The organism is Kitasatospora sp. NPDC033851, assembly GCF_055576085.1.
Window position 1 is genome coordinate 1 of the sequence record NZ_JBVIRL010000027.1, and the last position, 98,971, is coordinate 98,971.

98 protein-coding genes, 3 tRNA genes and 1 pseudogene are annotated in these 98,971 nt (G+C 71.5%); 49 read left to right on the forward strand and 53 right to left on the reverse strand.

What is annotated here, in order from left to right; genetic code table 11:
- Window positions 1–308 precede the first annotated feature (308 nt).
- Both ACZ51D_RS35020 and ACZ51D_RS35025 read right to left on the reverse strand, forming a co-directional pair.
- Complete coding sequence (locus ACZ51D_RS35020; protein ID WP_465664569.1) at window positions 309–668, reverse strand: hypothetical protein; 360 nt, start codon at window positions 666–668, stop codon at window positions 309–311.
- A 226-nt stretch (window positions 669–894) separates the two neighbouring features.
- Entirely contained in the window at window positions 895–1,257 is a 363-nt protein-coding gene (locus tag ACZ51D_RS35025) for a peptidoglycan-binding domain-containing protein (protein WP_465623865.1), read from the reverse strand.
- Window positions 1,258–1,460: 203 nt separating this feature from the next.
- Between ACZ51D_RS35025 and ACZ51D_RS35030 the strand changes: the two genes are divergently transcribed.
- Both ACZ51D_RS35030 and ACZ51D_RS35035 read left to right on the forward strand, forming a co-directional pair.
- The gene (locus ACZ51D_RS35030; protein ID WP_465664570.1) at window positions 1,461–2,480 is read left to right on the forward strand and encodes a S66 peptidase family protein; all 1,020 of its coding nucleotides are present in this window, start codon (window positions 1,461–1,463) and stop codon (window positions 2,478–2,480) included.
- A 368-nt stretch (window positions 2,481–2,848) separates the two neighbouring features.
- Window positions 2,849–4,162 carry a hypothetical protein gene (locus tag ACZ51D_RS35035; protein ID WP_465664571.1) on the forward strand — a complete coding sequence of 438 codons (1,314 nt, stop codon included), beginning with the start codon at window positions 2,849–2,851 and terminating at the stop codon, window positions 4,160–4,162.
- 189 nt (window positions 4,163–4,351) lie between these two features.
- Here the strand turns inward: ACZ51D_RS35035 and ACZ51D_RS35040 are convergent, their stop codons facing one another.
- Window positions 4,352–4,717, reverse strand: coding sequence for a hypothetical protein (locus ACZ51D_RS35040; RefSeq protein WP_360502624.1), 366 nt, complete (start codon window positions 4,715–4,717; stop codon window positions 4,352–4,354).
- 90 nt (window positions 4,718–4,807) lie between these two features.
- Between ACZ51D_RS35040 and ACZ51D_RS35045 the strand changes: the two genes are divergently transcribed.
- The gene (locus ACZ51D_RS35045; RefSeq protein ID WP_465664572.1) at window positions 4,808–5,851 is read left to right on the forward strand and encodes an ArsR/SmtB family transcription factor; all 1,044 of its coding nucleotides are present in this window, start codon (window positions 4,808–4,810) and stop codon (window positions 5,849–5,851) included.
- 345 nt (window positions 5,852–6,196) lie between these two features.
- Here the strand turns inward: ACZ51D_RS35045 and ACZ51D_RS35050 are convergent, their stop codons facing one another.
- On the reverse strand, window positions 6,197–7,201 hold the full coding sequence (locus ACZ51D_RS35050) for a S41 family peptidase (protein ID WP_465623870.1): 1,005 nt from the start codon (window positions 7,199–7,201) through the stop codon (window positions 6,197–6,199).
- A 57-nt stretch (window positions 7,202–7,258) separates the two neighbouring features.
- Between ACZ51D_RS35050 and ACZ51D_RS35055 the strand changes: the two genes are divergently transcribed.
- Window positions 7,259–7,780 carry an ArsR/SmtB family transcription factor gene (locus ACZ51D_RS35055; protein ID WP_465623872.1) on the forward strand — a complete coding sequence of 174 codons (522 nt, stop codon included), beginning with the start codon at window positions 7,259–7,261 and terminating at the stop codon, window positions 7,778–7,780.
- Window positions 7,781–7,935: 155 nt separating this feature from the next.
- Window positions 7,936–8,625, forward strand: a complete 690-nt coding sequence (locus ACZ51D_RS35060) for a hypothetical protein (protein ID WP_465664573.1) — start codon at window positions 7,936–7,938, stop codon at window positions 8,623–8,625.
- A 90-nt stretch (window positions 8,626–8,715) separates the two neighbouring features.
- Here the strand turns inward: ACZ51D_RS35060 and ACZ51D_RS35065 are convergent, their stop codons facing one another.
- Entirely contained in the window at window positions 8,716–8,886 is a 171-nt protein-coding gene (locus ACZ51D_RS35065) for a zinc-binding dehydrogenase (protein ID WP_465623875.1), read from the reverse strand.
- A gap of 47 nt (window positions 8,887–8,933) precedes the next feature.
- Between ACZ51D_RS35065 and ACZ51D_RS35070 the strand changes: the two genes are divergently transcribed.
- Window positions 8,934–9,206, forward strand: coding sequence for a winged helix-turn-helix transcriptional regulator (locus tag ACZ51D_RS35070; RefSeq protein WP_465664624.1), 273 nt, complete (start codon window positions 8,934–8,936; stop codon window positions 9,204–9,206).
- Window positions 9,207–9,462: 256 nt separating this feature from the next.
- Here ACZ51D_RS35070 and ACZ51D_RS35075 read toward each other — a convergent pair whose 3' ends face one another.
- The 3 genes from ACZ51D_RS35075 to ACZ51D_RS35085 all read right to left on the reverse strand — a co-directional run bounded on the left by ACZ51D_RS35075 (window position 9,463) and on the right by ACZ51D_RS35085 (window position 12,113).
- Window positions 9,463–11,262, reverse strand: a complete 1,800-nt coding sequence (locus tag ACZ51D_RS35075; protein WP_465664574.1) for a hypothetical protein — start codon at window positions 11,260–11,262, stop codon at window positions 9,463–9,465.
- A gap of 57 nt (window positions 11,263–11,319) precedes the next feature.
- Window positions 11,320–11,538 carry a hypothetical protein gene (locus tag ACZ51D_RS35080; protein WP_465623879.1) on the reverse strand — a complete coding sequence of 73 codons (219 nt, stop codon included), beginning with the start codon at window positions 11,536–11,538 and terminating at the stop codon, window positions 11,320–11,322.
- 197 nt (window positions 11,539–11,735) lie between these two features.
- A complete protein-coding gene (locus tag ACZ51D_RS35085) occupies window positions 11,736–12,113 on the reverse strand; it encodes a peptidoglycan-binding domain-containing protein (protein WP_360502636.1) in 378 nt (125 codons plus the stop codon).
- Between the two features lie 309 nt (window positions 12,114–12,422).
- On the opposite strand from ACZ51D_RS35085, the gene ACZ51D_RS35090 reads away from it, so the two are divergent.
- On the forward strand, window positions 12,423–12,680 hold the full coding sequence (locus tag ACZ51D_RS35090; RefSeq protein WP_465664575.1) for a DUF5302 domain-containing protein: 258 nt from the start codon (window positions 12,423–12,425) through the stop codon (window positions 12,678–12,680).
- Between the two features lie 271 nt (window positions 12,681–12,951).
- On the opposite strand, the gene ACZ51D_RS35095 is transcribed toward ACZ51D_RS35090, so the two are convergent.
- Window positions 12,952–13,677 carry a hypothetical protein gene (locus ACZ51D_RS35095; RefSeq protein ID WP_465623883.1) on the reverse strand — a complete coding sequence of 242 codons (726 nt, stop codon included), beginning with the start codon at window positions 13,675–13,677 and terminating at the stop codon, window positions 12,952–12,954.
- A 151-nt stretch (window positions 13,678–13,828) separates the two neighbouring features.
- On the reverse strand, window positions 13,829–14,623 hold the full coding sequence (locus tag ACZ51D_RS35100; protein ID WP_465664576.1) for a DJ-1/PfpI family protein: 795 nt from the start codon (window positions 14,621–14,623) through the stop codon (window positions 13,829–13,831).
- A 163-nt stretch (window positions 14,624–14,786) separates the two neighbouring features.
- Here ACZ51D_RS35100 and ACZ51D_RS35105 point away from each other — a divergent pair, with 163 nt between their 5' ends.
- Complete coding sequence (locus ACZ51D_RS35105; RefSeq protein ID WP_465664577.1) at window positions 14,787–15,815, forward strand: GlxA family transcriptional regulator; 1,029 nt, start codon at window positions 14,787–14,789, stop codon at window positions 15,813–15,815.
- Window positions 15,816–15,993: 178 nt separating this feature from the next.
- Here ACZ51D_RS35105 and ACZ51D_RS35110 read toward each other — a convergent pair whose 3' ends face one another.
- Window positions 15,994–16,386, reverse strand: coding sequence for a hypothetical protein (locus ACZ51D_RS35110; protein ID WP_360502650.1), 393 nt, complete (start codon window positions 16,384–16,386; stop codon window positions 15,994–15,996).
- Between the two features lie 460 nt (window positions 16,387–16,846).
- On the opposite strand from ACZ51D_RS35110, the gene ACZ51D_RS35115 reads away from it, so the two are divergent.
- Window positions 16,847–18,484: a serine/threonine-protein kinase gene (locus tag ACZ51D_RS35115; RefSeq protein WP_465664578.1), complete on the forward strand. Its 1,638-nt coding sequence runs from the start codon at window positions 16,847–16,849 to the stop codon at window positions 18,482–18,484.
- A gap of 129 nt (window positions 18,485–18,613) precedes the next feature.
- On the forward strand, window positions 18,614–19,411 hold the full coding sequence (locus tag ACZ51D_RS35120; RefSeq protein WP_465623889.1) for a DUF1963 domain-containing protein: 798 nt from the start codon (window positions 18,614–18,616) through the stop codon (window positions 19,409–19,411).
- 295 nt (window positions 19,412–19,706) lie between these two features.
- On the opposite strand, the gene ACZ51D_RS35125 is transcribed toward ACZ51D_RS35120, so the two are convergent.
- The 5 genes from ACZ51D_RS35125 to ACZ51D_RS35145 form a co-directional block, all read right to left on the reverse strand.
- On the reverse strand, window positions 19,707–20,792 hold the full coding sequence (locus ACZ51D_RS35125; RefSeq protein ID WP_465623891.1) for a PLL family lectin: 1,086 nt from the start codon (window positions 20,790–20,792) through the stop codon (window positions 19,707–19,709).
- Between the two features lie 429 nt (window positions 20,793–21,221).
- Window positions 21,222–21,800 carry a GNAT family N-acetyltransferase gene (locus ACZ51D_RS35130; protein WP_465623893.1) on the reverse strand — a complete coding sequence of 193 codons (579 nt, stop codon included), beginning with the start codon at window positions 21,798–21,800 and terminating at the stop codon, window positions 21,222–21,224.
- 220 nt (window positions 21,801–22,020) lie between these two features.
- Entirely contained in the window at window positions 22,021–22,512 is a 492-nt protein-coding gene (locus tag ACZ51D_RS35135) for a hypothetical protein (protein ID WP_465664579.1), read from the reverse strand.
- Window positions 22,513–22,730: 218 nt separating this feature from the next.
- On the reverse strand, window positions 22,731–23,867 hold the full coding sequence (locus tag ACZ51D_RS35140; RefSeq protein ID WP_465623896.1) for a nucleotide disphospho-sugar-binding domain-containing protein: 1,137 nt from the start codon (window positions 23,865–23,867) through the stop codon (window positions 22,731–22,733).
- 463 nt (window positions 23,868–24,330) lie between these two features.
- Entirely contained in the window at window positions 24,331–25,131 is an 801-nt protein-coding gene (locus ACZ51D_RS35145) for a MerR family transcriptional regulator (RefSeq protein ID WP_465664580.1), read from the reverse strand.
- Here ACZ51D_RS35145 and ACZ51D_RS35150 point away from each other — a divergent pair, their 5' ends adjacent.
- Window positions 25,132–25,608: a DUF6194 family protein gene (locus ACZ51D_RS35150; RefSeq protein WP_465664581.1), complete on the forward strand. Its 477-nt coding sequence runs from the start codon at window positions 25,132–25,134 to the stop codon at window positions 25,606–25,608.
- A 170-nt stretch (window positions 25,609–25,778) separates the two neighbouring features.
- On the opposite strand, the gene ACZ51D_RS35155 is transcribed toward ACZ51D_RS35150, so the two are convergent.
- On the reverse strand, window positions 25,779–26,381 hold the full coding sequence (locus tag ACZ51D_RS35155) for a hypothetical protein (protein WP_465664582.1): 603 nt from the start codon (window positions 26,379–26,381) through the stop codon (window positions 25,779–25,781).
- Between the two features lie 149 nt (window positions 26,382–26,530).
- Window positions 26,531–26,932: a nuclear transport factor 2 family protein gene (locus ACZ51D_RS35160; RefSeq protein ID WP_465623902.1), complete on the reverse strand. Its 402-nt coding sequence runs from the start codon at window positions 26,930–26,932 to the stop codon at window positions 26,531–26,533.
- Between the two features lie 140 nt (window positions 26,933–27,072).
- On the opposite strand from ACZ51D_RS35160, the gene ACZ51D_RS35165 reads away from it, so the two are divergent.
- Window positions 27,073–27,975: a LysR family transcriptional regulator gene (locus tag ACZ51D_RS35165; RefSeq protein WP_465664583.1), complete on the forward strand. Its 903-nt coding sequence runs from the start codon at window positions 27,073–27,075 to the stop codon at window positions 27,973–27,975.
- A gap of 213 nt (window positions 27,976–28,188) precedes the next feature.
- Window positions 28,189–29,217 carry a HEAT repeat domain-containing protein gene (locus ACZ51D_RS35170; RefSeq protein ID WP_465664584.1) on the forward strand — a complete coding sequence of 343 codons (1,029 nt, stop codon included), beginning with the start codon at window positions 28,189–28,191 and terminating at the stop codon, window positions 29,215–29,217.
- 136 nt (window positions 29,218–29,353) lie between these two features.
- Here the strand turns inward: ACZ51D_RS35170 and ACZ51D_RS35175 are convergent, their stop codons facing one another.
- Both ACZ51D_RS35175 and ACZ51D_RS35180 read right to left on the reverse strand, forming a co-directional pair.
- Window positions 29,354–29,503 carry a hypothetical protein gene (locus ACZ51D_RS35175; protein ID WP_465664585.1) on the reverse strand — a complete coding sequence of 50 codons (150 nt, stop codon included), beginning with the start codon at window positions 29,501–29,503 and terminating at the stop codon, window positions 29,354–29,356.
- Window positions 29,504–29,663: 160 nt separating this feature from the next.
- On the reverse strand, window positions 29,664–30,041 hold the full coding sequence (locus ACZ51D_RS35180; RefSeq protein ID WP_465664586.1) for a hypothetical protein: 378 nt from the start codon (window positions 30,039–30,041) through the stop codon (window positions 29,664–29,666).
- A gap of 166 nt (window positions 30,042–30,207) precedes the next feature.
- On the opposite strand from ACZ51D_RS35180, the gene ACZ51D_RS35185 reads away from it, so the two are divergent.
- Window positions 30,208–30,696 carry a hypothetical protein gene (locus ACZ51D_RS35185; RefSeq protein ID WP_465664587.1) on the forward strand — a complete coding sequence of 163 codons (489 nt, stop codon included), beginning with the start codon at window positions 30,208–30,210 and terminating at the stop codon, window positions 30,694–30,696.
- 195 nt (window positions 30,697–30,891) lie between these two features.
- The gene (locus ACZ51D_RS35190) at window positions 30,892–31,497 is read left to right on the forward strand and encodes a DUF6461 domain-containing protein (RefSeq protein WP_360502699.1); all 606 of its coding nucleotides are present in this window, start codon (window positions 30,892–30,894) and stop codon (window positions 31,495–31,497) included.
- A gap of 45 nt (window positions 31,498–31,542) precedes the next feature.
- Here the strand turns inward: ACZ51D_RS35190 and ACZ51D_RS35195 are convergent, their stop codons facing one another.
- On the reverse strand, window positions 31,543–31,941 hold the full coding sequence (locus ACZ51D_RS35195) for a VOC family protein (protein ID WP_465623911.1): 399 nt from the start codon (window positions 31,939–31,941) through the stop codon (window positions 31,543–31,545).
- A 94-nt stretch (window positions 31,942–32,035) separates the two neighbouring features.
- Between ACZ51D_RS35195 and ACZ51D_RS35200 the strand changes: the two genes are divergently transcribed.
- Complete coding sequence (locus ACZ51D_RS35200; protein WP_465664588.1) at window positions 32,036–33,028, forward strand: helix-turn-helix transcriptional regulator; 993 nt, start codon at window positions 32,036–32,038, stop codon at window positions 33,026–33,028.
- 44 nt (window positions 33,029–33,072) lie between these two features.
- Here ACZ51D_RS35200 and ACZ51D_RS35205 read toward each other — a convergent pair whose 3' ends face one another.
- Window positions 33,073–33,786, reverse strand: a complete 714-nt coding sequence (locus tag ACZ51D_RS35205; RefSeq protein WP_465664589.1) for a glyoxalase — start codon at window positions 33,784–33,786, stop codon at window positions 33,073–33,075.
- Window positions 33,787–34,013: 227 nt separating this feature from the next.
- Window positions 34,014–34,592 (reverse strand): suppressor of fused domain protein, encoded by a 579-nt coding sequence (locus tag ACZ51D_RS35210; protein WP_465664590.1) that lies wholly within the window; start codon window positions 34,590–34,592, stop codon window positions 34,014–34,016.
- A gap of 151 nt (window positions 34,593–34,743) precedes the next feature.
- On the opposite strand from ACZ51D_RS35210, the gene ACZ51D_RS35215 reads away from it, so the two are divergent.
- A complete protein-coding gene (locus ACZ51D_RS35215) occupies window positions 34,744–35,661 on the forward strand; it encodes an undecaprenyl-diphosphate phosphatase (protein WP_465623917.1) in 918 nt (305 codons plus the stop codon).
- 152 nt (window positions 35,662–35,813) lie between these two features.
- Here ACZ51D_RS35215 and ACZ51D_RS35220 read toward each other — a convergent pair whose 3' ends face one another.
- From ACZ51D_RS35220 to ACZ51D_RS35230, 3 genes are all read right to left on the reverse strand, one after another.
- Window positions 35,814–36,782, reverse strand: coding sequence for an aldo/keto reductase (locus ACZ51D_RS35220; RefSeq protein WP_465623918.1), 969 nt, complete (start codon window positions 36,780–36,782; stop codon window positions 35,814–35,816).
- 14 nt (window positions 36,783–36,796) lie between these two features.
- Window positions 36,797–37,393 (reverse strand): NADPH-dependent FMN reductase, encoded by a 597-nt coding sequence (locus ACZ51D_RS35225; protein WP_465623920.1) that lies wholly within the window; start codon window positions 37,391–37,393, stop codon window positions 36,797–36,799.
- Between the two features lie 594 nt (window positions 37,394–37,987).
- A complete protein-coding gene (locus ACZ51D_RS35230; protein ID WP_465664591.1) occupies window positions 37,988–39,145 on the reverse strand; it encodes a helix-turn-helix domain-containing protein in 1,158 nt (385 codons plus the stop codon).
- A 159-nt stretch (window positions 39,146–39,304) separates the two neighbouring features.
- Between ACZ51D_RS35230 and ACZ51D_RS35235 the strand changes: the two genes are divergently transcribed.
- The 8 genes and pseudogenes from ACZ51D_RS35235 (at window position 39,305) to ACZ51D_RS35270 (ending at window position 50,039) form a co-directional block, all read left to right on the forward strand.
- Window positions 39,305–39,898, forward strand: a complete 594-nt coding sequence (locus tag ACZ51D_RS35235) for a toll/interleukin-1 receptor domain-containing protein (RefSeq protein ID WP_465664592.1) — start codon at window positions 39,305–39,307, stop codon at window positions 39,896–39,898.
- Window positions 39,899–39,908: 10 nt separating this feature from the next.
- The gene (locus ACZ51D_RS35240) at window positions 39,909–42,134 is read left to right on the forward strand and encodes an outer membrane protein assembly factor BamB family protein (protein WP_465664593.1); all 2,226 of its coding nucleotides are present in this window, start codon (window positions 39,909–39,911) and stop codon (window positions 42,132–42,134) included.
- Window positions 42,135–42,150: 16 nt separating this feature from the next.
- Window positions 42,151–42,588: a hypothetical protein gene (locus ACZ51D_RS35245; protein WP_465664594.1), complete on the forward strand. Its 438-nt coding sequence runs from the start codon at window positions 42,151–42,153 to the stop codon at window positions 42,586–42,588.
- Window positions 42,589–42,758: 170 nt separating this feature from the next.
- Window positions 42,759–46,451 (forward strand): NACHT and WD repeat domain-containing protein, encoded by a 3,693-nt coding sequence (locus tag ACZ51D_RS35250; RefSeq protein WP_465664625.1) that lies wholly within the window; start codon window positions 42,759–42,761, stop codon window positions 46,449–46,451.
- A 260-nt stretch (window positions 46,452–46,711) separates the two neighbouring features.
- Window positions 46,712–46,909 (forward strand): annotated as a pseudogene (gene manB, locus ACZ51D_RS35255) (phosphomannomutase/phosphoglucomutase); the annotation flags it as partial.
- A gap of 238 nt (window positions 46,910–47,147) precedes the next feature.
- Window positions 47,148–48,374 carry an NAD(P)/FAD-dependent oxidoreductase gene (locus ACZ51D_RS35260; RefSeq protein ID WP_465664595.1) on the forward strand — a complete coding sequence of 409 codons (1,227 nt, stop codon included), beginning with the start codon at window positions 47,148–47,150 and terminating at the stop codon, window positions 48,372–48,374.
- 10 nt (window positions 48,375–48,384) lie between these two features.
- Window positions 48,385–49,344 carry a sigma-70 family RNA polymerase sigma factor gene (locus tag ACZ51D_RS35265; RefSeq protein ID WP_465664596.1) on the forward strand — a complete coding sequence of 320 codons (960 nt, stop codon included), beginning with the start codon at window positions 48,385–48,387 and terminating at the stop codon, window positions 49,342–49,344.
- 92 nt (window positions 49,345–49,436) lie between these two features.
- The gene (locus ACZ51D_RS35270; protein ID WP_465664597.1) at window positions 49,437–50,039 is read left to right on the forward strand and encodes a hypothetical protein; all 603 of its coding nucleotides are present in this window, start codon (window positions 49,437–49,439) and stop codon (window positions 50,037–50,039) included.
- Between the two features lie 349 nt (window positions 50,040–50,388).
- On the opposite strand, the gene ACZ51D_RS35275 is transcribed toward ACZ51D_RS35270, so the two are convergent.
- On the reverse strand, window positions 50,389–50,898 hold the full coding sequence (locus tag ACZ51D_RS35275) for an allene oxide cyclase barrel-like domain-containing protein (RefSeq protein WP_465623923.1): 510 nt from the start codon (window positions 50,896–50,898) through the stop codon (window positions 50,389–50,391).
- Between the two features lie 239 nt (window positions 50,899–51,137).
- Here ACZ51D_RS35275 and ACZ51D_RS35280 point away from each other — a divergent pair, with 239 nt between their 5' ends.
- Window positions 51,138–51,260 (forward strand): hypothetical protein, encoded by a 123-nt coding sequence (locus ACZ51D_RS35280; protein WP_465623924.1) that lies wholly within the window; start codon window positions 51,138–51,140, stop codon window positions 51,258–51,260.
- On the opposite strand, the gene ACZ51D_RS35285 is transcribed toward ACZ51D_RS35280, so the two are convergent.
- On the reverse strand, window positions 51,244–52,176 hold the full coding sequence (locus tag ACZ51D_RS35285) for an aminoglycoside phosphotransferase family protein (RefSeq protein WP_465623926.1): 933 nt from the start codon (window positions 52,174–52,176) through the stop codon (window positions 51,244–51,246). The two genes, ACZ51D_RS35280 and ACZ51D_RS35285, sit on opposite strands and share 17 nt — an antisense overlap.
- Window positions 52,177–53,151: 975 nt before the next feature.
- On the opposite strand from ACZ51D_RS35285, the gene ACZ51D_RS35290 reads away from it, so the two are divergent.
- Window positions 53,152–53,898 carry a hypothetical protein gene (locus ACZ51D_RS35290; RefSeq protein WP_465664598.1) on the forward strand — a complete coding sequence of 249 codons (747 nt, stop codon included), beginning with the start codon at window positions 53,152–53,154 and terminating at the stop codon, window positions 53,896–53,898.
- A 304-nt stretch (window positions 53,899–54,202) separates the two neighbouring features.
- Here ACZ51D_RS35290 and ACZ51D_RS35295 read toward each other — a convergent pair whose 3' ends face one another.
- Complete coding sequence (locus ACZ51D_RS35295; RefSeq protein ID WP_465664626.1) at window positions 54,203–55,693, reverse strand: alpha/beta hydrolase family protein; 1,491 nt, start codon at window positions 55,691–55,693, stop codon at window positions 54,203–54,205.
- Between the two features lie 325 nt (window positions 55,694–56,018).
- Between ACZ51D_RS35295 and ACZ51D_RS35300 the strand changes: the two genes are divergently transcribed.
- Window positions 56,019–57,356, forward strand: a complete 1,338-nt coding sequence (locus ACZ51D_RS35300; protein WP_465664599.1) for a sensor histidine kinase — start codon at window positions 56,019–56,021, stop codon at window positions 57,354–57,356.
- Window positions 57,353–58,015, forward strand: a complete 663-nt coding sequence (locus tag ACZ51D_RS35305) for a response regulator (RefSeq protein ID WP_465623932.1) — start codon at window positions 57,353–57,355, stop codon at window positions 58,013–58,015. Before ACZ51D_RS35300 ends, ACZ51D_RS35305 begins: the two co-directional genes overlap by 4 nt.
- A gap of 224 nt (window positions 58,016–58,239) precedes the next feature.
- Here ACZ51D_RS35305 and ACZ51D_RS35310 read toward each other — a convergent pair whose 3' ends face one another.
- Window positions 58,240–58,593 (reverse strand): VOC family protein, encoded by a 354-nt coding sequence (locus ACZ51D_RS35310; RefSeq protein WP_465623934.1) that lies wholly within the window; start codon window positions 58,591–58,593, stop codon window positions 58,240–58,242.
- A 189-nt stretch (window positions 58,594–58,782) separates the two neighbouring features.
- On the opposite strand from ACZ51D_RS35310, the gene ACZ51D_RS35315 reads away from it, so the two are divergent.
- Complete coding sequence (locus ACZ51D_RS35315; RefSeq protein WP_465623935.1) at window positions 58,783–60,060, forward strand: aspartate aminotransferase family protein; 1,278 nt, start codon at window positions 58,783–58,785, stop codon at window positions 60,058–60,060.
- A 208-nt stretch (window positions 60,061–60,268) separates the two neighbouring features.
- Window positions 60,269–61,111 carry an IS5 family transposase gene (locus tag ACZ51D_RS35320; protein ID WP_465664600.1) on the forward strand — a complete coding sequence of 281 codons (843 nt, stop codon included), beginning with the start codon at window positions 60,269–60,271 and terminating at the stop codon, window positions 61,109–61,111.
- A gap of 37 nt (window positions 61,112–61,148) precedes the next feature.
- Here the strand turns inward: ACZ51D_RS35320 and ACZ51D_RS35325 are convergent, their stop codons facing one another.
- A complete protein-coding gene (locus tag ACZ51D_RS35325; protein ID WP_465623938.1) occupies window positions 61,149–61,802 on the reverse strand; it encodes a hypothetical protein in 654 nt (217 codons plus the stop codon).
- Between the two features lie 442 nt (window positions 61,803–62,244).
- On the opposite strand from ACZ51D_RS35325, the gene ACZ51D_RS35330 reads away from it, so the two are divergent.
- Genes ACZ51D_RS35330 through ACZ51D_RS35350 form a run of 5 tightly spaced genes read left to right on the forward strand, consistent with a single transcriptional unit; the run spans window position 62,245 to window position 69,772 of the window.
- On the forward strand, window positions 62,245–63,507 hold the full coding sequence (locus ACZ51D_RS35330) for a phenylacetate--CoA ligase family protein (protein WP_465664601.1): 1,263 nt from the start codon (window positions 62,245–62,247) through the stop codon (window positions 63,505–63,507).
- Window positions 63,504–64,901 carry an MFS transporter gene (locus ACZ51D_RS35335; RefSeq protein WP_465664602.1) on the forward strand — a complete coding sequence of 466 codons (1,398 nt, stop codon included), beginning with the start codon at window positions 63,504–63,506 and terminating at the stop codon, window positions 64,899–64,901. The genes ACZ51D_RS35330 and ACZ51D_RS35335 overlap by 4 nt, the downstream gene beginning before the upstream one ends.
- Entirely contained in the window at window positions 64,898–66,049 is a 1,152-nt protein-coding gene (locus ACZ51D_RS35340) for a GNAT family N-acetyltransferase (RefSeq protein ID WP_465664603.1), read from the forward strand. The genes ACZ51D_RS35335 and ACZ51D_RS35340 overlap by 4 nt, the downstream gene beginning before the upstream one ends.
- 19 nt (window positions 66,050–66,068) lie before the next feature.
- Complete coding sequence (locus ACZ51D_RS35345; RefSeq protein WP_465623943.1) at window positions 66,069–67,235, forward strand: LuxE/PaaK family acyltransferase; 1,167 nt, start codon at window positions 66,069–66,071, stop codon at window positions 67,233–67,235.
- Complete coding sequence (locus ACZ51D_RS35350) at window positions 67,232–69,772, forward strand: acyl-CoA reductase (protein ID WP_465664604.1); 2,541 nt, start codon at window positions 67,232–67,234, stop codon at window positions 69,770–69,772. Before ACZ51D_RS35345 ends, ACZ51D_RS35350 begins: the two co-directional genes overlap by 4 nt.
- A gap of 139 nt (window positions 69,773–69,911) precedes the next feature.
- On the opposite strand, the gene ACZ51D_RS35355 is transcribed toward ACZ51D_RS35350, so the two are convergent.
- The 4 genes from ACZ51D_RS35355 to ACZ51D_RS35370 form a co-directional block, all read right to left on the reverse strand.
- On the reverse strand, window positions 69,912–70,667 hold the full coding sequence (locus tag ACZ51D_RS35355; RefSeq protein WP_465623946.1) for a ribonuclease BN: 756 nt from the start codon (window positions 70,665–70,667) through the stop codon (window positions 69,912–69,914).
- 302 nt (window positions 70,668–70,969) lie between these two features.
- Window positions 70,970–71,257: a hemerythrin HHE cation-binding protein gene (locus tag ACZ51D_RS35360; RefSeq protein WP_465623948.1), complete on the reverse strand. Its 288-nt coding sequence runs from the start codon at window positions 71,255–71,257 to the stop codon at window positions 70,970–70,972.
- Window positions 71,258–71,535: 278 nt separating this feature from the next.
- Window positions 71,536–71,826 (reverse strand): DUF6296 family protein, encoded by a 291-nt coding sequence (locus tag ACZ51D_RS35365; RefSeq protein ID WP_465664605.1) that lies wholly within the window; start codon window positions 71,824–71,826, stop codon window positions 71,536–71,538.
- The gene (locus ACZ51D_RS35370) at window positions 71,823–72,005 is read right to left on the reverse strand and encodes a hypothetical protein (RefSeq protein ID WP_465664606.1); all 183 of its coding nucleotides are present in this window, start codon (window positions 72,003–72,005) and stop codon (window positions 71,823–71,825) included. The genes ACZ51D_RS35365 and ACZ51D_RS35370 overlap by 4 nt, the downstream gene beginning before the upstream one ends.
- A 445-nt stretch (window positions 72,006–72,450) precedes the next feature.
- On the opposite strand from ACZ51D_RS35370, the gene ACZ51D_RS35375 reads away from it, so the two are divergent.
- The 4 genes from ACZ51D_RS35375 to ACZ51D_RS35390 all read left to right on the forward strand — a co-directional run bounded on the left by ACZ51D_RS35375 (window position 72,451) and on the right by ACZ51D_RS35390 (window position 77,967).
- Window positions 72,451–73,005, forward strand: a complete 555-nt coding sequence (locus tag ACZ51D_RS35375) for a hypothetical protein (protein WP_465623952.1) — start codon at window positions 72,451–72,453, stop codon at window positions 73,003–73,005.
- Window positions 73,006–73,812: 807 nt separating this feature from the next.
- Window positions 73,813–74,958, forward strand: a complete 1,146-nt coding sequence (locus tag ACZ51D_RS35380; RefSeq protein ID WP_465623953.1) for a lactonase family protein — start codon at window positions 73,813–73,815, stop codon at window positions 74,956–74,958.
- Window positions 74,959–75,497: 539 nt separating this feature from the next.
- Window positions 75,498–76,295: a DUF8175 domain-containg protein gene (locus ACZ51D_RS35385; RefSeq protein WP_465623954.1), complete on the forward strand. Its 798-nt coding sequence runs from the start codon at window positions 75,498–75,500 to the stop codon at window positions 76,293–76,295.
- Window positions 76,296–76,590: 295 nt separating this feature from the next.
- Entirely contained in the window at window positions 76,591–77,967 is a 1,377-nt protein-coding gene (locus ACZ51D_RS35390) for an alpha/beta hydrolase family protein (protein ID WP_465664607.1), read from the forward strand.
- Window positions 77,968–78,447: 480 nt separating this feature from the next.
- Here ACZ51D_RS35390 and ACZ51D_RS35395 read toward each other — a convergent pair whose 3' ends face one another.
- Together ACZ51D_RS35395 and ACZ51D_RS35400 are read right to left on the reverse strand one after the other, a co-directional pair.
- Complete coding sequence (locus ACZ51D_RS35395) at window positions 78,448–78,984, reverse strand: GNAT family N-acetyltransferase (protein WP_465664608.1); 537 nt, start codon at window positions 78,982–78,984, stop codon at window positions 78,448–78,450.
- Window positions 78,978–79,463 (reverse strand): rhodanese-like domain-containing protein, encoded by a 486-nt coding sequence (locus tag ACZ51D_RS35400; RefSeq protein WP_465664609.1) that lies wholly within the window; start codon window positions 79,461–79,463, stop codon window positions 78,978–78,980. Before ACZ51D_RS35400 ends, ACZ51D_RS35395 begins: the two co-directional genes overlap by 7 nt.
- Window positions 79,464–79,823: 360 nt before the next feature.
- On the opposite strand from ACZ51D_RS35400, the gene ACZ51D_RS35405 reads away from it, so the two are divergent.
- Window positions 79,824–80,615: a phytanoyl-CoA dioxygenase family protein gene (locus tag ACZ51D_RS35405; RefSeq protein WP_465664610.1), complete on the forward strand. Its 792-nt coding sequence runs from the start codon at window positions 79,824–79,826 to the stop codon at window positions 80,613–80,615.
- A 154-nt stretch (window positions 80,616–80,769) separates the two neighbouring features.
- Here the strand turns inward: ACZ51D_RS35405 and ACZ51D_RS35410 are convergent, their stop codons facing one another.
- The 10 genes from ACZ51D_RS35410 to ACZ51D_RS35455 all read right to left on the reverse strand — a co-directional run bounded on the left by ACZ51D_RS35410 (window position 80,770) and on the right by ACZ51D_RS35455 (window position 85,578).
- Window positions 80,770–81,657, reverse strand: coding sequence for a hypothetical protein (locus ACZ51D_RS35410; RefSeq protein ID WP_465664611.1), 888 nt, complete (start codon window positions 81,655–81,657; stop codon window positions 80,770–80,772).
- Between the two features lie 10 nt (window positions 81,658–81,667).
- Window positions 81,668–82,231, reverse strand: a complete 564-nt coding sequence (locus tag ACZ51D_RS35415; RefSeq protein ID WP_465623966.1) for a papain-like cysteine protease family protein — start codon at window positions 82,229–82,231, stop codon at window positions 81,668–81,670.
- Window positions 82,232–82,444: 213 nt separating this feature from the next.
- A complete protein-coding gene (locus ACZ51D_RS35420) occupies window positions 82,445–82,645 on the reverse strand; it encodes an alpha/beta hydrolase (RefSeq protein ID WP_465624005.1) in 201 nt (66 codons plus the stop codon).
- A gap of 25 nt (window positions 82,646–82,670) precedes the next feature.
- Window positions 82,671–83,306, reverse strand: a complete 636-nt coding sequence (locus tag ACZ51D_RS35425; protein WP_465664612.1) for an LppU/SCO3897 family protein — start codon at window positions 83,304–83,306, stop codon at window positions 82,671–82,673.
- Between the two features lie 548 nt (window positions 83,307–83,854).
- Window positions 83,855–83,949: transfer RNA gene (locus ACZ51D_RS35430), tRNA-Ser, on the reverse strand.
- A 19-nt stretch (window positions 83,950–83,968) separates the two neighbouring features.
- Window positions 83,969–84,053 (reverse strand) — tRNA-Ser (locus ACZ51D_RS35435).
- Between the two features lie 10 nt (window positions 84,054–84,063).
- Window positions 84,064–84,135, reverse strand: a tRNA-Gln gene (locus ACZ51D_RS35440).
- Window positions 84,136–84,388: 253 nt separating this feature from the next.
- Window positions 84,389–84,646, reverse strand: a complete 258-nt coding sequence (locus ACZ51D_RS35445; RefSeq protein ID WP_465664613.1) for a hypothetical protein — start codon at window positions 84,644–84,646, stop codon at window positions 84,389–84,391.
- Window positions 84,639–84,848: a hypothetical protein gene (locus tag ACZ51D_RS35450; RefSeq protein ID WP_465623970.1), complete on the reverse strand. Its 210-nt coding sequence runs from the start codon at window positions 84,846–84,848 to the stop codon at window positions 84,639–84,641. Before ACZ51D_RS35450 ends, ACZ51D_RS35445 begins: the two co-directional genes overlap by 8 nt.
- A gap of 151 nt (window positions 84,849–84,999) precedes the next feature.
- Window positions 85,000–85,578, reverse strand: coding sequence for a hypothetical protein (locus ACZ51D_RS35455; protein WP_465664614.1), 579 nt, complete (start codon window positions 85,576–85,578; stop codon window positions 85,000–85,002).
- Window positions 85,579–85,775: 197 nt separating this feature from the next.
- Between ACZ51D_RS35455 and ACZ51D_RS35460 the strand changes: the two genes are divergently transcribed.
- The gene (locus tag ACZ51D_RS35460; protein WP_465664615.1) at window positions 85,776–86,387 is read left to right on the forward strand and encodes a hypothetical protein; all 612 of its coding nucleotides are present in this window, start codon (window positions 85,776–85,778) and stop codon (window positions 86,385–86,387) included.
- Window positions 86,388–86,770: 383 nt separating this feature from the next.
- Here the strand turns inward: ACZ51D_RS35460 and ACZ51D_RS35465 are convergent, their stop codons facing one another.
- Both ACZ51D_RS35465 and ACZ51D_RS35470 read right to left on the reverse strand, forming a co-directional pair.
- Window positions 86,771–86,932 carry a hypothetical protein gene (locus ACZ51D_RS35465; protein WP_465664616.1) on the reverse strand — a complete coding sequence of 54 codons (162 nt, stop codon included), beginning with the start codon at window positions 86,930–86,932 and terminating at the stop codon, window positions 86,771–86,773.
- 106 nt (window positions 86,933–87,038) lie between these two features.
- Window positions 87,039–89,939: a hypothetical protein gene (locus ACZ51D_RS35470; RefSeq protein WP_465664617.1), complete on the reverse strand. Its 2,901-nt coding sequence runs from the start codon at window positions 89,937–89,939 to the stop codon at window positions 87,039–87,041.
- A 718-nt stretch (window positions 89,940–90,657) separates the two neighbouring features.
- On the opposite strand from ACZ51D_RS35470, the gene ACZ51D_RS35475 reads away from it, so the two are divergent.
- Both ACZ51D_RS35475 and ACZ51D_RS35480 read left to right on the forward strand, forming a co-directional pair.
- Window positions 90,658–91,314 carry a hypothetical protein gene (locus ACZ51D_RS35475; RefSeq protein ID WP_465664618.1) on the forward strand — a complete coding sequence of 219 codons (657 nt, stop codon included), beginning with the start codon at window positions 90,658–90,660 and terminating at the stop codon, window positions 91,312–91,314.
- A 207-nt stretch (window positions 91,315–91,521) separates the two neighbouring features.
- Window positions 91,522–91,857, forward strand: a complete 336-nt coding sequence (locus tag ACZ51D_RS35480; protein ID WP_465664619.1) for a sulfatase-like hydrolase/transferase — start codon at window positions 91,522–91,524, stop codon at window positions 91,855–91,857.
- A 500-nt stretch (window positions 91,858–92,357) separates the two neighbouring features.
- On the opposite strand, the gene ACZ51D_RS35485 is transcribed toward ACZ51D_RS35480, so the two are convergent.
- From ACZ51D_RS35485 to ACZ51D_RS35495, 3 genes are all read right to left on the reverse strand, one after another.
- On the reverse strand, window positions 92,358–92,684 hold the full coding sequence (locus ACZ51D_RS35485; RefSeq protein ID WP_465664620.1) for a hypothetical protein: 327 nt from the start codon (window positions 92,682–92,684) through the stop codon (window positions 92,358–92,360).
- Between the two features lie 180 nt (window positions 92,685–92,864).
- Window positions 92,865–93,083 (reverse strand): hypothetical protein, encoded by a 219-nt coding sequence (locus ACZ51D_RS35490; protein WP_360502835.1) that lies wholly within the window; start codon window positions 93,081–93,083, stop codon window positions 92,865–92,867.
- Between the two features lie 549 nt (window positions 93,084–93,632).
- Entirely contained in the window at window positions 93,633–94,376 is a 744-nt protein-coding gene (locus ACZ51D_RS35495; RefSeq protein ID WP_465664621.1) for a DUF4232 domain-containing protein, read from the reverse strand.
- Window positions 94,377–94,406: 30 nt separating this feature from the next.
- Here ACZ51D_RS35495 and ACZ51D_RS35500 point away from each other — a divergent pair, with 30 nt between their 5' ends.
- Together ACZ51D_RS35500 and ACZ51D_RS35505 are read left to right on the forward strand one after the other, a co-directional pair.
- Window positions 94,407–94,610: a hypothetical protein gene (locus ACZ51D_RS35500; RefSeq protein WP_465664622.1), complete on the forward strand. Its 204-nt coding sequence runs from the start codon at window positions 94,407–94,409 to the stop codon at window positions 94,608–94,610.
- 173 nt (window positions 94,611–94,783) lie between these two features.
- Window positions 94,784–95,482, forward strand: coding sequence for a hypothetical protein (locus ACZ51D_RS35505; RefSeq protein WP_465664623.1), 699 nt, complete (start codon window positions 94,784–94,786; stop codon window positions 95,480–95,482).
- A 317-nt stretch (window positions 95,483–95,799) separates the two neighbouring features.
- Here the strand turns inward: ACZ51D_RS35505 and ACZ51D_RS35510 are convergent, their stop codons facing one another.
- Entirely contained in the window at window positions 95,800–96,468 is a 669-nt protein-coding gene (locus ACZ51D_RS35510) for a TetR/AcrR family transcriptional regulator (RefSeq protein WP_465623996.1), read from the reverse strand.
- 58 nt (window positions 96,469–96,526) lie between these two features.
- On the opposite strand from ACZ51D_RS35510, the gene ACZ51D_RS35515 reads away from it, so the two are divergent.
- The 3 genes from ACZ51D_RS35515 to ACZ51D_RS35525 all read left to right on the forward strand — a co-directional run bounded on the left by ACZ51D_RS35515 (window position 96,527) and on the right by ACZ51D_RS35525 (window position 98,841).
- Window positions 96,527–97,975 carry an MFS transporter gene (locus tag ACZ51D_RS35515; RefSeq protein WP_465623998.1) on the forward strand — a complete coding sequence of 483 codons (1,449 nt, stop codon included), beginning with the start codon at window positions 96,527–96,529 and terminating at the stop codon, window positions 97,973–97,975.
- Window positions 97,972–98,367, forward strand: a complete 396-nt coding sequence (locus ACZ51D_RS35520; RefSeq protein WP_465623999.1) for a cupin — start codon at window positions 97,972–97,974, stop codon at window positions 98,365–98,367. The genes ACZ51D_RS35515 and ACZ51D_RS35520 overlap by 4 nt, the downstream gene beginning before the upstream one ends.
- A gap of 285 nt (window positions 98,368–98,652) precedes the next feature.
- Complete coding sequence (locus ACZ51D_RS35525) at window positions 98,653–98,841, forward strand: hypothetical protein (RefSeq protein ID WP_465624001.1); 189 nt, start codon at window positions 98,653–98,655, stop codon at window positions 98,839–98,841.
- The last annotated feature ends 130 nt before the right edge of the window (window positions 98,842–98,971 follow it).

A 98,971-nucleotide genomic window follows, 5' to 3' on the forward strand; every position in this document is an offset into this window, starting at 1 on the left:
CACCGATCACCGCACCCACCGCGGCAGACCTCGCCGACCTCGTCGGGCGAACCCACACCAAGAACGCCAAGTAATTAATCGGCGGCTCCCAGGGGGTCCACGCGCCACGCGGACGGGGGTTCCCCAGCAGCCGGACAAACCCGCGTCCGGCAGCGGACGGCGGGCACCGCCACGCACGAGCACCAGGCCGGGCGAGGGAGGCCGAGCTCCACCCGGCCGCGCTGCGTGACCGGCCGGCGACCGAAGCGAGCCGGCTCAGCCGGGTCGGCCGCAGCCGCGCCCGGGAGGTGGTGCTGGCCGAAGGCCACCTACGGGAGCACCACGCCTGGGCCGGCCAGTTCGCTCGCCTCGCGGCCGAACGGTTGATCCGCAACGGACTGACCCACGGTGCCCGAACCCGCGACGGCGAGCGCGATCTCGTTGTACAGGAATCCCTCGAAGCCGAGCGGCTGCCCGGTCTCGGGACTGGGCGCTGCCGATGGTGTGTAGAGGTGCAGCTCGTCGCTGATGCTGACCATCCCGTACCGGTCGGCGAACGCCCGGTAGTCCGCAGGTAGTTGGAAACCGAGCGTCTCGGGCCCCAGCTCCCACGGGACCGGGACCACCCCGCCCACAGGCGGCGGCCCGATCACCGCACCGAGCCGGTCCAGCATCCCCTCGATGTTCACGTCCACTCCCGGCAGCCACCCGTTCTCGCCGGAGGGTATCCGTTTCCGCTGGCGTCGCCCGTCGTGCAGCGGTCTGCGAAACCGAACACCGCCGCCTCCTGGCGGGCCTTCGTCGCCGCCGCCCGCGCGGGCTCACTTCCCGTCGAGGGCCGACACCGACCCCAACGGCGTCGGGGGCAGGGCATCAGCGGATGCCCTGCCCCTGACGCTGTCCCTACCGGCTACCTCAGCAGTTGGGGTAGGCGTTCACAGAGCTCCACCAGTCCAGCGCCCCCCAGGTCTGCGAGCCGACCTGGCCGTCCACCTGGAGGTATCCCATGCACTTCTGGAAGAAGTAGACGGAGTTGAGGGTGTCCTGGCCGAACACCCCGTCGACGGTGATCTTGGCGTGCTTGTCGGGGTTGATCGAGTAGTTCAGCTCGCACTGAAGCTCCCGTACGGCATCGCCGGTGGCACCGACCTTCAGCAGCGGCTCGCTGGTGCTCCACTCACCGCAGCGAGACCCCGCGGCGTTGGCGGTGCCGGCGGTGGCGACGGTGCCGGCGAGGAGCAGGCCGGTGGCGGCCAGCCCGATGACGATCTTGCGCATGGTTGTTTCCCTCCCGTTTGGCATGCGCCTGGCGGCGCAGCGCGTGCCTCGACACTAGCCAGCACGATGCCCCCGCGGGGTATCCAATCGGGCACCCGGTTCCGTGGGCCAATCGGACAGCCGCGGGCCCCTGCCCCGGCTCTGGGGCCGACGAGCGGCGAAAGTCGGGTGACCCTGCCGGTGGCACCGGCGACACTGGCGCCATGACTGGTTCCGCACTGCCGCAACTGCTTCGACCGCGTGCCCTGAGGCCCGGAGATCTCGTTGTCATCGCCGCGCTGTCCGGTCCGCTGCCGGCCGCTCATGAGCCCAACGTCGAGCAGGCGGTGGTCGTGCTCGAGCGGATGGGGTTCCGCGTGCGTCGGGCTCCGCTGCTCCAAGCAGGACGGCACCACTGGTGGAGCGCGGCAACGCCGGCCGAGATCGCCGGGGAGTTCAACGGCCTTCTCCGTGATCCTGAGGTGCGTGCGATCGTCGCGGGTGACGGCGGTCAGACGGCGCTCGGCTACCTCGACCTGATCGATGTCGAGGCGGTCAGGGCCGACCCCAAGCCGATCCTCGGCTACAGCGACATCTCGCTGCTGCATCTGGCGCTCTATGCGTGCACCGGTCTGGTCGGGTTCCACGCCGACATGGCCGTCCCCGGCTTCGGCGGACACTGGCAGCGCGCGCCCGTGGCGCGCCGGGCGGAACTCGAGAGGCTGTACTCCAGGCTGCTGACCGGTACCGAGGCGATCGGTGCGCTGCCTGCGAGTGCGTCGTGGGAGTGCTGGCGTCCTGGCCGTGCCGAGGGCCGGCTGATCGGCGGGGTGATCAATCGCATCGTGCTGGCGCAGGCGACGCGTTTCGCGCTGCCCCTCGAACGGTTCGACGGTGCGGTGCTGTTCTGGGAGGAGATGGGCGGCCTGGCATCGCACGTGTGGAGCTACCTGCAGGTGCTGCGGCACGGCGGCATCCTCGACCGGATCTCCGGCATGGTCGTGGGCGTTCCGCGCGAGATCAGCGGACTCGAGCCCGGCGCGTCCCCGACCCTGCCCGAGATCGTCCTCGACGCCCTCGGCAACCGGGACATCCCGGTCCTGGGCAACGTCGAGTTCGGGCACGCCGGCCCGAACCTGCCGATGCCGGTCGGCATCCGCGTCCGCCTCGACGCGCAGCAGCGGACACTGTCGCTGCTCGAACCGGCGGTAGGGCCCCACGCGACGATCAGGCCCGTCGGCTGAACACCGCGGATCAGTGAGCCGACAGCGTCGCGACGTCCGGTCCGGACGCTCGGCTCCTGACGTCGGGATCAGCAAGGCGGTGAGCCCGTGCGGAGAGGTCCGGGCGGCCGAGACGGTGGCCGGCGGGTCCACCGGGAAAAATTCTTCGAACCCGCCTGCAACCCGGGCGGGTGCCGCACGTCTGTACAAGTGAGAGGCGCGGAAGGGAGCCACCTTCCGCAGGCGGGGGCGATCTCTGCGTCCGTGGTCCGGCAGGGTCACGGGCCCGCCCCGGCCGCTCGATCTTCCACTCGATCGTTCATCCGCTTCCGGCGTAGCCGAACCCCATGTTCGTCATGCCCACAACAAAGTTGCTTCCAGGGGGAACCATGTCCACCACCCGTATCCGCCGCTCCCGCTCCCGCCACGCCGTCTCCGTCGCGGCCGCGCTCGGTGTCGCCGCGCTCGGCGGCACGCTCGCGCTGCCGGCGCAGGCGGCCTTCGCCGTGGGTGCGCCGCACGACACGCACAAGGGGACACTGACCGTCCAGGCGCCGGCGGCGGTCGGCTTCGCCGGGCAGCCGGTCGCATTCACCGAGACCCTCGCCAACACCGGCACCGAGGACACCGCCTTCGCGCTCCTCCTGCAGACCACCACCGAGGCCGGCACACCGCCGCACGCGATCACGATCGACTACAAGGACCCGGCGGACGGCGCGTGGAAGTCCGTCCCGCTGGGCTTCCACGCCGGGCTCTACGAGGCCACCTACGACGGCGCGACCGGCGCCATCACGGTCGCAGCCGGCAAGACCGTGAAGCTGGACCTGCGCATCGGCGCCCCGATGGGCCTGCCGCACGACGGCGCGACCAATGGCGGCTTCCGCTCCATCACCCTGGACTCCCGCCTGACCGTGCCGGGATCGGGGGAGAACCTGGCCGATGAGGTCAAGACGATCAAGGTCGACTCCATCGGCAGCTCACTCGCCCACGTGCCGGCCACGGCGGTCGCCGGCGGGGAGCCGATCGAGTTCGACGCGGTACTGGCCAACCCCACCCCCTCCGCGTACGTCAACCTCGGCAACGTGCTCTTCGTCGACCCTCACGCCACCGTCCAGGTCCGCAAGGCCGACGGCTCGTGGACCACCCTGCAGAAGGTCTCCGACCAGATCCCGGACGACAAGCCCGGCGTCTACCTCCAGGGCCGCGACTCCTCCATCGCGGCGAGGAAGACCACGGTGACCCGGGTGCGGGTCTCCTACGACGCGGCCACGCCGCCGGGCGCGACCCAGATCAGCCCGTGCGTCTTCGTCAACGAAGGAGCCCCGTTCCGCGGGACCACCAACTGCGGCCAGGGCGCCACCGTCAACGTCGTCGCCCCCGAGAAGAACACCGACAAGAACACCGAGAAGAGCACCGGCACGAGCGCCGACAAGAGCGCCGACAAGTCCACCGGCGCCGAGCCCGGCACCGGCACCAAGCCCGGCACTCAGGCGAAGCCTGCCACCGACACCAAGCCGGCCACCGACACGGCGCCCGCCGCCGAGGCGTCGGCGCCCGTCCCCGCCCCGGCCGCCCCCGTCACGGGTGAACTCGCCGCCACCGGCGCCCAGTCCGACGGCATCACGGCCGCCACCGCCGCGGCACTCGCCGCCTTCGGCACCGGCGCGGTCCTCCTCGCCCGCCGCCTGCGCCGCCGGTCCTGAACCACCCGCCGACCCGCGCCTGCCCGGGCGTCCGGCCTCGTCGGCCGGGGCCGTCGGTCAGGACGCGGGCGGCGTCCTCCTCCCGGGCTCGGCGGCGGTACCCGGGGCGGTTCGGCTCCGGGACGTGCCGCCGGTCCCGTCATGGTCCGGTCCCCCGAGGCGGGGCCAGGACGGAACCGGCGAGGCCTGTCAGTACGAGGCGCTGGTGGCGCACCGGCGGGAGTCCAGGTTGCACACGACGACGTACGAGGTGATTCCGGCGTCCAGGAGCTTCGCAGTCCAGGCCGTGTCGTGAGGGATGCTGGTCCAGTTGCTCGAGCGCCCGCCGTTCGACTGCGTGAGCACCACGCTGCAGCCGTCGCCGGTGGTGGAGGTCGCGTAGCCCTGCACGTGGTCGTGCCCGTCGGCGAACGTGACCACCATGCCCCCGGCGCAACCGGGGACGTTGGCCGTGTAGGTGGTACTGGCCGACGCCGTCGCGGCGCTGAGGCCCAAGCCGGCGGTGGCGGCGACGACGACAGCGCCGAGGCGGACAGCGGTGCGCTTCCTGATCATCAGTGTCTCCTGGTGTTCGGTGTGTTCCTGACTCAAGGCAACCGGCTGACGGGACCGCCCCTCGAGTGATTCGATCAGGTTCGAACACTCATGACGCCGACCGCACGGGCGGCCGGCAGCCGACCTCCGGGGGGTGTCGTGCTCCACCTCGACATGGACCGCACCGTACTCGCGAACACCCGGTTCGCGATCTCGCCGCTCAGCACCGGGATCGGCGCGCTGCGCCTCCTGCGCGACAACAAGCGCCCGGGCGGCGACGGTTGGCGGGGCAGAATCCAGGAGACCGTCCATGACCGCAAGCTCGTCCTGCTGGGCTCGCTGTTCAGCGGCTCGTGGGACTACGTACCGGACTTCCTGACACCCCAGCCGCACGCCCCCGAGACCGGACTGCACGAGGAACTGCACACCGTCGCCACCACGGATCCCGCCCGGCTGCGCTGGGAGCTGCAGGTCATGGCCCAAGGGGTCAGCGAGGAGCACCTGGCGGGCCGGGCCACTCCCGTGGCCCTGCGCGACGCCCTGGAACGGGGCGAGCACGACTTCGCCGAACGGATGGCGGCGGAACTGCACCGGCTGTGGGAACGCGCCCTCGCCCCGCACTGGACGGCCCTGCGTACCCGTATGGAAGAGGACATCACCCACCGGGCGCAGACCACCGCCCGCCACGGCCTGTCCGGCATGCTCGCCACCCTGCACCCCGGGATGCTCTGGAACGACGACCACCTGAGTCTGACCAGCCGCTTCCACGCCCGGACCAGCGCCGCCACCGGCCTGGTCCTGACCCCCTCCGTGTTCACGACGGACCTACGCGTGGTCATCGACTCGATACCCGCACCCGCCACACGCCAGCCCATGCTCGCCTACCCCTGCCGCCCCGGACCGGCCACCCGCCCCGGACCGGCCGTCCACGCCCTCCTCGGAGCGACCCGCACACGACTGCTGTCCGACCTGCACACCCCCCGCACCACCGCGGAACTCAGCGAACGGCACTTCCTCGCCACCAGCACCGTCTCCTACCACCTCGGCATCCTGCACCGCACCGCACTGGTCACCCGCACCCGCACCGGACAACACGTCCTCTACCGCCAAACGCCCCGCGCCACCGACCTCCTGGCCACCCCTCAACCCCACTGACCCCACTGACCCCGCAACCGACCATGACCGACACGACCGCTACCGGACCGGTGCCTGTGCCGGCGTCGGCGTCGGCGTCGGCGTCGGCGGGGCCAGGCTGTACGGGACCACCGCCGCCGGGACAGGACCGCGGGACGGACGGGGCGTATGGGGCGGGCCGGCCGGCGACAGCCCCGGCCCGCCGGTGGAGCGTGTCAGGAGCACACTCCACCCGCCGGTCAGCCTCCCGTCGATGCGGGCCCCGGCCCGCCCGCGCAGCCGCACGCCGGACCGGAAAACCCGGGCCGCCTCGCCACCGGTCCGGTAGTGGCGGCCGGTGGCGGTGTCCGGGGTGGCGGGGCTGTGTCAGGAGCCGTTCTGCGCCAGGCGCGTCACGGCCAGTTCCAACGCGCGCTCGAGTGCGGTTTCGGCTCGGCACGGCACGTCGGGCTGGACGCCGGTGCCCTCCCAGTTGGTGCCCGAGACGGGGTTGAGCGCGCGGGCGACGGGGACGGAGAGTTCCAGGTGCGGGTGCACCGTCCAGCCCTCGCGCGGGTGCGCACCGCCGCGGGTGCTCTCCCCGACGACCTCGGCGCGCCCGAGTTGCTGCAGGTCGTAGGCGAGTTCCTCACCCGCGGAGAAGGTCTTCGCACTCGTGAGCACGTAGAGCGGCTTGGTGGCGCCGTAGCGGGCGCCCGGGACGAACGGGGGCGTCCAGGACTGCTCGGTCTTCTCCCCCTGCCGCGAGACGATGGTGTTCAGGTGGGTGCGGCCGTCGAGCAGGTAGCCGCAGACGAAGGCGACCGTGTCCGGGTCGCCACCGACGTTGCGGCGCAGGTCCAGGATCAGCGCGCGGGCCGGGGCCACCAGGGAGAGCGCCGCGGCCAGCGGCTCGGCCGCCCAGTCCAGGGGGAACATCGCGGGTGCGATCTCCAGGACCGCGACTCCGGAATCGAGGAGCTCCACCCGCGGAACACCCCCCAGGCCCTCGTCGAACTGCCGCCGCATCTCGGCGAGTACGGCCGCGCCCCGCTCCGACGGTACGGGCTCGGCATGGAACTTCAGAGCCAGGTGCTGGTCACCGTTGACGGACCGCAGGTCGGCGGTGACCCCTTCGGCCAACTCCTCCGCGGTCGCGGCCCGGTAGGCTCCCTCCGCACACCGGCTTCGCAGCAGGGCCGCCAACTGCCGGGCGACATCGGGGAAGACGTAGTTCCCGGCGACCAGGTCGGCGATCGACTCGACGACGCCGGCAGCGTCCGGGACCGGGACGGCGGTGAGGCCGGCGGCCGTGACGGTGTCGGTAACGGGGGCAGTGGTGTCAGCGGCGGTGGCGTTGTCCAGCGCGGGTGACGAGGTGGTGGTGGTCATGGCAGGGAGTAGACCAGCGACTTGTCAAAGCGTCAACCGCACTTAACACTTGATTCGGTGAGCCATCAACCAGACGAAGACGTCCAGCAGATCAGCACACCCCAGCAGCACGCCGCGCTCGCCCACCCCGTACGCCAACGCCTGCTCTTCGCCCTGAGCGGGCAGCCCTCCACGATCAGCCGACTCGCCGCGCAACTGGGCGTGAACAAGGGCAGTGTCTCCCACCACCTGCGAGTGCTGTGCGAAGCCGGACTGGTCCAGGACGCCGGGACTCGGCAGGTCCGTGGCGGCACCGAGAAATACTACCGGCGAACCGCACAACGCCTCCTCGTCGACGAGCCACAGGCCGAAGGCACAGCCGCGATGCTCGGCGCGGTCGCCGCCGAGACGGACCGCTCCCCCCTCGAACACACCCTGACCCTGCGCCACCTCCGACTCAGCCCCGCCAAGGCCGCACAGCTGGCCCAGGCGCTGACCCGCCTGGTCGACGAAGTGGAGGAAGACCCCGGCGAACCCGTGCACGGCCTGCTCGTCACCCTCTACCAACAGCACGACGCCAGCACACGAACCCGACCCTGACCCCGCACCCGTCGACCCACAACCCACAACCCACCAACCCCTGTCCAAGTCCCGGACCAAGGACCGAAAGCGCTGCTGCGCCGCGCAGATCCCCGACGAGCGGGACTTCCGCACCGTGAGCGTTTAACCTCGCCTGATCACAGAACGTCACACACATGATCGCAGTGTCGAGGGGTTTCGCGGTGGAGCTTGTGCCTGATGACGATTCGCTGGGTGGTGTCCGACCACTTCTGGAACGTGGCGAGGCCATTGTGGGCTACGAGCCCCAGGAGGGGTTCCCGGATCGCTGCTGGGTTCTGCACACCGTCACGGTGCGAGGGGAACGGGTCCGGTGGGACGACGTGCTGGCGCACGCCGGCAAGCGACTGGAGGACTGGCAGTACACCCCCTCGTTCCGGGTCTTCGAGGGGCTGGACCTGCCCGAAGACGTAGAGGGCCCGGACCTGGGCGAGATTGACCGCGGCAGCCTGGCCCGCCTGGTCGAGGTCCTCGCCCGGCACAGCCCTGATGGGCTGCGCACGGAGTGCTACTGGGCCCAGGCGGGGATCGAGGACGCGGGCCGCCCCATCCCGGCCCGCCGGGGCCGGCTGGAGGAGGCGCTTGCTCACCACGATGCCTGCGCGTGGCCCGACCGAACCGTCCACACCCAGTTTCCCGCGCACTGGTGGCCCGTGGAGGGCTCCTGGTTCGTCCTGACCGACTGGGACCTGAGCGCGACCGAGGTGTTCGGCCCTCCGGCCCTGATCGCCGACCTTCTCGCCGATGACGGGCTGGATGCCGTGCGCCACCCCAGCATCGCCGAGGTCGAGGGCAGCGTCGCGCAATGGCGCGAGCAGGCACCATGAGCCCACTGCGCATCCTGCCGGCCCTCTGACCTCGAACAGCGTCCCGAACGGTGTCACTCACCAGGGAGTTCGCGGATCGGACCCAGGAGCTCACGCCCCCGGGTCGACGCACGTGTCGGCGGTGACGCTGAGGACGATCTTGCCGCGGGTACGGCCCGACTCGCTGGCGGCGTGGGCCTCGGCGGCGCGCTCGAGGGGCAGGGTGCGTTCCAGACGGACCCGCAGCAGGTCCCGGTCCACGAGGTGGGCGAGGGACTCCACTGCGCTTCGGCCAACAGCGCCGTCTGCTCGACGGCGTGACGCAGAAGATGCTCACCCAGACCCTGCGCTCCCTGGAACGCGACGGCCTGGTCACCCGCACCGTCTACCCCACGGTGCCCCCCACGCGTCGAGTACTCACTCACCGACCTGGGCCAGGCCGCCGGCCGGCTGACCACCGCCGTCGCGGACTGGGCCGTCGACCACGTCGCTCTGATCCACACCGCCCGCGCCGTCTACGACGCGCGGCCCGAGCAACCCGAACCAGCGAGCTGACGACACCCGGCCGGGACGGGCGGGCACGCGGGTGGACGGAGCCTTAGGGCGAGGGCGCCTCTTCAGTCGACGCGGGGAGCAGGCACCCGGGCGGCCAGCGAGCCAGGGCCAAACTACCTTCCGCCCGCCCGAGGAGACCACTTCTTTCCGGGGACCCGCGAGGCAGACCGGTTTGCGGACCATGGGTCAGCTACACGGTCCCATCGAAGCGCTGCGAGCCGTGGGAAGACCGGTCCCGTTCGCGTCCCGACGAGCCCGTCCGCGTCCGGGACCGGGGCGGGCCGTCCGTTGTGTGCGGCAGCGTCAAATCCTCGGCCCTCCCTCCTCTCGGACCAGCCGCCAGGCCTCGCTGAACAGCTCGGGAAGCGTGCCCGGGAGCAGCTCGAAGGCCGTCACCTCGCTTTGGTCGGCGCTCAGCCGGGCGCCGACCATGGGTGCTTTCCGGGCCTCCATCGGTGGCAGCGGCTTCCTGGCGTGTGCCCACAGGCCGGGCAGGAACAGCGAGCGCCCGGCGCGGGGCCGGCGGTCTTCCACCACCAGGCCGCGTGTCACCAGCTCCGCGGCGGCCGACTTGTGGCGGGCCGGTGTCCAGGCGTTCCAGCGCCGCACGTTGCGGTCCGACGGCACGGGCAGGGCCAGGAGTTGGAGGTAGAGGGTGGCGGTGTCCTCGGACAGGTCGAGGGTGGTGGCGACGTCGGCGACCAGGTCGGGGGTGCAGGCGCGGGGGTCGGATTCGTAGCGGCCCGCGGGCAGGTCGTCGGCGGTGATGCGGGCCATGACGCGGTCGCAGGTGCCGCCGGTCAGCCAGTCCCAGCGTCGGCTCCCCCGGTTGCCGCGGCTCAGCGCCGAGTGAAGGACCCGGGCCGGGGAGTCGCCCCGCGCCAGTGCCTTGCGCAGGTGGCGGACGGCCTCCGGTGCGCCGGCCCGTACGGGGTCGCCGGCGGGGAGGTCCGCGTATGCCCAGGGGAGGCCGGTGAAGACGGCCTCCGCGACGGTCTCGGCGTCGTAGTCGCCCATGACGTCCCATGCGGTGCGCAGGTGGCGGTGTTCGGGCGGGCAGGGCCAGATGCGCAGGTAGAAGCCGGGCGGCAGGGTGGCGTTCGCCGGGTCGAGGAGCAGGTGGCACAGGTGGGCGGCCGGCATCCGGGTTTCCAGAGCGACCGCGGCCTGCCAGGTGCTCCACGGCGCGTGCCGGCGGGCGCCGTGCTGCTGCGCCCAGGCCCCGGCGGTGCGCTGCGCGACGCGGGCGAGGCCGCCCGGCTCCCACAGGTCAGCGGGGTCTGCGGGCATCACGTCGGCGAGCAGGGCGAGCCGCTCGTCGTCGTGCAGCATCGACAACTCGGCGCGCGCCGATTCGAGTTCGCGGGCCTTGAAGCCGTAGGTGGCGAGCTCGTGCTCGTCGAGGAAGGGCACACGGTAGCCGCCCGCGCCAGGGTTGCCGGCCAGGACGAGGGCGGCGGCGGGGCGGCTCAGGCCGGTCGCCTCGCTCAAGGCGAGGACCGCGTCCACATCCCAGGCGAACGGGCCGCGCTCTCGAACGAGCTCCGTCAGGCGCAGCAGCTGCCCGGGGGTGCCCCAGCCCCGGGGGCAGTCCTCGACGTAGAGGGGTTCCTCGGGGCGGGGGGCGGCGTGGCCGCCGGGCAGGACGGCCTCGCAGTAATGGGTCCTGCGCGCGGCGGGCAGGTGGGTGCCGAAGGAGGCGCCGTGGTGGTCGCGGACGGTGAAGGAGGTCGTTCCGGCGAGCCGGCCCACGCGGAAGCGGTAGGCGGGGTCGGCGAACGTCGTCCGGGCCCACATCTCCAGGAAGTCGAGCAGGAGCTCGCGGCGCTCGGGCCGGGTCGCGGGCGCGGCGGCGCGCAGGGCGAGCGCGCCTGTGCGTCCGATGAGGTCCGTCCAGCTGCCCGCCGCGGGGAGCCGGACACCGCGTTCGCCCGGCCCGGGTTCCCACGTGCCTTCGATGTAGCGGCTGACGCGCCTGATGCCGGCGAAGGAGTCCTTGTCCCACATACCCAAGGCACCGACCAGCCCTTGCAGGGCCGCGGATGCGGCGAATCCGTCCCACGTGCGAGGGGTGCGGGCTGCGGACGTGTCGATCTCGGTCATGTGGCTGATCATGACGGCCGGCACCGACAGCGGGCCGCCGGGGTGCCACGGCCCGCTTCACGCATTGAGCGGCCCGCTACCGGAAGCCGCGGACGGTGTCATGTGCGTGTTGCTGTCGGCGGTGTAAGTCAGGAGGCCGCCGGGGTCTGGATAGCGCCCATGGGCGTCGACGGCAACGACGGTGTGCAGGTGGTCGCCACGCTGTTCGACAGCCTTCGCCGCGGCCCGGACTCGGTCCACGTCCCAGGTCAGCGTGCCGTAGTCGGTTTCGATCACATGCTTCGACCGCGCCCGCCAGACGGCGCCCCCAGCCCCCTGCCGAACCGACACGAAGCCTCCCCGAACATGAACGGTGGTCCTTGCCTTCCACAACCGGACGACAAGGACCGCCGTCACGCTCGGACCCCATTCCCAGCAGTGTCTCCTGGCGGGACCCGCCAACCCCGATGCCTACCGGAGTTGAGCGTCGGGTGTCACTTGAGGGTGGGCAGGTAGGGGTAACAGCCGTAGTAGTCCTTGGTGGCCTCGACCATGACGTCGCCGGTCCTCGGGCCGACGACACCGTCCTGCTGCAGGCTCGCCCACTTCTGGATGGCCACGATAGCCCCGTAGGTGTCGGGGCCGAACGAGCCGTCCACGTCGACCGTGTGGTAACCGGTCTGGTAGTGCAGGTCGTTGGATATCTGCTGGACGCACTTGACGCTTGCGTAGGTGTTGCTCTTGCCGTAGCCGACCCAAAGGGAGCCGGAGTTGGGCACTGCCTGGGCGGTGCCGCCCAGGGCGCCGACGGTGACAAGGGCGACGGTCGCGAACAGGAACGCGCCGCGACGCTTGATGGAAGTGCTGTTCAAGGGAGCCCCAAAAGTGGCATACAAGTGATCGTCGGACCCTGGACTATACGGCCGGACCTACCGACGGGTCGCCGGCGCGGGCCCAGCTACCGGACAGCTCTCGCCCGGCTACCGCGATCAGCCACGGCAGAGCGCGGCAGAGCGGCAGCCGACGCGGACACCGATACGCCCGCCGGGACAAGCTCACCGCCGAGCAGGTCGGGCAGCTGGAGGCCCTCGGGGTGGCCTGGTAGGCCGGGCCGGTTTCGGGGCATGACATGGTGTCCCGTGAAGGCATCAACCCGACACCACCCCACCAGGAGGTCCTGCATGAGCAGCGGCGTAGCGTCATCCGAGAACCCCGAGAACCCCGAGAACCCCGAGAGGTCGGAGGCCGACCAGGCCGCCGAGGTCCCCGCGGCCGCCGCCCAGGACGACGTCAAGGCCCAATTCCTCGCCGCGCTGGAGCGCAAGCACGGCGCCAAGGGCGGGAGCACGGCCGGCGGTCCGAACAGCGAATCGAAGATCCACGGCGCGCACGCCGCGGCGGGAGGCAAGCGCAACTTCCGCCGCAAGAGCGGCGGCTGACCGCGCTGGTGCGCACCGGAGCGGCCGGGCCTCGGCGGGACGGGCTGGGCCGCTTCGGGTGTGCGCGTGCCCCAGAGCCGGGGCACCCGGGCCCGGCGGACGTTTCGGCCCGAATGGCCGGTGGGGTGTCGCTGTCCGGACACGCAGGTGTCTGCACCGGGCAGGCCGATGTGGAGCTCCACGGCGAGGGCCGTGGAGCTCCGGCCGGGTGACGGCATCGATGCGGCGATACCGCTACTGCCCCCACTCGCAGCCGCGCGGCCGGACCGATCTACAGCCCGCTCGGCCAGGTGTAGCTGCTCGGGACCGGGACTGCGGCGTTCTCGGCGGCCGTCCCGTAGACCAAGGCGACCTCGTCGTGGTCGTGCAGCAGGATCGCGGCCGGGTCGCCGTCGACCTCCTTGCCGTTGACGTAGGCCTTCAACGTGTGGGTCCCGTCGGTCTTCAGGCCGCCGAGGTGGTCGGCGGAGGCGGAGACCTGCCATTCGGTGAGGAACTGCCCGAGGCTGAAGTCCGCGCGAACCGGCGACTCGACGTGGATGACACCGCTGGTGTCGTGGCTGTGCAGCGGGCTGATCCGCTGCGCGCTCTCGTCGACGCCGATCAGCGCCGGCACCTCGACGGGCCTGCCGTCCGCCAGGACGTCCAGATGGGTGTGGATGTGCAGCGCCGTGCCCTCCGCGCCGAGCATCGGCAGCCCGGCCGCCGCCACGGCGGCCGCGACGTCACTCGGCGCGTCCCACGGCGGCAGTGTGGTGCGGCCCACAGCCGTGGTCCGCGGCTGTGCCGGGATCCCGTGGGAGGAACCGGTCGAGCCCTGGTTCGTCGCGATCACGGCGGCGATTCCCCCGACCACCGCCACGGCGACCAGGCCGATCGCGCCGCGAGCCAGTAGCCGCCGGCGCCGTTCCCGGCGGGCTTCCTCCGCCCGGAACGCCGCCGTGTGGGCCCTGCGGTCGGCCGCACCCGGCTTCCGCCCCGGTTTCGGCTCAGACATCCGTACGGACCTCCTCGCGCGCGACGGCGCCGCTCGGCACCACCCCGTCAGCCTGCCAGAGGCGGATGCGATCGGCGCGTCGAGCACCGCGGGCTCCGACTCGCCGTACTCCGGCACGAGCAGCCCGGCCGGCTCCGCCGTGCTCAGGTGCTCAGGTGCTCAGGTGTGCCAGGAGGGCGGGGTGGTCGGCGAGGGCGTCGTGGAGCAGCCGGCGGGCGAAGGGCGTGTACTGGCCGCTGTCGGCAGCGGTCCAGTCGATGGGGCCGAAGGGCGGTTCGGGGTCGTACTCGATGAACAGCTGCACCGTGCGCGCGACGTCGAGGCCGGCGAGGCGGCCGACCAGGTGCAGTGCCATGTCGATGCCGGCCGAGACCCCGGCGGCGGTGATGACGTGTCCGTCCTCGACCCAGCGCTGGGTGACAGGCGTCGCCCCGAAGCGGGGAAGCAGGTCGCGGTACATCCAGTGCGTGGTGGCCCGGCGGCCCTCCAGGAGGCCTGCCGCCGCGAGCAGCAGCGAGCCGGTGCACACCGAGCCGACGACCTGGCAGCGTGCCGCGGTCCGGCGCAGCTTGCGCAGCAGGCTCTCGTCGGCCATCGCGGCCAGGGTGGGGACGAGGCCGCCGGGCACGATCACGGCGTGGAGATCCGCTATGTCCTCCATGTCCTCGAAGGTGTGACTGGGCAGCAGGGACAGCGGGGTGTCGCTCGGCACCGGCTCGATCCGCTCGCCGACCGCGATCGTGCGGTAGCCGGGGACGAGATCGCCCAGCGCGGCGAAGACCTGCATCGGGCCGACGACGTCCAGTGCGGTGAGCCCCGGGTACAGCACGAAGGCGATGGTCTTCACCGGGTCCGCGGACGGCTCGGACGGGCCCGCGGACGGCACGGGCAGGTCTGCGGACGGCACGGGCAGGTCCGCGGACGGCTCGGGCGAGGTTTCGGTCATGACGGGACTCCTGGAAGTCGGCGGGAGGCCGAGGGCCTGGCAGCGGGATGCTGCCTCGGCAACCCTCCCCCGCCGCCTCCACCGCGGACCGGAACCGTTCGGACTCCGTGTCCGAAATCCTGGGATACCTGTCTTCCGGACGGCTTTCGGTAGTGTCGCAGGCATGACGACAGCTCTCCGCCACCGCGTGGTGGTCGTGGCCTACGACGATGCGGAACTCGTGGAGATCGCCTGCGTGACCAGCGTCTTCGACGGGGCGAACCGCCTGGGCGCGAGTCCGCCCTACGACGTCCTCCTGGTCACCCCGCAGGGCCGCCCGGTGCGCTGTTCCTCGGGACTGGTCCTGGCGGCGCAGGCGTCGCTGGAGCGTACCCGCGGCCCGGTCGGCACGCTGCTGGTCGTCGGCGGGTGGGGCCACGCCGCGGCGGCGCAGGACACCCGGCTGGTCGAGCACGTGCGCCGGCTGGCCGGCATCGGCCGTCGGGTCGCGTCGGTGTGCACGGGGGCGAGTGTGCTGGCGGCGGCCGGACTGCTCGACGGACGGCGTGCCACGACCCACTGGGCGTTCGCGCGCGACCTCGCGCAGCACCACCCGGCCGTCCACGTCGACGCCGCGCCGCTGTACCTCCGCGACGAGCACGTCTGCACGTCAGCCGGGGTCACCAGCGCGCTCGACCTCACCCTCGCGTTCGTCGAGGAGGACCACGGCCCGGCCCTCGCCCGGACGCTGGCCCGGATGATGGTGACCTACCTCCAACGACCGGGCAACCAGGCCCAGATCAGCATGTTCGTCGACGCGCCGGCCCCGGAGCACCGGACCGTGCGGCAGACCGTCGAATACATCACCGCACACCTCGACGGCGACCTCACCACCACCGCGCTCGCCGCGTACGCGGGAGTCAGCGGACGTCATCTGTCCAGGCTGTTCCTCGACCAGCTCGGGCAGACGCCAGCCCGGTTCGTACGGACCGCCCGCATCGAGGCGGCCGCACAACTCCTCGTCTCCACCGCACTGCCGCTGGCTTCGGTCGCGAGGCGCTGCGGGTTCACCTCCGCCGAGACGATGAGGCAGGTGTTCCTGGACCACTACGGGACGACACCCAGCCACCACCGCGCCGTTCACAACACTCCCCGGGCCGCACCGACGGTGCCCGGCACCATGGGTGAGGCCGAGAAGCCGGCAGGGAGCTGACGGCGTACCGCTACCGGATGCTCGGCTGCGGGTCCTCGCACCGCAGCACCGCAGCACCTCGGTCAGGCCGATCGGGCCGGTCAGCGCCGGCAGCACTCGCAGGCGCCGGCCGGCCCCGCCCGCCCCGACCGGCGAGCGGGCCGGCGGGGCGGGCGGGGCGGGCGGTGTCAGGCGGCCGTCAGCACTCCGGCAGGCCGTTGTGGAAGTACCAGTTGCCGTCGGCGTACGCACCGTAGACGTAGGCCGTGCCGAAGAAGTTGCCGTTCGTGCCGCCCACCCGGTACCAGACGTTGCCCTGGTTGTTGATCGTCTCGCCCCTGGTCCAGCACTCGATGTAGATCTCGTCCGACGACCACGAGTACGAGTACACGTCGGCGGCGACCTTGGGCGTCCAGGAGTACTGCTGCGCGTAGACGCCCACACCGTGACCGCTCGCGTGGTAGCGGAGCGCGTACCAGCCGTCGGCGGCCGCGCTGCCCGCCGAGACGCCTACCGCGCCCGCCGCCACCGCCACGACGGCCGCCGCGGTCGCGCCACGGCGGCCGATCCTCTTGAGAATGCCCTTGGCCATTCCAACTCCCATGTTCGGTCGAGACGTTGACGTGCCGCCCGGTCCGACCTCGGCGGCGGGATACAGCTGATCCGACCACCAGCGCTGTTCGATACCGCCTGACGGGAACTGACAACACCTGACAGCGCCCGGCGAACGGCCCGAACGCCCCCTCCTCCCACCGGATTCCACGGATCGCTGATCACCGCCGTCGCCCGTCACCACGATCCGTGCGCGGCAGGCCGGCGCCGGCACCGAGGGAGCTGACATCTGACAACGGGGACACCGCGACGGGGTGGAAGCGGCCCCTGCCCGCCGCCGCGATGGGGAGGAAGGGGAGCGGCCTGCGGTGCGCCCGCCGGGCGGCGGACGTCAGAGGCCTCGCGCCTGACGGCCCCTCTGCCGGAACCCGTGCCCGCCGCCGGGTGGCGCCGCCGGGTAGTAGTGTGCGCGCGGGCGACGGTGACGGGGAGGGCGGGCGATGGAACCACTGGGCGACTCGGACCCGAGGAGGATCGGCTCCTACCGGCTGCTGGGCCGGCTCGGCGCCGGCGGCATGGGGCGGGTGTACCTCGGCCGCACCGAGGGCGGGCGGACCGTCGCCGTCAAGGTGGTGCGCGGCGAGCTCGCCGACGACGCCGAGTTCCGCGCCCGGTTCCGCCAGGAGGTCGCCGCCGCCCGGCGGGTCGGCAGTCGCTGGACCGCCCCCGTCCTGGACGCCGACACCGAGGGCGACCCGCCCTGGGTGGCGGGGGGCTACGTCGCCGGACCGTCGCTGGACGCCGCGGTCCGCCGGCACGGCCCGCTGCCCGTTCCCGCCGTGCACGCCCTCGGCGCGGCGCTCGCCGAGGCCCTGGCGGCGGTGCACGGCCTGGGCCTGGTCCACCGTGACGTCAAACCGTCCAACGTGCTGCTCGCCCTGGACGGGCCGCGCCTGATCGACTTCGGCATCGCCCGCGCCCTGGACGCCGCGACCGCACTCACCCGCTCCGGGTACCTGGTCGGCTCGCCCGGCTACCTCTCGCCCGAACAGGCGGCCGGCGAGCCGGCCGGCCCCGCAGGGGACGTCTTCTCGCTCGGCGCCGTCCTCGCCTTCGCCGCGACCGGCGTCCCGCCGTTCGGCGAGGGCGTGAGCGCGGCCGTCCTGCTCTACCGGGTGCTGCACGAGCAGCCGGACCTCGGCGGGCTCACCGGAGCGCTGCACGACGCGGTGCGCGCCTGCCTCGCCAGGACCCCCGCCGACCGGCCTTCCCCGGACGAGCTGCGCGCCCTGCTCTCCCCCGGTGCCGCCCCGCTCGCGGACGGCGGCTGGCTGCCGCCCGCGGTCTCCGCCGAGGTGGCGCGCAGCGCCGTCGAACTGCTCGACCTGGAGGCGGAGGCCGAGGTGCCGGCCGGCGCCGCGGAGCCCGTAGCGGAGCGCGTAGCGGAATCCGGACGGGACCGCTCCCCCACCCACCTCGACCGGCCCGCGCCGCCGGTACCGCCGGGGCAGCCCGGGCCGTCCGGAGAGCGCGTGGGTGCGGGCACCGGGGCCTCGGCGCCCGCGCCGCGTTCCCGGGGGCGGCGTCCGCTCGTGGCGGCCGCCGCCGTGCTGGTCGTGCTGGCGGCCGGCGGCGTGCTGTGGCAGACCGTGTGGCGCGACCGGCCGGGCGACCACGTGAGCCACGACGCCACCGGCGCCCCGCCAGCCTCCGCCGACCCGTCGACCCCTGCCAACCCTTCGACCTCCGCCAACCCTTCGGCCTCCGTCGCGCCGCTGCTGGGGACGCTCCCCGCCGGCTACCTCGGCACCTGGAGGGGCACCATCACCACCGCCGTCGGCGGACTGCCAAGCACCTTCACCGTCAGCTTCGCCCCCGGGAAGGTCGGCGAGGTGGTCGGGCGGACCGCCAACGCCTCGGCGTTCAGCAGCACCGTCTGTCGTGGCGAGCTCACCCTGCTGTCCGTCACCCCCGACCGGATCGAGCTCCAGGAACACCCGAAAGGCAGCGACCAGGGCTGCACCGGCGTCTCCGAACAGCAGGCATACACCCCGGCCGGGCCGGGCGCGATCCACCTGAAGGTCACCGGCCAGCCCCTGGGCATGGACCCGTCGGGGGACCTCGCCAAGCAGGGGTGAGCGGGCGGCAGCGGCCTCAATCTGGTAGCTCGAGCGGACGCCGGAGCCGGTACGCGTCGGTTCGGACGCTTCACTGAGCCTGGTGGGGGGTCGTGCAGTGCGGTGCGCGGGGGTTGAGAGGATCGCCTCATGGATTTCGATGACCCGGCCGCCATGCGCCGGCTGTGTGTGGAGCGGCTCGGCCCGGAGACCGGGCGGCAGTTCGCGGCGATGGCCCGGCGCGGCTTCCGGCTGGTCGCGGCCTCGCCGGAGGCGCCCGCCGCCGGCCGGTCACGGCTCGGTGGGCCCGCGCTGCTCGAACCGGGCACCGCGTGGCCCGCGCTGGAAGGCGTCCCGTTGTCCCTGCACGCGGTGCTCGACACCGATGCGCTCGCCGCGTGGCTCGGGGACCAACTGCCCACCCGGCCGGGCCTGCTCAACTTCTTCTACCTCGATCCTGACGTGCCGTACGAGGAGTACCGCGAGCTGGACTCGTCCAGTCCCGACGCGTGGCGGGTGATCCCCGCCGATCCCACGCGGGCGGTCACGACGACCGCCCCCGGGCCCGCCCGGCACTACCCGGCACGGCCCGTCCACGCGGTCGAGGTGACCATGCTCCCGGACAGTTGGGACCTCCAGGACGACGACCTCACGTACGACGAGGACCAGCACTGGGGCGCGCCCTCACTCATCCTCGGCGAGATGGACGGCCTCGACGGGAACACCGCCGGCCACCACTGCGCGTTCGGCTGGCCCGACACCTCGTACACGGTGCCGGTGACCTCCCGCGACGACGACGGTCCCGCCGTTCACCTGCTCCAGCTCGCCGAGGACGCCGACCTCGAGTGGGGCTGGGGCGACGCCGGAACGATCTACTTCACCATCCCCGCTGGGGCGTTCGCGGCGGCGGACTTCGGCAAGGCCGAGGCGATCGGCTGCTGCTGCTGAGGGTGCAGGCGGTGTCGGACTCGGCGGCGTGCGCTGCTCAGGAGGCGGGCTTAGCGGTGGTGGTCGGTGGCGGTGAGGGCGTAGAGGTCGAGTACCGACACCGGGGGCCGTCCTCCGCCATGGAGGACGGCCCCAGGCCGTGCACTGCTCTTTCCCTGCTCTGCTCTGCTCTTCCCTGCGCTGCTCTTCCCTGCTCTACTCTTCCCTGCTCTACTCTTCCCTGCTCTGCCCTGGTCTGGTCATCCGAAGGTGAGGCCGGGCGTCAAGGCCTTGCACCTGCCTTCGGCTGCTCGCGTCAGAACGCGGCGCTGCCGACGTGGAGAGGTCCGCCCGTCAGGCCCACGCTGTAGACGGCCAAGTCGCGCTGGCGGGCGTCGATCTGGGTCGCGCTGCCGGCCCATGACGTCGCGCCGGGGGCGAGCGTCCGGTCCCAGATGCCGTAGCCGGGGACGATCGCCTCCAGGTGCGTGGTGCCGTCCGACACCGTGCTCGCGGCGATGCGCGTGACGGACGGGTTGGTGTCCACGACCGTGGGCTGCGACCAGAATCCAGCGGCCCAGGTCAGGTCGGACACCCCGGCAGCCGGCGTCAGGATCTGGACGTGCAACGTACCGTCCGGCCGGGACGCCGCACTCACGTCGGTGACGCACGGGCTGTTGGTGTCGCTCGTGGTGCAGCCCACTGCGATCGGCGTCCAGTTCGTCCAGCTACCCGACGAGGTGCGGGTGCGGTCCCACACTCCGGCGCCGGGAACGACGGTCTGCACGTGCATCGTGCCGTCGGGCAGCGCGGCGGCGCTGATCCGCGAGATCTGGCCGTTGAGGTCGATCTGGGTCGACGCCGACCACGTTCCGGCGACGCTGCGGGTGCGGTCCCAGACGCCGGATCCGGGGACCAGCGTCTGCACGTGCAACGTCCCGTCGGGCAGCGCGGCGGCGCTGATCTGTGAGATCTGGGTGTTCGCGTCGATCGACGCGGGGTCCGTCCAGGAGCCGCCGGACAGGGCACGGTCGGAGACCGCGCCGTGCGTCGCGTCGCCGACGGCGTTGTAGGACGGGTTCCAGACGCGTGCGCGGTAGAACCGGGCGCCGGTCACCTGGCGCAAGTTGTGCGTGTAGCCGATGGTGCCGTTCGAGGTGTAGAAGTCGACGATGTCGGTGCACCACGTGTTGGCGGTGCAGCCGCCCGCCGGGGACGGGTCCTTGACCTTGTCCACCTGCGTCATCACCAGCACACCCGACGGCTGCTCGGTGATCGACTTGACCGAGGGATTCGTGACGAGCGACGTGAAGGGGTTGGCGGGTTTGGAGGGGTCGGAGGGGTCGGGGGCGGGCCACTTGTTGTACGACCACGTCTGCGTTCCCGTGCTCAGCAGAAGCACGTTCGGGTTCTTCGGATCCGCACTCAGGTCGTGGGGGGCGCCCTCCGGCAAGGCGGTCTGCCTGTCCATGGTCAGGTGCGGCTGCGCGGCGCTCCCGCAAAGCGTGTCTTGCTCATCAAGCCCCTCAAGTATCTTCACATGAACGCCAGTTGATCATGCGGGTCGTGATCATACCGTCATACCACCGGCGGCATTCCGCACCCACCGTGGCGGTACCGCGCACACGCCCGGCGCCGGAACCGGCCACCGCGCAGCCGGGCCTGCGGTGGCACCCGACGAAGACCCCAGGGGAGTTTCACCATCCGTGCCGCTGCCACCGGGCGAGCGCACACCCGGCGGCCCACCCGCCTGGGCAGCCCACGTGCTCGGGCCGTAACCTCCGCACAGCTCGGCGCCGGCACGGGGATCACCTGCGGTCAGCTGCGGAACTCAGTGGGCGGGAACCGGCTCGGACGACGGCTGCCACTCCCGCCTGATCAGCCCGTAGACCCACGAGTCAGAGACCTCACCGTTGACGACGCAGTCTTCCCGCAACGTCCCTTCCCGCACGAAGCCGAGCTTCTCCAACACGCGGGCAGAAGCCGCGTTGCGCGTATCGGCCTCGGCTTGCACGCGATTCAGGTCCAGCGTGTCGAATGCCCACCGCAGCAGAGCGCGCGCGGCCTCGGTCGCGTAGCCACGGCCCCACGCCGTATCGCCGTAGCAGTAGCCGAGCGACGCGCTGCGGTAGTCCGGATTCCACCCGGTCAGGCTGCACCAGCCGATGAACGCCCCGTCGGAGACACGCTCCACGGCCAGCCGCGCCCCGGTGCCCTCCTGTGCCATCTGCCGACAGGCCGTGATGAACTTCTCGGCACGCCCGCGTTCCCTCCACGGTGGCGAGTCCCAGTAGCGCAGCACGTCGGCGCTGCTGTGCAGTGCGAAGAGGTCGTTGGCATCCGCGTCTTCGAAGGCACGCAGCCGAAGGCGAGCGGTGGGCAACGAGGGCGTGGGCAGCGACGGCCCCATGTTCCCTCCCTGGTCGGTGGCCGATCAATCAGACATCCGATGCAGGTCACTCGCAACGGGTTTTCTCGGCGCGCCGGCTGACGTGTCCGCTCATCGGCGCGACCGAGGGCCCCCGGAGGGCGGCAGCTGAGGTGATGCCCGGTTCTGCCGATCCACCGCCTCTGCTGGGCTGGGGCACCAACCCCGTCCCGCACCCCGCAGGCGGGCATCCTCACGCTTTTCAGGAGGTGCTGTTTTCGGCGGCCGACCGATGGATGGCCTCGGGGAGGCCGACGGCGATCACTGCGCCCTGGGCTTCTCGCCAGAGCTGCAGGGAGTCACCTGCTTTCTTCTGCATCGCGGCCGATTCCCCAACCCCTTCCATCCTGACCGCCATTGCCTTTTCGGAGCATCCGACGGTCGCGAATGTGAAGGGCTCCAGCCGGGCTGACGCCACGGTGTACTTCCCGTCGAGAACCGTCCCGGGAAATTGCCGGTGGGCGTCCGAGGATCCGGTATGGCCCGCCGGCCGGGACGATCCGAGCGCGGTCGGAGCAGTCATGGTCGGCTCGGCCAGGGAGCCCGGCAGGAGCGCCACCTGACAGACTCCGTCCCTCACCGAGAGGACCACGTCAGTTCCCGAAATCCCGGCAACCCCGAGGATCTTCGCGACCCCCTTGAAAGGAAGGGCGTCGATGCTGCCCTGGATCGGCGCGCCGACGGGCGTGGCCACGAGTCCGTTCAGGGCCCAGGGCCCGTCCCCGTCTCGAGGCGCGGTACCGCCACCGGTGCATGCGGTCGCCAGACCGGCGGTGAGGAGGAGTACCGTGCCCGCGAGTCGGCTCGATCGACGCATGCTGAACTCTCCTGTTTGGCCCAGTGGTTGTCGCAGCAGCCTACCGGGCGGTAGGCATCGCCGCCGCCCTCCCCACACCGGCTACCAGGCGTCCGTCACACGGTCCGGGCCGCGCTGGAGAAGCTCAGTGATTCGAAGTTCGCGACCAGGTCGGCAGGAGACGGGAGGGCGTCGATCTGCGCCTTCATAGCCGCGGCCGACTTGCGCAGGGCATCGTCGGTGAGCAGCCGGTCGAGCAGGGCGGTGTCGACGGCGTCCAGGCTCGAGGACAGTGCGAAGCCGTTGGCCCGGCCGGCGGCGGCGTTGGCGAAGTTGTCCGCGCCCTGGGGGAGGATCAGCTGGGGGACGCCCAGCGCGGCGGCGGTCATCATGCTGCCCGAGCCGCCGTGGTGGACGACGCCGTCGCCGGCCTGGAGCAGCTGGCTCAGCGGCACCCACGGCAGCGGGCGGACGTTGGCGGGCAGCGTGCCGAGCGGCGTGAGGTCCTCGTCGCCGGCGGCGAGCAGGATCTCGGCGTCGAGCGCCCCCGCCTGCTCGATCAGCCGGGAGATGGGCGCGATGCCCTCCCACTCGGTGAACACCGTGCCCAGCGTCACCGCGATCCGTGGCTTGGTGCCGCGCCCGATCAGGTCGGCGGGTATCGTCCCGCCGCCGTTGAAGGGCACGTACCGCACGCGCCAGCCTCCGCCGTCCCCGCCGAGCGACGCCGGCACGACGTCCACGACGGTGGAAGGCTCGGTCGCCTCGACGCCGTGTGCGCGGTAGTCGTCGGCGAGAAGTCGGCGCAGGCGGGCGGCCGCCCCGCCCGAGGTCACCCCGAAGTTGTGCGCCACGGCGGGTATGCCGAGCTTGGCGGCCACCAGCGGCGCGGCGCCCTGGAAGGACTCGTGCACGATGATGTCCGGCTGCCAGCGCTGCGCGACCTCCAGCAGGCCGTCGATGGTCGACCGGCCGAACTCGGCGAAGCCGAGGGCGCTCAGTTCGTTCGTCTGCTCCTCCGTGCGCTCCTGGTCGGCGAATCGGACGTCCTTCGGGAGGGCCCGGGCGAAGGCCTCCCTGAGGGTGGTGCCGTCGCCGACCTCGACGACGGGCAGCCCGGTGCTGCGCAGGTTCGCGATCGGGTGCTGACCCGCGAACAGGACGTCGTGGCCGGCCGCCCGCAGGGCCAGCGCGGTGGGGATCACGGGGAAGATGTGGCCGACCGCCCCGGGGGCGGTGAACAGGACTCGCACAGTGGGCCTCCTGGTGCAAACGGTTGCTCTTGGTCGGACGTGCTCGAGATGCGGGGAGGCAGAACCGTCGCGGCCGACGGACCGGGTCGGGACATCCGGCCTTCCGTCCACCGGTCTGCGCCGCGTACGGGACGTCCCACGCGTCACTGCGTGCCGCGCACAGGACATCCGGGTCCACCTCGATGTCGGCTGTGGCCACGTCGCCCCTGTTGAGCCGGTGACCGCCCCCCGGCGGCCACTGGGCGCAAGCCTGTCACGGCCCACACTGACCAGGCAGTCGTCCTTTCTGACAAACGTTCACCTGATGGACGACCGGCTTTCCTCCTAGCTGATAGGGGCCGTCCCCTTGAAACGCTGCCCCGCGTATGTCCTCACGGCCGGGAACCGCAACCGCTCCGACATCCTCGGTCCGCGCGCTCCCCCAGCCGGTGGTCGGCATCCCGTCCGGGCAACTGACGAACCATCAGGCCTGGACGGCAAGGGCGGCGGCCAGCGAGAGCGCGGCACTGAGCGCGGCGGCGCCGTCGAGGAGGGACTTGGAGCGAGCCGCGATGACGGCGTCTCGGGCGGCCAGCGCGGAGGCGACATCCTCCGAGCGGCGGTCGCACCGCAGTTGAGGCATGAGGGCCCGAAGGGGCGTGATGCGGTAACCGGCCTTGCGCAGTTGGTGAACGATCCGCGCATCCCGCACCTGGGTCGGCGTGTATCGTCGCGTCCTTCGCACGGGGTCGCGGTCGGGAACGACAAGACCCTCCGCGTCCCAGTGCCGCAACGTCGAAGGACGCACGCCCAGAGCGGCGGCGAGTTCGGAGACGCTCATCGAGTCCGCTACGCGTACGTCTCCGATCGGCTCACCGGAGATCGCCAGGGCAGCCTCCTTGGCCTGCCTCAGCTCCGTGCGCTCTGCGTCGAGCCGAGCGTGCGCCGCGTCGAGAAGGGCAAGCACCCGGTGTGAGGCAGGGAACCGGTGCACGGCCCGCACGATCTTCTTGGCCTCAGTCGGACCCGCGCCTGCCGCAAGGCCTCGGTAGGCCAGCGCGGACTGTACATGTATCTCTCCATAGATGCGGTAGCCCGTGGCTGTGCGCGCCGCCGGCGGGAGCACACCGTCCCGCTCGAGATTGCGAACCTGTTGGACCGAGTACCCGACACGCCGCGCGACATCGACGGTGCGCAAGTCCCCCGATTTGAGACCTGACATCCTGAACCTCCTCAGTGTCAGCCTCAAAGCCTCCACAAGCACCTCAATGTAACGCTGGAGCACATGACCATGGACGAGATCATCAGCTTCGTGGACGGCCTCGACGGCGCCCTGACCATGAGGCCGGCACCCGGCGACGGCTCGCCGGAGATCAGCTGGGGCGACACGTTCTTCTACTACGCACCTGACGGCGCCACCCCGACCACGACCCAACCCTTCGCGACGGTCGTGACCAAGGACCATCCCGGCGACGAGGCATCGCGTCTGGACCGGCCGGACACCTTCCGCGTGAACATCTCCGCCGGGAAGGAAGCGTTCATCCGGTGGACCGGTCACGCACCACGCGAACCGGCCGGCACCGAGCCCGACCCCAGCGCCACCGACACCGTGCTCGCGCACCCCGTCTACGGCACCGCCGGCTGGCTGGCAGTGGTGAATCCGGGCTCGCGTACCGAAGCGGCCATCCGTGAGCTGCTGCGTGCGGCGTATCGCCTCGCTCGCTCACGCCATGAGCGACGCGCTGGATCCACGGCGAGATGAAGTGGCCGAGCCCTGAGCCTCCGTCACGTGGGACACGACGCTGCCCGCTCGGGCCACCATCAATGACGAGCCCTCACAGGGCCCAACGCCCCCGACGGCGCGGGGACCGCCTCGTGTGAGCAGCGCGGAAGGCCGTTGCCCCGTGAGGGCAGCGGCCTTCATGCGTGCGATCAGCTCAGGTCGAATTGCCAGTACGCGGTCTCGCGGTATCCGGCGGACGTCGGGGTGACCTCCACCGTGACGAAGCTTCCTTCCTTGTCGGGCTTGACCCGCACCGGCACGGTGCGCTTCTGGTCCTTGCCGAGAGGCGGCATGAGGACGGATGCGGAGCCGGCCCGGTCCAGCACGGTCACGCCCCAGCCGGGGATGTCGGGGGCGAGGGCTGTCCCCGCGTGGACCACGATGGGGGCGGAGCCGCTCGTGCCGATGCTGGTGTCCGGTGACGTCCCGCCCGGGCGCAGCTCCTCGTCGGTGCCGTTGTCGTAGGTGACGGTGAAGCTGTAGGTGTCGTCGGATTCCCGGTGCGGTGGGCTCACGGTGATCGTCAGGCCGTCGTCGTAGTGGGTGGCTGCGCCTGGGCGGAGGGGGTCGGACGCGCTTCCGGAAGGGCGTTCGGGGGGCCCGTCCCCGGCCAGGCCTTTCTCGAACTCGGCCAGTGCCACGGCTCCCAGGACGGCCAGGACGGCCAGGACGACCGTCGCGATCCCGCAGCCTCTGGCCCGCCGCGGGTTCACCGAGGTCGAAGAACTGATGGGAGCCGATTCCGTGTCCATGCACGTCACGATAGGAAGCACCCGGGCAGGGCTCATGAGCGAACGTACTCAACAACCGGCTGAGTAGCGCCGAGGCGTTGCGCTCGGCCGGGAGTCCGGCCGCCCGGGTCACGCGGGAGGGCTTCAGACGGAGGAGTCAGTCGAAGGAATCAGACGAAGAAGGCGTCCATGCCCGGCACGTCCGAGAGGTAGGTCTCGATCGCGCCGATCCGCCCGTCCCGCACGAAGCAGACGGTGGCCAGGTACTCGTCGAGCACCTGTCCGTCGCGCTCGGCGGTGTTGTGCACCGAGAGCGCGAAGTTGTCCCGGCTGACCAGGACGTGCTGGAGGTCGAAGTTCACGCCGTAGCCGGCGATCAGCCGGATCCGCTCGACCACGGCGTCCGCACCGCGCGCCTCGCCGGAGATCCGGTTGCTGCCGGGGAGCGTCCACGTGGCGTCGTCGGTGAGCAGGGAGCGGAACAGCTCCCAGTCGGCGGTGCCCAGGACGGTGCGGAACTGCTCGGCGAGCGCGGTGTTGGTGCGCGTGGCGGTGCTGGGGGTAGTGGACATCTGACGGTCCTCCGGAAGTGGTGTGGGTGGTGGTGCTGTCCTGTCGGTCGGGCGCCCGTGGGTCCAGCATCCGACGGGCGGCGGGCAAACGGAAATGCCCTCCCGACCTGGGGTTCATGCACCGTGTGCATAATCCCGTCATGACCGTGGAAGAGTTGCGCTGGTTCCTCGCCGTGGCGGAGACCGAGCACGTCACCGATGCCGCCGCCCTGCTCGGCACCTCACAGTCGACGCTCTCCCGGGCCATCGGCCGGCTGGAACGACGCGTGGGCACCCGGCTGTTCGACCGGGACCGGCACCGGCTGCGGCTCAACGAGTACGGCCGGGTCTACCGCCGGCACGTCCGGCGGGCGCTGGACGAACTGGACACCGCCCAGGACCGTATCGCCGCCCTGCTGCAACCGCCCACCGACACCCTGCGGTTGGCCTACCTGCACTCGCTGGGCGGCTGGCTGCTGCCCGAGCTGCTCGGCGCCTACCAGCGGGAGTCGCCCGCCGCCCGGTTCACCCTGCACCAGGAGTCCGCGACCGCAGTGCTGGACCTGCTCCGGGACGGCTCCGCCGAGCTGGGCGTCACCGGGCCGCGGCCGTCCGGCGCCGAGTGGGGCTGGCTGCCGCTGTGTGAGGAACGGCTGCAGCTCGCCGTCCCGGACGGCCACCGGCTGGCGGACCGGCCGGCGGTAGGACTGGCCGAGCTGACGGACGAGCGGGTCATCATCATGCGCCACGCGGTGGGGCTGCGGCAGATCACCTGCGAGATCCTCCACCGGGCCGGCGTCACGGCGTCGGTGGTCATGGAGGCCGGTGAGGTGGCCACGATCCGCGGCATGGTCGGGGCCGGGCTCGGCGTGGCCGTCGTCCCCGCCGGGGGCGGCGGGCACGCCGAGCCCGGTGTGCGGCTGGTGCCGCTCACCGACCCCGACGCGTTCCGCGGCATCGGCCTGGTCTGGCACCAGGACCGGCCGGCCTCACCCGCCGGCCGGCGCTTCCGCGCCTTCGCCGGCCGCCGGTTGCCGGTCGCCGGTCGGACACTGACTGACTGACCGACCGACCGGCTCAGGGCTCAGGCCTGGCCGGTCCCGAAACGGCTGACCGGCCGTCCGGGGCGACGGTGAACCGCCGGGGCCGTAGTCACCCGATGCGCCCGTGCTTGTCTGTGAACCCTGAGCAGCAGCACGTGAAATCCAGTGCCCGGCACCAGGCTCTTCGGGCAGGATGCGCACATGGACAATGCGGCGGGGCCGGCGGGGCGCTTGATGACTGCGGCACGAGTGGCGCAGGCCTCGGAGGCGGACCACGACGTGCACGCCTACTGGGATCTGGTCTGGGAGGCGGTGAAGGGGGAGAGCGGGGAGACCGCGCTGCGCTGCGGGTTGGCGTTGTTGGGGTCGGCCGATGTCCTGGAGCGGAAGGTGGGCTGCGATCTGGTGGGAAGCGCGGCCGGCGAGCACGAGACTCTGCGTGGCGAGGCGGCAACCGCCCTGATGGCGCTGGCCGAGGTGGAGACGGAGGCCTGCGTGCTGCGTTCCCTCGTCTGCGGCCTGGGCCGGGCGCAGGACCCGCGCGCCCTTCCCGTGCTGGTAGGGCTTTCCGGACACGAGGACGCCGAGGTGCGGCGTCATGTCGCCTCGGACATCACCTTCGTCAACAGCGGACTGCCCGACGGGCCCGATGTCCGGGCGCTGATCCGGCTCAGCCGGGACCAGGACCCCGAGGTCCGCAACTGGGCGGCCTTCACGTTGGGATTCCAGCTGGAGCAGGACACGACCGCCATCAGGGACGCGCTGTGGAGGTGCACCACCGACGAGTACGGCGAGGTCCGAGGTGAGGGTGCGCGAGGGCTGGCCAGACGGCACGACCGACGGGCCGTCCCACTGATCGCGCAACTGCTGGGCTCCGACGACTGGTTCCACGACTTGGCCCTGGACGCGGCGGAGATCCTGGGCGTCCCCGAACTCCTACCGGCTCTGGCCGCCTGTGAGCTCGACCCGCCCGGAACCGACCGGGCCATCGCGGCCTGCGATCCGGTGCGGCGGGCCCGGATCGAGGACGACGCCTGGAGGGTCGTCGTGGAGTTGGAGCGGCTGCGCCCCGACATCGGCGCGGCGCTCAGCTCACCGCGCTACGAGTCGGTGCACTGGATGAAAGTGACCCACCGGGAGGCGGTCGACGCAGAGTACGACGTGGCCTCACTGCTCACCCGCGCCGGCGGGGACCCGGTGCGGGCGGCCGAGCTGGTGATGGCCGACCTCACCGGTTCTGCCGGGAGCGGGCCTGAAGCCTGACGGACTCCCGAACTCCCGAACTCCCGAACTCCCGGAGTCCCGGAGTCCCGGAGTCCCGGAGTCTTCGCGGCAAGCGCCACCGAGGAAGTCCGGCTGGCCCCGCACCGGTCGCCCGCACGGCCGGTGCGAGTGGCCGTCAGGTCTTCGGAGGACGCTGCTGCCAGCGGAACGCCGGGCTGTCGTAGTAGTTCTGACTTTGCGTCAACTGATCCCCGGGGCCCGGATGGTCGGCTTCGGGCCAGTGTTTCAGGCCGAACAGCAGGCCGCTGGCGGCGTTGATCACCATGCCGTTGTCGCAGAGCGTCCACACCTGGCTCTGGCCCCCGTTCGCGCAGTTCTCCTGGACGAGCGGGGCGCCGTCGGTCGTGCTGACGCCGGTGCCGACGCACCGGCCGGTGCGAGACGCCCACTCAGCGGCTCCGGGCCGGGGCACCCGGGGACAGGGGTCAGTTCTCGGTCGGTGGGGCGGCGGCAAGGAGTTCGCGCTTCACGTGCCGGTAGTCGGCCAGGGCCTGCGGATCGCCGCGGGTGTAGTCGGTCCAGAATCCGGGGCGCTGCCAGCGGGCGTCGGAAAGGCGGGTGCGGCCGTCGGCGATGACCAGGGTCCAGCCGGGCGGTATCCGGGTGTCCACCGTCTCGAAGCCGGTTGGGTCCCAGAGGAGTCCGGGGTCGGGCGTGTCGGGGCCGAGCAGGCGGATCTGGCAGTCGATGTCGTAGGTGACCATCTCCAGAACGGGGTAGACACCGCCCACCCGGATCCCTTCGAACTCCGTGACCGGGACGTCGGCTGCGGGGTGGATGATCTGCAGGCATCTGACTCTCATGAGAGAAGTCTCGCCCGGCCGATCACCGGTCGTTGTCCCTGGGGCCGGTGGACAGCCGGTCAGGCCCCGCACCGCGCAAAGCCCCCGCGCAAGCCCCCGCGCGCACCCGGTTGGCGGCGCCGGAGTGACGCTTCCTCAGGTCCGCCGGTGGTGCCAGAATCCGCAGGTGAAACACACGACCCACCGCCTCACCCCCGCGCAGCAGCGACGCCAGTGGATCAGCGGACCGCTCTTCCTGGCAGGCTCGGCCTACTTCCTGTACCTCGCCCTCAGCCGGCCCCTGAACGAACGCACCGCTCTGGTCGCGATCCTGTTCGTCCCCGTGATGGCCGTCATCGGCACCGCCCACCTGCGTGCCCTCTTCACCAGCGTGAGCTTCGACGAGAACGAGCTGTGGTGGACCCCCCTGTGGGGCCGCCGCAAGCGGTTCGCCTGGGCGGACATCACGAACGTCGAGGTGATGAAGAAGAACGGGCGCGCCAACGCCCCGGACATCGTACGGATCACGCACCGGGTCAGCGGCATCGACACCCTGCCGGTGCTGATAGGTCTCCCGGGCATCTGGCGGGACCCCGATTTCGAGGCCAAGGCCGCCGGCCTCGTCAGCACCTGGCGCACCGCCACGGCAGAGGCCACGGCAGAGGCCACGACGTAGGACCGGACCGCACCCCCCGGACGACCCGAGGCGCCGGCCACCACCGCGTGGCCGGCGCCTGCCGCCCCCTGCCGCTCAGCAGGCGAGGAAGGTCCAGGGAACCCGGACGCCGCTCCGTCCTCGGCAGCACGGAGGCCGACCTGTCGTACCGGCTGGCTAGCCTGAGAACGTCGATCACCGCAAGGGGGAGTACGGATGAGTGGCCTGGGTTGGATGTACGGGGCGGACCTGCCGCTGTTGAGCGTCACGTTTGCCCGTGACCTCACGGCACGACAGCTCTTGGAGCGGATGGGGGCGGACCCGGCCACGCTCGCCGAGCGGACGCAGGAGGAGTTCGACGAGGACTTCGACGACCTCCTCTACGAGGACGACGCCTACGTGGTGACCGCCGGCCGATACGGGTCGTGGGCGTGGGTGTGGGAGCACGGCAGTTGGCTGTGCGTCGAGGACGACGACCTGCTCGGCGAGGTGTCGGCGGGGACGGCAGCACTGTCCCTGCACGCCAACGAGAAACCGCTCGTGGATTTCCGCTATGCCGAGAACGGGCAGTTGGTGACAGGTCTGCACACCCTCCTGGGCATCGAGCCCCGGCACCGCACCGGCCGGGAACCTCACCGCTTCGACTCGGCTCTGCTGGCGCTGGGCGCCCGACCGGACACCGGAGAGCTCGGACCGCTGGGATTGCGCGGGCTCTTCTACCGTCTCGCCGAAGAGCTCGGCGCGGGCATGGACCGAGCCGATCTCCTCGCCGAGAACGTCCTCAGCGCCCGGCTTCAACCACGTCCCGACCGGGTGGCATGAGGCGCCTGCCGGGCGAACGGCCCTTCGAGGTCAGTCGGCAATCGCTCAGCGAGCGAACTTCTCGATGGCCGCCGGCGTGACAGGGGTGAAGAAGTTGACGAGGTTGCCGTCGGGGTCGCGGAGCAGGAGCGACCGGTTGCCCCAGGGCAGCGTGGTGGGCTCAGCCACGAAGTCGGCGACGAAATCGGCCAGGTTCCGGTACACGCCGTCCACGTCGGCGACGAGGAATTCGATGATCACGGTGCTGTTGTCGGCGGGGCGGGCGCAGCCGGGCGCGAACAGTGCGACGGTTCGGGTGCTGCCGATCGCGAGGGTCCCCATGGGGGTCCGCAGTTCGGCGAAGTCCTCGGTGGACCACTCCGCCCGTACTCCGGTGGCTCGCTCGTAGAAGTCGACGAGGCGCGCGACGTCGCCGGTGATGATCCGGATCGACACGAGGTCCATGGTGCTCTCCTCAGGTTGCTGAAGCCGTTGCACCTCGAACGCCAGGGCACATAGTGGACAGAATCGGTCCGGTATCAACGCTAGGCTCGTGGACATGGCTCGACCTACCAGCCGCGTGCTCACCCTCCTGGAACTCCTGCAGTCGGGGGGCCTCAGAACGGTGGCCGAACTCGCCGACCGGCTCGGCGTCGACGGGCGCACCGTGCGGCGGTACGTGGACCACCTGGTCGACCTCGACATCCCCGTGGAGTCGGTCCGTGGCCGCTACGGCGGGTACCGGCTCGCCCCCGGGTACCGCTTGCCTCCGCTCATGTTCAACGACGACGAGGCGCTCGCCGTGCTGCTCGGCCTCGTCGCCGGCCGCAGGACGGGGCTACTGACGGCGGCCGGAACTGCGGGCGAGACGGCAGCGGCCAAGATCCGCAGGGCACTGCCCGAGCGTCTCGCCCGTCGGCTCGACGCCGTCATGGAATCCCTCGCCTTCACGACCGGACCCGGCGAGTCGGCCACCCCGGAGACGGGGGTGCTGCTCACCATCGCCAATGCGGTACGCCATCGTCGCCCGGTCTCGATCAGGTACACCGCCCGAGAAGGGCGACGGAGCGAACGCACGCTGCACCCGTACGGGATCGTCACCCATGCGGGCCGGTGGTACGTCACCGGCACCGATCCCGAGATCGGCGAGGACCGGACTTTCCGGCTCGATCGCATCGCGGACGCGAGGACCCTGCCGGGCTCGTTCGAGCCTCCTGCCGCACTCGATCCGGCACAGCGCGTCCTGTCAGGGTTCGCCAAGGCCGCCTACCGGTACGAAGTGACGCTGCGGATCCACGGGACGGTCGAACAGATCCGCGCCCGACTTCCCGCCAGTGTCGCGATGGTGGAGGAGTCCCCCGCCCCCGCGGAAGGCACGGATCCGCACGCCGAGCGTTGGTTCCACGTCGAGTTGAGAGCAGAGCGGCTCGACTGGTTGCCTCCGGTACTCGCCTCGCTGGACCGGCCGTTCGTCATTGAGCGACCGGACGAACTCCGAGACCTTGTCATCGCGCTCGCCGACCGGCTCACAGCCTCTGCCCGCCGAGCCTGACGCCGCCGCCTCCTCCGAGCAACGCGACGACGGGCGGTGGCGGGTCAGGCCCGTGCGGACGAGGCCTCAGCGACCGGCACGACGGCCTCCCAGACGAAACCGTCCGGGTCCGCGAACGAGTCCGCCGTGCTGCCGAGGACGATGCGGTGCGAGCCGGTGCCGTCGACGGGGACGCCCACCTCCTTGGCCAGCGCGCGGCGCTTGTACAGCGCCAGCTTGACGGCGCCGGTCTCGCCGGTCTCGCCGGTCTCGCCGGTCTCGCCGGTCTCGCCGGGGGCGAACTCGGTGTACTTGCCGCCGAAGCTCTTGGCCACGGTCAGGCCCCGGCCGACGTAGAAGTCCCTGGTGGCCTTGACGTTCTCGACGCCGAGCAGCAGGACGACGTCGTCGATCTCGCGGGTGGCCGGGCCGGTGTCCTTCTTCGCCGAGGTCGCGACCTTCCAGGCCGTCCCGTCCGGCGCCTGGACGACGCCGCCGTAGCCCCACAGCGACTTCGCCGCGGGCTTGAGCACGGTGGCGCCGGCGTCCACGGCGGCGGCGAGGAAGGCGTCGACGGTGGCCAGCCGGGACACCGTGAGCGCCAGGGCGAAGCCACGGAACCCGGTGGACGGCGCCTCGGACTTCTGCAGGCGAACGTGCCGGTCCACACCGAAGGCGGTGTAGAAGCGGTGGGCGGCCCCGGGGTCGGCCACCTCGAGGGTGACGGACGCGAGGGACGCGGTGGACGCGGTGGACGCGGTGGTTTCGTTGTTTCCCATGTCCGTCACGCTACGGGCGGCCGGGCGGCCGGGGCTTCTCGATTCCTGATCGGTCTCGTCCGCGACGCCCCGGTTACGCTGACCATGATCAACACGAGAAGGTCGAAGGAGGTACGCGCATGGATCTCGCCGGGAAGACCGTGGTGGTGACCGGGTCCTTCCACTTCGAGCAGCTGTAGGCCCCGACGCACACGCAGGGCGCCGGGGCGGACCGGAGGCCGGGCCGATCAGACGACGGAGGCCCGCTTGGGATCGACCGGGTCGATCGCGTGCTCGTCGAAGAGGCTCTCAAGGGCCTCCAGTCCGCCCTCCCGCCGGAAGTCCTTCTCGGCCCGGGTGATCGGCAGGAGCCACAGGATCCGGGCATGGGCCCCGCCGTCCCAGCAGCAGACCTCGAACTCCGGCCCCAGCGGGTACGGCAGGCTCACCAGGTAGTGGTCGCAGTCGGATTCGTCCAGCCACGGCCGGCCGATGGGAACGGTGTGCCCGACGTCGAGTCGCTGATGAACGGGCCCGCAGTGGTAGTACGCGTTCATGGTGACGCTCTCCAGGTTGGCCCACTCGTCACGTGGCGCCGCGAGGAAGAACTCCGTCCCGTGACCGTCGTGCTGCGTCGCCTCCCAGCAGCCCGACGTCACGTAGAGCCACCAGTCGCCCGGATGGGCGGGATGGATCCGGAAGATCCGGAACCCGGGGGCGCGGTCCTCGATCGGTCCCACGACACCGGCGACCTCGTCGATGACACGGCCGGGAAGGGTTGTGCGCAGGTGGTCGAGGAGGGCGGTGCGTGCTGCGGCGTTCGGCATCCGGTCATGATGCCCCAGACCATCCCGGCCCAGCCGGCGGGCTGTAGATCATCTTGTAGTAACCTCGCTCCGCCGAGGGACGGGGGAAGCGGCGTCACCCTCGTGCGGAGGCCGTGCACGGGCCTCCCGCCGATTGCGAAAGTCGTCGAAGATGTCCGTCCTGACCTATCCCGAGGCCGTCGGTGTCGGCCTGCTGCAAGGTGTCACCGAGCTGTTCCCGGTCTCCAGCCTCGGCCACGGAATCCTGTTGCCCGCGCTGGTCGGCGGGCGCTGGCGACACGACCTCGACGTGTCCGCGCCGGGCTCGCCGTACCTGGGCATCCTGGTCGGACTGCGCCTCGCCACCACCCTGGCGCTGGTGATCAGGTTCCGGCAGGACTGGGCGCGGATCACGCGGGGCCTGTGCAGTTCGGTCCGCCGCCGGATGATCCGCGAACCGGACCAGCGCCTCGCCTGGCTGGTGATCGCCGGCGCCACGCCCGTCGGTATCGCGGGGCTGGCCGTCAGCGGGGTGTTCAAGGCCGCGCTGGGCAGGCCCGTCCCCGCCGCCGTCTTCCTCACCGTGAACGGCCTCATGCTGTTTGGCGTCGAACTGCTCCGGCGCGACGGTTCCGGTCGACGACGGGCACAGCCGTACGTCGCCGCAGGCGACGAGCACCTCTCCGCCGAGGGACAGTCGGACCGCCGAATCGTCCAGCTGAGCTACTGGCAGGCGGTCGGCATCGGGGCGGCGCAGATCACCGCCTTCCTGCCCGGGATCAGCCGCACGGGGATCACCATCGGCGCCGGCATCCTCAACGGCCTGTCCCACGAGGACTCGGCCCGCTTCGCGTTCCTCCTCACGGCACCCGTGATCGGGTCCGCCGCCCTGTTCGAACTGCCCTCGCTGATCGCCGCGTACGGCGCCGACCTCGGCGCGCAGGTCCCGGTCGCGAGCGTCCTGGCCTTCATCGGCGGGTACGCGGCCGTGCACTTCCTCAGCAAGTACTTCAAGACGCACACGCTGAAGCCGTTCGCCTGGTACTGCTCACTGGCCGGGCTCGGCGGGCTGGCCTACCTCACGCTCTGAACTCCACCGCGAACGACCGCACGGCCCGGGGGCCGCCGCCCCTTCTCCGGCCCGGGGATCCGCCGCCCCTTCCCCGGTGCGGGCACGGCAGTCCCCGCACGGCTTCCCCCACGGCCGTCCCCCGTACGGCCGTCCCCGCACCGCGGGCCCGTTCAGAACCCGGTCGGCAGCCGGGGCGTGTACGGCGCTTCCAGGGTCTCCGCCTCTGCGTCGGTGAGGTGCAGCCGCAGGGCGGCCGCGGCGTCGTCGAGGTGCCCCGGGCGGGTCGCGCCGACGATCGGGGCGGCGACGACCGGGTTGCGCAGTACCCAGGCCAGTGCGACCTGTGCCATCGGCACGCCGCGGGTCTCGGCGAGGGACCGCACGGCGTCCACGATCGGCCGGTCGACGTCCGCGAAGAACCGTCCGGCGACCGGGTCCCCGGCCGAGCGGGCGGTCTGCTGCCCGTACGGGCGGGCCAGCCGGCCCGAGGCCAGCGGGCACCAGACCAGGCCGGCCACCCCCTGGTCGGCGAGCAGCGGAAACATCTCCCGCTCCTCCTCGCGCTGCACCAGGCTGTACTGGTGCTGCATCGACACGAAGGCGGGGCCGCCGTCCCGGGCCGCGGTGTGCTGCAGCTTCGCGAACCGCCAGGCCCACATCGAGGAGGCGCCGACGTAGCGGACCTTGCCCGCCGCGACCACCTCGGCCAGGGCCGCCACGGTCTCCTCGACCGGGGTCGCCGGGTCGAAGCGGTGCAGCTGGAAGAGGTCGAGACGGTCGGTGCCGAGGCGGGCGAGCGAACCGTCGACCTGCTCCAGGATGGCCCGCCGGGACAGCCCGGAGCCGCCCGGACCGTCATGCATCGGCAGGCCCGCCTTGGTCGCGAGGACGACGTCGTCGCGGCGGGTGTAGCGCCGCACCGCGCGGCCGACCAGTTCCTCGGAGGTTCCGCCGCCGTACACGTTGGCGGTGTCCCAGAAGGTGATGCCGAGTTCCACGGCCCGCCGGAAGAGCGGCGCGGCGGCGTCCTCGTCCAGCGCCCAGGGGTTGTGGCCCCGGCCGCTGCCGCCGAAGCCCATGCAGCCGAGTGCGATCCGGCTGACGGTCAGGTCGGTGGTGCCGAGCTTCACGTATTCCATGTCCTGCGCCCCGCTCACGCCGGGTACGGGGCGGCGGCCCGAGCGGCCTTCAACGCGCCTGCCCACCAGTCGAGTTGGTCGAGCAGGACCTTGGCGTAGCCGGGCGCCTGCGGGTCATCCGGGCGGCCGTCCGTCCAGGCGGTGAAGTAGTTCGGGAACGCCAGGCCGTCCCGGATGGTCACGGCGTGCAGTTCGGTCAGCACGTTCTCCAGGTGCAGCACGGCGTGCCGGCCGCCGGCCGCGCCGCCGTAGCTCACGAAGGCGACCGGCTTGGCCGTCCACTGGGTGAAGTGCCAGTCGATGGCGGCCTTCAGCGAGGCAGGGTAGCTGTGGTTGTACTCCGGTGTGACGATCAGGACGGCGTCCGCGCCGTCCAGGGCATCGGTGAGCTTCGCCATCCCGGCCGGGCGGGGGTAGTCGGCGCCCGCGAACTTCGGCGAGGCGGCGGGCAGGGCCAGCGGCAGGTCCACCTCGGCCAGGTCGATCACCTCGACGTCGAACCCACCATGGGCGGCCGCCTGTTCGGCCACCCATGAGGACACCACCGGTCCGAACCGGCCTTCCCTGACACTGCCGACCAGGACGACGAGCTTGTGCGTGTTCTTCTCCATGCCCACCACCCTCGTCCCGCCGGCCCACCGCAGCCAGACCGTGCCCAGACTGGCCCCCGCAGGGCCACCCTCCCCACCCTCCCCACCCTCCCTGACGCGACCGATCCGCTGGGAACTGATCGAGCAGCAGTACGGCCACATGGTCAAGTACGCCGCCGCGCTCCGCCTCGGGACCGCCGAGGCGGAGCTGCACTATGACGGAGTCGCGGCAAAACCCGTGTCCCACGGCAAACGTGTCGCTTTTACACGGGGCAGAGCCCTCGCCTGGCGTCGCGGTCATGCGGCACATCGTGTCTCGTTCCCAGGGCGTCGGCCGGCTGACAGCATGACAGAGGTCACGTTGGCGTGTTTCTTCTCGGGGGGCCACCGTCCGGGACCTGCCGCGATCCCCGGAGGTGAGCACCCGTCTGGTGACTTCCCCGGAAGCCGCCGCCCCAGTGATTCCATGAATCGACAGGTCAAAGGCTCCCCCAGGAAGAAACGCACCCCCTCGTCGAACAGCTCCAAGAAGCACTGCGACTCCTCGACGGCGCAACGGCACAACTGCGCCCACCACACCGCGAAGGAGAACATCGGCGGAGGCCGACGACCACGTCAGCGCCGCACCGCACGCGCCGGACGTCGGCCGTCCGCGACGGCGGCTGCGGCTTCGACGAGGTTCCGCTGGCCCGGCGTGGCCCTACGGGTCCGCGTCTGCTCCACGAAACGGCCCAGCTCTGCCCGGATGGTGGCGGAGTCCAGACTCCGGACAGTGGGCAGGAGTGCCTCGATGACGTGACACGCCTGATCGAGGCGATCGATGCCGGCCATGGCTGTGGCCTGACGGATCGTGAAGCGGGTGCGGGAGTTGCTGTCTGGCGGGACTGCGGGGCGGCGCTCGAGTTCGGTGGCGAACAGGTCGGCGGCCTGTTCGAAGCGGCGGAGGCTGACCATGCATGACGCCTCGATGAGGCGGGGGCTTCCGTTCTCGATGCGTGGGCCCCAGCGGGCTTCGCGTCGGTTGTCCTCGTGGGCGTGGTCCCGCGACCGCTCCAGGGCTTCGTGGCAGGCCTCGTAGTCGCCGAGGGACGCGTGCCCCTGGGCTTCGCGCCGCGCGGCGTGGGCACGGATCAGTGGCGTTGCCGCCGCCTGGCCGACGGCCTGGCTGGCCAGGCTGATCGCGGCAGCGGCGTCGCCGCGGTGCTCGGCGATGAACGCTTTGCGGACGAGTGCGTAAGCGGCCATCGTCTCGTCGCCGCCGTTCGCGCCCCAGCGGACCGCGAGATCGGTCCAGCGTAGCGCCTCGGCGAAGTTACCTGCCTCCTGCGCCATCCAGCCCGTGTACTCGGCGAATCTCGATGCCAGCAGCCAGATTTCGTGACGCCCGTCGGCTCTGGCTCCGGCATGTGAAGCGGTGTCGGTCAGGATCCGCGAAATGGACCGCAGCGAAGGGTCCACGAATCGGGGACCGGTGGATCTGCCGATGTCCTTCAGTTCCTCCAGGATCCGCCGGTACCCGGCGACGAGGGAGTCGACCTCGACGGGGCGCTCCGCCGATGCACCGCGGCGCGCGGTTTCGGCGCGTTCGATGAGTGCGCCGTCGGCGTCGCAGGCCGCGTCGCAGGCCGCGGCTACAGCCGGCGTCGGGTTGCGGCGCCCGCTCTCCAGGTTGCAGATCTGCCCTTCGGAGACACTCGCGCGCCGCGCGAGCTCGCGCACGGTCCATCCCCGCTGTGCTCGGAACCTGGCCAGTTCGACGCCGAAGTCGCCCATACCAGCCAGAGTATGGGTCGGCGCCTGCGTGAGACAACGACGGCGGCGAGGACTTCCGTTCGCTATTCAATTCACGCCGAATATGCGCCCAACCCGGTGCCCCGCCGATACGGTACGTGGAACCCCGTCATCAGGGCGGCCCGGAAAGGGGCGACGACCATGCCGCGTGTGTTCCTCAGCTTCCGCAAGGCGGATTCACGGTGGATGCGGGACCGCCTCCACCAGGCCCTGGCCGACCGGTTCGGGTCCGGCGAGATCTTCAAGTCGGGCGGGTCGATCCCGGCGGGTGCCGACTTCGCCGAGATCCTGCGGCGGCAGGCCGCCGAGTGCGAGGTCATGCTCGTGCTCATCGGGCCGGCGTGGCTCGACGCCCGTGGCGACGACGGGATACGGCGCCTCGATCGGGTCCAGGACTGGGTCCGCGTGGAGATCGGGACGGCCCTGCAGGCGGGAAACCGCGTCGTCCCCGTTCTCTTGGGGGATGCGACCATGCTGCCCGAGGTGTCTGAGCTGCCGTCCGAGATCGCGGATCTCGCGCGGATGCAGTTCCTCCGCGTCTCGGAGACCCACCTGGCGGACGAACTCGAGCGCCTGTGCGCCGACATGACGGCTCTCCTGCCCGATCTCGGGCACGGGTCGGCGTCGCCTGCGGCGGCGCCTGCCGCTGAACCGACGGTGACCATGACGGCGCGTGCGTCCGACGGGGGCAGCGTGTACCAGGCGGCACGCGATCAGACGATCAATCTGGCATAGGGGTGGGGAGTTGAAGAAACTCGAAGCCGGTGATCCTCAGCAGATCGGGCCGTACGCACTGCTCGGAAGAGAGAGCACGGTCAGTACGGGTGAGATCTTCGCGGGGCGCTCGGCTGACGGGCGGGTCGTCGCGGTCACGGTGGTACGGCCTGAGGCGGCTGCGGTGGCGGAGTTCCGGGAGCGGTTCCGAACCGATGTCGCGGCGGGCCGGGCGGTGTCCGGGGACTTCATCCTGCCGATTGCGGACGCCGACCCGGATGCGCCGTCCCCCTGGTTGGCGACCGCGTTCGTTCCGGGACTGCCGCTTCGGCAGGCTGTGGACCGATACGGCCTGCTGTCAGAACCGGCCCTACGACGGCTCGCCCTCGGACTGGCCGCGGCGCTGACCCGAATCCATGCGACCGGCCTGGTTCATGGCGATGTGGGGCCGGACTCGGTGCTGCTGGCGGCGGACGGACCCCGCATCGCCGTATTCGGGATCACCGGGACCGCCACGGCCGCCAGGTCACCGATGAGCGACATGTTCGACCTGGGCGCGACCGTGTTGTTCGCGGCCTCGGGACGCGGACCGACCTTGGAAGGTGAGTCCGAGGGTGCGCGGACGCGTATCGCCGAGCTGGAAACGGTGACGGCCGTCCTGCCGCCGTCGCTGCGCGAGGTGATCGGCGGCTGTCTGTACCCGGATCCGTCGACCCGGCCCACCGCGGGACAACTCGTCGACTACCTGAACCGTCAGGGCCTGCCGGATCCCGAAGGCAACTGGCTGCCACCGGCGTTGACCGCCGACATCGCCGAAGCCGCCGCCGCGACCGCGATGCCGTCGAGCGCGGCCGGCGGCCGGATCAGCCGCCGGAAACTGATCTTCGGTCTGGCTGGAGGCGCGGTCCTGATCGGCGGCGGGGCCACGGCCGCGATCTTGTCCTCCGGGGGCTCGTCGCCGGCACCGAGCGGCCGAGCCGGTGGATTCCCGCCCCCGGAACCACCAGGTTCACCATCGGGGGTGTCTCCGACACCGACAGTGTCGCCGTCATCCTCGGACGGACCGGCCCCGAGCGTCCTGGCCGGGCCTGACGCGACCAAGGCATGGACGATCGTCGGGCCGAACCAGCCGACGTGCCTGGAAGCCTCCGACAACGTGGTCATGGTGATCACGGACAAGGCCACGGCCTTCTTGGACGCCTCGACGGGTAAGAACGCGCTCCCCTCGCTGAACACCAAGAACACGTTCGGGTCGAGCGACACGAGGTCCCCGACGGCGTACGCGGCCGGAGTCTTCTACTACCTCTGCGAGGCGCCGGACGCATCCAACCTGGTGGCCGCGGTCGACGCCACCACCGGGAAGGTGAAGTGGGCGACCTCCATGGCCCAGACCGATCCCGGTGACGATGCCGATTCCCTGTTCTACAACGCAAGTAGTGTGGCGGTCAGTGGGAACATCGTGTACGTGTGTGGGACCGTGCACTCCCGTTCATCCTTGAATTCGGATCAGACGACCGGCTACATCCGGGCGTTCGACGGCGCGACCGGTAAGGGACTGTGGGCGGTCAAGGGCACGGACATCAACAACGTGCTGGTGCCGCCGTCGGGCCCCTATCTGCTGGCGGCTTCAAGCACCCCGGTCGGCAAATCCGGCCAGGTCCAGATGATCGACACCGGGAAGCAGGGTGCCCGCGGCTGGAAGGTACCCATTGCAGACGCTGCCTTCTACTTCGGGGCCGGTTGGCCGCTGACGTGCTATGCCGCCGGGCTGTTCTTCTTCGCCGGCGGCGCCGGCGACACGCTCCTCGCCGTCGACGCGGCGACCGGCGCGGAGAAGTGGCATCAGCAGTTCGAGGCGAACAGCGGGGACCATATCCGGCTCGGCGCTCTCTTCGCGAGCCTGGACGGCGCGACGGTCTACGTCCCGGTGGGCAGCAACCTGGCGGCCTTCGCCTCCGCCGACGGGACCGTCAAATGGGTGGCGAGGCTCATCGGATCCGGCGAGCTGGGCGTGACCAACATGTTCAAGGCCTCCTCCAGGATCGGCGGCAAGAACGCGCAGTGTTCGGCCGACACAGTCTTCGTCACCGACGCGGCCAAGACGCTCTGGGCCATCGACGCGGCGACGGGCAAGGCCCGGTGGAAGTACAACGACCCGGGGCAGCCGGACGTCGGGTTCAAGTGGACCGTCGGTGGCGACCGCGTGTTCATCGCCTCCAACCTGACGTTGACCGCGATCCCGATCCACGGACAGTAGTCGGCAAGGAGGAAGCATGGAGACAGGCTTGGACACGGCCGGGGGCCTGGCCGCGGCCGCCGCGGGGCGCTTGATCGATCTGCTGACGACGGACGGCTGGGCCGCGATCAAGGCCTCGGTCCTGGCGCTGTGGCGGCATTCGCATCCTGAGTGGGTGGAAGCCGAACTCGTCGAGGCCCGGGGCGAACTGTTGCGGGCCGAGCAGGCCGGCGACAGCGTGGAACTCCAAGGGCTGCTGGTCGCCGAATGGCAGGCGCGTCTCGCCAGGCTGATCGCCATGCGACCGGACGTCATCGACGAACTTCGTGCGCTGCTCCTCCAGGAGTCGCACGACGCCGGACCGACGGGACAGCGGATCACGACCTCGACCACACTCGAGGCACACGTCTCCGGCGGCGGCGACGCCTATCTGGCGGGCCGGGACATGACCGTCACCAAGGATGGGACGGCGTGACCGAACCGGACGACGGCACACCATCCGGCGGACAACCTGCCTGGCAGCCGATGAAGTTCGAGGCTTCTGCAAGCGGCGGCGGCAGTGTCTACCAAGCCGGCCGGGACATGACCGTCATCCGCAAGCCCGACGGGCCGCGCCGTAGCCGCCCCGGTCCCGATGCCCGAAAGATGCAGTGTCCGTATCCGGGGCTGATGCCGTTCGCGGCCGAATACAAGGACTGGTTCTACGGCCGGGACCAGATGATCCACACGGTCATCGAGCGGTTGGACGCCCGGATACGCGAGGGCGGCCCGCTGATGCTGATCGGCCCGTCGGGCTCGGGGAAGTCTTCCCTTCTCGCGGCCGGGGTGCTGCCGGCCCTGGATGACGGTCGGCTGCCCGTGGCGGGATCGAGCAGCTGGCCGCGGTTGACGCTGACCCCGACGGCATCCCCGGCCCTGGCGCTGGCGGCCGCCGCAGGGCTCGATGCCGAGGATGCCCGGCGCCTGGCGGAGCCCTGGCAGTCCGATCCCGCGCGGTGTGTGGCGGATCTGCGCAGGCTGACCGGAGTCGAGGCGGCGGCACCGGCCGGCGAGCGTCACGCGGTCGGCCTGACCGTGGTGGTCGACCAGTTCGAGGAGGTCTTCACGGCGTGCGCCGATGAGGCCGAGCGACAGTGGTTCATCGAGGTTCTGGACCTTCTGGCCAAGCCTGCAGGCGGTGCGGCGGTGGTACTGAGCCTTCGTGCCGACTTCTACGCCGCGTGCACGTCCTATCCGCAGCTTCGGGCAGCCTTGCAGGGCGGGGCAGTGTTGCTGGACCCGATGACCGAGCGCGAACTCAAGGAGGCGATCCGCCTTCCCGCCGAGGACGTGGAGCTCGAGGTCGAAGACGGCCTGGTCGAGGTGTTGCTGGCCGACCTGGGGACGGTCGGAGGACCGGCGGGTACGGGCGCTGCGGGCCGGTTGCCGCTGCTGGCACACGCGCTGCGGGCAAGCTGGCAGCAGCGCAGCGGCCACCGGTTGACCGTGGACGGATACCGGGTCACCGGCGGGATCCAGCGCGCCCTCGCCAACACGGCGGACCGGCTGTTCGACGCGCTCCCGCCGCCATGCCGTGACGCAGCGCGGTGGGTGTTCCTGCGGCTCGTCATTCTGGGACGTGATGCCGACGACACCCGCCGCCGCGTCCGGTACGACGATCTGCTGCGACACGCGCCGGACCCGGAGTCGGCCAAGGTGGTCGTGGACGACTTCACCCGCGGTCGGCTACTGACCCGCGATCAGGACGCGGTGACGATCACACACGAGGTGCTGATCCGCTCCTGGCCGCGGCTGTGGAAGTGGATCGAGCAGGACCGGGACGGCAACCTGGTCCGACAGGACCTGGAAGAGGCGGCCGCCGCATGGGAACAGGCCGGCCGGGAGCCAGGCGCGCTCTATCGCGGCAACCGCCTGGAGAACGCGCTGGCTTGGGCCGAGAAGCACGGGCCGGACCTCAGCGGCGCGGCCGGCGCCTTCCTGGCCACCGCCCGGCGCCAGCAGCGGCGCGGGCAGCGGCTCCGGCGGTCCGCCGTCGCGGCCATCACGGCGCTGGCCGTGGTCGCCTCAACGGCCGCGGCGTTCGCATTCGTGCAGAACACCCGCGCCACGGAGGCTCGCGACAAGGCCATCACCGCCGCCGTCGCCTCAGCATCGTTGCAGTTGGCGCCCACCGATCCCTCACTGTCCGCACAGCTCGCCCTGGTCGCCTACCGCACGGAGCCGACCCCGCGGGCGGCCTCCCGGCTGATCACCACCGAGAACACGCCGCTGGACATCCGGCTGCCAGGCTCGAAGAGCCCGGTCTCCACCGCGGCCTACAGCCCCGACGGGCACACGCTGGCCGTCGGATACGGCCAGCAGAACATCGTCCGGCTATGGAACGTCTCGGACCCCAGCCACCCGGTGGCGCTGGGCGCGCCTCTGCCCGAAGACGCTTCCGTCAACTCGATCCTGTCCGTGGCGTTCAGTCCGGACGGCCGCACCTTGGCTGTCGGCGGCCGTGCCAACAACAGGGGTGACGACGGCTCCGGCGGCTTCGTCGACCTGTGGAACCTGACCAGCCCCAGTCACCCGGTCCTGTTGGGCCGGCCGACGAGTTCCGGCGTGAGCCCCTGGGACTCTTTCAGTTCCATCCACGTGCTGGCGTTCAGCCCCGACGGCCGCACCCTGGCCGCCGAACGGTCCACCGGAGTCGTGACCCTGTGGAATGTCACCCACCCCGATGACGCCACCTCATACGGCGAGCCCTTCGACACCTGCTTCCCCTCCGGTCCTTTGGCATTCAGCCCCGACGGCCGCACACTCGCGACCGCCTGCCAGGACGACACCGGCACCATCAGCCTGTGGAACACCACCGACCCGAGCCACCCGACCCAACGGGGTCAGCCTCTGAACGCCGGCAGCAAGATCGATTCGGTGGCGTTCAGCCCCGACGGCCACACCCTTGTCGCCGGGGCCGCGGACTTCGACGTCCACCTGTGGAATGTCACCGACCCTGAGCGCCCGGCTCCGTTGGGCAAGCCATTGACGGGATCCGCCCAGGCCGTGATGTCGGTGGCGTTCAGCCCCGACGGCCACATCCTGGCCGCCGGCGGCGCCGACCACGCCGTCCATCTGTGGAACGTCACCGACGCCACCGACATCGCCCCGCTGCGGCCGCTGGTCGGCCCCGGCGGCAGCGTCATGGCCGTGGCGTTCAGCCCGGACAGCCGCACCTTGGCGGCAGGAAACGCCGATGGCGACGTGGATCTGTGGAACCTGCCGCCGACCCAGCTGATCGGCGCGGGCGGCCCTTTGACATCGGTCGCGTTCAGCCCGGACGGCCACACCCTGGCCGCCGGAAACGCGAACCGGACCGTCAGTCTGTGGAACACCGCCGACCCCCACCACCCCGCTCCCAGAGGCCGGCCGTTGACCGGCCCCACCGAGGTGGTCACCGCGGTGGCGTTCAGCCCCGACGGCCGCACCCTGGCCGCCGGCGACCGCGGCGGCGTCGTCACCCTGTGGAACACCGCCGACCCCAATCACCCCATTCTCCTCGGGCAGCCGCTCACCGGGGCCAACGGGCAGATCTTCTCTCTGGCGTTCAGCCCGGACGGCCACACCCTGGCCGCAGCCGGAGACACGTACGAGTCCGGCGGCATCGCATTCTGGGACGTCACCAACCCCGCGAAGCCCACGCCTGTAGCCGGCATCAATAACGATCACACGAGATCCATCGAATCCATCGCCTTCAGCCCCGACGGCCGCATCCTGGCCACCGGCGGCGACACCAGCACCCACGAGGTCGGGTTGTGGAGCGCGAAGCTCGACCTGAAGGTCCGCGTAGGCGAACCGATACCCCAACCCACCGGCACCAGCACCTGGGTGGCGTTCAGTCCCGACGGCCACACCCTGGCCACCGGAAACAGCAGCGGCATCATCACCCTGTGGAACAGCACCGACCCCAACCACCTCACCCCCAGAGGCCAGCCCCTGACCATGCCCGGCGGCAGCCTCTGGTCGGTCGCGTTCAGCCCCGACGGCAAAACCCTGGCCGCCTCCGGCCACACCAGCGTGGGCACCATCAAGCTGTGGGACGTCACCGACCCCAACCGCCCCGCCGCCATCGGCGAACCGCTGACCGTCGCCACCGGACCGGTGTCCGTGCTGGCGTTCAGCCCGGACGGCCACACCCTGGCCGCCGCCACCGACGACGGAGTGGCCACCGTCTGGGACCTGAACGTCGAGGCCGCGATCCACAACATCTGCGCCAACAGCGCCGGCGCCTTGAGCAGCGAGAATTGGAGCCCGTACGTTCCGGTCATCGGATATACGTCACCATGCCCCCACACATGATTGGCGCAGATCACGCGAGCTGGGGACGCGAAGCAGCGCGACTGGGGTGCGCTTCTTCTTGGGGAGTCTTTGACCTGTCGTTTCTGGAGCAACCGGGGCGGCGGGTTCCAGAGAAGTCACCGGACGGGTGCTCACCTCCGGGTGTGCGGCAGGTCCCGGACGGTGGTCCCCCGAGAAAGAACACACCCAGGTCACGTGGCCCGACTCTCGGTTGTACAGACCCCGCCGGGTGCGGGCGGGTCGGTGTGTGGTGGCCCTGAGAGAAGGGCCAGGCCGTCTCCCCCTTGGCGATCGTCGGCCTGGTCGCCGCCCGCGAGCCGGCCAAGGACCTCGGCTCGGCGATCATCCACAACGTCATCACCTCCGCCGCAGCCGTGGAGATCATCCGCGAGCACGGCGGCACCCCCGTCCGCTCCCGCGTCGGCCACTCCTTCATGAAGGCGCTGATGGCCGAGCACCTTTCGCCTGGACATGGACAAGCGCCTCGACCTGGGGCCGGTCGCCGCCGTGCCCCGCCTCCGCACATCTGCCAGCGCCGCCGACCGATCACGCACGCAGACACGATGAGGGACTTCCGGGCTTGATCGACCGAGCCCCCCTCTCTCCATGTGACCCATGTCACATGTGGTTCCTGTCAGCAATCCGGGTGCTTTCCCGCTCAATCACCGAAGGCAAGCGAACCGACAGGAGCTACTCATGAAGCACCGCATCGTCGTTCTCGGCGCCGGCTATGCCGGGGCCTACGTGGCGGGGAACCTGGCCCGGCGGCTGTCCCCGGCGGACACCGAGATCACCGTGGTCAGTGCCGAGCCGGACTTCGTCCAGCGGCTGCGGCTGCACCAGCTCGCGGCCGGCCAGGAGATTGAGGCCCCACAGCTCGTCGACGTCTTCGCGGGCACGGGGATACGGCTGCGCCTGGCCCGTGTCACCGCCGTCGACCCCGGGCGACAGATCGTCGCCGTGGCCGACGCCGAGGGCGGCGGCGAACTCGGCTACGACACGCTGTTCTACGCGCTCGGCAGCCACGGGGACGACGGCGGCGTCCCCGGCGTGGCCGAGTACGCCTTCGACGTCGCCGCCCGGCCCTCGGCGCTGCGCCTGCGCGAGCGTCTGGACAGCCTGGGCAGGCGGGGCGAAGGCGGGAGTGTCCTGGTCGTCGGCGACGGGCTGACCGGCATCGAGACCGCCACCGAGATCGCCGAATCCCGGCGCAGCCTGTCGGTGACGCTCATCGCCCGTGGCGAGCTGGGCGCCCGGCTCTCCCCCGGAGCCCGCGACCACCTGCGCCAGGCCTTCGACCGGCTGGGCATCACGGTCCTGGAGCACACCGTCGTCGAGACCGTCGAAGCGGCGCGGGTGCTGTGCGCCGACGGCACCGCCGTGGCGTCCGACGCGACCGTGTGGACGGCCGGGTTCGCGGTCAGCCCGACCGCCGCCGCCAGCGGGCTGGAGGTCACCGAGAACGGTCGGATCGTCGTCGATCACACCATGCGGTCGGTCTCGCACCCGAACGTCTACGCCGCCGGCGACAGCGCCTACGCCATCGGCGACAACGGCCGGCCGCTGCCGATGTCCTGCGCCTCGGCCGGCTACACCGGCATGCAGGCGGTCGCCGCGATCGTGGGACGCCTGACCGGCCGCAAGATCCCCCACACCAAGCTGGAGTACATGGGCAATCACATCAGCCTCGGGCGGCGGGACGGGATCCTGCAGATGGTCGACGACGAAGCGCAGGCAAAGCCGAAGTACATGGGCGGCCGGAAGGCCGCGCGGATCAAGGCGGGCATCCTCAGGATGTCGCTGTGGACCAACTCCCACCCGACCTTCTGCTTGCCCACGCGCAAGCACCGCCTGGCCGCCACGGGCTCCGTGCCCGCCGCACCGGATGTGTCCGCCGAGAAAGGCGGTCGCGTAGCCGCATAGGGTGGCCCGCGTGGACAGCACCGCCACTGATCGCTTCGACACCAGTCGGTTCGAGGCCAGCCGGAACCGTCTGGCTTCGCTGGCATACCGGCTACTGGGCTCGGCCACCGACGCCGAAGACGCCGTGCAGGACGCGTTCCTGCATTGGCAGGCCGCCGACCGGCAGCGCATCAAGGTGCCAGAAGCATGGCTGACCAAGGTCGTCACCAATCTGTGCCTGGACCGGCTCCGCTCGGCACAAGCCCGCCGCGAACGCACCGTCGGCGCCTGGCTGCCCGAACCACTCCTCGACGGCGACCCGATGCTCGGCCCGGCCGACACGTTCGAGCAACGCGAATCGGTCTCCCTGGCCGTGCTGACCCTCATGGAGCGCCTGTCCCCCCTTGAGCGGGCCGTCTACGTCCTGCGCGAAGCGTTCTCCTACAGCCACGCCGAGATCGCCGAGATCCTCGGCATCACCGAGTCCGCAAGCCAACAGCACCTCCACCGGGCCCGGCGCCGCATCACCGCCGCACGCCGCGGCGGCGCCGACGTCGACCCCGCGTCCGCCCGCAGGGTCGTCGAGGAATTCCTCGCCGCCGCCTCCTCGGGCCGCACCGAACGGCTGGTGGCGCTGCTCACCGACGACGCGACCGCGATCTCCGACTCCAACGGCGCCGGCCTGGCCGAGAAGCTGCTGCGGTACGACACTCCGCAGCGCATCGCCGCCGTGGCACGGGCTGGCTTCAAGCCCACGGCCGCGAAACGGCGACTTGCCGGTGGCACGCTCGCCGTCCACTACGCACTCGTCAACAGCGCCCCCGCCATCCTCTTCGTGCTAGGCGACCAGGTCGTCGGCTCCGTGACGTTCGACATCACCAATGGCAGGATCGCGACCGTGCGCGGCATCGCCGCCCCCACCCGCCTCGCCCGCCTCACCGAAGCCTGGCGGCAGCACGGACCGGACACGCCGCTCATCGCCCGGTGGTGACACGCCCGCGTTTCATAGGTGGTCGCCTGAAGCACCCTCATGAAACAGTCCCCGCCCGGCATGGTCAAAGAGCCAGACCCTATGGTGATCCGATGGACGTGGGGGCGGTACTGATTGCGATCACCGGTGTGACGGGCACGCTGGGCGGCGCGTTGCTCACTCAGCGGGGCGCCGACCGGGCCAAGAAGCGTGAACTCGAGATGGGCCACGCCATCCAGGAGGCCCGCGAGAACCGTGAACTGCGGCGGCGGAGCTACACCGAACTCCACCGGGATTCCCGGCAGTTCGCCACAGCGCTGAGCCGTCATCTGTACGTCGTACGGGACCGTGCGCCCGGAGAGGAGGACATCCGGGCGCTGGAAAGGGCCAAGGACGCCCATCGCGACCACTGGTCCGAGACTCTGATGGTCGCCCCCGACACGGTGATCGGGCCGGCCAGCGAGCTGAACGACGCCCTGACCCGGGTCTACGGGCAGATCAAGCGCATCGAACAGGGCAACCCCAGGAGCGGCGAAACCCTGCGGTCCGCCACCGAGGCGCAGCAGGCGCTCTGGCCCCTCATACGCGCCACCAGGGAGGCGATGCGTGGTGACCTGGGTGTCACGGGAGCCACCCCCTGGCCACAGTCGAACTCCGCCGACGACCCGGCGATGATCGGCGACTTCGAGGAGCCGCTCGGCGAGCCGGATTCCTGAGCCGGGCTGCCGGGCTGCCAGGCTCCCGGGCCCATGAGAGAGCCGCCGGAGAGCTTTGACCGGGACATCGTCGAGCGCCGGCACTCAAGGCGACCCCTCGGCCTCCCGGCTGCACGCTCGTCCGCGCACTGCCTCCGGACGAAATCCTCGGGTCTTCTTGTCGGCCTCAGATCTACTCGGCGCTCCACGACCACGCTGGTGTAGCCGAGGCGAATGATTGGCACACTGTTCCTTCACCTCGGCTGAGAGGGTGTCAGGGTCGCTCCAAGGACACCGGTGCCCCGGAGAGCGCCTTCCCCATCGGACATCGCCGCCCTGTCCGGCTCTCACCGGGCGGGGGCCGGGTCCGTCAGAAGTCGAGGTCGACCGTGACGCGCCTCGTGCCGGGAGCGATCGTGTCGGCGTGGACCATGCCACGAGCCCGGTCGAACTTCCCGGTGCCGCCGGTGATCCCGTTGTCGAACGAAGGCGGAGGGCCCGGGTTGAGGAAGCCGAAGACCATCCCCTGTACGGAGAGCTGGCCGCCGGGCAGGTTGTAGGTGACGACGCACTCCTCCGCTCCGCCGTTGTCGACCCGGGTGGTGGTGCAGGTGCCATCGGTGTCGCCGACCTGGTTGCCGTCCTGGTCGAACAGGACCGAGTGGAAGACGGCCCGGTCGCCCTGGGCGGGGGCGCCGCCGGGGTTGACGGGGAAACGGGTCTCCTGCGCGAGGTGACCGATGAGTGTGAAGACCCGGTCTCCGCCCTTGGCGGGGGAGGAACCGGTGTCCGTCGCGGCGGCGGCCGCGACCGGGGCGCAGGCGAGAAGGGCGGCCAGCGCGGTGGCCGCGCCGAGACAGGCTGTTCTGATGGGGCGCATCGGGTGGCTCCTGAGGTTGATGTTCGTGGATGGCCGGGTGGCTGGATGGCCAGATGACCATTCATAACCTCGGCGCTGCCGCCGCCCGGAACGTCCCGGCACGACCCACCGCAGATCCGACCTATCGGACCAACCCGGGACGCGAGACGGCCCACCCGACCGGACGCGTCGCGCGGGCGGGATCCATGCCGTGAGAGGCCGCCGTCTCATCGTCGGCCCACCGCGGCTCACGATGATCAATGGCGGCCGCACCGGTCCACCCACCGGACCCGGCCGGCACCATCTCGCACGACGAGATCACGCTCGACGAGGTCACGCTCGACGGGATCACGTTCTACGAGGTCACTACAAGCGTTCGGTGAGCAACTCCGCCAGGCCGTCGACCAACTCGGTGAGCCAGTCCAACCGCGGTCCGCTGCGGGCGATCCGGAAGCCGTGGCGGCGGCCCCAGAACGCAGCCTGGACGGCGTGGAACTGGGCCCACCGTTGGACGCGTTCACGGTCGAGTTCCGCGGCCTCGGCGAAGACGTCCAGGATGCGGTGGACAGCCTTGCGCGGGTCGCCCGCTTCGAGGAGCGTCAGCGCGCGGGACTTCAGCAGCGTGCCGCTGTCGTAGGCGGGATCCCCCGCGTACCCCTTGGGGTCGACAGCCAGCCACGGCTCCCGACCGGCGCGCAGGATGTTCCGGGCATGCAGGTCGCCATGGATAAGAGTGTCCGGCTGGGCCCGGCCCAGCTCCCGCACGGTCGCCACGGCAGCGTCCAGCACCTGACGCGGCAGCGCGTGCGTCAACTCCTCGGCGTCCTTGCGTAGTTGCTCCTCCCAGGCATCGGCCTGCGCGCGCAGCCGGGGCAGGCCGGGCGGTGCGGGGACGGCCAGGCGGCGATTGAGCCGTCCGGCGACCGTCACCACCTCGTCGCCGTCGTGGACCTCCGCCAGGGTCGACGGCTGAACCCGCTCCAGCAGCATCGCGAACCGCTCGTCGTCGCGCTCGTGCAGCAGGACGGCGCCGCACCCGCCCCACGCGACGAACGCATCCGGCTCATGGACGTTGCCGGGATGCGGGAACGACACCTTCAGCACGGCGCGCTCCTCAGCCCGTCGCCGTGCCGGAACAATGATGCCGACGCCACCGTGCATGACCTCGCCGTCCGGCACGCACCCCCAGCGCCCCAGCAAGTCCTCCACGATGCCCGGCAGATCGGCGAGCCACGCCGCCCCGGCCTCCCCCTCCCGGTCGACAGTGCCCTGTGCGAACTCCTCTGGCATCGCGATCATCCCAGCACCCTACGCGCCGGCCCGCCGCAGGCACCATGCCCAAGCCGGTCGCAAGCCGGCCGCAGACCGGCCGCTGCCGCCCGGCAGGCCGGGCACTCCGAAGGTCGCGACGACCGGCTCACGGCCGCTGAGCAGGACTAACCGCAGAGCAGGACGAGCTCAAAGAACTCCGCGAGGACGTCGCCGAGTTGAGGCGGGCCGACGAGATCCCCAAGGCCTCCGGCGCACCGTCACCGGGTGGCCCAGGCCCGGCATGCGGGCTGGTGCCAGGTCGTCCGCACGACCCGGCCGCCGGGCACCGTACGCTCGCTGGCCCAGGTCCGGCAGCACCCGGCCGCCGGTCGGCGCGGCCCGGCCGGTGCCGGGCGTCCGGTGGCCTGGCGGGCGGGCAGAGGCGTGGGCGCGGGCTTGGCCGTCCGGCTCCGGCGGCGTCTGGCGGAGGAACTGGTGGAGGCACTGGTGGAGGAAGTCGTCATGCCCGCCGTTGTGCCACCCACCGCCTCCACCCAACCGCGCGTCATCCGAACGGGTGACCCACATGGGGCTCTACCGGCCAACGAGACGAGGGGCGAGCGGGGGCCGCGGCCGGCGGGCTCGTCGTCCCGGGCCAGGGCGCGGCGAGCGCGGCCGGTGCCGGTGCAGGGGCCGGTGGTTCGGATGGTTCACCGGGCGGTCATAGGCGGCGGACACCGGCACCTCCCGCTCGGCAGCGTACGACGGTGTCGCGAGACCGAACGCGGCGCCCGCCACAACGGCGTTCGTGACGGCCACACTCGCGAACCCACCGGTCATATCCGGCATGTGATACCGCCCCCGTTCATCACCCGCCCTGGTGGCGGGAGTTGATACAGAAAGAACTCACCGGCCGCAGGCGCTCACGTTCCTCGGGGCGAGCCGCAACCGGAGGCCGCGCGGCGGCGTCCACTCGGATACGAACGGCCGACCGGCCGCCGTAATTCTGGGGGGATTTCACACATGGCGATCAACGACGCCATACCTGCGCCACCGCCGCACAGCCCTCTGCCGCCCTGCCCGAGCTGCGCGCTGACCGACCAGGTCCGCAGCGTGCCGGCGGTCCACCTGAGCGAGCGGCGCAACGTCACCGTGCGCGACTCCGGCCGCGACGGCGGCACCTCGACCCGCGAAGAGGTGTCCGCCCTCGGCCGGGCCTTGGCGCCCGCGCCGCCGACGACCAGCACGGCGTTCCAGGCCCTGGTGGTCCTGGGCTTCGTGACGGTGATCGGGGCGGTCTTCACCTTCGTCCAGGGAAACGCGGCGCGCAACGCGCCCGTCTTTCAGAAGCCCGACCTCTCGCCGCCGGACTGGGTGACCAAGCACCCGGGGTTCCCGGGCGACTTCCCCACCGATCTCCCTGGCTTTCCGAAGGCCGCTCCGGCCTCCCCCGCCACGCACGCGGCGGCTCCGCTCGCCGACGCGAACGACGCGCTGGTCCCGCTCTGGGGGTCGTACCTGCTCCTGGCCCTCGCGATCGCCCTGCTGGCGGGCGCGACCGCGCTGTTCCTCGCCAGGCGGCGGCGTCTCGCGGGCCGGCCGCAGGCCGAGCGGCTCGGGAACCAGGCCTGGTACTGCGCCCGTTGCGGCACCGCGCACTTCCCGCCCACCGCCGGGCAGGGCACTGGGGCGCTCGGCCTCGTGGAGTTCCGCACCGTGGTCTGGACGGCGGGCGGCTACGGCGACCTTGCCGAGCGGTACCGGCTGTAGGCATGTCCGACACCTCCCGCCGGGGGGGGGGGGGGGGGGCCCCCCCCCCCCCCCCCCCCCCCCGGGGGGCGGGGGGGGGGGGCCCCCCCCCCCCCCCCGCCCCCCCCCCCCCCCCCCCCCCCCCCCCCCCCCCCCCCCGCCGCCCCCCCCCCCCCGCGGGCCCCCCCCCCCCCCCCCCCCCCCCCCCCCCCCCCCCCGGCGGGATTAGATGCCGATCCATGCCCCCACAGGTGACCAGGCCACACCCTGCGGCCCTTGGCCGGACACGGCTTCGCCTGCCGCACCCGCGCCCCCGAGCAGGTGATCAGCGGCTGTTGTCCGGGGGGTAGACGCTGAGGTCGCCGTAGGCCGGCAGAACGCCGGCCGGGTCGCCGGGTTTGCCGTGCAGGACGGCGTCCAGGAAGGCGAGGGTGGCTGCGGCGACGACGCGCGGGCTCTCGGTGCGGCCGAGGGAGCCGACTATCGAGGGCACGGGCGGCAGGTACAGGGCGCCGTCCGTGAACGTGAGGTGTGCGGCGCCGGGGATGGTGAGCCGGTAGCCCGTCGCGGTGCTGGACTTGAGCGCCTCGGTGAGGCGGGGCAGGTAGCGCGGGTCGGTTCGCGGGGTGATGGCCTGGGTGAGCGCCAGCGTCGGCTGGTCGAGGGCGGGCGAGGTGGGGCCGTGGGGGTAGCCGTCCAGGTCGATGACGGCGTCGAACCGGCGATCCTGCCGGGCTGCCTGCAGGGCGGCAGCACCACCCATGGAGTGGCCAGTCACCGCGACCCGGCTGGTGTCCAGGCGTCCGCGCAGCGGGTCGGCGGTCTCACTTCGGTCCAGACCGTCCAGCTGGGTGAGGACGAAGCTGAGGTCGGCGGCTCGAACCGCTGTCCAGCCGGCCGCCAGCTTGTCGTCCTGGTCCGGGTCGCCGGAGGACGCGGTCTCGGTGGTGATCGTCCGGCCGTCGGCGAGGACGACGGCGGCGGAGTCGTACGGGTGGTCGAGGGCGGCCACCACATAACCGTGGCCGGCCAGTTCCTCCGCCCAGGCAGTGTTCTGGGTGCGCACTCCGCCCGACCCGGGAGAGAACAGGACGACGGGGAACCGTCCCCCCGTGCCGTCCACCGGGGCGTCGAAGACCGAACGGGTGCGGGCACGCGGAATACCGTCGAGCAGGAAGCCGGGCAGGCCGACCCCACGGGCGAGGGCGTCGGAGACGGTGCGCGCCTCCTGCTCCGTGCGCCCGAGGTACTGGGCCCGCTGCGTGCCTGCGGGGCTCGTCTGCGCGGGGTACCAGAGCTGGACCACGACGGTGCGCCGGTCGTCCGGATCGGCGGTGAAGGTCTCGGGACGGAGTGGGTCGGTCCACTGCACCACGCGGGTGCCGACCGCGAAGTCGCCTGACGGCTCGGGGAACACGGGTACGGGAAAGGCCCAGGCGGCCACCGGGCCCGTGGCGATCAGGCCGACACAGGCCACCGATCCCGGCAACGCCAGCCACCAGCGGGCCCGCCACGCCGGCCGGCCGGTACGGCGTCGCAGCAGGGGAGCGAAGGCGAACGGCAACGCGAAGGCAGCGCCTGCCAGTACCGGCAGCATCTGCCAGCGGGGCCCCGCCACGCTCAGCACGATCGCGGACACCACGAGAACCGCCCCGGCCGCGATCGTGACGGGCGGGCGGGCACTGGGGGGAAGCCAACGCGCCACCACAAGCGCGACGGCAGCCAGCACGGCAAGGAATTCCGGAGGGGACATGTACAGTCCCGCGATGATCTCGGTCACCCGGCCATACTCGGCGCCGGGTAGGCGCTGCCACATCGATCCCGGGTCGCCCTCGTGTGCAACCGGGGTCGCCATCCGTGGCAGGTCCCCTTGCCACCGGAGCAGCAGTCGAGCACGCCGGACCATCGGGCGCCCTGCGACCACGGGAGGCAGCGGGACTCCTCCTGCGGTCGTACCTCGGCACGGTGCGATCAGCCGGTGGACTCATGTGCTTCACGGGCCCTGCGGCCTACCGTGACAGGGCTGCGGCATGTGCCGGGCAGCGCGAGGCGTACGTTCCCCGGCCCCGGCCCGGGTCCGGCCGTACACGGTGGCGGCCCCGGCCGGGGCCACCATGACGCTGAATCGACAGGAACGTGTGATGACCGAGACGGCCGAGGAACCCGGCAATGCCCACCGGGCACGCCACCGGAACCGGGTGCCGGACCGGGTGCCGAACCGGGTGCGGGAGCCGAACCGGGTGCGGGAGCAGTGGGCGAGGACAGCCCTACGGCTGACGAGGTACGCCGACCCGGCCGCCGCACGAGCGGCGCGAGTGGTGGCAACCAGCGGGCGCTGGGCCTCCCGGCTGCCGCCCATGGCGTGGGACTCGCTGCTGCCGACGCTTCTCCTCCTCAACGTCGTGACCACACAGCCGCCGCAGGAGCTGCCGGTGGCCGTGGCCCTCACCGCCGCCCTCGCGCTGCCCCTGGTGTGGCGGCGCCGGGCCCCGCTCACGGTGTTCGGCGCCGTGGCGGCCGCGGCCTTCGTCCAGTGGCTGACGGACGTCCAACTGCCGGCGGACATCGCCCTGTTGGTGGCCCTCTACACGGCGGCCGCGCACTCGGGCCGACGCGGCACGCTCGTCGCCGGTGCCGTCGTGGAGGCGGGGGTCCTGCTGGCCTGCCTGCGCTGGGCGACGGAAGGTGCGTTCCTGACCCCCTTCGTCGCGGTCACCGCGATGGCCGTCGCCGCCGCCGTCCTCGGTGTGAACGTGCGGACCACACGCGCCTACCTCGCGGCCCTTGAGGAACGGGCGGCACACCTGGAGCAGCAGCAGGACCAGCAGGCACGACTGGCCGTCGCCGAGGAAAGGACACGTATCACCCGGGAGATGCACGACATCGTCACCCACAACCTGTCCGTCATGGTCGCGCTCACCGACGCAGCCGTCTACGCGCAGCACCGCTCGCCCGACAAGGCCACCACCGCGATGCTCCAGATCTCCGAGACAGGCCGACAGGCCCTGACCGACATGCGGCGCTCGCTGGGCATCCTGCGGACCGACGAACCGGACGCGGAGCGCCACCCGTTGCCCGGCATCGCACAGCTGGCGGCCCTCGCCGACCAGATGTGCGCCGCCGGGCTGCCGACCCGCCTCGAGGTCCGGGGCGGCCACACCCACATACCCGCCACCGCACAACTCACCGTCTACCGCCTGGTACAGGAAGCCTTGACCAACACCCTCAAGCACACGCCCGCCGGCACCCACGCGAAGGTCCGGATACGGTGCTCGACCGAGACCGTCACCGTCGACATCACCGACAGCGGTCGCCGCCCGCCACGTCCCGGCGCCACACCATCCGGCCACGGCATCCCCGGCATGCGCGAGCGCTCGGCCGCCTACGGGGGCACGTTGCGGGCCGGACCGATTCCGGGCGGCGGCTGGGGAGTCCATACCCGCCTCTTCCTCGGCAGCGACGGAGCGGCGTCCACATGACGATCCGCATCCTGATCGCCGACGACGAAGCGCTGCTCCGGATGGCCTTCAGCACCGTCCTGGAGGCCCAGCCCGACATGGCGCCGGTCGGCGAAGCCGCGGACGGCACCGAGGCCGTACGCCTCGCCCGGGAGCTGAGCCCCGACGTCGTCCTCATGGACGTCCGGATGCCCGGGACCGACGGGATCGAGGCGACCCGGCAGGTCATCCGGGTCTCGCCGCACAGCCGGGTGCTGATCCTCACCACCTTCGACCTCGACGACTACGCCTTCTCCGGACTCAACGCCGGAGCCTCGGGCTTCCTGCTGAAGAACACCAGGCCCGAGGAGCTTCTCAACGCGATACGCAGCGTCGCCGCGGGCGACGCGGTGATCTCCCCGCGGATCACCCGACGCCTGCTGGAGAACCTCCGCCCACACATCCCCGACGGCCGCAGCGCCGACCACGACGAGCGGCTGGGCCGGCTCAGCGCCCGTGAACGCGAGGTGCTCGTCCAGGTGGGCCGCGGTCTGTCCAACACCGAGATCGCGGCCACCCTGTACCTCGCGGAGGCGACCGTGAAGTCCCATCTGGGGCGTATCCTGCACAAGCTCGAACTCCGCGACCGGATCCAGGCCGTGATCTTCGCCTACGAAAACCGCCTCATCCACCCGGCGTGACATCGCCGCCGGAAGCGGCGCACCGGGGCGCGGGGCGCGAGGCGATCGAGCGGATGTTCCGCGACACGGTGACCGTCCATGCCGACGGCGCTTCACCGAGCGAGGCGTCCGGATCACCCTCGTCGTCGACGTCGGCCACCACCTGCGCGCCCCGGGCACGCACCCCTCATGAGCGGCGCTCATGGCGCCCGGCGCGGCATGAGCAGCGTGCCGCCCGGGTGCGGTCAGACGGGCTGCCAGAGCTCGATCCGGTTGCCCTCCGGGTCGGTGACCCAGCCGAACCGGCCGACGGCCGCCATCTCCTGCGTCTCCTCCGCCACCTGCGCCCCGGCGGCCCGCAGCTGCGCGAGCATCGCGTCCAGGTCGCGGACCCGGAAGTTCAGCATGGTCTGCTGGGTGCGGGAGCCGAAGTAGTCCGTCCCGGACTCGAAGGCCGCGAACACCGTCGGCCCGGCCTCCTGGCCCCACAGGCCGTGCTCGTCGGCGTCCAGCCCCAGGCAGTCGCGGTACCACGCACTCAGCGCGTCCGGGTCGGCGGCCCGAAGGAAGTACCCGCCGATTCCAAGCACTCGTTCCATGCCGCCATCCTGCCAGCCCGGCGCTGCCGGCTGCGGGTCTCGGCCGTGGAGTCGCGGCCCCGTGTCGTGCCCGATTGACCGGGTTGCGGAGCAGGCGTCGGGTAGCTTGCTTGCCTGAGAGCCGTCCACGCGCCCCGGCTGTCCGATCGAGCGCCAAGTCGATGCTGTCGCAGGGAGAGTGAGCCTCGCATGCCGGAGCTGCTCGGCCGCCATCGCGCGGTCATGCCGAGGTGGATGTCGCTCTACTACGAGGAGCCGATCGAGATCGTGAGCGGCAAGGGGCGCCGCGTCACCGACTCCGACGGGCGCAGCTATCTCGACTTCTTCGGCGGCATCCTCACCAACATGCTCGGGTACGACGTGCCCGAGGTCCGGGAGGCCGTCGAGCGGCAGTTGCGCACCGGGGTCGCGCACACGTCGACCCTGTATCTCCTCCGCACCCAGGTGGAGTTGGCCGAGCGGATCGCGGAGCTTTCGGGCATCGCGAACGCCAAGGTCTTCTTCACCAACTCCGGCACCGAGGCCAACGAGACGGCGCTGCTGCTCGCCACCAACGCTCGCCGGTCCGACCAGGTGCTCGCCCTGCGCAACAGCTACCACGGGCGCTCGTACGCGGCCACTGCCGTCACGGGCAACCGGAGCTGGAAGAACTCCTCGCTCTCGCCCGTCCACGTGCACTACCTGCACGGCGCCGACCGCGCACGCTTCCCGCAGCTGTCGGACGAGGAGTTCCTGGCCTTCTGCGCGGACGATCTGCAGCACGTCGTCGACACGGCCACCGCCACGGACGTCGCCTGCCTGATCGTGGAGCCCGTCCAGGGCGTCGGGGGTTTCACCGCCGCACCGGACGGGCTCTTCGCGAGATACCGGGAGGTCCTGGACCGGTACGGGATCCTGCTCGTCTCGGACGAGGTGCAGACGGGCTGGGGCCGTACCGGAGAGCACTTCTGGGGTATCCAGGCCCATGGCGTGACACCCCAGGTCATGACCTTCGCGAAGGGCCTGGGGAACGGCTTCGCGATCGGCGGTGTCGTCGCGGACGGCACGTTGATGGACGCGCTTCCGGCGAACGGCATCTCCACGTTCGGTGGCAACCCGATCGCGACGGCGGCTGCCAAGGCCACACTCGACTACCTGCTCGCCCACGACCTCCAGGCCAACGCGCACCGGCTCGGCAGCCTGCTGATCGACGGCCTGCGGACGGCGGCGGAACGGCTTCCGGTCGTGCGGGACGTCCGGGGCAAGGGCCTGATGTTCGCCGTCGACCTGGTCGACCCCGAGACGGGAGCGCCGAGCCCGGCGCTGGCCGCCGCCGTGCTGGAGCACGCGAAGGAGCGGGGCCTGCTCGTCGGCAAGGGCGGCCTCTACGGCCACGCCCTGCGGATGGCTCCCCCGCTCACCCTGACCGAGGACGAGGCCGGGGAAGGGCTCGGCATCCTCGTGGATTCGCTTGCCGCCGTCTGCTGACACCGCCCCGGGCGACGACGACGGCGAGGGCGAGGGCGACGACGGCCACGGCGATGGCCACGACGACGGCCACGGCGATGGCGGAATCCTCCGCGATTGCCTTTAGAGGCCGCGCAGATAGGCGGCTGATGGGACCAGTCGGCGGACGAGACAGGCACAGGTTCCGTGATCACGGAGTTGCGACGCTCTGTGATCATTGGGGAGACCTGTGCCTGTGCTGCCATTCTGGCTGACCGAACCGCTCTGGGACCAATTCACCGCTCTGCTGCCGCAGCGGCCGCAGTTCGATCCGACCCACCCACTGGGCTGCCACCGACGCCGGATCAGCGACCGGATCGTCTTCGACAAGCTGCTGCAAGTCCTGCGGTTCGGCTGCTCCTACGAGGCGATAGCGGACTCCACCTGCTCGGCCGCCACGATTCGAGGCCGCCGCGACGAGTGGATCGGCCTGGGCCTGTTCGCGCGGTTGAAGCAGATCGCCCTCCAGGCCTATGACCGCGTCGTCGGCCTCGTCCTCGACCAGATCGCCGTGGACGGTGCCATCACCAAGGCCCCCGGCGGCGGCGAAGCGGCCGGACGCTCACCCGTCGACCGGGGCGAACAGGACATGAAACGGTCCGCAATGACCGATGGGTACGGCATCCCGCTGGGCCGCATCCTGGCCGGCGCCAACCGCCACGACTCGCCGCTTCTGGCCCCAACTCTGGACCTCCTGGACGGACTTGGGCCGCTGCCCGGTGAGATCACCGTCCACTTCGACGCCGGCTACGACTCGGACAAGTCCCGTGCCGTGCTCGACGAGCGGAGGCTGCGCGGTCAGATCGCACGCAAGGGGACCAAGGCACCGGTCCAGGCCACCCGGCGATGGCATGTCGAGCGCACCCACGCCTGGCAGAACGCCTTCCACCGACTCGCCTGCTGCTACGAGCGCCGCTCCAGCGCCATCGACGCCTTCTTCGACCTCGCCGACACGATCATCACCGTCCGCAGTCCGATCCGCCGAGCCTGGACCACCCATCGCTGGGATACCCACCCCCAACGCCGACCATGACCGGCCGCCATCTACACGATCTTTAAAGCCACATGAGTCAGCCGTGGCCGAGCGGCGCGCCGTGCCAGCGCCAGTTCGTCCGGCGGGGGCGATCAGGCGTCTCGATGCGTCCGGTGGCCCACAGAAGAGTCGACCACGGCGTGTCGATGACGAGGACGTCGGGGAACAGCCGCGCCAGGACTCGCTCACTCAGGTCCTGCGGGGCTTCCCAGACGCGATTCAGCCCCTGGGTGATGTCGTGGGTGTGGACCAGGGTCTCGACGACGCCCATCGCCGCAAAGCCCTCCGGGTCGGACGCGCCGAAGACGTGCGGGGCCAAGGTGGTTGCGTCGGTGGTGTCGACGACCGTCGCGAGCAGTCCGCCGCAGGCCTCCACGACGGTCAGGAGTCCCTCGGGCCCTGCCTCGTGATCCCCGAAGATGACATTGGCCGGGCCATCCGGTCGATCACTGGAAATGCGCAGTGGGACGCGCGGTACGGCGATGGGCTGCGCGAGCCCGAACCGTAGCGCGTAGGTGAGCAGGTCGTCCGCGAGGTGTTCGAGAGTCTCCCAGCACGTCCACTCCAAACCGCCAGCCGGGGCGTGCCATCGGGCAGCCGGGACATCTTCCAGGGCGTCGACGCAGTGGGCGACGGCCTGGCGCACGTGCTCCCCGCGCACCGGCATGTGAGGTTCTCCGGGCTGTGGCATGCGGGGAGCCTACAAGGCCGAAGCGATGTGATCGGCCAGCAGCCCTGGCCGCCTTGGCCACCGCAGCCGGGTCCGTGTCGGTCTTCGACGCGACGAGTCGCACGAGGTGCCCTCACCAATCGCCTATCCGCGCGTCCTCTTAGTTGAATTCGAGACATTTCATGTGCGGCCGCCGAATTCCCGACTGAGACGCATGTCACCCTTCCATTCCGGTACACCGGAAAAGGCCGCTGATGGGGCCTCAGTTCGCCATGGAATCAGCCCAACGGCAGGCTCGCGGCTGCGATCCGAAGGTCCATCAAGGTGCTAGCCTCTCTTCTTGCGAGTGGGAGGCCAGTTCCTCCTGACTTCGCCTCAGTATCGACCGAATGATCTGTGCGCATCCGGCTTCCCGGTGCCGCCCGCTCGGTCCGTTCTCCTCACAGCCTCAGAGCAGGAATTGATGCCGGTTCAACCAATAGCGGAACTCATACGGTTCGCGCGCCGCAATTCGCCCTTCTACGCCGAGCTGTACGCCGGCCTGCCGGACCGGGCCGTGCGACTGACCGATCTCCCGGTCGTCCCGCAGGCCGAGTTCTGGCAGGCGAACACACCTCGCGGCAACCGGCTGCTGACCGGGCCGCTGGAGGAGGCGGTGGTCTTCAAGAGCGGTGGCACCACCGGCTCGCCGAAGTTCTCGTTCTACAGCCGGGAGGAGTGGCGGGAGTTCACCACCTCCTTCGGCGCCGGGCTGGTCGATGCCGGACTGCGCCCGGGGCACCGGGTCGCCGACCTCTTCTACGCGGGCGACCTGTACGCCAGTCACACCTTCATCCTCGACGCACTGCACCGCTCGCCCGTCGCCAACGTCCGGCTGCCGATCGGCGGGGCCGCGCCGCTGGAGTCGACCGCGCAGACCCTGGAGCAGTTCGAGGCCGAGGTGGTGGCCGGCACTCCGACGACGCTGTGCGCGCTGGCCGACCACCTGCTGGCCTGCGGTCGCGAACTCCCCTCCGTGGAGCTGCTGTTGTTCGGCGGCGAGGGCCTCTACCAGGACCAGCAGCCGCTGCTCGGCAAGGTGTTCCCCAACGCCCGGGTCTCCTCGATCGGCTATGCCGCCGTCGACGCCGGGCTGCTCGGCCGACCGGTGCCCGGAGCGGACACCCGGGTGCACCGGGTGTTCACTCCGGAGACGGTGGTGGAGATCCTCGACGAGCACACCGGCGAGCCGATCACCCGTGCGGGCGTGCCGGGGCGGGTCGTGGTGACCGACCTGCGACGACGGCTGATGCCCGTGCTGCGCTACCCCGTCGGGGACCGCGCGGAGTGGACCGACCCCGCCGCCGGGCAGTTCCGCATCCTCGGTCGGGCCCAGGAGGGCGTCCGGGTGGGACCGGTGTCGCTGTACACCCAGGACGTGCTCGACCTCGTCCGGGCCGCCGACCCGGACGGCCGGGTGACCGGTGCGCAGCTGGTCGTGCGCCGCTGGGACGGCCGGGACGGCCTGGTGCTGCGCCTTGCCTGCGACGGGAATCCCAGCGGGCTCCCCGAGCTGGCCGCCGGTGTCGAGGCCGGGATCCACGCGGCGCGGCCGCTGTACCCGGAGGCGGTCGCCGCCGGATACGTCCATCCGCTGTCCGTCACGTGGGTGCGCCACCAGGAGCTCATCGTCAACGCGCGGACCGGCAAGCTGATCCGTGTCCTCGATGAACGGCCGCACTCGTGACGGGCCCCGCAACGGCCTCCGGAACAGCCCCCGCGACGGCCTCCGGAACGGCCCCCGCAACGGCCCCCGCAACGGCCGGCCGCCGCCTGCCGCTCGTCCTGCGCAACCGGTTGTTCGGCGCCGTGTGGGCCGCCCAGGTCCTCACCCAGGCCGCCGGACGGATGTTCCAGGTCGGCGCGGTGTGGTGGCTGGTGGGATACGCCGCCGGCGCGGACCGCGGTCTGGCCGCCGGCGTCTTCCTCGCCGTCAGCACCCTGCCCGCGGTCGCGCTGGCACCGCTGGTGGCCAGGGTCATCGCCCGCTGCCCGCACCGTACCGTGCTGGGTGGCTCGGCCGCCGTCGCCGGTCTGGTCGCCCTCGGCACGGCCGTCTGGACGTACACCACGGCACTGCCGATGGCCGTCGCGTACGGCTCGACGCTGCTGCTGGCAGGCTGCCAGGCGGTCTTCGACCCCTGTCTGACCACCTCCGTGCCCGAGCTGGTCGAGGATGCCGACATCGAGGCCGCGACGGGTTTCGAGCTCAGCACCCAGTCGCTGGCCGGCGTGGCCGGCGGGCTGCTGGGCCCGCTGGTGGTCGACGCCGCCGGTCTGGCGGGGATCATCACCGGGTGCGCCGGCGCCTACCTGCTGGCGGCCGCCCTGATCGGCGCGACCCGCTTCCCCACCCGCCCGGACGCCCCGGCCCCGGACGGCCCGGCCCCGGACGGCGGCGGGCCCGCCGCGGCACGGCCGCTTCGCCGGATCCTGGCCGAACTGCCTTTCGTCCGACGGGTGTTGCTCTGCTTCGCCGCGGCCAACCTGTTCACCACGGCGGTGTTCGTGGTGATGCCCCTGTTCACCCGGACGGTACTGCACGCCGACGGCTCGACCGTCGCCGCGCTGGAGGCGGCGCTCGGCGCCGGCACGCTGGTGGGCTCGTTCACCGGCGGTCGTCTCCCGGGGGCCCCCACCGTGGTCGGCGCCGGATGTCTCGGCCTGCTGGCCGTCGCGCTCGGCCTGCCCGGCCTGGTCGGTGGCCAGGCCGCGGCAGTGGGGTCGATGGCGGTCGCGGGCTGGTGCGTGGGCGTGATCGGTGTCCGGTTCGTCGCCCTCTTCCAACGGCTGGTACCGGCCGGGGACCGGGCCGGCTTCTTCGCCATGATGCAGGCGCTGCTGGGTGCCACCTTCCCGGTGTCCTCGCTGGTGTTCGGCCTGCTCGGCGACCACCTCTCGCCGCGCACACTCTGCCTCGTCCAGGCCCTCGGCGTCCTCCCGGTCGCCGCCGCCCTGTGGTGGACCGGCCGGCGCGAACCGGCCGCCCCCGGCCCCGTGGCGGCCCCGCCGGAGGAGCTGCCCCCGGCCCCGCAGGAGGAGCCGTCCCCCGCCCCGCAGCCGATCGGAGACGCGCGATGACCGTGACGATCGCCCCCGCCGCCCCGCAGGACGTCGCCCAGCTGCGTCAGCTCTACTTCGACGTCTACGGCCACGGCTACCCGGTCGCGCTCGGCAGCGACCCCGCGGAGATGCGTCGCCTGATCGCCGACCCGCACACCCACTGGCTGACCGCACGACGCGAGGACACCGGACACCTGGCCGGGTCGGTGGCCGTGCAGACCGACCCCGGCAGCCGCATCGGCAAGCTGGTGGGCCTGGCGGTCCACCCCGAGCAGCGCGGCGGCGGCCTGGCCGGCCGGCTGACCGCCGCGGTCTGCGCGGACGCCTTCGCGACCGGCGCTCCGGACTCGATCTACGCGACCGTGCGGGTGGTCACCCCGGGCCCGCAACAGGTCTTCGCCCGCAACGGCTTCCGCGCACTCGGCCTGCTGCCGAACGCCGTCGAGGTGGCCGGCTGCGAGAGCCTGGCGCTGTTCGCCCGGCACGCCGACGGTGTCCTGGCCCGACGCGAGAGCGTCGACCAGGTGCCCGGAGCCCTGCTCCCGCTGCTGGAGGCCGCGCGGCAGAGCACCGGCCTCGGCTACGGCGACCCGCAGCCTTTGGACGCCCCCCTCGCCCCCACCGGGCGCAGCGCTCCGGTGACCGCGCCGATGGAGCTGATCACGGCGCCCGGGTTCGTCCGCCGCCGGTTCCTGGAGCTCTTCCCCGATCCGGCGCAGCGGTTCTTCCCGCTGCACGTGCCGAACGCTGTCCTCACCCCGCCGGACGGCGCGTTCGAGGCGTACGCCGACCTGGACCCGGTCGCGGCGAGCTGCTCACTGGTCGCCGTGCACCCGTCCCCGGCAGCCGTCAGCGGCGCGCTGGAGCCGCTGATGGCGGCGGTCACCCGCGCGGGCGCCGACTACGTCGAGACGCTGCTGCCGCTGGCCGACACCGCCGGGCTGCACGCCTTCCTGGCGGCCGGGTTCATCCCGAGCGCCGTCTACCCGGCGATGCGCCGGATCGGCGAACGGTTCCACGACTACGTCGTGCTGTCCCGCACCAGCCGTCAGATCGACTTCAGGACCACCGCCGTCGGCAGCCCGCTCCAGCCGTACCTGCCGGCCTACCTGACCGCCTGGACCTCGACCTACCTGCCCCTTCCCCTTGCCGAGGTCGCCCCATGACCAATCCCGAGGTTGCCCCGTGAACATCCATCTCGCGCCGGTCGAGGTCCCCGACCCCGCCGCGCTCCCGCACGTCCAGCAGCTGTGCGACCTGGCCTCCCCGTACGCGGCCGGGCCGGAGACCGACCGGCTGTTCGCCGCCGCGATGGCGGAGAGCCACACCTGGCACGCGCAGCGCTCGCCGTTCTACCGCTCCCTGTTGGACGGCCCGGCGGAGGTCGCCGCACCGACCGTCGGCGCGGACGTCCGCACTCCCCTGGTGCACGCCAACTTCTTCAAGCGGCACGAGGTGCTCTCCATCCCGCGGGACGAGGTCTTCCTCCACCTCACGTCCTCCGGCACCACCGGCCAGAAGTCGCAGATGTTCTTCGACGGCTGGACGATCCGGTCGGCGCAGCGCATGGTCGCGCGGATCTTCGACCACTACGGCTGGATCACCCCCGACCAGCCGGTCAACTACCTGCTCTACAGCTACGAGCCCGCTCCGCAGCTCAAGCTCGGCACCTCGTTCACCGACAACTACCTCTGCGACTTCGCCCCGGCCAACCACACCACGCACGCACTGCGGCACACCGGCGGCGGCCACGAGTTCGACGTCCACGGCTGCATCGCGGCGCTGCAGCGCTACGCCGAGGACGGCCTGCCGGTACGGATCCTCGGCTTCCCCGCGTTCCTGCACTTCACCCTGGAGCGGATGCGGTCCCTCGGCCTGCCGCCGCTGCGGCTGCCGGCCGGCTCGCTGGTCCTGCTCGGCGGCGGCTGGAAGGGGCACACCGACCGGCAGATCGGCAAGGACGAGTTCTACGCCGCGGTCACCGAGCAGCTGGGCATCCTCCCGGAGCGGATCCGGGACACCTTCGGCTCGGTCGAGCACTGCGTGCCGTACATCGAGTGCGAGCACCACCGCCTGCACGTCCCGGTCTGGTCGCGGGCCGCGGTGCGCGACACCCGCACCCTGCAGCCGCTGCCGTTCGGCGAACGCGGCTTCCTCCACCTGGTCTCGCCGTACATCACCTCGGTGCCGGCGCAGAGCGTCGTCATGGGCGACCTCGCCTCGCTGCACCCGGCGCAGGAGTGCCCCTGCCCGCTTCCCACGCCGTGGTTCACCATCCACGGGCGTGCCGGGGTCAGCCGCAACCGCAACTGCGCGGCGGCCGCCGCCGAACTCCTGAAGGGACTGTCGTGAACCCCGAACTCGTAACGGCCGGAGCGCACTTCTGGCAGGGATCGTTCGTCGACGACGAGGAGGCCGGCCGCCGGCTCGCCGACCTGCCCGAGCTCGCCGCCCAAACCCTCGCCGAACCCCTGCCCACCGAGCTGGTGCTGAGCGCCTGCCAGCGCCTCGCCGCCGCCCTCGCCACGCCGGACGGCCCCGTCCGCACCCGCCTGCTCGGCGTGCTGACCGACGGCGGCACCGACCCGGAGGAGGCGTCGGCGACCCTCTCCGAGATCGCCGACGCGATCACCCGCCCGGCCCTGGAGCGCAAGCTCCGGCGCGAACTCGGCGGGCTGCACCCCGAGCGCCTCACCCGACCCGACGCCCGGGAGACCACCTTCGAGGCCTGGGCACCGGTCGGGCTGCTGGTCCACATAGCCCCGGGCAACGCCGCCGCCGTCGCACCGCTGACCGTCATCGAGGGCCTGCTCACCGGGAACCTCAACGTGCTGAAGACCAGCAGCGGCGACACCCCGCTCGCCCAGCACCTGCTCGCCGAGCTGGCCGCCGCCGACCCGACCGGCGCCCTGGCCCGCCGCATCGTGGTGCTGCGCTTCTCCTCCGCCCGCACCGAGTGGCTGCGCCTGCTGTGCGCGCCCGCCGACGCGGTGGCGGTCTGGGGCGGCGAGGACACCGTCCGCTCGGTCGCCGAGCTGGCTCCGGCCGGCTGCCGGCTGATCGAGTGGGGCCACCGGATCTCCTTCGCCTACCTGACCCGTGACGCCTGGTCGGACGGGGTGACGCTGGACGCGCTCGCCGCCGACGTCTGCCGCTTCGAGCAGCAGGCCTGCTCCAGCCCCCAGGTGATCTACCTCGACACCGAGGACGACGGTGAGGTCTTCGCCTTCGCCGAGCGCTTCGCGGCCCACCTCGCCGACGCCTCCGCCGAGCTGCCCCGGCCCGAACTCGATCCGGCGGAGCACGCCGAGATCACTACCACCGAACTCATCGCCCGGTTGGAGGAGCACCTCGGCCTCACCCGGGTCGTCGCCGCCGAGGACGGGTCCTGGCGCGTCCTCGCCGACACCCGCCGCGCCCTGGCGGCCTCGCCGCTCAACCGCAGTGTCTGGGTCAAGCCGCTGCCCCGGACCTCCGTGATGACCGTGCTGCGCCCGATGCGCCGCTACCTGCAGACCGCCGCGATCGGCGGCAGCCGCGCCGACGTCGCCCGGCTGTCGCAGGCCGTACTCGCCGCGGGCGTGCTGCGGGTCACCCCGGTCGGCGGGATGCTCGACGGCTACCACGGCGAGCCCCACGACGGCGTCTACGCGCTCCAGCGCTACAGCCGGCGCGTCAGCGTCCGGGCGGACGAGGCCTTCGCCACCACCGCGTGCCTGGACGACCTGGCGGCCCCCGCCGTCCTCCCGGCCGCTCCGAACGGCCCGCTGCTGGACAAGGCCGGCGTGCAGGAGCAGTTGCGCACCCTCGCGCCCGTCCACGCCCACCTGTACTTCCGCAGCGGCGGCAGCACCGGTGCCCCGGCCCTGTCGGTGTTCACCAACGCCGACTACGACACCCAGATGCGGGCCGCCGCCGACGGCCTGCTCGCCGCCGGGTTCGACCCGGCCCGGGACCGCGCCGCCAACCTCTTCTACTGCGGCGGCATGTACGGGAGCTTCATCAGCTTCTTCTCGATCCTGGAGCGCCTCAACGCCACCCAACTGCCCATCGCCGCCGGCTCCGACCACGCCGCCACCGCCCAGGCGCTGGTGACGTACGGCGCGAACGCGGTGTTCGGCATGCCGTCCTACCTCTGGCAGCTGTTCCACTCCGAGGGCGCGGCACTGCGCGCGTACGGCGGGATCCGCAAGGTGTTCTACGGCGGCGAGCACTTCACGACGGAACAACGCCGGGTGCTCACCGAGGAGTTCGGCGTCGAAGTGATCCGCTCGGCGGCGTACGGCAGCACCGACCTGGGGCCGCTCGGCTACCAGTGCACCCACGCCGAGGGCTCGGTCCACCACGTCCTGACCGACCTGCACACCCTGGAGATCCTGGATCCGCAGGCCGACCGCCCGGCCCCCGCCGGGCAACCGGGCCGCCTGGTCTTCACCAGCCGCACCCGCGCCGGACAGCGCCTGGAGCGCTACCAGATCGGTGACCTCGGCCGCTCGGTCGAGGGCGTCTGCCCGTGCGGCAGCCACACCCCGCGGATCGAGCTCCTCGGCCGGTACGGGGACGTCGTCCGGGTCGGCACGTACTTCTTCAACGTCCGGCGCTTCATCGCGGTGGCTGAGGAGAGCCTCGGCTACCGCGGCGAGCTGCAGCTGGTCCTGGACGCCGGCGCCGGCCGGGAGCGGGTCACCGTCCGCCTCGACCGGAGGTACGCCCCCGACGCCGCGGCCGCAACGGCCGCCTTCCCCGCCGCCATCCCCGAACTCGCCTCCGCCGTGACCGAGGACCTGCTCGACTTCACGGTCGAGACGGCCGACAGCGGGGCCTTCGAGCGGACTGCCACCAGCGGCAAGCTCCGCACGGTGATCGACCGGCGGCAGCCCACGGCGTGACCCCGTCGGTGCCGGTGCAGGGCCCGGTGCAGGGCCCGGCACCGGCACCGGCACGGAGACCGGCACGGGCACGGGCTCGGCGCGTTCGACGCCGGAGTCGGCGCTCGGATCGGGATACGGGGGAACCGGACCTCCCTTGTCAGTCGGGCTCCCGGTAGGCCCGCACCAGCGCACGCCCGGCGAGTGCGCCGCCGTAGACGGTGTAGCCCACGCCGATCAGCCAGGACTGGACGACCAGCACCGTGCCGACCGTCCCGTAGGAAGTCGCGTTGGACACCAGCAGCGGTGCGAAGACCAGCCGGGAGAACAGCCTCAGGCCGGCCAGCGCCACGATGGCCGCGACCGCCCCCGGCAGCAGGTCCCGGTACGGGACGCGACCGGCGAGCAGCAGGTGCTGGAGCCACCAGAACAACAGGACGCCGCCGAGGGTCGTGACAGCGATGCGGAAGGCGGGTTGGACGCTCGCGTGCCGCCAGGGCGAACCGCTGGAGGCGGCCAGCAGGATGTATCCGATCAGTCCGGCCAGGCCGAGCGTCTGGCGCCAGACCGAGTGCCAGGGACCGCGGTCCAGCCCCCAGGTGCGCTCGTAGACGCCCTGCACGGCGGCCATCAGGGAGATCCCGAAGACCGCGAGCGCGGCCAGGCCGAAGCCCGTGGTGGTGCTGAGCACCTGTCCCCGGGAGGCGAAGAGGCCGTGCACGGCGACGGCGCCCCGGCCGGTCAGACCCAGGCCGTCGGTGATCCACTCGGTGATGCCACTGCCCCGCGACGGGAAGGCGGCGGCGATGACGATCAACAGCGGCACGAGGGTCACGAAGAACAGCGCCGCGAAGGCCATCGACCGCTGCAGCAGTTCGATGGTGCGGCCCCGCTCCCACACGTCTGCCGCCGTCACCCGGAGGACCTGCCACCAGCTGCGGTGGGCCGACGTGAACGAACCCCTGCGGCGCATGTCACGGTACCCGGGGGCCGTTGTCGAACACCCCGAGCCCGGTCCTGGACCCGCCCGTCATATCGCCGTCCCGGGGCCTTGTCGGTTGACAACAGTCGGGCATACCGGTTCCTTGCATCTCTGGTGCGGTCGCACGCTCCTTTCCGACGTGTGGCCGGAAGCACCGGCCGTCAAACCGGCTCTCGGGCACGAGGCCCGCGTCGGCGCGGTTCGTGCCCGGCGGCGGCGTCGGTGGCCCGGGCCGTTCACTCGGTGGCGCTGGGCACCTTCAGGGGGTCGCGGGTGGCGGTCCTCTTCGCCTCTTCGAGCCGGTCGCCCAGCTCCTGGAGGCGGTTGCGGCCCATGGCCTTGCGGACGTCGGGGAACCAGTCCTGTTCGTCCTCCTCGATGACGGCGTGAACCGTCAGTTCCTCGATCACCTGGTCGGCGATCCGGCGCTTCTCCGCGAACGCCTCATCGCCGGCCTTCTCGAAGGCCTTGAACAACTTCTCCACGCTCTTGTGGTCTTCCCTCAACAGCACGATCGCGTCCATGCAGGGGCCTCCCGGTGTCGCTGGGACTGAAGGTCGGTCGCACAGGTACCCGCCGAGCGAGCCCCCAGACAGGCACCCGGAGTGGACCACTCGCATGCCGCAGGACCCGAGCGGCCTCGGCGACAAGCCCGCCGCCCCCGCGCTACGAGAGGGGTGTCTCCCCGTCCGAGGGGCAGCCGGTTCGCCGACGCGGACGGCACGGGAGGACCGGGGGGTTCGTTCTGTTCGCCGACGGGTGCCCCCGGAGCCGACCGGCCCGGCGGCACGAAGCCGTACCGTCATGGCAGGGGTGCGGTTTCCACCACCTGGATCCGGGCGGGGCGAGTCAGCACTCGGTGGCGCCCCTCTGCGGTGATCTCGACCTGCAGACGACCGTCACAGTCGGTGTAGACGAGATGCCCGGCAGGGCCCAGTCGGCTCGTGGCCGCGACCGGCGAGGACCTGAGGACGCCGGTGGAATCGCGTAGCCACAGGAGATAGCCGGTCGCATACGGGCGGGGCGGCCCGGTGGTGGTGACCGGCTTCACGGGCTCAGCCCCGCGGAGCGCTCGGACAGGGCTGCCACTCATGGCGCCAGGCTGTCGGCGGCCGGCGGCTCCGGGCCCTCGTCTTCCTCCGCATCGCCCTCGGCCTTTGCCCGTACGTCCCGCGGGGTGGGAGCCACGATGCTCCGTTCCTCCACGGACCGTTCCCGCGTCTCCTCGTCGGGCCGAGTGTCGTCGTTCTTTCCGCTGCGGGAGGTGCCCATTGCGTCGTCCTTTCGTCAGTTTCAGGGTCGAGGTCCTCGGACCGGGCCGCAACGCGAGCCCGTCCGCAGGCGTCACCCCGGGAGGTGACGCCCTCGGTCCGCAGGACGGGAAAGAGGTCCTGCGGCCCAGATGGGCGCCCCCTCGCTCGACCACAGGTTGCATCGGTAACCTCCGTTGCGCCGCCGTCGGAATCCCGCGTGTACCCGGGGCGCCGGGCTCCACGCGGCCGTTTCCGACCGTCACTGACCCGGGCGACTGTGCCGCGTCGTTTCCGTCCCGTCCCGTTGGGCAGTCGCGAGAACCGGGAGCCGACAACAATCGCGAGCCGACCACAGCGGAAAGGGTGTTCACCAAGGGCCGGCGGACGGGCACCGGGGACGAAGGTCCTGCCACGACCGACCACCCCGGCCGCCGGAGCGGCGCACACTTCGAAGGAGTGACGACATGACGGACCCGGACGGCGAGCGCCTCCTCGCGCTCTACCTCAACGACCACCTGGCCGGCTCCTACGCCGGTGCGGCACTCGCGCACCGGATCGCCCGCGAGCACCAGGCAGAGCCCGCCGCACCCGAACTCCGCGCCCTCGCCCAGGAGATCACCGAGGACCGCGACGAGCTCGTCCACCTGATGCGGGCCCTCGGCGCACGACCCCGGTGGCGCCGGATGCTGATGGGCGCCGCCGCCGAAAAGGCCGGCCGGCTGAAGCTCAACGGGCGCCTGGTCCACCGGTCCCCGCTCAGTGACCTCCTGGAACTGGAGGCCATGCGCTCGGGGGTCCAGGGCAAGCTCGCACTCTGGCGGGCGCTGCGGGCGGCGACCACCGACGACCTGCTCGACGCCCGCCTGCGACGGCTGGAGACCCGGGCCCAGCACCAGGCGGACATCCTCGACACCCGGCAGACCGAAGCCGCCCAGGTGCTGCCGCCGGTGCGCGCCCGAAAACGGCCCATGCCGGAACGCCCGCAACCCGTCCGGCCCGCAGGACCGCAAGTCCTGTGACCGACCTGCCGGGATTCGGAAGGAGCGAAGGAATCCCCGGCTCTCGACCGCAGGCCCCCACCGGGAGAACGAGCGCGGCGACAGCACCGGAACCCGCAACGTCCGACCGACCGCGATCCGGTCCCTGTTCTCCTACGCAGCTCTCCAGCACCCCGAACACGCCCTGCTCGTCCAGCGCGTCCTGAAATGAACGCGCCACCGGCAGCATCGGTCGGCGCCCGCATCACCTCACTCGCCTCCTCGCCGCGACCGTGCCGAGTCGGCAGCTCGGAAATGTGCACCGCCACGTCGCCGGGCACGATCGACGCCTCAACGGCCTGGCGGTACGCGACGATCGCAAGAGAACCGCTCCCGTCGTGATCACTGTGGCCGCAGCTCGTACAGTCCGGTCCGCGCGGTGGGGTGTCTCTCAGCGGTGGGAAGGGTGAGCCGGTCCGCCAGACGGCGACGACGGCCACGACCACGCCCGCCAGCGTGACGATTCCCACCAGACCGATGATGGTCTGCGCAGCCATGAGCGCCCCCGTGTGCGACCGGTTCCCCAGGCACCATCAGAGCAGCCGTCGGCCGTTCGCGTCGACGTCGCCGGCCAGCAGACCGTCCGGCCCACCGAGTGACCCGGGCCGCCGAGCCCTCCCATATCCCGCATCTCCGATCAAACGTCACATACCTTGCCAGCGAGCAGAAGCGAGGACGCGTCCTGCGTCCCTCGCCCCGTCACTGCGCGCCCGGCCGCGGCAGCCGAATCCGGCCCGACCCAAGGCCCGGGCTTCGGCGAAGCCCCGGCCCTCAAGGAGGCAGCACACCGTGCAGAAGATCACTCGACTCGCCGTCGCCGTCGCAACCGCCCTCGCGACCGCGGCCGTTGGTGCCCCGGCCGCGTCCGCCGCGTACGGCGGCGAGGGCCATCCCCACGGCGGGGACCACGCCGTCTTCGTCCAGAACGACAACCCTGCGGGCAACCAGGTCATCGCCTACCGGCGAGCGGACGACGGCCACCTCACCCCTGCCGGCACCTACGACACCCACGGCCTCGGCGGCGTGCTGGCCGGATCCGTCGCCGACCACCTGGCCTCCCAGGGTTCCCTCACCTACGACCCGCGCCACGCCCTGCTGTACGCCGTGAACGCCGGCAGCGATACCGTCTCCGTCTTCTCGGTGGACGGCGACCGGCTCGCGCTGCGGCAGGTGGTGGGCTCCGGCGGCCGCTTCCCGGTGAGCGTCGCCGTGCACAACAACGTCGTCTACGTGCTCAATGCCCTGGACGGCGGCTCGATCCAGGGCTACACCGTCCGCGATGGACGCCTCCACAAGGAGGCGGGACGCAACCGCTGCCTCGGCCTCGACCCGAACGCCACGCCCCAGTTCACCACCACCCCGGGTCAGGTCGGCTTCACCGGCGAAGGCTCCCAGCTCGTCGTCACCACCAAGGCGAACAGCAACAGCCTCCTGGTGTTCAACCTCGACCGCTCCGGCGCCCCCGCCGACACGCCTGTCACCACCCTGCTGCCCGGCGCCGTCCCCTTCGCGTTCGTCCCCAACGGCCGCCACGGCCTGTTCCTCACCGAGGCCGGCACGAACGCCGTGGCGACCTTCACGATCCACCCCGACGGCACCGCCACGCAGGAGGCGTTCGCGGCCACGAACCAGGCGGCCACCTGCTGGATCGTCGCCGTCCACGACCTGCTCTACACCTCCAACGCGGGCAGCTCGACCCTCACCGGCTTCCGCACCGCCGACCGAGGCCGCCGGCTGACCGCCCTGGGCAACACGCCCACCGACCCCGGCACCGTCGACGCCGCGGTCTCCTCCGACGGGCACTACCTCTACGCCCAGACCGGCGTCAACGGCATCCTCGACGAGTTCGCGGTCAACGACGACGGCTCCCTCACCCCGCTCGGCTCCCAGACCGTCCCCGACGGCGCCGGCGGCGAAGGCATCGTCGCCTTCTGACGGGGAGGACGTTCATGAGCGTCTCCCGGCGGGGCCAGACCACCCTCTGACCGACCTGGGGTCCTCAACGGGATTCGTCAGCCCCGTCCGGGAGCCGCTCGGGTACATCCACCGCCCCGCCCGATCAGGCCCGTTCCGCCGCTCCGCCGCCCTCGATCTCTCTCCGGCCGCCGCCGCCGCGCTGTGCGAGGCTTCCGTCCCAGGGCAGGCGAACGGAGTATGCCCTTCCCGTGTTCTCTCGTCCCGGCGGCGCGTGCCGTGCCGTGCGACTGCCGGCGGTGCCGTCTCCCTGACGAAAAACCGAGCGAGGGGAAAGCGGGGAGCACGGCCGACGGGGACCGGCTACTGCGGGGGCCAGGACGCCGGCGGGGCCGGGCGATGTGGGCGGACCTGACCTACTGCGCTCAGGGCGCCGGCGAAGGTCCCGTGACCGACTGCAACAGAGCCGCCCGCTTGGACATCGATGGCGGTACCGAGCCGCCGGGGCTGGCATGATCCATGTCGCCAGAATCGACATCACCGGGGGATTCGCCACCATCATGTCCATCAGATCTCGGGGGGCCGCCCTGGCGGCCGTCGCCGCGCTCGGCCTGAGCGCCGCCTGCACGCCCACGTCCACGCCCACGTCGACGTCCGCATCCACGTCCGCATCGACCGGCCCCACCGTCACCGCCACCGCGCCCACGAGTGCGGCCACGAGTGCTGCGAGCACTCCGGGTTCGACCGCGGCGACCAGTGCACCCGCCCCGGCCACCACCACGCCACCGGCACCGGAGCCGGCACCGGTCGGCGATCGGGGCCCGGGCTGCCGGACCGACGACCACGACCAGAGCAAGCCGACCGCCACCCCGCCCGGGACGGAGTTCAAGCCGCTGGGCTCGCTGCTGGTCCCCACCTCCCGCACCACGGGCCCGCTCCTCTACGATGGCGGCTTCTGGCACTGCTTCGCGCACACCCCCGAAGGGGCCTCCAGGGCCGCCGCGGTGCTCGCGGCGATCGACACCGGCCACGACGACTGGGAGCAGGCCGCCCGGGCCCAGATCTACCCGCCGAGCGCCGCCAAGGAATACGCCGACCACCGGCTCCAGGACCCGCTCCACGCCGAGGGCATCGGCTCGGTGAAGGTGGTCGCCTTCTCCGTCATGACCTACACGCCGGAGCGGGCCATGGTCATGCTGATCGTCGACCTTCCGGGTGCCCGGCCCGGAAGCCACAACTCGACGACCGCCAACCTCCGCTGGGCGGACGGCGACTGGCGGCTGGACATGTCGGCCGAAGGCCACCTGCCCAAACTCGGCCCGGGCCTCAGCGGCACCAACGGGTTCGTCACCTGGTAGCGGCTCAGAGCCGGTAGCGGCAGGGCCCGCGTTGTCCGCGGCAGAACCGAGCCGCGGCGACCGGGCACGGCTCGGGCAGGCCGTACGCGTCGGTGGGGGACGGGACTCGGGGGACGCCGCGGGTCGGGTGCGTCGGGTGCGTGGGGGTCCGGCTGGGGCTTCGCACGGAGGAGGTGGGGCTTTCCCCACCTCGAGGTGGGGAGTTCGCCGGATCTGCGGCGACTCCCCTGGCTGGCACGATCTCTATCAGCAGCCGGCCGACCGGTCGGGTGCGCAGATCGCGGGGGGAATGGCAATGCGGGTTCGATCGATGGTGCCGCTGGTGGCCGCGGCGGTGGCACTGGTCGCGGGAGCGTCGACGGCGACGGCGACGGCGGCCCCGGCCGCACAGCAGGCCGTGCAGGATGTGGACTTCCGCAGCGGGGACGTCACGTTGCACGGCACGATCACCGAGGCCGCCGGTGCGCCGGGCCCCAGGCCGGGCATCGTCCTGGTGCACGGCGCGGGACCGGAGAAGCGGGCGGGGTACCGGGCCGAGGCCGAGGCGATGGCGCGGGCCGGGTTCGTGGTGCTCAGCTACGACAAGCGGACCACCGGCTACTCGATGACCCAGCGGTCGTACTCCCAACTGGCCGATGACGCCCTCGCCGGGGTCCGCACCCTGGCGGAGCGGACGGACGTGGACCCGCACCGGATCGGGCTGTGGGGGTTCAGCGAGGGCGGCTGGGTGGCCCCGCTGGCCGCCAGCCGCTCCGAGCAGGTCTCGTACGTGGTCGTGGTCGGCGCGTCCGGGCTGGCCCCGGCCCGGCAGCAGGCGTGGCACCTCGACAACAAGCTGCGGCACGAGGGCGCTTCGGGCTCGCTGCTGGAGACCGTGTCGGTGACGGGCACCCGGTTGCTGAGCGACGCCGGGCTGTTCCCCGAGGCGGACTACGACCCGGTACCGGTGCTGGAGCACCTGCACCAGCCGGTGCTCGCCCTGTGGGGCAACGACAAGCAGGTTCCGCCGGCCGAGAGCGCCGCCGTCCTCACCGACGCACTGCACCGGGGCGGCAACGACGATCTGACGCTGCGCTTCTTCCCGCAGGCGGACCACAAACTGCACGTCTCCGCGGACGGGTTCGCACGGGGCGAGCAGCTGACGCCGGGCTACGTCGACACCGTCGCCGCCTGGGTGGCCGGCCAGGGCCACCGGGTGAACGACCCGCTGCCCCGGCAGGACCGCCAGAGCCAGGCCCTGGCCGCGGTCCCGGCCTATCAGGGCTCGGTGGCGCAGGCCGCCGCCTTCCTGCTGATGGCCCTCGCCTCCGCCGGCTACCTGCTGTCGGGCCTGGTACGGCGGCTGCGCCGGCGTCCCGTGGCACCGGGCGGCAGGGCCGCGCGATGGCTGGCCGGTACCGGCCTGGCGGCCACGCTCGGATTCCTCGGCTACTTCCTCTTCGTGACGACGACCCTCGCCACCGGGCCGCAGCTCGGCGGGCGCCCGGTGGTCTGGTCCGTCCTGCAACTGCTGGCCGTCGGCACGGTGGTGGCCACCGGCGTGACGGCGGTGCAGGCGTGGCGCGGCCGGCGTTCGGCATCGGCCGGCGCGCGGGTCCGGCTCGGCGGGCTGCTGGTGGCAGGCGTGGTGTTCGTACCGTGGGCGCTCTTCTGGGGCCTGCTGCTGCCGTGACCGCACGCGCCGCGAGAGAGCGCCTCGCAGAGGGGCCGACGAGCGGATGAACAGATGAGCGGATGAACAGAGGGCACCGGGAGAACCCGGTGCCCTCACTTCGTTCACTCCGAGGAGAGCGGGACGGACTCAGTTGATCGGACCGCAGTCGTGGGTCTGGCGGGTGCCGTTGTACCAGCGTTCGACGCACGCCTGCATGTGATGCCCGGGTCCGTCGGCCCACCAGTGCCCCGTGCAGCCGCAGGCCCGGGAGTTGAGCGCGCGGCTTCGGGAGACCCTGCGGGAGCGGCGGCTGACGGTGCTGAGCGAGCTGTTCGCCGGGCCGGCTTCGTCCTGAAGTCCCGGGAACAGCACCGGGTCTACTACCGACTGAGCGAACGCGGCCGCGCCCTGGCCGCCGTGTACGGCCGATAGTGCCGCACCCGGCGTGGTGTCGCACGCTCAACGACCGACCGACCGACCGGCCGGCCGTCCGGACGGCTACGGCCGAGCGTCGTCACCGCCCGCAGGCGCTCGGGTCGGGTCTTCCGCCGGGCGGGCGGGGAGCGAGGTGGGGAGTGAGAACCTGACCTTGGGCCGGGCGTGGGCCCCCGCGCGGTGGTAGAAGCGGATGGCGTCGGTGTTCCAGTCGGGCGTCTGCCACTCCATGTGTGCGGCGCCGCGGGCCGCCGCCGCGTCCTTCACGGCGTTGAGCAGGGCGTGCCCCCAGCCCTCTCCCCGGTGCGGTTCGGTGACGAACAGGCAGTCCAGGTGGACGTAGTCGGCCGCCTGCCAGGTGGAGAACTCCCGGGAGCAGGTGGCGTAGCCGATCAGTTCGCCTCCGTGGTCGACGACGAGGCACCAGGCTCTCGGGTGTGCCGAGAACAGCACGGGTTCCAGGCGGGCGGCGAGGTCGGCGGGCACGGGTTCGGCGTGTTCGAAGGCGGCGTGGGCCGCGCACAGGCGGGCTATCGCCGGCAGGTCGGCCGCGGTGGCCGGACGGATCACGCCGCCCGGCCGTGCGGTGTCCGTCAGCATGCGCAGGAGATGCCCGAGCGCGGGGCGGTCAGGTCGTCGATGGGACGCTGCTCGGTGCCGGCGGCGGTGTCGAAGGTGAAGCCCTCGCGAACCCAGTACTCGAAGCCGCCGAGCATTTCCTTGACCTGGTAGCCGAGGCGGGCGAAGGTCAGCGCCGCGCGGGTCGCGCCGTTGCAGCCGGGGCCCCAGCAGTAGGTGACCACGGTGCAGGCCGGGTCGATCAGCTGCGGTGCCAGGTCGGCGATCCGCGCGGTGGGGATGTGGAGGGCACCGGGGATGCGGCCCTGGTCCCAGGCGGCCTTGCTGCGGGTGTCGACCACAACGACGCCGGGTGCGCCGGATGCCAGATCGGCGTGGACATCGGAGACGTCCGCCTCGAAGGCGAGACGGGCGGCGAAGTGGGCGGCGGCCTCGGCCGGGGCGGCGGCGGGCACGCTCAGGACGGCACTGGCGATCTCGGCGGGAGCGGTGGCAGACATCGGGGTACCTCTCGTTCTGGCTGGTCGGGACGGGGTCCGGTGGGGCCGGTGGGCCGGTGGGCCGGTGGTCCGGCGCCGGGATTCCCCGGTCGGCGATGGCTCCATCCTCTGATCCCCGGGGCCCGCCCCACGAGTGGCGTAAACGCCTGAGATCGCCAAGATTCCGCCAGGCGTGCGGAGTGGCCCTGACCGGCTTCGGCGTTTCAAGGTGACGGTGATGGAAGACGGTGGTGGAGGACGGTGATGGAGGCGGCGACAGGTGGGAGGAGCGGGCAGGTAGGGCCGGCCCGGAGCACACCCGACGAAGGCGGTGCGGAAAATGTCGGGCGATCGGGACCGGTGCCGCTGCACGCTGGGGGCATGGATGACACGACCTTGGTATCCCGCTTCCTGCGCGACGGCTTCGTGAAGCTGGAGGGTGCCGTCGCGCCGCGGGTGGCCGCGGACTGCGCGCGGCTGCTGTGGCGGGAGACCGGCTGCGACCCGGACGATCCGTCGACGTGGACGCAACCCGTGCACCGGGTGGCCGGCATGGCGCAGGGGCCGTTCGCCGCCGCGCCCAACTCCCCCTCCCTGCACCGCGCGTACGACCTGCTCGTCGGCGCGGGACGCTGGGAGCCGCGCTACTCGCTGGGCACGTTCCCGCTGCGCTTCCCGCACGAGGAGGAGCCGGACGACGCGGGCTGGCACATCGAGGGGAGCTACCTGCCGGAAGGCGAGAGCTGGTACTTCACGAATCTGCGCTCCCGGGAGCGGGCGCTGCTGATGCTGTTCCTGTTCAGCGAGGTCGGCGAGGAGGACGCCCCGACCCGGATCCGGGTCGGCTCCCACCTCGACGTGCCGAAGGTGCTGGAGAAGTACGGGGAGGACGGGGCCAGCGGGCTCGCCATTGCGCCCGACCTGGTGGCGGCGTCCGACCACCGTCCGCTCGCGCTCGCCACCGGGTCCCCGGGCGACGTCTTCCTGTGCCATCCGTTCCTGGTGCACGCGGCGCAACCGCACCACGGGGTGCGGCCGCGCTTCATGGCCCAGCCGCCGCTGATGCCGGCCGCGCCGTACGAACTGGAGCGGGCCGACGGCGCGTACTCACCCGTGGAGATCGCGATCCGCCGGGGCCTGGGACAGGACACCCCGGCCACCGGTCCGCGCTGAGGAAGGCCTCAACTGAGGAACACCTCAGCCAAGGAACGCTCGACCTTCCCTGCGGAAGGTCACGGCGCATGCCCGCACGATGTCGCCCCAGCTCCCGGCCTGGAGCCGGGAGCCGGGGCGGAGGAAACCGGGGCGGAGGAAAGGGTTCGGTGGTTCAGTCGGTGGTGCGCCGCCGCCGGCGGACGGCGAAGGCGCCGCCCGCGAGCGCGAGGACCGCGCTCGAACCGCCGACGAGCACCGCCGTCGAGGGCGTCGAGGACGAGGCGTTCTCCGTCCTCTCCGTCCTCTCCGTCCTCTCCGTGATGCCGTAACCGCTGGACATGCCGCTGGTGTCGTACCCGGAGCCGGGCAGCTTGTCGGCGTAACGGGCCTTGACCAGCTTCTGGTAGTCGGACAGCGAGAGCGAGGCCCGGCCGTTCAGTCCCTGCCGTGCCTGGTCGTTGAGCGGCTCGACCGTGGTGAGCTTGAGCTGGTACCAGCCGCGGATCTGCGGCTCGGTGAACACCAGGGTCCCCACCGTGGCCTTGCCCGCGTACGTGGCGTCGCTGTCGCCGTCGCGCACGGCGGCCAGGTGCCAGCCGCCGCCCTGGGTGGGAGCGAGCATGACGGTGGCGTTGCGCCCGTTGACCGGGGCGTTCAGCGCGGAGACCAGGTAACCCAGCTTGATCGCTTCGGAGGCGATCGGCAGGGCCGTCCCCGCGACGAAGCCGGGGGTGATCTCGTTCAGGGCCAGGGGGTCGTTGACGGTGAACGCCGGGATGCCCTCGCACGGGTCGGCCTTGTCAGGGATCGACTGCGGCGTCCCGGCCCCGTCGCCCTGAGGTACCGGGACGCTGAGGAAACGACAGACGGTGTTGCGGACGTCGGCCGACTTCACCAGGTCGAGCGCGGCCTGGTAGTCCGGGATGTCCGCCAGCAGCGGGTCCTTGGCCGGGGCCGCGTGGACGGGCCCGGCGAGGGACAGCAGCGCGGACGCGCCCGCTACCAGGACGGTGGCCAGGCCGGAGACCGCCCGCCCGCTGGACGTTCTTGTTTCCTGCATGCCGCCTGCCTTAACGGGAGATGCCGATCCGGGAGTGGGTCCACTTGAACGAGCTGTTGCTGACGTAGTCGTTGTAGTTCCACCACGTGTAGGTGGCGGTGTCCGGCCACGGGTCGGCGACACCGATGGTGTTGTTCGACGTGTCGAAGCCGTAGACCACGTTCATGTGGCCGCCGCCGGAGGTCCATCCGATGCGGGCCGCGACCGGCCGTGCCGCCTTGACGTCGGTGTAGACCTGGTTGAACGTGGCCGCACTGCTCAGGCCCGAGCCCGGGTGGGTCATGCCGAGGCTGCTCCAGCCCCTGGCCATGTCGTCGAGCGTGGCGGGTTGGTTGTTGCAGCCGTAGTAGGGCTGGGCCCGAGTGCAGAAGTCCGTCTGCGTGCTGCCGTAGCCCTGGAACTTGGCGATGGTCAGCCCGGAGGCGACCCAGCACCACTGGGATTTCTCCTGCTTGTACATATTGATGGTGTCCTGCCCGGCCTCGGCATTGGCCTGGCCTTCGGCGGCGGCGAGCAACGCCGAAGCCGTCAGTGCGACGGCCGTCGCCGTGGTCGCGAACGTGGATCTGCCCATTGTTCCGCCTTCCCGCGCAAGTACGATGAGTGCCGGGGAATCTGGCAGAGCTATGACAGCACGAAATGACGCCGCAACAGATAGTAAGCGAAGGAACTTTACCTGTACGGGTGACTGAGACGCCCCGAAGCTGCGACCCCGGGCGGCCGTGCGTTTCCGTCGGTGTTCCCGTCCGGGACAGCAGGCGTCGTTCCCGGCCGGTACGGCGGCCCGTCAGTCGCTGGGGCAGCCCGTGCCCGGCGCCGGGAGCGTGCCCTGCGTCAGGAAGGCGTCGACGGCGGCACGGATGCAGGTGCTCCGGGCGTTGGCCGTGTGCCCGTCGCCGCCGCGGGTGAGCAGGACGGCGTTGCCGAGTTCGGCGGTGACCCCATTCGAGGCCGGCCTGCGACGAGCAACGGCCTGGTCCAGCTGCAGCTGCGCCGCCGCCCTTGAACCGCCCCTACGGGGCGAAGATCGTGGCCGGCTTCTGCCGCACGCTCTCCAGGCTCTTCAGGCAGAGGGTGTACTTGTCGCTGCGCCGCTCGTAGGTGAAGTAGCCGTCGGCGTCGGGGAAGGACTTCCGGCACACGTGCTCACCGTCGTTGGTGTCCTCCACACGGCCCACGACCCGGGCCTCGGCCCTCGGGTCGGAGCAGGGGACCACGACGACGTCGGCGTTGCTGTCGACGACACCCGACAGGACGATCGGATTGTTGTTGTGGATGCAGTCGCCGGCCTTGGCGAACTCGGGGTCGCCCTTCTCAATGAAGACGATCAGCGAGACCAGGATCACCGGGATGAGCACACCGAGGATCGTGGGCCGCAGGTACACCGGCTTGCCGGGGTTCATCGGTGCCCGGGGCGCGCCGGGCACCGGCTCCGGCAGCTTGTTGACCTTCAGGCGCTGCGGGATGTTGATCAGCATGACGATGGGGTTGACGATCATCGAGGGGATGCCCCACCAGCCCTGCCAGAGGCTGTCGGAGGTCATCTCGCGGTGCGTGGCGATGCCGCAGCTACGGCAGAACGGTCCCCGGCGCTTCAGGTACTTCAAGATCACGACGAGGCCCAGGTGCCCGCGGAAGGTCGCATCCACGGCCGGGACGGAGCCGCAGGACTGGCAGCTGAGTTGCCCGTCGCCGTAGCCGGACAGGCCCGGGTCCGCGGCGTCGGAGGTGGGCGCGGTGGGCTCGGTGGGCTCGGTGGGCGCGGCGCCGTGGGGCAGCTCGGCAGACTGAGTGGAAATGGTGAATCCCCCGTGATGATCAAGAATGTGTGCCTCCGCAACCTATCGCTGCTCGAACGTCAGGAGCGCTGCTAAAAGCCCTGGTGGGCAGAAGGTCGCCGAACCGTGATCACAAATCGGTCGATCGATACCGAAACTCCCCGGACACGGGCCGGACGCGCGAACGCGCTGTGACCGAGCACCTCGGCTGGCGAGTCGAGCGAGCCTGTGACCAGCGGGGACCCCGATGGCCGCGGCCGCGAGGAACGTCACCGCGTTGCTCGCAGTAGCGGTCACAGTCGTCGAGCGCTCGCCCCGCCTGTCACCGATTTCAGCGGAGGCCCCGTTTCGTCGATACGGAATCCATCGTGGCTCGTCGCACCCGAAGCGCGGGTGTTACAGGCCCCGGGGCCATCCCGTGGCGGAGGAGGTGGGGGTCGAACCCACACGGGTGCTCGCGCACCCCAACGGTTTTCAAGACCGAGGCCGGCGCCGCCTGTCGGCTGGCTCCTCCATGACACTGCCGCGTCGCGCGGAGAGTGCGCGGATCGAACGCGCGCGGGTGTGACCCCGACGACGGCTTAGCAAGCCGCTGCCTTACCACTCGGCCAACTCTCCATGTGCTGCGCTGCCGGACGAGGATTCGAACCCCGATCGCCTGATCCAGAGTCAGGCGTGCTGCCAGTTGCACCATCCGGCACGGTGGGCGGCACACGGGAAAGGGCCGCCCGGGCGGGGAACAGTCCCCGGGGCGGCCCGGCAGGAAGCCGGTCAGCGCACTACGAGGACGTCCCGCTGCTCATCTGGGGACTTGAGGAGCGCTGATACGACTGGACACGAGTGACGGTGTTCACGGTCGCGCTCCTTCCTGGGCCTGTGTGGCGCGATGTGCCCACTCTGCCGGACCACCGCCCGCGGGGACAACCGGTTTTCGCGCCCCCGCCCGAGCGGAGTCAGCGGACCTCGACATAGGCGACGAGGACGATCGTGCCGAGGACCGTAGGGACGTACGCGACGCGCACCCCGTCCTTGGCGTACTCGCGCACCGGGCTGTCGGCGCGCATCTGGACGCCGGCGGTCTTCGGGGCCAGTGCGATGCTGTCCAGGTGGGGGCCCAGGCGGGCGAGGGCGGCGTCGTCCATGTCGGCGATCTGTCGCTCGGCAACCTCGTGGAAGAGGACGGTGGCGCGGCGGGTCGGACGGTCAGGCAACGCGCTGCTCCCCGGTGGCCTGGGTGTCGTTGACGAGGCCGCGTTCGGCTTTGATGTCGTCCCAGGTGCGGCAACCGTTCAGATCGATGCCGCGGTCGGCCAGGTCGAGCAGGACGTACGCCAGGGTCGGGTCCTCCAGCGCCGCGTCACGGGCCGTGGCGCGCAGCGCTTCGGCCTCGTCGGGGTCGAACACCATCCGCATCACGGCCTCCAAGCGCCTGGGCGATGCATCGAGGCTAGCGCAGCCGGCCGCGCTGCGGGGCCGCCCCGCTCTGCGACAAAAACCGGCGAAAGCCCGGCGGGTGTCGGCGGGTGCCGGCTCAAGGTGACGAGGTGCGTGGATGGTGCGGCGGCTACTTGGAGACCGTCATCGCCTCGCGGATGCGGCGGGTGCGGTCGGCGGCGGCAGCCTGGTGGAAGGTGGCCGGAGTCCCTTCGATCCCAACGGGGAAGCTCACCGAGCCGGCGGTGTAGTGGTCGGTCCAGAGGCAGATGGAAATGACGAGCAATGCCTCGGTCGAGACTCCGCACTTGAGTCGGCCCTGCGGGTCGTGCGGGTCGCGGGCGTCGACGTCGGGCAGCGGCACCGTCCAGGTGGCCTTCGGGGACCGCATCGCGGCAATCGCGGATGTCGCCACCGCGTCGGGATCGGTGATGGTGCCCCAGGCCCCTCCGATGGTCAGGATCCCACCGGAGTCAGCGGTGTACGTGGCCACCAGGCTGCAGTCGAAGCTTTCGTAGCCGGCCGGCTGCGGGCCTGCCGAGTGGTCGGCGCGGACCGTGGCGGGGCCTTCGGCCCGGTAGCCGCCGGGAAGGGACTCCGGAGCGGTCAGCCGCAACGGGCCCGGCGCCGTACCGGCGGAACTGCCGCCCACCGCCGGAGCGGCCTCGGGCGGCGGCGAACCGTCTCCGCAGCCTGCCAAAGTCCCCACCAGCAGGACCGCGGCCCCGACCCCCGACACAAACCTCACAACGCGCACACCCGCCCCGGCCTTCATGATCACAATAGTGGGGCCCGCGCGCTCACCTCGGTCCCGATCGTCGCAAGACGCAATCAAGGGGTGCGGGGGCCCGGGAGCCGCGAGGGGCACGGCACAATCGGGCCGTGGGAACGACTATTCAAGGATTCGTGGAGTGCCGCACCTGGGGTCCTGGCCTCGGCATCCAAGAGACGGCGTGGTACTCGGCCATCGAGCTGTCCATGCTCGGTATGACCCGGGACTACAGCGCCTTCGCCTGCCTCTTCGGCGTCCGGGACATCAGTGGCCACTGGCGGCCGGTCGCTGCCGACCGCGGTTTGCCGGTCGACGTGTCGGAGAACGCCCGAGCCGAGCACGCGTCATGGGGGGAGACCGCGTTCGGCGCCACCTGGTTGAGCTGGAACGAGATCCTCGGCATCGATTGGGACGAGCCGGCGATCCCCCGGGCAACCAGAATCACCCGGTACCGGCGGCTTCCGGACGGCGCGCTGAAACTGACACGCCTGGAGGACTGGAGTCGGGCGTTCGCAAGATCAAGCGGCGTGAACACCCTGACCGTCGATTCCGACCGCATAGGTGAACTGTGGGCTGAGGGTACTGAATGGGACACCGGCGCCACGGTCTTCCGCGCAGAACGCGCCCGCCGCCGCGACGCTGTCCCCGCCGACGGCCCCTGGCGGCCGGTGTGGACCGTCATGCGCACCCTCGCCGAGGTGCACGGCGAACAGAACGTCCGGCTGATCGTCTGGTTCGAGGAATAGCCCGCCCACCTGACGGCCCAGGGAGCGGGCGGCCCAGCAATGCGGTCGGCCGTCCACCCCCGGTCCACGCCGGACTGACCGCCCACGGGGACTCCGGTCCCGTCGAGGGCACCGTCAACCGGATCATTCGGTGGAATCGGCGGAATCTGATGTATCGACCTCACGCGTATTGAGCAGTTTCATCGTCCACTCTCGCTGTTCGGCTGTGTCCGGGACGGCGAGCCCGCGAGCCCGTTCGATCAAGTCCCAGGCGGTGTCGGGATCGATGCCGTTGAGGATGAGGAGTGCGGCGGCGAGGAGGGCGTCGCGCGCCGCCCGGCCTCCGGGAGGCGCCGGGGGCAGCGCCCTCGTCCGGCGGGCAGGCGGCAGCAGCTGATGGCGTGTCAGCTCTCCGCGATGTCGTCCGGGCGGACCTCGATGTGGTCGGCCGCGAGGTCGACCGCCACCCGGTGCTCCATGCCCAGCGCCTCCAGGATCGGAACCGGCAGCTGCACCCGCCCGGTGCGGTCCGGCATCACGTACTCGCGCTCGTTCACGACGGTCACGACGATCTCGACGGCCTGGCTGGTTCGGCTGGTCCCGGTTGTCGGCCGACAGTCTGCCGGCTCGGGGAGGTCCGCACGGTCACGACCCGTGCCGCCGGTCGCGCTGTCACGACTGCTCCCCCGCGCGCAGTTCGGTGGCGATCTGGCGCCGGCCGGCGACCAGCGTCTCCGCCACCACCCCGAGGCAGACCAGCAGCGCCAGGCCCACCGTGGGCAGCAGCACCGGCAGCAGCGTGGGGGTGACGGCCTCCCCGACTTTGGCGCCGACCAGCGTGGAAATGTCGAAGGCGGGCCCGAGCAGGCCGACCGCCGCCACCGCGACCAGGCCGCCACCGACCGTCGCCGCCAGGGTCTGTGGCAGCGCCTCGGCGATGATCAGCGCCAGCCCCTGCCGGGGTCGCAGGCCCATGGTCCGCAGCCGGGCGAGGACGGCGGTGCGGTCGGGCGCGGCCCGCAGCAGCGTCAGCAGGACGGCGAGCAGGGCGAATCCGGCTCCGGCGGCGGCCGCGTACCAGAACAGCCGCCCGGCGGCGTGCTGCAGCGGGTCGTCGCCGAGCGCGGCGGCGGTCTCTCGGCTGCTGTGCACCGTGTATCCGGCGGGCAGGCCGTGGGTGTCCTTGCCGGTGGCCGTGGCGCTGTCGGCGATCAGCTTGGCCATACCGACCGGCCGGTCCCCGCTGTTGTCCCGCAGGGCCGTCCTGACCCGCTCGGGGTCGACGTCGCCGACGGCGAACCACTTGTTCACCCGCTTGGTGTCCGGCAGTCGTTCCCAGGTGGGGCCGGCCGGGACGACGACGAACGGCTTGCCCGGGTCCGGCAGCGCGGGGGTGGCGTCGACGATCCCGGCGACGGTGGTGCGCAGGCTGTTGCCGTTGGGCGTGCGCACCTCGGCCGGGCCGGCGGCCATCCGCTTGGCCAGGTCGCGGCTGAACAGCGCGGGCACCGGGGTGTCCCGGCGGCCGGACGTGCCAGCCGTGCCAGGCGTGCCGGGTGTGCCGGGTGTGCCAGGCGTGCCAGGCGTGCCGGCCAGCTTCGCCGGGTCGAACTCGCCGACCCCGAGGGTCCGGGCGATCTCGGCGTAGGCCGTCGGCTCGACCACCACCAGGTAGGCCTCGGTGTAGTCCTGGTCGGCGCCGAAGAAGCGGGCCCTGGGTTCGACCCAGGCCCCGGTCGAGGCCCGGACGCCCGGCAGGGCGGCGGCGGCCTTGGTGAACGACTCGGTCAGGGTGGCGTAGTCCGGGATGACGACGGAGACATCGCCGCCGGTCGCGATGCGCGCGGCGCGGGCCCGGACGTGGTCGACGGTGTCGAGCACGGTGGCGCCGAAGCCGGTCGTGGTGACGGCGATCAGCAGGGCCAGCAGCGGCAGCACGGAGGGCCGGCGCCGGCCCGAGGTGTCGCGCGCCGCCCGGGCCAGGCCGAGGAAGCCGATCAGGCCGCGGCCGCGGCCGACGAGGGCGGCCAGCCGGCCGACCAGCACCGGCTCGATCCGGGCCAGCAGCAGCCCGCCGGTGACGGCGAGCAGCAGCGGCGCGGCGACCAGCAGCGGGTCCACCCCGGCCCCGGGGTGGCCGACGCCACGGCGCCGGACCTCCGCCACGGCCGCGACGGTGACGGCCAGGACGGTGAGTTCGCCGACCAGTCGGCGTCGGCCGCCGCACGGCCGCCGACGGGACCACAGCAGGGCCGCCCGGGTCGGGAAGGCCAGCAGCGCGGTCAGGGTCGCAACCAGGGCCGCCAGCACCGAGCGGTCCCACCGGACGGTGGGCAGCAGCACCAGGGCGAGGGCCGTGCCGAGCGCGGCGGCGGGCAGGACGGTGACGGCGCCCTCGGCGATCAGCCGCCCCAGCACCCCGGTGCGGGAGCCGCCGCGGGCCTGGAGCAGCCGGATCTCGGCGGTGCGCCGGTCGGTGGTAAGGGCGGCGGCGAGGAACAGCACCACGGTGGCGACGCCCGCGACGCCGGCCGGGCCGATCGCGCTGAGCGGCAGCGAGGCCCGGTAGCGCTCGTCCGCCCGGGTGAGCACGTCGGGCAGGCCCGAGGCGGTGTGCAGGTCGGCGCGCCTGGTCGCGTCGGCCAGGGCGGTGGCGTCGCGCCCGGTCAGGAAGGAGCTGATGACGCTGCGGGTGTGGTCGAGCCGGTCGGCGTGCAGCGAGGCGGGGTCGACGGGCAGCCGCCAGAAGTTCTCGGCGTTCGAACCCCAGCGGGTCAGAGCGGGCAGGCTGCCGCCGTCGACGAACCCGTTGGTCATCCAGTGCTCTTGTCTGGGGTCGGTCCTCAGGCAGGCGCGGGCCGGGCAGCCGAGGTCGTCCCAGAACGGGTCCTGGGGGTCGTTGACCTGGTAGAGGCCGACCACCACGGTGGTCCGCTTGGTGCCGGAGCCCTCGACGCCGTTGTCGATGACGTCACCGAGCTTGATGTGGATGGTCTCGGCGGCCTGCTTGCTGATCACGATCGGCAGCGGACCGCCGACGGTGTCGGGGGTCGGCCAGGTGCCGTCGGTGAGGGTGGCCCGTGCGGCCAGGTCGGGCACGTAAAGCAGGCCGAGGACCGGGTCGGTCCGCTTTTCCGCGATCCGGACGTAGTCCGGATTGCCCATGCCGCGGTCGGCCAGGGCGCGGGCACCGTGGGCCTGGCCCGGCTGGGCCAGCGTCAGCTGCCGGCCGACCATCTCGGTGAGCTGCCGCTGCACCCGGTCGAGTTCGGCGCCGTTGTCGTCGTCCTGAGTCTTGGAGGTGGTCTGCAGACTGGTCTGGTTGAGGCCCTTCTGGCTGACGAAGTCCTGGAGCGCCGTGTCCGCGCCCCGGTCCGTGACGCGGGGGAAGGCCGCCGCCAGGAAGACGGTGACGAACGCGAGGGCGGCCATGAGCAGCGCGGCCATCGGGTTCGCGCGAAGCCTGGTGCGGACCCAGCGCGCGGGGCGGTGGGCGGGCTGGCGGGCAGGCTGGTGGGCGTTCTGGCGGGCGGTGTCGGGGGTGGGCACGGGGGTGCCGGCCTGGGTGGTCACTTCTCCTCCACGTGGCGCAGCCGGCCGGCCACGTCTCGACGGCGGCGTCCGACGAGGAACGCCGACAGCAGCGGGGCGGCCGCGATCGCGGCCGCGAACAGCAGGGACACCACACGGTCACACCGGCGCGGTGATCATCGGCCTTCGGTCGCCGGATAGCGGACGATGCTGTCAGATTCGATCGGCGAACGGAAGGGACTTGCGCGAATCAAGTAAGCGATGAGCAAATTCCTTGCATTGGCATCTTCCCCGCTCGGGAATAAGCCCCTGCAATGCCATGCACGCTTCACAACTTCGGCTTCATCGCACCCCTTTGACCTGGGAACTTTCCTTTCACGCATATTCCTGCCCGGGATACTGAACCCGTGAAGCCTCCGCATCCGTTGCCCCGGACAGAACCGGGCCGTCACCACCCCCAGGGGGCCGCCGCATGACGGCGGCGGTGTCGGTCATCTCGCCGCGACGGAGCACGCGGTTGCGGACGTCCGCCAGGTCGAGGGTGACAACGTCGATGCGGGGCGCACGGCGACCCGCCCCTTGGGAGACGGGGGATCAGCGGGGGCTGACTCCTGGATCCGCACGGCGCGCCGTGTGCACGGTTGCTCCCCGGGGGTGACCATCGACCTGCCGTGCGGCTCTCGGGAGCCGGACGGCAACACAATGAGCCATGAGCTCCCGCCTCGATGATCCCGGCGAACCGTCCCCTGCGGGTCGGTCGATGGAGCCGGCAGAGCCGCGCGGCGAGCACTGGTGGCCGGTGGCGTCGGCCGTCCTGGTCGCCGCGCTGCTCCATGTCGCGCTCCCGCGCAGCTATCGCGAGAGCCCGTCGTGGGTGCTGCCGGTGGTCATGGTGGTGCTGATGGCTGTCCTGATCGGAGCCGACCCCGGCCGGATCGATCGGCAGACACGGTGGCTACGGGTGGTGACCGACCTGGTGATCGCGTTCATCACGCTGGCGAACCTCTTCGCTGCCGCGTCCCTGGTGGCGGACATCCTGACCGACAGCAAGCTCTACGCCAACAACGCGACGGGCCTGCTGGCGACGGGCGGGGTCGTCTGGGTGACCAACGTGATCGCGTTCGCGCTGTGGTACTGGGATCTGGACCGGGGCGGCGCCGCCACGCGGGCGCACCACCCCTTCGCGGACCCCGCGTTCGTCTTCCCCGAGATGCAGCTCCGGCAGGGCACCTCCCCCGCGTGGGTGCCGGTCTTCGTGGACTACCTGGCGCTGGCCTTCTGGACCTCCAGTTCGTTCGGTCCGGCCGACACGTCGCCGGTCAAGTCGTGGGCCAAGCTGCTGATGATCACTCAAAGTGCCGTCTCGCTCGTGGTGGCGGCCCTGGTGATCGCTCGGGCGATCAACATCCTCCAATAGACCACTCCACCCGAACGGGACCGGCCTGCACCGTCCGTCCGTCCGTCCGGCTGGTCGGCCGGCCGGCCGACCAGCCGGCGGTGCGGGGGTTCACCGGTTTGCAGCACTGCGCACGGCGGGCGCCCCGGCCGACTCCTAGCGTGGGAGCGAGGCAGGACCGGCGGGGCCGAGGAGAGGGACGCGAACGATGGCGGGCAAGCCGACATTGTGGTGCTCTGGGGCGACGACATCGGGATCACGAACCTGAGCTGCTACAGCGACGGCCTGATGGGCTACCGCACGCCGAACATCGACCGGATCGCCGCCGAGGGTATGCGGTTCACCGACTACTACGCGGAGCAGTCCTGTACGGCGGGGCGTTCGGCGTTCATCACCGGCCAGAGCCCGTTCCGCACCGGCCTGTCGAAGGTGGGGCTGCCGGGGGCGGAGCTGGGCATGCAGCCGCAGGACCCGACCATCGCCCGGGTCCTGAAGGAGCAGGGCTACGCCACCGGCCAGTTCGGTGGCGCCGGTCAGGACGTCCTTGGGGTCGACCGAAGGTGATCCGGAGTTCTGCCAGAACTCGCCGCTCCCGGTGGAGTCCGCAGAATTGAAGAAAACCATTGGTACCTCCCGGTGGTACCTATCGGATCGGCGATTCCTCCCGACTGAAACCGGCGGCAATTCCACAGGAAGCGCGCACGGCGCAATTGACGAAGGCGCCCTGCGTCAAACGTGCACCTGCGAGATCCGTTGACGAAACCGGGTCGGAGGCTGCGGACCCGTAGCAATCGATCTGCTTTTGGCGTCTGACACAACCGTAGTCCTGCACCTTACTGCTCCGCCAGTGCTTGATGCCCCCGGAGAAACACTTCGGCCTCCTGGATTCCGGGCCTGATGACGGTCTGTAATTCTTGCCGTGACGGTCCTGGCCACCAGCGGTCGAGTGAGATGTCTGAAATCTCGACTGTTCCGCCCGGCAGCCTCGTTATTCACCTGCCCCGACGCACTACCCCAACGCACTGGGCCCTGCCGCACGCGCTCGTTGACCGGCGTCGACGAGGTCAATCGGCCGTGAGCCGGATCTGGTCCACGGACGGCAGGGAGGTCGGCATCTCATCGGTGACCCAGGCGTACTCCAGTGCTGACAAACTCGTGCCGCCCTCGACCCACACCAGCAGTTCGCCGATGTATTCGCCGGAGCGGTCGTGAACGAAAGCGCCGACCGGCACGAGCGTGAACGCCGGTGCGGGATGCGGCTCCAGCCCCCGCACCCGCAGGTCGACGCTCACGGACCGGGCTCCCCAGGTGGCCACGACCTCGGTCCGGTCCACTTGGCTGCGCAGCGCCGAGGCGCCGACGAAGTCGACTGTCAGGAGGTGGTCCAGCACGGCTCGCTCGGAGTCGTTCAGCGGACGAGGTTCGACGGGCACGACAGACATGTGCTCATCTTCGCAGTTCGCCGCCCGCCCCCTTCGCCGTACGTCGTGGTCCGTGACGGATGGATGCCGAGGGGCCGGTTCGTGAAATCTCCGCAGTTCAGAGACCTGTGGCGGCGCGGGCCGGAACCGTCAGCCCTGCCGCTCCGGGTCGGAGAAGGTCAGTCCGCCGACCGCGAGCGGGCGCCGGGCCGGGGCGGGTACGGGGACGGTCTCGCCCGGCGGCTGGCGGAAATCGGCGCCCTGCTCGACCGGCAGCGGCCGACGCCCGTCGGACCAGGCGGGAACGGGCGCGTCGATGGCGGGCTCGGAGAAGGCGGGCAGCGAAAGGGTGGGACGATCGGTAGTCATGATCCAAGTCTCGCAGCCCGGAGGGGCAGAGTGGGACAGTCTCGCCGTCGGGCTCAGGTCCTGGAGGCGAAACGGACGGGGTGACGGGGTGGTGGCCGAGCGCCTCCTGGATCACGTACTGTCCCACAGTTCCGTGATGTCGAGCGGTGGCAGCTGTGACAGCGTGGTGCCGGCGGCGTTCATGGCGTCGGCCTAGCAGGAGCCCGTGTTGCTTGTAGAGCGGGGTCAACTCGGGTGCGATGTCGGTATCCCAGAGATCCAGGAGCACCGGCCGAGACCGTTGTCCGCTGCGAAGAGTGGCAGGTTCAGGACCTTCGCCGCGAGCGTCAGGCATCAGGCATCAGACATCAGCGACGGGTGACGGCGGCTTCCCGCGAGAGGCACGGGGTCGTCCGGACTTCCGAGGACAAGAACCTGGAAGGCCGCGCCGGCGTAAACGGCCAGGAGCCGGGCGATTCTGCGGGGCGTGTGGCGCATGGTGGCGTGCCTGCTTTCCGGTCGGGTGCTCTCGGTTCGTGCTTGCTCCCGGTTCGTCGGGTGTTGCCGGAGTCACCAGGAGACGGCGTCGTCCAGCGACTGCTGCCAGTAGGTGACCTTCAGGGAGTCGTCCACGTAGACGCCGTTCGCGGGCAGCGACGGGTGGGCTCCCGCGCCGACGCTCTCGTTGCCTGAGCGCCCCTGGAAGTAGACGACCAGGGACGGCGCCGTGTGGCCGTTCGAGCCGTCGATGCCGTCGGTGGAGGACAGGTTGACGGAGGCGTAGCCGGACTCGCCGGGCTTGAGCGTGACGACGGCCTGCGGCTTCGAGTCGGTGATGACCGGGGGCAGGGACTGGGCCTCACCGAACCGGACGGCCGGGTAGCCGTAGAGGTAGCAGATGCCGGAGCCGGTGTTGGTGACCGTGAGCAGCATGTGGTTCACGGGGCGGTTCAGCGGGGCGGCGGTGGTCTTGGTGTTGGAGCCCTCGCAGGTGCTCGGGTTGGCGGCCGCGGGGGCGGCGGGTGCTGCGGGGGTCTTCGGCGCGGGGGTGCCGGTGGCGGGCTTCGGGCCGGTGGGCTGGGGCGCGGCGGCCGGGGGCTTGCCGGTGGAGACGGCGGTGCCGGCGGACGGGGCGGCGGATGTCGCGGGGGCCGTCGGCGAGGCCGGCGTCGCGGCGGGCACGGTGGCCCTGAGCGACGGGCCGGTTGCCGTCGCGATGTCCCCGCTGTCGTTGCACGCGGTCATCGAGAAGGCGGCGAACGCGACGCTCGCGGCGGCGGTGATCAGACGGGTGCGGGAGGTACGGACGGACATGTGGTCGTGCCCCTTTCGGCAGTCGGTCGGGTGCTGAACCTGTGTATCGACTTCCTGAAGTCGAACCCCCGCGAGACGATCATCATGCGGATCAGGAAGGAATACACCGAGGGGCAGGACTACCTGACGCCGCGCATCTCCCAACGCGCGCACTACGGCGTGATCGCGATGGACTTCGTGGACGAGCGCAAGGACCTGCTGCAGATGATCGTCGACTGGAACTTCGGGCTCTGACGGCACAAGGTGAACGCCCCGAAGCCGACCTTGGGTTCCAGGGTTCGGGGCCTTCACCCTGACAAACCGTCCGGACGCAGTCCGAGAATCGGACGATCCATGGGACGGCAGCGAACTCCGGTGGGATGCTGTGACCTTGGTCCGACCACCGCACCGACCCGTGGGAGCCCCCCATGCCGCTGTTCGGCAACCGCAAGAACCTTCCGAAGCCGCTGTGCGACGAGCACGGCCCGTGCAAAGCGCTGGCCGCGATCTCGGTCTTCGAGGTCCGGGACCGGCTGCGGCTCCTGGTCACCCCGACCCGCGCCCTGGGGCCCGACCCCATGGCCCGGCAGATCGACGACGAGCTGTCGGTCGTCCTGTGCGTGAACGGCGGGAAGCGGGGCGGGACGACCGAGGCCCTGTCGATAGCCGAGCACGCCGCCGACCAGTGGAGCGTCAGCCGGGCCGAGCTCTGGGAGCGGGCCTTCGCCAACCTGGCCACCGAGCAGCTCAACCGGCAGTCCTTCAACGCGTCGAACGGCGACATCCTCTACGCCGTCAACGGGACAGGGGTGTGGCCCGGCGCCGCCCAGGCCCTGCGCCTGGAGAACGCCCTCGGCGGGGTCGAGCTGCCCCACGGCGCCCTGGTCACCCTGCCGACGAACAACGCGTTCTGCGCAGCGCCGATCCGCAGCGGCGCGTCACTGAACGCGATCCGCTTCATGATCGACCTGTCGAAGCAGCTCCAGGCCAACGATCCGGCCCCGCTGACCTCGTCGATCTTCTGGTACCGGGACGGCTGGTTGGAGAACCTGAACGTCGGGGACAACGGCATGATGCGGCCCTCCGCCCGCTTCCGGGAGCTGGCGAGCAGCCTCCCCGCCACCTGAGCCCGCCCGCCGCCCTGCGCGCCGCGCCCCGCGCCCCGCGCCCGGCGCATGAGAGGGGACGCCGTGCCGAGCGGCGTCCCCTCCGTCTGTCACCGCGGTCCGGCTGACTCCTCCTCGGACGCGGCACGCGCGCGCAGCTGTGAATCCCCGGAGGCGATCTCGGGGAAAGGCCGGCGGCGATCAGTCCGAAGCGGTCGGGGCGCCGGGGTGGTACGCAGAAGTGCCTTCCCTGCCGGGTTGACAGAGACCTTCGACAGGGTGTTGGCAGAATGTCAGCGGTGCAGGACGTTGACGCGTTCATTGGCGGCTGCGGTCCGTCAGCGGGTGGTGAGGAGGCCGTCCACCAGGGCTCGGAGCCCGTCCAGGTAGGTGTCCTCAGCGGTCAGCGACGCCCAGTGGTCCGCGACCTGTGCCAAGCGGGGAAGCTCGCCCGGGTCGAGATCGGCGAAGACTTGCTCCCGGTAGGTCGCACGGTCATCGTCTGCGCGCCGCCGGGTCGCTGCCGCGCGGACCATGATTTCACCGGCGGTGTAGTACCAGATCGCGCGGTAGCCGCGCACGGCCTGCTCAGGGGTCAGTCCGCACTCGACCAGGCCATCGACGATCTGCTCGACGAACCACAGTGCGGACGTGGACATCAAGTCGTCGGCGGTCAGCACCTCAGTGATCCAGGGGCAGGCGGCGAGCGCCTCGTGGATCGCGGCGGCAGCGGCGACGATCCGCTCGCGAGGGTGGGCAGGCAGTTCGGGTCGGCGCAGTGTCCGCGTGGCGTAGTCGTCCAGTAGCAGGACGAGCAGGTCTTCCTTGTTGCGGACGTGGTGGTAGAGCGCCATCGGCGTACTGCCGATCTCTGTGGCCAGTCGCCGCATGGTCAGCCGGTTCACGCCTTCCTCGGTCACGATCCGGTTGGCCGTCTCGATGACCTCCGCAAGGAGGATGCGGGGAGGTCGGCCGAGGGTTTTACGCGGTGCGGACGGTTGCGGCATGCCTCCCATCATCCCCCAGGTGTCGACAGCGGCGATCCCTTCGCGCTACTTTCCTTACATGTATAAAAACTTACGGGGGCGCCCCGGAGCGGTGCTGGCGGCAGCAGCCGTCGCCCAGTTCGTCCTCGCCCTGGACATGTCGGTGGTCAACGTCGCACTGCCCGCGATCCGCACAGCGCTGGGATTCGCGCCGCTCGACCTGTCGTGGGTCGTGCACCTCTACGCGCTCACGTTCGGCGGGTTACTGCTGCTGGGTGGCCGCGCTTGCGATCTGTACGGCCAGCGTCGACTGTTCGTGCTGGGCTTGGCCGTTTTCGGGCTGTGCTCGCTGGCGGGCGGACTGGCTCAGGCACCCTGGCAACTGATCGCCGCCCGCGCCGGGCAAGGCCTGGGCGCCGCTGCCGTCGCGCCGGCCGCGCTGGCGATGCTCACCACCACCTTCACCGAAGGCCCCCAGCGCGCCCGCGCGCTCGGGGTGTGGAGCGCGGTGAACGCCGCAGGCGGCGCGCTGGGCGTGCTGGCAGGTGGGCTGCTGACCGAGTACGCGGGCTGGCGCTGGGTCATGCTGATCAACCTGCCCATCGTCGTGGCGGCTCTCGCGCTGGTGCCCGCAGGCGTGCCCGCCGGCGCACAGCCCGCCCGGCGCGAGAGGCTGGACGTGCTGGGTGCCGTCCTGGCGACCGGTGGAGTCGGGTTACTGGTGTTCGGTGTCGTCCGCACCGACACCCTTGGCTGGGGCTCCCCGATCACGTGGGCGACCCTCGCCGCCGCGGTCGCGCTGCTGGCCGCCTTCGTCATCGCCGAGTCACGAGTCACCGCACCCCTGCTGCGCTTCGGCCTCCTGAGCAGCCGTTGGGTCGCCGGCGCGAACGTGCTGGTGTTCCTGGCCGCGGCCGGGCAGTTCACGGCGTTCTACTTCGTGTCCCTGTACATGCAGCAGGTCCTGGGCATGGGCACCGCAGCAACCGGCGCCGCGTTCCTGCCCTTCTCCGCAGGCCTGGTCGCGGGCACCGTCGCCGCGACCCGCATCACCTCCACCCGCACACCTCGCGCATCGCTCGTGCCCGGCGCCCTGCTGGCCGCCGCGGGCCTGGCCTGGTTCGCGCTCATCAGCCCCGACGGCAGTTTCCTCGCCGACGTACTCGGCCCGTCCCTCGTCACCAGCATCGGTACCGGACTGGTGCTGGCCCCGGTCGCCGCCGCCGCGACCACCGGCGTCGCTCCGCGTGAGGCCGGCATGGCCTCCGGCCTCTTCAACAGCTCCCGCCAACTCGGCGGCTGCATCGGCCTGGCCGCCCTGGCCACCATCGCCGCACACCACACCGGCACGGCCACCGACCCCGCCGCACTCAACGACGGCTACGCCCTGGGCCTGGCCATCGCCGCCGCCCTCTTCGTGCTCGCGGCGGTCGTGGCCATCGGCGTACTGCCGCGCCGCCGGGCCGTCACACCTCTCCCGCGACCCACCGCCCCCACAGAGAGCCAGTTGGAAGGAACATCATCATGACGACGACCCCCATCGACCTGTTCGCCTCGGCGCTGCACTTCCACCCCGACGGCGACGTCCGAGCCGTCGAACGGCAGATGACGAGCAGCGACTCCGGCGCCTGGCAGATCGCCACGTTCCACGTGGAAACCGACGCCGACGTTCACGCCGACCACTGGGAGATGCACCCACAGGCCGAGGAAGCGGTGTGCTGCCTGACCGGCGGCATCCGCCTCTACTTCCGTTCCGACAGGCCCGGCGGCACCGAGGACATGGTGCGGTTGCAGGCAGGCACCGCGGTGATCGTCCCCCGTGGCCGCTGGCACCGCCTGGAACTGGACGTTCCCAGCGACCTGATGTCGATCACCCTTCGCCACGGCACCCGCCTCGAAAAGCGCACCGACACCCACTGACCGAACGTGGCCCGGCAGACCCGCTGCCGGGCCACCACAAGCCTCACCCAGTCAGCTACTCTGCCGCTGGGGCCGACTGCGAGCCCGGAGCCCAATGAGCTGCGTCCATCTTGAAGTTGCAGGTCAGCGGGCGCCTGCCTGTTCATCATCGCCCATCCCAGCTGGCCTGGGCCAACTCGCCGATGCGTCTACGGTGTCACCAGCCTCACGCCCGAGCACGCTGGTCCGGTGGAGATCGCGCAGCGCGTCCGAGGGCACTGGGGCGTCGAGAACAAGATCCATCACGTGCGTGACACCGCATACGCCGAGGACCCCTCCCGCGTCCGCACCGGCACCGCGCCCCGCGCCATGGCCACCCTGCGCAACCTCGCCATCGGTGCGCTGCGACTGACCGGCCACGACAACATCGCCGCAGGCATCCGTCACCACGCCCGGGACGCCGCCCGCCCGCTCGGCACACTGGGCATCATGTGATCAAACCGGACACATCTCCAGAACGACGCCGCCCTGGGAGCTGACGATTAATAACTTACGGACCTGATGACGTACTTGGGGTCGTAGGATCTCGGCGTGACGGAGGAGACCGAGACCGTGCTCGGGGAGG

Coding starts and splice junctions, on each gene's coding strand:
- ACZ51D_RS35205 (WP_465664589.1), bottom strand. CDS start 33,786: ATGGGAAACAACGAAACCACCGCGTCCACCGCGTCCACCGCGTCCCTC.
- ACZ51D_RS35250 (WP_465664625.1), top strand. CDS start 42,759: ATGCAGTGTCCGTATCCGGGGCTGATGCCGTTCGCGGCCGAATACAAG.
- ACZ51D_RS35160 (WP_465623902.1), bottom strand. CDS start 26,932: ATGTCCACTACCCCCAGCACCGCCACGCGCACCAACACCGCGCTCGCC.
- ACZ51D_RS35315 (WP_465623935.1), top strand. CDS start 58,783: ATGCCGGAGCTGCTCGGCCGCCATCGCGCGGTCATGCCGAGGTGGATG.
- ACZ51D_RS35365 (WP_465664605.1), bottom strand. CDS start 71,826: ATGAGTGGCAGCCCTGTCCGAGCGCTCCGCGGGGCTGAGCCCGTGAAG.
- ACZ51D_RS35325 (WP_465623938.1), bottom strand. CDS start 61,802: ATGCCACAGCCCGGAGAACCTCACATGCCGGTGCGCGGGGAGCACGTG.
- ACZ51D_RS35245 (WP_465664594.1), top strand. CDS start 42,151: ATGGAGACAGGCTTGGACACGGCCGGGGGCCTGGCCGCGGCCGCCGCG.
- ACZ51D_RS35210 (WP_465664590.1), bottom strand. CDS start 34,592: ATGCCGAACGCCGCAGCACGCACCGCCCTCCTCGACCACCTGCGCACA.
- ACZ51D_RS35165 (WP_465664583.1), top strand. CDS start 27,073: ATGACCGTGGAAGAGTTGCGCTGGTTCCTCGCCGTGGCGGAGACCGAG.
- ACZ51D_RS35395 (WP_465664608.1), bottom strand. CDS start 78,984: ATGCTGACGGACACCGCACGGCCGGGCGGCGTGATCCGTCCGGCCACC.
- ACZ51D_RS35230 (WP_465664591.1), bottom strand. CDS start 39,145: ATGGGCGACTTCGGCGTCGAACTGGCCAGGTTCCGAGCACAGCGGGGA.
- ACZ51D_RS35260 (WP_465664595.1), top strand. CDS start 47,148: ATGAAGCACCGCATCGTCGTTCTCGGCGCCGGCTATGCCGGGGCCTAC.
- ACZ51D_RS35105 (WP_465664577.1), top strand. CDS start 14,787: ATGACGACAGCTCTCCGCCACCGCGTGGTGGTCGTGGCCTACGACGAT.
- ACZ51D_RS35200 (WP_465664588.1), top strand. CDS start 32,036: ATGGCTCGACCTACCAGCCGCGTGCTCACCCTCCTGGAACTCCTGCAG.
- ACZ51D_RS35040 (WP_360502624.1), bottom strand. CDS start 4,717: ATGATCAGGAAGCGCACCGCTGTCCGCCTCGGCGCTGTCGTCGTCGCC.
- ACZ51D_RS35330 (WP_465664601.1), top strand. CDS start 62,245: ATGCCGGTTCAACCAATAGCGGAACTCATACGGTTCGCGCGCCGCAAT.
- ACZ51D_RS35195 (WP_465623911.1), bottom strand. CDS start 31,941: ATGGACCTCGTGTCGATCCGGATCATCACCGGCGACGTCGCGCGCCTC.
- ACZ51D_RS35060 (WP_465664573.1), top strand. CDS start 7,936: ATGATCGCAGTGTCGAGGGGTTTCGCGGTGGAGCTTGTGCCTGATGAC.
- ACZ51D_RS35495 (WP_465664621.1), bottom strand. CDS start 94,376: ATGTCCGTCCGTACCTCCCGCACCCGTCTGATCACCGCCGCCGCGAGC.
- ACZ51D_RS35170 (WP_465664584.1), top strand. CDS start 28,189: ATGACTGCGGCACGAGTGGCGCAGGCCTCGGAGGCGGACCACGACGTG.
- ACZ51D_RS35180 (WP_465664586.1), bottom strand. CDS start 30,041: ATGAGAGTCAGATGCCTGCAGATCATCCACCCCGCAGCCGACGTCCCG.
- ACZ51D_RS35025 (WP_465623865.1), bottom strand. CDS start 1,257: ATGCGCAAGATCGTCATCGGGCTGGCCGCCACCGGCCTGCTCCTCGCC.
- ACZ51D_RS35385 (WP_465623954.1), top strand. CDS start 75,498: ATGTCCATCAGATCTCGGGGGGCCGCCCTGGCGGCCGTCGCCGCGCTC.
- ACZ51D_RS35215 (WP_465623917.1), top strand. CDS start 34,744: ATGTCCGTCCTGACCTATCCCGAGGCCGTCGGTGTCGGCCTGCTGCAA.
- ACZ51D_RS35035 (WP_465664571.1), top strand. CDS start 2,849: ATGTCCACCACCCGTATCCGCCGCTCCCGCTCCCGCCACGCCGTCTCC.
- ACZ51D_RS35045 (WP_465664572.1), top strand. CDS start 4,808: ATGACGCCGACCGCACGGGCGGCCGGCAGCCGACCTCCGGGGGGTGTC.
- ACZ51D_RS35415 (WP_465623966.1), bottom strand. CDS start 82,231: ATGGGCAGATCCACGTTCGCGACCACGGCGACGGCCGTCGCACTGACG.
- ACZ51D_RS35270 (WP_465664597.1), top strand. CDS start 49,437: ATGGACGTGGGGGCGGTACTGATTGCGATCACCGGTGTGACGGGCACG.
- ACZ51D_RS35190 (WP_360502699.1), top strand. CDS start 30,892: ATGAGTGGCCTGGGTTGGATGTACGGGGCGGACCTGCCGCTGTTGAGC.
- ACZ51D_RS35175 (WP_465664585.1), bottom strand. CDS start 29,503: ATGGTGATCAACGCCGCCAGCGGCCTGCTGTTCGGCCTGAAACACTGG.
- ACZ51D_RS35400 (WP_465664609.1), bottom strand. CDS start 79,463: ATGTCTGCCACCGCTCCCGCCGAGATCGCCAGTGCCGTCCTGAGCGTG.
- ACZ51D_RS35340 (WP_465664603.1), top strand. CDS start 64,898: ATGACCGTGACGATCGCCCCCGCCGCCCCGCAGGACGTCGCCCAGCTG.
- ACZ51D_RS35220 (WP_465623918.1), bottom strand. CDS start 36,782: ATGGAATACGTGAAGCTCGGCACCACCGACCTGACCGTCAGCCGGATC.
- ACZ51D_RS35360 (WP_465623948.1), bottom strand. CDS start 71,257: ATGGACGCGATCGTGCTGTTGAGGGAAGACCACAAGAGCGTGGAGAAG.
- ACZ51D_RS35310 (WP_465623934.1), bottom strand. CDS start 58,593: ATGGAACGAGTGCTTGGAATCGGCGGGTACTTCCTTCGGGCCGCCGAC.
- ACZ51D_RS35295 (WP_465664626.1), bottom strand. CDS start 55,693: ATGTGGCAGCGCCTACCCGGCGCCGAGTATGGCCGGGTGACCGAGATC.
- ACZ51D_RS35475 (WP_465664618.1), top strand. CDS start 90,658: ATGGAGCCGGCAGAGCCGCGCGGCGAGCACTGGTGGCCGGTGGCGTCG.
- ACZ51D_RS35390 (WP_465664607.1), top strand. CDS start 76,591: ATGCGGGTTCGATCGATGGTGCCGCTGGTGGCCGCGGCGGTGGCACTG.
- ACZ51D_RS35120 (WP_465623889.1), top strand. CDS start 18,614: ATGGATTTCGATGACCCGGCCGCCATGCGCCGGCTGTGTGTGGAGCGG.
- ACZ51D_RS35090 (WP_465664575.1), top strand. CDS start 12,423: ATGAGCAGCGGCGTAGCGTCATCCGAGAACCCCGAGAACCCCGAGAAC.
- ACZ51D_RS35275 (WP_465623923.1), bottom strand. CDS start 50,898: ATGCGCCCCATCAGAACAGCCTGTCTCGGCGCGGCCACCGCGCTGGCC.
- ACZ51D_RS35305 (WP_465623932.1), top strand. CDS start 57,353: ATGACGATCCGCATCCTGATCGCCGACGACGAAGCGCTGCTCCGGATG.
- ACZ51D_RS35520 (WP_465623999.1), top strand. CDS start 97,972: ATGACGACGACCCCCATCGACCTGTTCGCCTCGGCGCTGCACTTCCAC.
- ACZ51D_RS35280 (WP_465623924.1), top strand. CDS start 51,138: ATGGCGGCCGCACCGGTCCACCCACCGGACCCGGCCGGCACCATCTCG.
- ACZ51D_RS35070 (WP_465664624.1), top strand. CDS start 8,934: ATGCTCACCCAGACCCTGCGCTCCCTGGAACGCGACGGCCTGGTCACC.
- ACZ51D_RS35150 (WP_465664581.1), top strand. CDS start 25,132: ATGACCATGGACGAGATCATCAGCTTCGTGGACGGCCTCGACGGCGCC.
- ACZ51D_RS35290 (WP_465664598.1), top strand. CDS start 53,152: ATGGCGATCAACGACGCCATACCTGCGCCACCGCCGCACAGCCCTCTG.
- ACZ51D_RS35075 (WP_465664574.1), bottom strand. CDS start 11,262: ATGACCGAGATCGACACGTCCGCAGCCCGCACCCCTCGCACGTGGGAC.
- ACZ51D_RS35155 (WP_465664582.1), bottom strand. CDS start 26,381: ATGGACACGGAATCGGCTCCCATCAGTTCTTCGACCTCGGTGAACCCG.
- ACZ51D_RS35110 (WP_360502650.1), bottom strand. CDS start 16,386: ATGGCCAAGGGCATTCTCAAGAGGATCGGCCGCCGTGGCGCGACCGCG.
- ACZ51D_RS35405 (WP_465664610.1), top strand. CDS start 79,824: ATGGATGACACGACCTTGGTATCCCGCTTCCTGCGCGACGGCTTCGTG.
- ACZ51D_RS35375 (WP_465623952.1), top strand. CDS start 72,451: ATGACGGACCCGGACGGCGAGCGCCTCCTCGCGCTCTACCTCAACGAC.
- ACZ51D_RS35050 (WP_465623870.1), bottom strand. CDS start 7,201: ATGACCACCACCACCTCGTCACCCGCGCTGGACAACGCCACCGCCGCT.
- ACZ51D_RS35095 (WP_465623883.1), bottom strand. CDS start 13,677: ATGTCTGAGCCGAAACCGGGGCGGAAGCCGGGTGCGGCCGACCGCAGG.
- ACZ51D_RS35030 (WP_465664570.1), top strand. CDS start 1,461: ATGACTGGTTCCGCACTGCCGCAACTGCTTCGACCGCGTGCCCTGAGG.
- ACZ51D_RS35515 (WP_465623998.1), top strand. CDS start 96,527: ATGTATAAAAACTTACGGGGGCGCCCCGGAGCGGTGCTGGCGGCAGCA.
- ACZ51D_RS35235 (WP_465664592.1), top strand. CDS start 39,305: ATGCCGCGTGTGTTCCTCAGCTTCCGCAAGGCGGATTCACGGTGGATG.
- ACZ51D_RS35450 (WP_465623970.1), bottom strand. CDS start 84,848: ATGCGGATGGTGTTCGACCCCGACGAGGCCGAAGCGCTGCGCGCCACG.
- ACZ51D_RS35115 (WP_465664578.1), top strand. CDS start 16,847: ATGGAACCACTGGGCGACTCGGACCCGAGGAGGATCGGCTCCTACCGG.
- ACZ51D_RS35100 (WP_465664576.1), bottom strand. CDS start 14,623: ATGACCGAAACCTCGCCCGAGCCGTCCGCGGACCTGCCCGTGCCGTCC.
- ACZ51D_RS35130 (WP_465623893.1), bottom strand. CDS start 21,800: ATGGGGCCGTCGCTGCCCACGCCCTCGTTGCCCACCGCTCGCCTTCGG.
- ACZ51D_RS35505 (WP_465664623.1), top strand. CDS start 94,784: ATGCCGCTGTTCGGCAACCGCAAGAACCTTCCGAAGCCGCTGTGCGAC.
- ACZ51D_RS35300 (WP_465664599.1), top strand. CDS start 56,019: ATGACCGAGACGGCCGAGGAACCCGGCAATGCCCACCGGGCACGCCAC.
- ACZ51D_RS35285 (WP_465623926.1), bottom strand. CDS start 52,176: ATGATCGCGATGCCAGAGGAGTTCGCACAGGGCACTGTCGACCGGGAG.
- ACZ51D_RS35490 (WP_360502835.1), bottom strand. CDS start 93,083: ATGACTACCGATCGTCCCACCCTTTCGCTGCCCGCCTTCTCCGAGCCC.
- ACZ51D_RS35410 (WP_465664611.1), bottom strand. CDS start 81,657: ATGCAGGAAACAAGAACGTCCAGCGGGCGGGCGGTCTCCGGCCTGGCC.
- ACZ51D_RS35225 (WP_465623920.1), bottom strand. CDS start 37,393: ATGGAGAAGAACACGCACAAGCTCGTCGTCCTGGTCGGCAGTGTCAGG.
- ACZ51D_RS35370 (WP_465664606.1), bottom strand. CDS start 72,005: ATGGGCACCTCCCGCAGCGGAAAGAACGACGACACTCGGCCCGACGAG.
- ACZ51D_RS35510 (WP_465623996.1), bottom strand. CDS start 96,468: ATGCCGCAACCGTCCGCACCGCGTAAAACCCTCGGCCGACCTCCCCGC.